The sequence below is a fragment of the Ulvibacterium sp. genome, assembly GCF_965248315.1.
Lineage (GTDB): Bacteria > Bacteroidota > Bacteroidia > Flavobacteriales > Flavobacteriaceae > Ulvibacterium.
In genome coordinates, this window is the sequence record NZ_CBDFIX010000002.1 from 2,845,858 (window position 1) to 2,961,200 (window position 115,343).

Annotated in this window: 90 protein-coding genes and 1 tRNA gene (2 of these 91 only partly in view); 41 read left to right on the forward strand and 50 right to left on the reverse strand. The window is 42.0% G+C overall.

What is annotated here, in order from left to right; all coding sequences use genetic code 11:
• The 7 genes from ACP2AF_RS13840 to ACP2AF_RS13870 form a co-directional block, all read right to left on the reverse strand.
• Window positions 1-594 carry the 5' portion of a class I SAM-dependent methyltransferase gene (locus ACP2AF_RS13840; RefSeq protein ID WP_425236744.1) on the reverse strand. 93 nt of this gene lie to the left of the window's left edge, so the window shows 594 of its 687 coding nt (coding positions 1-594); its start codon is at window positions 592-594; its stop codon lies beyond the left edge, outside the window.
• 277 nt (window positions 595-871) lie between these two features.
• A complete protein-coding gene (locus ACP2AF_RS13845; protein ID WP_425236745.1) occupies window positions 872-1,576 on the reverse strand; it encodes a WbqC family protein in 705 nt (234 codons plus the stop codon).
• Between the two features lie 3 nt (window positions 1,577-1,579).
• Window positions 1,580-2,662, reverse strand: coding sequence for a DegT/DnrJ/EryC1/StrS family aminotransferase (locus tag ACP2AF_RS13850; protein ID WP_425236746.1), 1,083 nt, complete (start codon window positions 2,660-2,662; stop codon window positions 1,580-1,582).
• A complete protein-coding gene (locus ACP2AF_RS13855; RefSeq protein ID WP_425236747.1) occupies window positions 2,659-4,098 on the reverse strand; it encodes a lipopolysaccharide biosynthesis protein in 1,440 nt (479 codons plus the stop codon). The genes ACP2AF_RS13850 and ACP2AF_RS13855 overlap by 4 nt, the downstream gene beginning before the upstream one ends.
• A complete protein-coding gene (rfbA, locus tag ACP2AF_RS13860; RefSeq protein WP_425236748.1) occupies window positions 4,098-4,967 on the reverse strand; it encodes a glucose-1-phosphate thymidylyltransferase RfbA in 870 nt (289 codons plus the stop codon). The genes ACP2AF_RS13855 and rfbA overlap by 1 nt, the downstream gene beginning before the upstream one ends.
• Before the next feature lie 3 nt (window positions 4,968-4,970).
• Entirely contained in the window at window positions 4,971-6,038 is a 1,068-nt protein-coding gene (rfbB, locus tag ACP2AF_RS13865; protein WP_425236749.1) for a dTDP-glucose 4,6-dehydratase, read from the reverse strand.
• Between the two features lie 722 nt (window positions 6,039-6,760).
• Entirely contained in the window at window positions 6,761-7,507 is a 747-nt protein-coding gene (locus ACP2AF_RS13870) for a tyrosine-protein phosphatase (RefSeq protein WP_425236750.1), read from the reverse strand.
• Between the two features lie 1,194 nt (window positions 7,508-8,701).
• Here ACP2AF_RS13870 and ACP2AF_RS13875 point away from each other — a divergent pair.
• From ACP2AF_RS13875 to ACP2AF_RS13885, 3 genes are all read left to right on the forward strand, one after another.
• Window positions 8,702-9,343, forward strand: a complete 642-nt coding sequence (locus tag ACP2AF_RS13875; protein WP_425236751.1) for a class I SAM-dependent methyltransferase — start codon at window positions 8,702-8,704, stop codon at window positions 9,341-9,343.
• A gap of 511 nt (window positions 9,344-9,854) precedes the next feature.
• Complete coding sequence (locus ACP2AF_RS13880; RefSeq protein WP_425236752.1) at window positions 9,855-10,508, forward strand: NAD(P)H-hydrate epimerase; 654 nt, start codon at window positions 9,855-9,857, stop codon at window positions 10,506-10,508.
• Between the two features lie 83 nt (window positions 10,509-10,591).
• Window positions 10,592-11,470, forward strand: a complete 879-nt coding sequence (locus tag ACP2AF_RS13885) for a DUF6268 family outer membrane beta-barrel protein (RefSeq protein WP_425236753.1) — start codon at window positions 10,592-10,594, stop codon at window positions 11,468-11,470.
• Between the two features lie 39 nt (window positions 11,471-11,509).
• Here the strand turns inward: ACP2AF_RS13885 and ACP2AF_RS13890 are convergent, their stop codons facing one another.
• Window positions 11,510-12,118 (reverse strand): RNA polymerase sigma factor, encoded by a 609-nt coding sequence (locus ACP2AF_RS13890; protein WP_425236754.1) that lies wholly within the window; start codon window positions 12,116-12,118, stop codon window positions 11,510-11,512.
• 113 nt (window positions 12,119-12,231) lie between these two features.
• On the opposite strand from ACP2AF_RS13890, the gene ACP2AF_RS13895 reads away from it, so the two are divergent.
• From ACP2AF_RS13895 to ACP2AF_RS13920, 6 genes are all read left to right on the forward strand, one after another.
• Entirely contained in the window at window positions 12,232-13,392 is a 1,161-nt protein-coding gene (locus ACP2AF_RS13895; RefSeq protein ID WP_425236755.1) for a FecR family protein, read from the forward strand.
• 203 nt (window positions 13,393-13,595) lie between these two features.
• Complete coding sequence (locus tag ACP2AF_RS13900) at window positions 13,596-16,859, forward strand: TonB-dependent receptor (protein ID WP_425236756.1); 3,264 nt, start codon at window positions 13,596-13,598, stop codon at window positions 16,857-16,859.
• Window positions 16,860-16,891: 32 nt separating this feature from the next.
• Window positions 16,892-18,358 (forward strand): RagB/SusD family nutrient uptake outer membrane protein, encoded by a 1,467-nt coding sequence (locus tag ACP2AF_RS13905; RefSeq protein WP_425236757.1) that lies wholly within the window; start codon window positions 16,892-16,894, stop codon window positions 18,356-18,358.
• A gap of 146 nt (window positions 18,359-18,504) precedes the next feature.
• The gene (locus tag ACP2AF_RS13910; RefSeq protein ID WP_425236758.1) at window positions 18,505-20,187 is read left to right on the forward strand and encodes an FAD-dependent oxidoreductase; all 1,683 of its coding nucleotides are present in this window, start codon (window positions 18,505-18,507) and stop codon (window positions 20,185-20,187) included.
• A gap of 6 nt (window positions 20,188-20,193) precedes the next feature.
• On the forward strand, window positions 20,194-21,759 hold the full coding sequence (locus tag ACP2AF_RS13915; protein ID WP_425236759.1) for a sulfatase family protein: 1,566 nt from the start codon (window positions 20,194-20,196) through the stop codon (window positions 21,757-21,759).
• Window positions 21,760-21,816: 57 nt separating this feature from the next.
• Window positions 21,817-23,484 (forward strand): FAD-dependent oxidoreductase, encoded by a 1,668-nt coding sequence (locus ACP2AF_RS13920; RefSeq protein ID WP_425236760.1) that lies wholly within the window; start codon window positions 21,817-21,819, stop codon window positions 23,482-23,484.
• A gap of 203 nt (window positions 23,485-23,687) precedes the next feature.
• On the opposite strand, the gene ACP2AF_RS13925 is transcribed toward ACP2AF_RS13920, so the two are convergent.
• Both ACP2AF_RS13925 and ACP2AF_RS13930 read right to left on the reverse strand, forming a co-directional pair.
• Window positions 23,688-24,779: a trypsin-like peptidase domain-containing protein gene (locus tag ACP2AF_RS13925; protein WP_425236761.1), complete on the reverse strand. Its 1,092-nt coding sequence runs from the start codon at window positions 24,777-24,779 to the stop codon at window positions 23,688-23,690.
• A gap of 9 nt (window positions 24,780-24,788) precedes the next feature.
• Window positions 24,789-25,952: a hypothetical protein gene (locus ACP2AF_RS13930; protein WP_425236762.1), complete on the reverse strand. Its 1,164-nt coding sequence runs from the start codon at window positions 25,950-25,952 to the stop codon at window positions 24,789-24,791.
• A gap of 813 nt (window positions 25,953-26,765) precedes the next feature.
• Between ACP2AF_RS13930 and ACP2AF_RS13935 the strand changes: the two genes are divergently transcribed.
• Complete coding sequence (locus tag ACP2AF_RS13935; protein ID WP_425236763.1) at window positions 26,766-27,803, forward strand: glycosyltransferase family 2 protein; 1,038 nt, start codon at window positions 26,766-26,768, stop codon at window positions 27,801-27,803.
• Between the two features lie 155 nt (window positions 27,804-27,958).
• Here the strand turns inward: ACP2AF_RS13935 and ACP2AF_RS13940 are convergent, their stop codons facing one another.
• Together ACP2AF_RS13940 and ACP2AF_RS13945 are read right to left on the reverse strand one after the other, a co-directional pair.
• On the reverse strand, window positions 27,959-28,156 hold the full coding sequence (locus tag ACP2AF_RS13940; RefSeq protein ID WP_425236764.1) for a hypothetical protein: 198 nt from the start codon (window positions 28,154-28,156) through the stop codon (window positions 27,959-27,961).
• 121 nt (window positions 28,157-28,277) lie between these two features.
• Window positions 28,278-29,870 carry a vitamin K epoxide reductase family protein gene (locus ACP2AF_RS13945; RefSeq protein ID WP_425236765.1) on the reverse strand — a complete coding sequence of 531 codons (1,593 nt, stop codon included), beginning with the start codon at window positions 29,868-29,870 and terminating at the stop codon, window positions 28,278-28,280.
• Window positions 29,871-30,143: 273 nt separating this feature from the next.
• Between ACP2AF_RS13945 and ACP2AF_RS13950 the strand changes: the two genes are divergently transcribed.
• The 9 genes from ACP2AF_RS13950 (at window position 30,144) to ACP2AF_RS13990 (ending at window position 40,905) form a co-directional block, all read left to right on the forward strand.
• Window positions 30,144-30,446: a hypothetical protein gene (locus tag ACP2AF_RS13950; protein ID WP_425236766.1), complete on the forward strand. Its 303-nt coding sequence runs from the start codon at window positions 30,144-30,146 to the stop codon at window positions 30,444-30,446.
• A gap of 198 nt (window positions 30,447-30,644) precedes the next feature.
• On the forward strand, window positions 30,645-31,238 hold the full coding sequence (locus ACP2AF_RS13955; protein ID WP_425236767.1) for a type 1 periplasmic binding fold superfamily protein: 594 nt from the start codon (window positions 30,645-30,647) through the stop codon (window positions 31,236-31,238).
• A gap of 518 nt (window positions 31,239-31,756) precedes the next feature.
• Window positions 31,757-32,974 carry a GTP-binding protein gene (locus tag ACP2AF_RS13960; protein ID WP_425236768.1) on the forward strand — a complete coding sequence of 406 codons (1,218 nt, stop codon included), beginning with the start codon at window positions 31,757-31,759 and terminating at the stop codon, window positions 32,972-32,974.
• 10 nt (window positions 32,975-32,984) lie between these two features.
• Entirely contained in the window at window positions 32,985-33,701 is a 717-nt protein-coding gene (locus ACP2AF_RS13965; protein ID WP_425236769.1) for an ABC transporter ATP-binding protein, read from the forward strand.
• Window positions 33,698-35,104: an ABC transporter permease gene (locus ACP2AF_RS13970; protein ID WP_425236770.1), complete on the forward strand. Its 1,407-nt coding sequence runs from the start codon at window positions 33,698-33,700 to the stop codon at window positions 35,102-35,104. Before ACP2AF_RS13965 ends, ACP2AF_RS13970 begins: the two co-directional genes overlap by 4 nt.
• 1 nt (window position 35,105) lies before the next feature.
• Window positions 35,106-36,536, forward strand: a complete 1,431-nt coding sequence (locus tag ACP2AF_RS13975; RefSeq protein WP_425236771.1) for a DUF3526 domain-containing protein — start codon at window positions 35,106-35,108, stop codon at window positions 36,534-36,536.
• Window positions 36,537-36,651: 115 nt separating this feature from the next.
• Entirely contained in the window at window positions 36,652-37,866 is a 1,215-nt protein-coding gene (alr, locus tag ACP2AF_RS13980; RefSeq protein ID WP_425236772.1) for an alanine racemase, read from the forward strand.
• Window positions 37,853-38,695 (forward strand): alpha/beta fold hydrolase, encoded by an 843-nt coding sequence (locus ACP2AF_RS13985; RefSeq protein WP_425236773.1) that lies wholly within the window; start codon window positions 37,853-37,855, stop codon window positions 38,693-38,695. The genes alr and ACP2AF_RS13985 overlap by 14 nt, the downstream gene beginning before the upstream one ends.
• A 5-nt stretch (window positions 38,696-38,700) precedes the next feature.
• Window positions 38,701-40,905 (forward strand): DUF5916 domain-containing protein, encoded by a 2,205-nt coding sequence (locus tag ACP2AF_RS13990; protein ID WP_425236774.1) that lies wholly within the window; start codon window positions 38,701-38,703, stop codon window positions 40,903-40,905.
• 86 nt (window positions 40,906-40,991) lie between these two features.
• Here the strand turns inward: ACP2AF_RS13990 and ACP2AF_RS13995 are convergent, their stop codons facing one another.
• From ACP2AF_RS13995 to ACP2AF_RS14015, 5 genes are read right to left on the reverse strand one after another with little or no spacing between them, the layout of a single operon-like run.
• Window positions 40,992-41,396, reverse strand: a complete 405-nt coding sequence (locus tag ACP2AF_RS13995; protein ID WP_425236775.1) for a Fur family transcriptional regulator — start codon at window positions 41,394-41,396, stop codon at window positions 40,992-40,994.
• A 12-nt stretch (window positions 41,397-41,408) separates the two neighbouring features.
• Window positions 41,409-41,846, reverse strand: a complete 438-nt coding sequence (locus ACP2AF_RS14000) for a hypothetical protein (protein WP_425236776.1) — start codon at window positions 41,844-41,846, stop codon at window positions 41,409-41,411.
• A gap of 6 nt (window positions 41,847-41,852) precedes the next feature.
• Window positions 41,853-42,293 carry a hypothetical protein gene (locus ACP2AF_RS14005; protein ID WP_425236777.1) on the reverse strand — a complete coding sequence of 147 codons (441 nt, stop codon included), beginning with the start codon at window positions 42,291-42,293 and terminating at the stop codon, window positions 41,853-41,855.
• Complete coding sequence (locus ACP2AF_RS14010) at window positions 42,286-43,557, reverse strand: ABC transporter permease (RefSeq protein WP_425236778.1); 1,272 nt, start codon at window positions 43,555-43,557, stop codon at window positions 42,286-42,288. The genes ACP2AF_RS14005 and ACP2AF_RS14010 overlap by 8 nt, the downstream gene beginning before the upstream one ends.
• The gene (locus ACP2AF_RS14015) at window positions 43,554-44,180 is read right to left on the reverse strand and encodes an ATP-binding cassette domain-containing protein (RefSeq protein WP_425236779.1); all 627 of its coding nucleotides are present in this window, start codon (window positions 44,178-44,180) and stop codon (window positions 43,554-43,556) included. The genes ACP2AF_RS14010 and ACP2AF_RS14015 overlap by 4 nt, the downstream gene beginning before the upstream one ends.
• A gap of 147 nt (window positions 44,181-44,327) precedes the next feature.
• Between ACP2AF_RS14015 and ACP2AF_RS14020 the strand changes: the two genes are divergently transcribed.
• Entirely contained in the window at window positions 44,328-44,735 is a 408-nt protein-coding gene (locus ACP2AF_RS14020) for a MerC domain-containing protein (protein WP_425236780.1), read from the forward strand.
• Between the two features lie 558 nt (window positions 44,736-45,293).
• On the opposite strand, the gene ACP2AF_RS14025 is transcribed toward ACP2AF_RS14020, so the two are convergent.
• The 3 genes from ACP2AF_RS14025 to mnmE all read right to left on the reverse strand — a co-directional run bounded on the left by ACP2AF_RS14025 (window position 45,294) and on the right by mnmE (window position 47,328).
• Entirely contained in the window at window positions 45,294-45,602 is a 309-nt protein-coding gene (locus tag ACP2AF_RS14025) for a type II toxin-antitoxin system RelE/ParE family toxin (protein ID WP_425236781.1), read from the reverse strand.
• A complete protein-coding gene (locus tag ACP2AF_RS14030) occupies window positions 45,602-45,838 on the reverse strand; it encodes a type II toxin-antitoxin system ParD family antitoxin (protein ID WP_425236782.1) in 237 nt (78 codons plus the stop codon). Before ACP2AF_RS14030 ends, ACP2AF_RS14025 begins: the two co-directional genes overlap by 1 nt.
• A gap of 101 nt (window positions 45,839-45,939) precedes the next feature.
• Window positions 45,940-47,328 (reverse strand): tRNA uridine-5-carboxymethylaminomethyl(34) synthesis GTPase MnmE, encoded by a 1,389-nt coding sequence (gene mnmE / locus ACP2AF_RS14035; protein ID WP_425236783.1) that lies wholly within the window; start codon window positions 47,326-47,328, stop codon window positions 45,940-45,942.
• Between the two features lie 160 nt (window positions 47,329-47,488).
• On the opposite strand from mnmE, the gene ACP2AF_RS14040 reads away from it, so the two are divergent.
• The gene (locus tag ACP2AF_RS14040) at window positions 47,489-47,854 is read left to right on the forward strand and encodes a DUF4870 domain-containing protein (protein ID WP_425236784.1); all 366 of its coding nucleotides are present in this window, start codon (window positions 47,489-47,491) and stop codon (window positions 47,852-47,854) included.
• Between the two features lie 69 nt (window positions 47,855-47,923).
• Here ACP2AF_RS14040 and dnaN read toward each other — a convergent pair whose 3' ends face one another.
• The 5 genes from dnaN to ACP2AF_RS14065 all read right to left on the reverse strand — a co-directional run bounded on the left by dnaN (window position 47,924) and on the right by ACP2AF_RS14065 (window position 52,718).
• Window positions 47,924-49,042, reverse strand: coding sequence for a DNA polymerase III subunit beta (gene dnaN / locus ACP2AF_RS14045; protein ID WP_425236785.1), 1,119 nt, complete (start codon window positions 49,040-49,042; stop codon window positions 47,924-47,926).
• Window positions 49,043-49,190: 148 nt separating this feature from the next.
• On the reverse strand, window positions 49,191-50,855 hold the full coding sequence (gldG, locus tag ACP2AF_RS14050; RefSeq protein WP_425236786.1) for a gliding motility-associated ABC transporter substrate-binding protein GldG: 1,665 nt from the start codon (window positions 50,853-50,855) through the stop codon (window positions 49,191-49,193).
• Window positions 50,855-51,586 carry a gliding motility-associated ABC transporter permease subunit GldF gene (gene gldF / locus ACP2AF_RS14055; RefSeq protein ID WP_425236787.1) on the reverse strand — a complete coding sequence of 244 codons (732 nt, stop codon included), beginning with the start codon at window positions 51,584-51,586 and terminating at the stop codon, window positions 50,855-50,857. Before gldF ends, gldG begins: the two co-directional genes overlap by 1 nt.
• Before the next feature lie 4 nt (window positions 51,587-51,590).
• Complete coding sequence (locus ACP2AF_RS14060) at window positions 51,591-51,887, reverse strand: putative quinol monooxygenase (RefSeq protein ID WP_425236788.1); 297 nt, start codon at window positions 51,885-51,887, stop codon at window positions 51,591-51,593.
• Window positions 51,888-52,718, reverse strand: a complete 831-nt coding sequence (locus tag ACP2AF_RS14065) for an SAM hydrolase/SAM-dependent halogenase family protein (protein WP_425236789.1) — start codon at window positions 52,716-52,718, stop codon at window positions 51,888-51,890. It lies immediately after the preceding gene.
• 132 nt (window positions 52,719-52,850) lie between these two features.
• Between ACP2AF_RS14065 and ACP2AF_RS14070 the strand changes: the two genes are divergently transcribed.
• Window positions 52,851-53,804: a PhoH family protein gene (locus tag ACP2AF_RS14070; RefSeq protein WP_425236790.1), complete on the forward strand. Its 954-nt coding sequence runs from the start codon at window positions 52,851-52,853 to the stop codon at window positions 53,802-53,804.
• 7 nt (window positions 53,805-53,811) lie between these two features.
• Window positions 53,812-54,765 (forward strand): phosphoribosylaminoimidazolesuccinocarboxamide synthase, encoded by a 954-nt coding sequence (locus ACP2AF_RS14075; protein ID WP_425236791.1) that lies wholly within the window; start codon window positions 53,812-53,814, stop codon window positions 54,763-54,765.
• Window position 54,766: 1 nt separating this feature from the next.
• Here the strand turns inward: ACP2AF_RS14075 and ACP2AF_RS14080 are convergent, their stop codons facing one another.
• Together ACP2AF_RS14080 and ACP2AF_RS14085 are read right to left on the reverse strand one after the other, a co-directional pair.
• Window positions 54,767-55,426, reverse strand: coding sequence for a 3'-5' exonuclease (locus ACP2AF_RS14080; RefSeq protein ID WP_425236792.1), 660 nt, complete (start codon window positions 55,424-55,426; stop codon window positions 54,767-54,769).
• A complete protein-coding gene (locus tag ACP2AF_RS14085) occupies window positions 55,426-57,345 on the reverse strand; it encodes a DUF294 nucleotidyltransferase-like domain-containing protein (protein ID WP_425236793.1) in 1,920 nt (639 codons plus the stop codon). Before ACP2AF_RS14085 ends, ACP2AF_RS14080 begins: the two co-directional genes overlap by 1 nt.
• 693 nt (window positions 57,346-58,038) lie before the next feature.
• On the opposite strand from ACP2AF_RS14085, the gene ACP2AF_RS14090 reads away from it, so the two are divergent.
• The 6 genes from ACP2AF_RS14090 (at window position 58,039) to ACP2AF_RS14115 (ending at window position 75,722) form a co-directional block, all read left to right on the forward strand.
• Window positions 58,039-59,265 carry a LamG domain-containing protein gene (locus ACP2AF_RS14090; RefSeq protein WP_425236794.1) on the forward strand — a complete coding sequence of 409 codons (1,227 nt, stop codon included), beginning with the start codon at window positions 58,039-58,041 and terminating at the stop codon, window positions 59,263-59,265.
• 16 nt (window positions 59,266-59,281) lie between these two features.
• Window positions 59,282-62,803, forward strand: a complete 3,522-nt coding sequence (locus ACP2AF_RS14095; protein WP_425236795.1) for a hypothetical protein — start codon at window positions 59,282-59,284, stop codon at window positions 62,801-62,803.
• 139 nt (window positions 62,804-62,942) lie between these two features.
• Window positions 62,943-70,358, forward strand: coding sequence for a DUF6443 domain-containing protein (locus ACP2AF_RS14100; RefSeq protein WP_425236796.1), 7,416 nt, complete (start codon window positions 62,943-62,945; stop codon window positions 70,356-70,358).
• 109 nt (window positions 70,359-70,467) lie between these two features.
• Window positions 70,468-71,118, forward strand: a complete 651-nt coding sequence (locus ACP2AF_RS14105) for a DUF6794 domain-containing protein (protein WP_425238033.1) — start codon at window positions 70,468-70,470, stop codon at window positions 71,116-71,118.
• A gap of 250 nt (window positions 71,119-71,368) precedes the next feature.
• A complete protein-coding gene (locus ACP2AF_RS14110) occupies window positions 71,369-71,953 on the forward strand; it encodes a hypothetical protein (RefSeq protein ID WP_425236797.1) in 585 nt (194 codons plus the stop codon).
• 208 nt (window positions 71,954-72,161) lie between these two features.
• Window positions 72,162-75,722, forward strand: a complete 3,561-nt coding sequence (locus tag ACP2AF_RS14115) for a T9SS type B sorting domain-containing protein (RefSeq protein ID WP_425236798.1) — start codon at window positions 72,162-72,164, stop codon at window positions 75,720-75,722.
• Window positions 75,723-75,854: 132 nt separating this feature from the next.
• Here ACP2AF_RS14115 and ACP2AF_RS14120 read toward each other — a convergent pair.
• Window positions 75,855-75,928, reverse strand: a tRNA-Met gene (locus tag ACP2AF_RS14120).
• A gap of 132 nt (window positions 75,929-76,060) precedes the next feature.
• On the opposite strand from ACP2AF_RS14120, the gene ACP2AF_RS14125 reads away from it, so the two are divergent.
• Together ACP2AF_RS14125 and ACP2AF_RS14130 are read left to right on the forward strand one after the other, a co-directional pair.
• Entirely contained in the window at window positions 76,061-76,444 is a 384-nt protein-coding gene (locus ACP2AF_RS14125) for an START-like domain-containing protein (protein ID WP_120711976.1), read from the forward strand.
• 52 nt (window positions 76,445-76,496) lie between these two features.
• Window positions 76,497-77,363 (forward strand): aminotransferase class IV, encoded by an 867-nt coding sequence (locus ACP2AF_RS14130; RefSeq protein WP_425236799.1) that lies wholly within the window; start codon window positions 76,497-76,499, stop codon window positions 77,361-77,363.
• On the opposite strand, the gene ACP2AF_RS14135 is transcribed toward ACP2AF_RS14130, so the two are convergent.
• From ACP2AF_RS14135 to ACP2AF_RS14155, 5 genes are all read right to left on the reverse strand, one after another.
• Window positions 77,356-77,916 (reverse strand): YqgE/AlgH family protein, encoded by a 561-nt coding sequence (locus tag ACP2AF_RS14135; RefSeq protein WP_282160481.1) that lies wholly within the window; start codon window positions 77,914-77,916, stop codon window positions 77,356-77,358. The two genes, ACP2AF_RS14130 and ACP2AF_RS14135, sit on opposite strands and share 8 nt — an antisense overlap.
• A 121-nt stretch (window positions 77,917-78,037) precedes the next feature.
• Window positions 78,038-78,310, reverse strand: coding sequence for an HU family DNA-binding protein (locus tag ACP2AF_RS14140; protein ID WP_120710976.1), 273 nt, complete (start codon window positions 78,308-78,310; stop codon window positions 78,038-78,040).
• Window positions 78,311-78,488: 178 nt separating this feature from the next.
• Complete coding sequence (fmt, locus tag ACP2AF_RS14145) at window positions 78,489-79,436, reverse strand: methionyl-tRNA formyltransferase (protein ID WP_425236800.1); 948 nt, start codon at window positions 79,434-79,436, stop codon at window positions 78,489-78,491.
• 1 nt (window position 79,437) lies between these two features.
• Window positions 79,438-81,333, reverse strand: a complete 1,896-nt coding sequence (locus ACP2AF_RS14150; protein ID WP_425236801.1) for a RecQ family ATP-dependent DNA helicase — start codon at window positions 81,331-81,333, stop codon at window positions 79,438-79,440.
• Window positions 81,333-81,896, reverse strand: coding sequence for an AAA family ATPase (locus ACP2AF_RS14155; RefSeq protein WP_425236802.1), 564 nt, complete (start codon window positions 81,894-81,896; stop codon window positions 81,333-81,335). Before ACP2AF_RS14155 ends, ACP2AF_RS14150 begins: the two co-directional genes overlap by 1 nt.
• A 90-nt stretch (window positions 81,897-81,986) precedes the next feature.
• Here ACP2AF_RS14155 and ACP2AF_RS14160 point away from each other — a divergent pair, with 90 nt between their 5' ends.
• From ACP2AF_RS14160 to murA, 3 genes are all read left to right on the forward strand, one after another.
• Window positions 81,987-82,274, forward strand: coding sequence for a DUF493 family protein (locus ACP2AF_RS14160; protein WP_425236803.1), 288 nt, complete (start codon window positions 81,987-81,989; stop codon window positions 82,272-82,274).
• Between the two features lie 84 nt (window positions 82,275-82,358).
• Window positions 82,359-83,003: a DUF4290 domain-containing protein gene (locus ACP2AF_RS14165; RefSeq protein ID WP_120710981.1), complete on the forward strand. Its 645-nt coding sequence runs from the start codon at window positions 82,359-82,361 to the stop codon at window positions 83,001-83,003.
• Window positions 83,004-83,018: 15 nt separating this feature from the next.
• Window positions 83,019-84,326, forward strand: coding sequence for a UDP-N-acetylglucosamine 1-carboxyvinyltransferase (murA, locus tag ACP2AF_RS14170; RefSeq protein WP_425236804.1), 1,308 nt, complete (start codon window positions 83,019-83,021; stop codon window positions 84,324-84,326).
• A 33-nt stretch (window positions 84,327-84,359) separates the two neighbouring features.
• Here murA and ACP2AF_RS14175 read toward each other — a convergent pair whose 3' ends face one another.
• From ACP2AF_RS14175 to ACP2AF_RS14230, 12 genes are all read right to left on the reverse strand, one after another.
• Window positions 84,360-85,358, reverse strand: coding sequence for a pirin family protein (locus ACP2AF_RS14175; RefSeq protein ID WP_425236805.1), 999 nt, complete (start codon window positions 85,356-85,358; stop codon window positions 84,360-84,362).
• A gap of 86 nt (window positions 85,359-85,444) precedes the next feature.
• Complete coding sequence (locus tag ACP2AF_RS14180) at window positions 85,445-85,819, reverse strand: GIY-YIG nuclease family protein (RefSeq protein ID WP_425236806.1); 375 nt, start codon at window positions 85,817-85,819, stop codon at window positions 85,445-85,447.
• A gap of 87 nt (window positions 85,820-85,906) precedes the next feature.
• Entirely contained in the window at window positions 85,907-86,776 is an 870-nt protein-coding gene (locus ACP2AF_RS14185; RefSeq protein WP_425236807.1) for a TolB family protein, read from the reverse strand.
• A gap of 97 nt (window positions 86,777-86,873) precedes the next feature.
• Window positions 86,874-87,449 carry a sugar O-acetyltransferase gene (locus ACP2AF_RS14190; protein ID WP_425236808.1) on the reverse strand — a complete coding sequence of 192 codons (576 nt, stop codon included), beginning with the start codon at window positions 87,447-87,449 and terminating at the stop codon, window positions 86,874-86,876.
• A 7-nt stretch (window positions 87,450-87,456) separates the two neighbouring features.
• The gene (locus ACP2AF_RS14195) at window positions 87,457-87,630 is read right to left on the reverse strand and encodes a Lacal_2735 family protein (RefSeq protein WP_425236809.1); all 174 of its coding nucleotides are present in this window, start codon (window positions 87,628-87,630) and stop codon (window positions 87,457-87,459) included.
• A gap of 5 nt (window positions 87,631-87,635) precedes the next feature.
• Complete coding sequence (locus ACP2AF_RS14200; protein WP_425236810.1) at window positions 87,636-88,070, reverse strand: (4Fe-4S)-binding protein; 435 nt, start codon at window positions 88,068-88,070, stop codon at window positions 87,636-87,638.
• Window positions 88,071-88,072: 2 nt separating this feature from the next.
• Window positions 88,073-88,369, reverse strand: coding sequence for a GNAT family N-acetyltransferase (locus ACP2AF_RS14205; RefSeq protein ID WP_425236811.1), 297 nt, complete (start codon window positions 88,367-88,369; stop codon window positions 88,073-88,075).
• 17 nt (window positions 88,370-88,386) lie between these two features.
• Window positions 88,387-89,817: an amidohydrolase gene (locus ACP2AF_RS14210; RefSeq protein WP_425236812.1), complete on the reverse strand. Its 1,431-nt coding sequence runs from the start codon at window positions 89,815-89,817 to the stop codon at window positions 88,387-88,389.
• Window positions 89,818-89,826: 9 nt separating this feature from the next.
• The gene (locus ACP2AF_RS14215; RefSeq protein WP_425236813.1) at window positions 89,827-90,246 is read right to left on the reverse strand and encodes a DUF1801 domain-containing protein; all 420 of its coding nucleotides are present in this window, start codon (window positions 90,244-90,246) and stop codon (window positions 89,827-89,829) included.
• Window positions 90,247-90,291: 45 nt separating this feature from the next.
• Entirely contained in the window at window positions 90,292-91,602 is a 1,311-nt protein-coding gene (locus tag ACP2AF_RS14220; protein WP_425236814.1) for a cryptochrome/photolyase family protein, read from the reverse strand.
• Between the two features lies 1 nt (window position 91,603).
• Window positions 91,604-92,296 carry an SDR family NAD(P)-dependent oxidoreductase gene (locus ACP2AF_RS14225; protein WP_425236815.1) on the reverse strand — a complete coding sequence of 231 codons (693 nt, stop codon included), beginning with the start codon at window positions 92,294-92,296 and terminating at the stop codon, window positions 91,604-91,606.
• Window position 92,297: 1 nt separating this feature from the next.
• Window positions 92,298-92,795 (reverse strand): SRPBCC family protein, encoded by a 498-nt coding sequence (locus ACP2AF_RS14230; protein ID WP_425236816.1) that lies wholly within the window; start codon window positions 92,793-92,795, stop codon window positions 92,298-92,300.
• 157 nt (window positions 92,796-92,952) lie between these two features.
• Here ACP2AF_RS14230 and ACP2AF_RS14235 point away from each other — a divergent pair, with 157 nt between their 5' ends.
• From ACP2AF_RS14235 to ACP2AF_RS14245, 3 genes are all read left to right on the forward strand, one after another.
• Complete coding sequence (locus tag ACP2AF_RS14235) at window positions 92,953-94,119, forward strand: T9SS type A sorting domain-containing protein (RefSeq protein ID WP_425236817.1); 1,167 nt, start codon at window positions 92,953-92,955, stop codon at window positions 94,117-94,119.
• A gap of 90 nt (window positions 94,120-94,209) precedes the next feature.
• On the forward strand, window positions 94,210-95,055 hold the full coding sequence (locus tag ACP2AF_RS14240; protein WP_425236818.1) for a DUF2911 domain-containing protein: 846 nt from the start codon (window positions 94,210-94,212) through the stop codon (window positions 95,053-95,055).
• A 95-nt stretch (window positions 95,056-95,150) separates the two neighbouring features.
• Window positions 95,151-98,354, forward strand: coding sequence for a glycoside hydrolase family 2 TIM barrel-domain containing protein (locus tag ACP2AF_RS14245; RefSeq protein WP_425236819.1), 3,204 nt, complete (start codon window positions 95,151-95,153; stop codon window positions 98,352-98,354).
• A 16-nt stretch (window positions 98,355-98,370) separates the two neighbouring features.
• Here ACP2AF_RS14245 and ACP2AF_RS14250 read toward each other — a convergent pair whose 3' ends face one another.
• The 5 genes from ACP2AF_RS14250 to ACP2AF_RS14270 form a co-directional block, all read right to left on the reverse strand.
• A complete protein-coding gene (locus ACP2AF_RS14250) occupies window positions 98,371-101,499 on the reverse strand; it encodes a DUF5107 domain-containing protein (RefSeq protein ID WP_425236820.1) in 3,129 nt (1,042 codons plus the stop codon).
• On the reverse strand, window positions 101,496-104,825 hold the full coding sequence (locus ACP2AF_RS14255; RefSeq protein WP_425236821.1) for a VCBS repeat-containing protein: 3,330 nt from the start codon (window positions 104,823-104,825) through the stop codon (window positions 101,496-101,498). The genes ACP2AF_RS14250 and ACP2AF_RS14255 overlap by 4 nt, the downstream gene beginning before the upstream one ends.
• A gap of 104 nt (window positions 104,826-104,929) precedes the next feature.
• Window positions 104,930-106,525 (reverse strand): SusD/RagB family nutrient-binding outer membrane lipoprotein, encoded by a 1,596-nt coding sequence (locus ACP2AF_RS14260; protein ID WP_425236822.1) that lies wholly within the window; start codon window positions 106,523-106,525, stop codon window positions 104,930-104,932.
• 28 nt (window positions 106,526-106,553) lie between these two features.
• Window positions 106,554-109,616, reverse strand: coding sequence for a SusC/RagA family TonB-linked outer membrane protein (locus ACP2AF_RS14265; protein WP_425236823.1), 3,063 nt, complete (start codon window positions 109,614-109,616; stop codon window positions 106,554-106,556).
• Window positions 109,617-109,854: 238 nt separating this feature from the next.
• The gene (locus ACP2AF_RS14270; protein ID WP_425236824.1) at window positions 109,855-110,895 is read right to left on the reverse strand and encodes a substrate-binding domain-containing protein; all 1,041 of its coding nucleotides are present in this window, start codon (window positions 110,893-110,895) and stop codon (window positions 109,855-109,857) included.
• A 498-nt stretch (window positions 110,896-111,393) separates the two neighbouring features.
• Here ACP2AF_RS14270 and ACP2AF_RS14275 point away from each other — a divergent pair, with 498 nt between their 5' ends.
• The 4 genes from ACP2AF_RS14275 to ACP2AF_RS14290 form a co-directional block, all read left to right on the forward strand.
• Window positions 111,394-111,579, forward strand: coding sequence for a hypothetical protein (locus ACP2AF_RS14275; RefSeq protein ID WP_425236825.1), 186 nt, complete (start codon window positions 111,394-111,396; stop codon window positions 111,577-111,579).
• A 171-nt stretch (window positions 111,580-111,750) separates the two neighbouring features.
• Complete coding sequence (locus tag ACP2AF_RS14280; protein ID WP_425236826.1) at window positions 111,751-111,939, forward strand: hypothetical protein; 189 nt, start codon at window positions 111,751-111,753, stop codon at window positions 111,937-111,939.
• Between the two features lie 214 nt (window positions 111,940-112,153).
• Window positions 112,154-113,359 (forward strand): lanthionine synthetase C family protein, encoded by a 1,206-nt coding sequence (locus ACP2AF_RS14285; RefSeq protein WP_425236827.1) that lies wholly within the window; start codon window positions 112,154-112,156, stop codon window positions 113,357-113,359.
• 7 nt (window positions 113,360-113,366) lie between these two features.
• Window positions 113,367-115,343, forward strand: the 5' portion of a protein-coding gene (locus ACP2AF_RS14290; RefSeq protein WP_425236828.1) for a lantibiotic dehydratase family protein. 309 nt of this gene lie beyond the right edge of the window; 1,977 of the gene's 2,286 nt are visible here — the first part of the coding sequence; its start codon is at window positions 113,367-113,369; its stop codon lies beyond the right edge, outside the window.

Below are 115,343 nucleotides of genomic sequence, written 5' to 3' on the forward strand. Positions count from 1 at the left end.
AACGCAAAACTCGTAAACCGCTTCGATAACCCCATATCGTACTAATCCATCCCAATTGCCTATAATATAATCATGCCCGGCAATAACTCCACCTTCTTTTACTTTTTTACTATAAAGCTCTAATTCGTTGATGGTTGTTTTATAGGAATGGGATGTATCAATATACACCCAATCAAAATAATTGTCTTTAAAATTATCGACTACCGTTGTCGACAAACCTATATTGATTTCAACCGTTTTGTCTTCAATATTTTTCTGAAATCTACTTTCAACTTTTTTTCGCTTATCTTGGTTATAACGTTTACTCCCCCAAAAATCAACTAAATGTAATTTCTTAGGTTTATTAATGGATAGAATTGAGTTTGAAAAATCACCTTCATCAACTCCCAGTTCCGCTACCGTACCATTTTGAGGTAGAATTCGTAGTAATTCTTCCCTCGTGGCTATTAACTTGGCGTTTCTAATATGCATATTACTAATCTCATATTTGGGAATTGCCTGCGAAGCCCGAGTGTTTGCTTTTTTTACTTTGGGTAGTATTACTCTCTTGTATAAAAAGGCAGGTAGCTTTTTGAACATTGGACTTTTTTTCATTTTCTTCGTTTTATTGGTTACTACTAATAGGTAGAAAATGATAAAGTCCGGGGAGGGATTACGTGGCCATTTTCTGGACACAATGTGCTAGATGCACCATAAATAAATGTAGAAGCTTATTAAGCTTTAATTTTCAGAAAGTTACGTTTTTTTTCTTAAATAGTCTTTAAGCCTGAATTATTTTCTTGAAACAAGATATTTGTTCATACCTTGTGATTTACTGAAATAAATTTTTAAGTAATAAAAAACTTTAATCCTATATAGTTTCGGATTACAATTATAAAAGTCTATACTGGTCAAGAAGTCTATGGATATCTTCCTTGGAATTGAACATCATAACATCAATTATTGAGAGGTTCGGAGTAAACTTACAGTTGAACTGGGGATATTTAATGGACTCAGGTCTTAAAAAATCCAATTTAATCCCTTTGTTTTCAAAAAAATTTTGGCAGTACAGGTCCCTTCCTCCGATTGGATTTACATAAATAGTCCCTCCTAAATCCTTCGTAATGTTTACCAACCGATCGGATTTTTCTTGACCTTTGGTGTAACTAAAAGAAGCGGATGAAAATTTAAAATCCACATCTATTCCTAAATACTCTGACACTTTTTCTACCGAAGTTGCAGCTAGTCCGGAAATGGTATCAATCTCAGAACGGAATATTGACTCAACCAACGGGAAAACTTCCGTGAAGAAAGGTGCTTTTGAATAGGCGTGCCTAATGGTAAGAGGTATCGTATCAGGATATCCTTTCATTTTCGTGGCAATCCCTACTTCGTTAATTAACTTGTTTTGGCTTCTTTTACTGCATGGCACGGTAAAATACCTTTCCTCGTTCCTATGCAATATTTTATTCCGATTAATAAATCCTCCTTTGATGAAATTTACATCATCGGCAAAAACGAATACATCAACTGCATTCACAAGTTGAAAATACCCCAAGTAGGGGAACAGATAAGGCTGCATCATGGCTACTCTCATCTCCTAGTTATTTTGCGCTCTTAGTAACAATCTACATATCATATCTACTTCTTCTACCGTAAGATCGAAGTACAGAGGCAAACAGAATATACGTTTGGAAATATCATCGGTACACTTAAGCGGTCTTGATTCCAAATAAGGTAACGAGGATGTTAAGGACGGGTAAAAATAGCGTCTTCCAAATATTTCGTTCAACTTAAGCAGATCAATACATTTTATTAGTAATTCTTCACTATCAAAAACTATCGGATAGTAGGCGTAGTTCGCCTTGGAATCCTTATGCCATTCGGGCTTTATTCCTTTAAAGTTCTTTAGTTGTTTATCGTAACGTTCGGTCAATAATTTACGCTTATCATGAATGGCCTGAATGTAACTGAAATTGGCCAAACCCATTGCAGCATGGAACTCTGAATTCTTACCGTTAATTCCTAAATTATAAAACGTTTCCGGACCCGAGTGACCAAAATTTCGCATGTGGGCCATTTCTTTTAACAGCCGTGATTCTTTAGTAATTACCAAACCACCCTCACCTGAGTGAAATAGCTTGGTCGCATGTAAGCTACAGGTAGAAATATCACCATAATTAAAAATAGAGGTACCATTAACTTGGACTCCAAATGCATGGGCGGCATCATAAACCACTTTAAGCTTATGCTTCTTTGCTATCTTTTCAATGGCCAACACATCACATGGATTGCCATATACATGTGTTGCCAAAATGGCCGAAGTTTTGGCGGTGATTGCGGCTTCAATTTTAGTGGGATCAATATTTAGGCTTTTGGGGTCTATATCTACGTAAACGGGTTCGCAATTTTCCCACACAATACTACTGGTAGTTGCTACATAAGTAAAGGGTGTGGTAATAACTTCACCTTTCAAACCCAATGCCTTTATTGCCATTTGTAATGCCACAGTACCATTGGTCACGAATAATAGATGGTCAACGCCAAGATAGTCTTTCAGTTTCATTTCAAGATCACTGGCCAAAGGCCCCATATTGGTGAGCCACTGACGTTTCCAAATGCCATGCAATAAAATATCATAGTCCTCCTTAGGTGGTATAAAGGGTAAGGTAACAGGTATCATAACCTTCGGTTTTTTATAATTGTTATAAGGGCATAAAGAGGGCTTGCCTTAAAAAACGAATGAATCGATAGGTAAAAGGTAATTCCAATTAACGAAGCTACCATTAATTGTACGAGATTGCCATAGTCGGTAAATATACCAACTGAATGGTACATTAATAAAAAAGTAAGACCGGCCACGACCAAAATAGGCAGCATATCCAGTAATTGCCGTTTTGTACTATAGTCTATTAATTTACTAGCATAATAGGTATTGATAAGCAGACTAACAAGAGAAACGAAAACGCTACCCCAGACCAGACCTAGAACTCCAAATTGAAAGCCGATTATCAAGGCCAGAACAAGGATCGACCTTTTAATTATATCTATTTTTAGAAACAGATCACTTCTGCCGTATACCTTAAATACGTTGACGTTAAAAGCATGTATGGGGAACAACATGCCAGCCAAGCTCAATATTTGGAAATAGGGTACCGCAGGTATCCATTCCGATCCGAGAACCGAGTCGAACAAAGGTTCGGCAATGGCGGCCATACCCAACATCAAAGGCGCAATGATAAAAAATGCTATTCGAAGTAAATTCCTGTAGATCATTGCCAATTTCGGGGTATCATCCTGCAATTGGGCCAACATGGGATACGTAACCTTTCCAACAATATCGGTAATAGTTTGTGAGGGATATTGACTAAATCGCCTTGCCCTTTCAAAATAACCCAAGGTCTGCACCGGGAAAAATTTCCCAATGATGATATTATAGCTGTTTTTAAAAATTACATCCATTAATCCTGCTAACATCAGTTTGTAGCCAAAATTATAATGGAATTTCAATTTTTCCTTAGAAAAATTCAAACCGGGTTTCCATGATCCTGTTTTCCAAAGTAATATTGACAAAATGGCTTGTGTAGTCATATACATCGACACGATACTCCAAACACCATAATCATTGTAACCCAGAAAAAGACCCACACCAACGCCGATAATAATGCTCGGGACGTTTAAAAGTGCCAACTTTTTAAATAGCATTTCTTTATTTAAAATGGCCAGTTGTATTGCGGAAAAGGCTGATATAATAAAAGTTAAGCAATAAATTCTAATGACTTCTATAAGTATTGTTTGTCCAAAAAAAGATGCGATATGGGGTGCTGCGAAAAACATAATGGCATATACTAGTAGACTCATGGCCATATTCATGTAAAATACCGTAGTAAAATCAGAATCATCCGCATTTTTTGTCCTTATAATGGAAGCGGTCATCCCACTATCTACTAAAGACGTCCCAATGCCAATAAATACCGCAATCATTCCCATTAGACCAAAATCTATGGGCCCTAGCCAACGAGCTAATAGGAGCATGGTAACGAAGGAAAGTCCTTTTAAGAAAAAAGCCTCGGCAAAACTCCACACAACACCGGATATTGTTTTTTGTTTTAAGGACATTAATCCAACAAATTTTGAAGATAATTGTAATATTCCCCTTTTAATTCAAAAATCCTTTCTTTTAATTGTTCTTTGTCTATCCATTTATAATTTAAAGCAATCTCCTCCAAACAGGCAATCTTGAGCCCGGTTCTTTTTTCAACAGCTTTAACAAACTCCGTTGCTTCCGTTAAAGCCTCATGGGTTCCTGTATCCAACCAGGCAAAACCACGACTTAAAATTTCCAGTTTTAATTGTGTCCGATCTAAATACTCCTGATTTATTGAAGTAATTTCCAGCTCGCCCCTATCACTAGGTTTTACGTTCTTCGCAATTTCTACCACACTGTTGGGATAAAAGTACAAGCCAACTACGGCATACTTGGATTTGGGGTTTTTTGGCTTTTCCTCAATACTTAAAACGTCCTTATTTTCGTTAAATTCCACCACACCATAGCGCTCAGGATCTGTTACATAATTACCATAAACAACTGCCTTTTTTTGTTCTTTCACAATTTTAATGGCCTTAAGCAACAACTTCTGTAATCCGGCGCCGTAAAAAATATTATCACCTAGGATTAGGGAAACATCATCATCACCAATGAAACTCTCCCCAATGGTAAAAGCCTGTGCCAAACCATCCGGAGATGGTTGCTCCGCATACGATAATTGAATACCAAACTGTTTCCCAGACCCCAACAATTTTTTAAAATTTGGCAAATCCTGTGGTGTTGAAATTATCAATATCTCCTTTATGTCGGCAAGCATCAGGACTGACAAAGGATAATAAATCATTGGTTTGTCAAAGATAGGTAGCAATTGCTTACTTACACTCAATGTCAATGGGTGCAATCTTGTCCCAGAACCTCCTGCTAAAATTATTCCTTTCATGCGCTATTTGTACTGTAATTTATAATATTCTTGGTACGCCCCGCTGGTTACATTACCTAACCACTCCTCATTGGCCAAGTACCAATCAATAGTTTGTGAAAGTCCTTCTTCAAAGGTCACGGTCGGGCGCCAACCCAATTCTCTATTAATTTTGGAAGCGTCAATGGCGTAACGTAGGTCATGTCCGGGACGGTCTTTAACATAAGTTATCAGTTTCTCACTGCTCCCTTTTTCACGATTTAGTTTTTCGTCCATCTGCTGGCAAAGTAATTTTACTAAATCAATATTTTTCCATTCGTTGAAACCACCAATATTATAGGTTTCCTTGTCTACACCTTTGTGAAAAACAAGGTCTATGGCAATGGCGTGGTCAACAACATATAACCAATCCCGGGTATAATTACCATCTCCGTAAACTGGCAACGGCTTATTATGTATAATATTATTTATAAATAGTGGTATCAGCTTTTCAGGAAAATGGTTGGCTCCGTAATTATTTGAACAATTGGTAATCACATAAGGCAAATTATATGTTTCACCGTAAGCTCTTACAAAATGATCGGAACTAGCTTTGGAGGCAGAGTAAGGTGAATTGGGGTCATATGGGGTCGTTTCTCCAAACAAGCCGGTTTCGCCAAGGGTGCCGTAAACCTCATCTGTACTAATGTGGTAAAATCGTTTCCCCTGCCAATTTTCTTTCCATAATGCCATAAAGGCATTTAAGAGTATCATGGTACCCAAAATATTAGTTTTCGCAAAGGCCAGGGGATCATTTATTGACCTGTCCACGTGTGATTCCGCAGCTAAATGAATAACTCCATCAAAACGGTATTTCTCGAAAATAGTTTTTACATAATTTTCATCCGTGATATTTCCTCTGAGAAACGTATAATTTTCTTTTCCTTCTATGTCAATTAGATTTTCCAAATTGCCAGCATAGGTCAATGCGTCTAAATTATAAATATGATACGCTGGGTACTTGTTTACAAATCTTCTAATAACATGGGATCCGATAAAACCGGCTCCGCCAGTAACCAATATTTTCTTTTTTGAAGTAGTATTATCAATCATTTCTCGAGCAATTTCGTTGAATTATACATTTAGATACATATGATTAACTTTTTTTAAACGTTTTTTAATCTTATTAATTATAAGAAGAATGGATTAGATGCGATTTGCTTATTCTCCTTCCAGTTTCCATCTCGCCTTTAAGAAAGTAAATTCCATTGTAAGCATTTTAGCTAAACTTGATATCGAAGATATTGCACTTAAATAGGTTTGTACTTTAATTTTCGATTAAACGCCTAAAAATGATATAATCTGCACAATTTTCTTACAAGTTATTCTCTCCGATTTAGTTATTTAAATTGTTTTTTACAGTTAAACGACACCTTGAATTCGAAAAATTATTTAAGATCGTCTATACTAGGGTACATTATCTTCAATCGTAATGATAGAGGCCATTAATGCGATAACACTTGCATACAGTTACTGATTTTATGAGCCATTAAAGGTTTGGCTATTTTAGTTTCATTTTTCCCTCTGGTCATTAAACTTTAAAGGTGTTCTCAGTAGCTCGTTTCGGATGGTACGTATCTTGTTTAAGTATTTACTGTTACGTCATATTGTTGTAAATATCTTGAGTTTGTGCATCTAATAGGAGGTCTTGGATCATCCTTCTGAGACTAATTAATTCAGTTCACCGGCATTTATTGTTCAATTTCAGTGAAAAGGAATATATGGTAGTATTGTATTCTAATAGATTGACAATAATACAAGGCTTGGTCGAAATTCTAACTGTTGTTGAAATGAAGGTTGGTTTTCTCCAGAATGGGTTGTAAAGTCTTTATTGTTTTGTCATTCACCTGTACTTCTTTCAGACTGTTCAATTGACTGGGGTTATGAACATCTGAACCAACAAAGTCAATTAGGCCTTCTTCCAACAGTTTAAAGGCCATTCGCTTCACTTGTTTACCATAGTATTTACCAAGGGATAACAGATTCAATTGATACAAAACCCCTTGCTTCTTATATTCGTTATGTTTTACTAGGCTTTCATGTAAATATAGATATCTTTCCGGATGGGCCAGGATTGGAAAATACCCTTGCTTTTTTATTTTCTGTATAGCATCGTCAAAATTGATAGATGCTTGCAAATATGACATTTCCACTAATAGGTAATGACTTTCTATTGGCATAATATCATCACTCTCCAAAATCGATTCAAAATTGTCATCTATCATGTGCTCTGCGGCTGCATATAAGGAGATATCTTTTACATCCTCTTTTAACAACTCGTTTTTTAGAATCAGTAATGAATCCTTAATGGTTTCCTGATTGTTACGGTAGTAATGATGCATTATATGCGGGGTGGCAATAATGCTCGAAATGCCTAATTCTGCAAATCCCTTAATTAACAAAATGGATTCTTCAACGGTTTTTGCACCATCGTCAATACCAGGTAAAATGTGATTATGGATGTCTACAAGACCCTCTAAATAATCAACTAAAAACTTTTTACTAGAAAAAAAATGAAGCATGTTTGTAATAAATGCCTAAATGAAGCTGTAAAGATACTACTTATGGATAGCAATTGCGAAAAGGCCAAATATCTTTAGAATCGAATATGTGGATTTTCCATGAAACCGCTATGGTGAGTCACAACAAAATCCTTTAGATCTTGTATAGTAAATTGGTTATACAACTCTATTTCTATTTTGATTTGAGGTCTTCTTTTTCCTCGGAAGAATCAATAATTCCTTAGGTTTTGGACTTCTTTCCTAGAACAACAATACCATAAATTTGAATAAAACTACAATAGAAACCCAATACAAAACGTTTGTTTTTCGACTTATTGTTCAATTCTATGTATGAAACAGTATTTGTTATTACTGGTTGGAAACCCTTGATTTTGTAGTACGAAACTTATAATGGATTGCGGGCATTACTGAATAACGTGTCATTTTTTCCAAATATGGAAGTAGCTAATTTGAGAAAGTTGGAAATTCATAATATAGTCATTTTTAGAGGAATGCTTTATGCTAAAATGGATTTAGAAGGACAATTTGGGGAAAGATTTGAATTGGATTATACAATGTCGTTTATCTAAATTAATGATAGATAAACGTATTTGTTTTACACTGATTCTTGGTATTCCTATTATTGCCCGAAATTAAATAGTACAGTTAAATTAAACTCCCATTTCTAATTCACTACTGGTGATACCTCGTCTTTATGCTAATGCCATTATCTATTGAAGGTTAGGCCCTTGATTATGTACATCGGTCGAAATAGGAATTTAAGCAAGTAGAAAAAATAACCATTAATATAAATTATTGATTATGACAGAATCAAACGTGATATGCCCCTGTGACAAAGACAGTAGCTTAAGTAATCGTTACCAAACCTATTGGAAGTGTGACTCATGTGATGAGAAATTTCCTTGTGTCAGTGCCATTCCCAGGCTTTATATGGAGGATTCCCTGGGTAAAGAAGATAAAGAACTTATGGATAATGTTTATAAATATTTTGCATGGTTCTACAATTTTTGGAATCCTTTCTTTATGCTTCCGGTTAGACCAATCAAAGTGTCAGTACGTTACTGGATCGTGTATTTTTTAATAGTTTTTTGTCTTGGTTTTTCCGTATACAACCTGATAAACTTAGTCGTATTTCGCGGCATTGGCAGTATCACAATCTTTGATTTTCTATGGTTGTTGCCCTTATTAATCTTTGTGTTTATACAAATAAAAGATCCGCGATATGGCTACTTGTTCCTGCTCACAATACCGATTAAGATTTCACTGGCAATCGGTAATTTTAAGCCTAAGAAAACTCACGCCGCTGTCCACCAGGATTTTCTAAGAGAATACTTAGAATCGAATCAAAAAGTAAAAACGCTTGATATTGCCAGTGGTAGTGGAAATTCCCTCTTTAGGCATGGCTATATGAATTTAAATGCCGAATATACCGCCGTAGACCTTTCTGCAGGGATGATTGTACAGGGAAGACGTCTTATGAGCAAGCAGAAGGCTCCTGCGAATTTTATTTTGGCTGATGCAACCAACCTTCCCTTTAAGTCCAACTCATTTGATATTACCACAAATTATGGAGCGGTTAATGGATTTACGGACCCAAAAACTGCTTTGGCCGAGATGGTTAGAGTGACCAAAAAAGGTGGAAAAATTCTTTTTCTGGATGAACAGGAGTATAAAGCGTCCAATTGGTTGGAACATTTTTATTTCAAGAAAGTATTTGCGTATCATAACACAACTATAGGGTGTCCCGTAGACTTGCTACCGGATGAACTTGAAGATATAGAGGTACATCAGGTATATGAGTTTGTTTATATATGTACAGCAAGAAAAAAAGCATAAGCAAAACTCACAAACGCGTTAAGTAAAAATAGACTTCTTAATAAGGTAACCTGGTACACAACAGACAAGAAAGGTTGCCTCTTACGGGCTTATCAAAAATGGAGGGTTAGAAAATTCGGAAACTATTTGGCTTTCATTATAAAATCTCCCTGATCCATAATTCCAATACTTCATGAATTAAGGGGTCAGGGTTTTGGTGTTCACGTAAAGGGTCGAATGCAGGTAGGTTGTCATCCGCTATTTGGGATGGTCCGATTTAGAAAAAGATAATGGTGCAAGTGCGGATCAACGGAACTAATTTGGTCAGTGTTAAATGTTATGATTACATTTCTAAATAGGAAATGACATACTTATACTCTATACAATTGGATGTATGCTTGAATTAAATGTTAATTTTGAAATCGTAACGCATTCAAAATCAATTGTTTCAGAGGGTATTAATGCCGAGAACTGATTTTGTTTTGGTAAACCTGACCCCTTATAGTACTAAATAAACCGTAGAATAAATCTGATGAAAACTGAACCCCTGTCCCTGAAATCATTTATGGAGATGGATTACTTAGCGGTGAAGAAGTACAACCTGCCCATTGAACTTATGATGGAAAATGCAGGATTGCAATTGGCGCGCTTCACTACAAATAATGCTTCAAAAAATGATAAGATTATAATTGGTATCGGGAACGGAAATAATGGAGGTGGAGGCCTGGTCGCTGCCAGAAGATTGGCCGCCTGGGGATATAATGTTTATCTTGATGTGGCCGTATCCATTACCAAGGAACTACCCAAGGCACAATTGAAACGAGCGTTATCATTTGGGGTAAAGGAAGGTTTGCCTGATCAAAAAGATATTTGGATAGATGCTTATCTTGGTTTTTCCCAGCGATTGCCTCTACCTCGGATATTCTTAGAAAAAATCAATATGGCAAATGCATCCGGGGCTCATAGAATTTCACTGGATATTCCTTTGGGAATTTCAAGCAATGGGCCGTATCCAATGTTTATGGCCGATGAGGTATTGACTCTGGCTGCGCCCAAAAAGATTTTAAAGGCACTTTCACCTGAAACCGATATTTTTGTTGCGGATATTGGAATTCCAGAGGACATTTACAAAAAATTCAAAATAGAAATGCCAAAATTTTTTGAACGACAGATTCTGAAAATCTAGATTTATACACCTTTTGAGTGATAAAAGACAGTATACAAAAACAACCAACCACTATTTTATTAACGGGAAGCTAAACCGATTTCATGAAGGATAAATTCCTGTTATTTTTTTTGCTTTTATGCAGCGTGTTCGCTTGCGGTCAGCTTTCCGATTTAGCTAGAATAGAGTATACCCTCTTACCTAAAGGTACCACCAATGTCGACTATCGCAGAATTCGTGGATTATTTAGCTATCCAATAAAAATAAAAGAAGGGAATTACCTATTGCTTGGTTTGGATTATAGCAACATTGAATTATCTTTTGACTCAAGTATAGATGCCTTTGATACCGAGGTCTTACAAGATTTCCAGTTACTCGATATCAATTTAGGTTATACTTTTAAGTTGGATCAAGACTGGAGGGTAGGAGCCAGGTTTACACCGGGTTTCAGCTCAAATTTGGTAAAGAACATTTCTTTGGAAGATGTTGTTTTTTCCGCTGATTTAGTTTTCATAAAGGATCGGACGAAAAACACGGGAACTAAAAAACCATCGCGACTTATTTTAGGTATTTCTTATTCGGAAAACCGGGGATTTTCCTATCCTATTCCCTTTGTTAGCTATTATCGGAAATTTCATCCGAAATGGTCCTATAACCTTGGCATACCAAGAACTAACCTTCAATTTCACATTTCAAGGAAATCAAGGTTGAAACTAACCGCCGAGTTGGATGGATTTACGTCAAATATACAAGAAGCTCTTTTGGTCAATGGGACTGAAAGTGCTGAAAAAGTCAACTTATCCCTGGTGGTAGCCGGCATAAGATACGAGTTTAAATTCGGCAGGAATTTAGAGCTCTTTTGTACCCTGGCCAATGTGTTTTTTAGCAATGCGGAACTGCTCGATGCCAAAAATAGAAGGGTAATCGGCATAGATAAAAATAGTACTGCCTATTTAAGGACTGGACTGCGATTCAAAATTTAGATTTTAAGAACTGCTTAACTGACATCCATGGGGCTATGGTTAAGATAAAGGCGAGGTTTTGTCCAAAGACCCTCGCCTTGTCAAAAGAAAGAGGAATGTCTTAACCTTGCTACCCACATTTTTCCGAATTATTTTAAAAGATTTTGTAATCTGGGCCTCGACCGTTTTAATGGAAATATTAAGATATTCTGCTATTTCCAGATTGGTGAGTCCTTCCTTCCTGCTCAATGTAAATACTTCACGACACTTTGGAGGGAGGTTTTGCACTTCCTTCCTAATCAAATGTAAAGCTCTTTCCAAGGAGATATTATCATGTCCTTGCACTGCCTTTTCCAATCCTTCAAAATATTTGCTTTCCAAAATCAGTGTGGATCTCTGTTTTTGATACTGGTTTACAAATTCATTGTAAACAGATTTTAGGAGATAGTTTTGAAGGGAAGACCGGATCGCCAACTTTTTTCTTCTTTTCCAAGTACTAAAGAGCACATTTTGTATGATATCCTCGGCTGTACCATAATCGTTGGCAAGGGTTAGCGCATATCCGAATAGACGTTCGTAAAAACGATCCACCAAGCATTCAAAAGCTTTTTCCTCCCCGTTGCTCAAGCCTTCCAGCAGTTTTTTTTCGTTGTCGTAGATATACTTCAAATTGACTTAATCGCTATAAATAATGCCTTTGTTGGGCAAATATTAAAAAAAAATGGCTTAAAAGTTAGGGTATCGCAAAATTCCATTGTCTTTTATAAAAGTGAGGAACATCCATGTCATCAAAGAAAATAGAAGATTTCATTATAAAATACCTCTGCAACGAAGCTACTAAGGAAGATTTAGATCAATTGTCCAAATGGATTTCCATTGATGGTAACAGTCGCATTTTTGACGAGTATGTTAAAATCTATTACGAAGTCACTACAGCTATGAATAAACCACCAGATATAGAAAAGATCAAAAAAAATCTATTAAGAGACATTCAAAAAGATAGAAAGCGTTCCAGGATCCTTAGCGTTCAGAATTACTTTAAATACGCCGCAGTATTTGTTCTTTTTTTTGGTATAGGGTATTTGTTATGGCAAAGTATTCCTGATTCAAAACCAACAAATATTTTGAGCCCTAAGGATGAGCCTGTTACCATTACATTGGACAATGGTACTACTAAAATTATAAAACCGAGTGAAATTAGTGTTTTAAGAGATTCCGAGGGAAATATAATAGGGAAACAAGACCAAACCCAACTTACCTACTCTAAAGATGTCGAAACCGAAGAATTGATTTATAACACGCTTAAGGTACCATATGGAAAGCGTTTTGATGTGGTCCTTTCGGATGGGACCCAGGTCTATTTAAACGCAGGTACAACCTTGCGGTATCCCATTAATTTTCCAAAGGGTAAAAAGAGAAATGTTTTTTTAACAGGGGAGGCTTACTTTGAAGTGGCAAAGGACAATGCCCACCCTTTTATAGTCTCTATCGGTACTATGCACATAGAAGTCCTTGGCACAGCTTTTAATGTGTCCAATTATTCCGAAGATAGTAGCATGAGCACCGTTTTAGTAGAAGGATCAATTATGCTATACCAAGAGAAGGATGAAGATGCTCTTGGTGGTTCAACGCTTTTGGAACCAGGGTTCAAGGCAGAATGGAACAAAAAGAATGGTAACATGTCCATAGAGCAAGTAGATACTAAAATATACACCGCTTGGGTAGAAGGCAAACTTGTTTTTCGCAATACACCTTTCTTAAGGATTAGACAATCCTTGGAACGTAAATACAATGTAAATATTCAAAATACAAACAGTGATTTAGACCATCAATTGTATGATGCAACTTTTGATATAGAAACCATTGAGGAAGTTTTGGAGTCGTTCAAAAGAAGTTATGAAATTGAATACTACATTGAAAACAACGAGATAATCATTAAATAATCCAAAATGTAAAGCATATGATCTGATATCCTTAAAAACCATAACGCAATTCACTAAACATAAAAAAATCGGAAAATGCGGACACATTTCCCGATTTGGTAAAGTGATTTAAACTAGTTAAACCAATTAAGAACACTAAAATTATGAAAAAACCCTCTAAAATGGGGAAGTTGATGTACTTCTTTCCTATAATTAGTCTGAAAATGAAACTTACATTTCTTCTAACCGTAGTTTCCTTGATTCAAATACAGGCTAATACGTATGCCCAGAACGAAAAAATAACCCTAGATCTTGAGAATGTCACAGTTCGGGAAGTAATTGATGAGATAGAATCTTTGTCGGATTACAAGTTTTTGTTGAACCGTAGAGATGTAGACCTTAATAGGACAGTTAGTATAAAGGTGAAGAAAAAGCCCATAGCGGCTATTTTATCCAGATTGTTTAAAGGTACTGATGTAGGTCATGAAGTCCTGAACAAACAGATTATACTAAGAAAAACCGTTACTGGCACAATAGTCCCAGAGCGTTCCGATGGTGGAAGCCCTCCTGTTGAAGAGATGCAATATCAGGTTTCGGGCGTCATCACCGATAAGGAAGGCGTGCCATTACCAGGTGCAAGTATTGTGGAGAAAGGTACTACCAATGGAACCCAATCTGATTTTGATGGAAACTTTTCATTGGGTGTTGCCGATGAAAATGCCATCCTTGCAGTGTCCTATATAGGTTTTGCCACACTGGAAATCCCTGTTAGCGGACAAAGTTCCATTGCAATAGTCCTTCAGGAGAGTTCGGAAGGACTTGAGGAGGTAGTCGTAGTAGGCTATGGTACGGTCAGAAAAAGTGATGTTACGGGAGCCGTATCCTCGGTAGCTTCTGAAGACCTTACCGCTTTGCCCGTCCAGGATGTACAGCAGGCCTTACGAGGAAGGGCCGCTGGGGTACGGGTCATCCAAAATTCCGGTCAACCGGGATCTGCGGTTCAAATACAGGTCCGTGGCGGCAATTCCTATTTGGGGGACAACAATCCGTTGTATGTGGTAGATGGCTTTCCGGTTACCGGTGGAATCGATTTTCTGAACCCCGCGGATATCAAGACCATCGATATCCTTAAAGATGCTTCTGCAACCGCCATTTATGGATCCAGAGGCGCCAATGGGGTGGTCATGATTACTACCAAAGGGGGACGAAAAGGGGAACAGGGCCGTATAGAATTCGATAGTTATTACGGGGTACAGCAGGTTATCAATACCTATGACCTTATGAATAGCCGGCAATTTGCCGAGATAGCCAATATTCAGGCAGAAACCGAGGGGGCACCCATGCCTTTTGACTTGAATAATCTACCGAACATAGAGACCGATTGGCAAGATCTTATTTTTAGGACGGCCGGCATCCAAAGTCATACCTTGACGTTCTCCGGGGGAAGTGAAAAGTCTTCCTATTCCGCCTCGGCCAACTACTTTGAACAGCAAGGGGTAATCATTAGTTCTGGTCTTAAAAGGGGATCTGTACGCCTGGCCTTGGACTCCCAGGTAAACGATTGGGCCAGGCTTACGGCAAGTGCCGTGGTAACGCGTTTGGAGAATGACGATGCAGCAATAAACAATGGGTCGGGAACCGGGAACAATGTTTTTACCGCTGCCATAGCGGCACCGCCTTTGGTTGCCCCTTTTGATGAAACCGGTAACTTTAGCGATGTGGGGGCATTCCCTTTTAGTCCGGTTGCCATCAACAATCCCCTGGCTTGGGCACAAAGGCTCAACCAGTTACAAACAACCAAGGCTTTGGCCAATATGGCCTTTGAATTTAAACTTGCCCAAAATTTAAGATTCAAGGTCATGGGAGGTGCAGAGCAGGAGTTTATAGAGCGAAATATCTATTCCCCATCTATACTGGACAACGTCTCTCCCACGGGAAGCGCTGATACTCAATTGAGAAGGAACATTTCCTTTCTTAATGAAAATATCCTTTCCTATGATACACAGATAGGGGAGGACGATAACCTTTCTGCCGTAGCCGGGTTTACAATACAGACCTTTGAAAGCAAATTCAATCGTTCCCAAGCCACCGATTTTCCCACGGATGCCTTACAGAACAATAATCTGGGCAGTGGAGCCACCACCCTTCCCAATGAATCGGAAGTCGAAGAATGGACGTTACTTTCATGGCTGGGACGGGTGAACTATAACCTGGACAATAAATACTTGTTCACGGCCAGTATCCGTGCTGATGGTTCCTCAAGGTTCGGAGAGAACAACAAATGGGGCGTGTTTTCCTCCGGTGCCTTTGCCTGGCGTATAAGCAATGAGAACTTTCTTAGGAATTCCGAAACCATATCTGATATGAAATTGAGATTGGGCTATGGGGAAACCGGAAGTACGGCGATTGATCCTTTTCAGTCCCTGAATAGGCTGGATCAGACCCGGGGCACTTTCGGCAATACCGATGTAATCGGGTTTGCCACAGATCAAGCACCGAATCCAGATTTAAAATGGGAGACCACGGCTCAATTAGGTGTTGGACTGGATATGGCCTTCTTTAATAATAAGTACCGTCTTACCGTAGATTATTATGATAAGAGAACCAAGGATTTACTGGCCATAATACCTTTGCCGGGCTCGGTAGGTTTTGATGAACTGATTACCAATCTTGGGGAAATCAGAAACTATGGGATGGAATTTAGCGTCGGGGCCACCTTGTCTGGAGGTAGTTTTGGATGGGATATGGCCGGTCAGTTATCGTTTAACCTTAATGAGGTAATCACCATTGGAGAGGATATTCTGGGGGATGGTTTGGGCATTCCCTTTGATGCGCCTGTTAATATTGCCCGGGAAGGGGAACCTCTGGGTATGTTTTTCGGATTCCGAGAGGATGGTTATGACGATCAAGGGGTCATACAATTTGTGGATCTCAATGGCGACGGGGAGATTTCCAATGAAGATCAGGAGATTATAGGAAATCCCTATCCTGATTTCGTCTATGGATTGAACAATACCTTTACATATAAAAACCTGCAGTTGAACATCTTTATTGAAGGTTCCCAAGGGAACGATCTATTCTGGGCCACTGGGGGCGGGATTACCAACTCCTTTAGTCAGGGGAGCAACCAATTGGTAGATTTGTACAATGATTTTTGGACCCCACAGAATACCGATGCTGCATATCCCAGGCCCACGGAAAACCGATCACAGTTTAGGGTCTCGGAGCGATTTATAGAAGATGCTTCCTTCCTACGTTTACGGAATATTAAACTGTCCTATAACCTACCCGTGGACAAAATGGACATTGGGATTAAGTCGTTGCAAATCTACGTGAGCGGACAAAATTTGTTGACCTTAACGGACTATCCCGGATTGGATCCCGATGTGAGTACGCGCTCAAGAACTGGTGATCTGCGTATTGGAATAGACCAGACCGGATATCCCTCAGCAAAGATTTTTACGCTGGGCCTTAATCTCCAATTATAATGTGTAACGGGAAAACATTTAAATCCAAAAAAATGAAGAAGTCAATAGCAATATATATCATTTTGGCAGGCCTGTCGCTCATACAATGCGATGAGGCCCTAACGGAAGATCCACCAAGCTTTTTGGTGAACGAGAATTTTTATACCAATGAAGCCGATGCCCTATCCGCTTTGAACGCTGTTTATAGCGTCTTGAATACGGGTGGAGGTTTTCCGGCGATATGGTTCATGTCATTACTGGAAAACAGGGCGGAATATTCCAATGGCAGGGGAAGCCAAATCCCCATTAGCACCTATGATGTGCCCCTGGACAACAGTAATCAGAACAGGGCGTTCAATACTTATAATGATATGTACGTAGGCATCAACCGGGCCAACGCGGTTTTGGGAAATGTCCCAGGAATTGATATGGATGGGGATTTGAAGGCACAATACTTGGCCGAGGCCAGGGTTTTGCGGGCTTTTTTCTACAGTAACCTGGTCAAGTATTGGGGCGGCGTTCCCTTACGGGATACGGAGTTTACCAATTTGGATCAAATTCCCCAACCCCGGGCCTCTGTGGCAGAGACCTGGGAATTTATTATAAATGACATTGCCGTAGCGCTCCCCGATTTGGCCCCTTCCTTTCCCGATGGCCAAAGCGGTAGGGTTACTTCTTGGGCGGCAAGAATGCTCTTGGCCGATGCCTATTTGAATACCGAAAATTGGGCTGATGCCAGGGACCTGGCCGATGAGGTAATCAACAATGGCCCCTTTTCCTTGATCGAAGTACAGGAGGCTGATGATTTTTTACAGATATTTGGTCCGGAGGTCATAACGCACGATGAGGATATATGGTCCGCTCATTATAGTGCTACAAATGGCCACAATATTCCCACTTTCATTCATGATAGGGATTTGGGGTATTCTGTGGGCGGGTTTCGTGCATGGCTCCCTGTGGAAAATTCCATTTTAGGGAATTGGGACACGAATGACCTGCGCCAGGAATTCAACATATATAGATTTCGAGTAATTGAGGGCGATACTATTTTTGTAAATCAACAGACTCCGGTTTTATTTAGAAAGTATAGAGATCCTGATGCAACCGATAGCAATAACGCGCGTAACAACATTCCTTTCTTTAGATTGGCGGAGGCCTACCTCATCTATGCAGAGGCGGCCAATGAGGCCAACGGCGGGCCCGATGCCCTGGCCCTTGAGCGGTTGAACATGATTCGTAGACGGGGTTATGGTTTCGACCTAAATAGTATTTCACCAGAAGATTATCCTGCTGGATTATCGGCCTCTGAATTTAAAGAAAGAGTACTGAATGAAAGGGCCTATGAATTTGTTTTGGAGATGAAGCGGTGGAACGATTTGTTAAGGACAGGAACGGCTCGGGAGGCGGTTGAAGCTACAGGCAAGGCCTGGAGCGATGTAAGTCTACTTTTTCCTTTACCTATAAATGAGATTAACAATAATCCTGCGTTGAGTCCAAGCAACCAGAATCCCGGATATTAAAAATTGTTGTTAGTTTGAGTTAGTTTAAATTTGAAAGGGCAGGTAATTAGCACTACCTGCCTTTTTTAGGTATTCTTTGAAAAAAGTAATACAACTTTGGTAGCCCCGATGTAAAATATCAATTATAAATCCAAATAAGAATGAGAATGAGACGAGCAATTGGTACAGTTTTTTTAATTACCGTTACTGTATTTCTGGTATTTGGCAATGTCCAACCTTTACATGCGCAGAAAAAGGAAAAAAGGGCTGACGTTATTGTATATGGAGGCACTTCAGCAGGAATAGCTGCTGCCATACAAAGTAGTCGAATGGGAAAATCAGTGATCTTGATCGAGCCCACAAATCGCATAGGTGGACTAACCACAGGAGGATTGGGTCAAACGGATATAGGCAACAAAATAGCTATTGGCGGTATTTCCCGTGAATTCTACGAGAACATCAAGACGCATTACGATGATCTTTCTAATTGGAAATGGCAAAAGAAATCCGAATATCTGGATGGGGGACAGACCCGTACAGAGAAGGGAGAAAACTCTATGTGGACTTTTGAGCCTTCTGCAGCGCTTTCTGTGTATCAGGATATGATTTCAAAGGAGGATATTACCCTGGTCTACAATGAACGCTTAAATAGGGAGAAGGGCATAAAAAAAAGGGATGGGAAAATCTTGTCCATACAAATGGAAAGTGGCAAGGTCTTTTCCGGGAAGGTGTTTATCGATGCCACGTATGAAGGCGACCTTCTGGCCGCAGCAGGAGTTACTTACACCTATGGGCGCGAGAGCAATGATCAATACGGGGAAACCCTTAATGGTGTACAGGCCAATATAAAGAATACTTCCTTATTGGGTGTGGTCTCCAAAAATGGCTTCAACCATAATTTTGTCCAAGGTGTTGATCCTTATATTAAAAAGGGGAATCCCGAAAGTGGGTTGTTGCCCGGTATACATGAGAAACCTGGTCTCGAGGGTTCCGGGGATAGGAAAGTACAAGCCTATTGTTTTCGAATGTGCCTCACGGACCATCCTGAAAATCGCATACCCTTCGTAAAACCCGATGGGTATTTAGAAATGGATTATGAACTGCTCCTGAGAAACTACGAAGCAGGATTCAACGGAGTTCCCTGGATCAATTCCAGCATGCCTAATCGGAAAACGGACACCAATAATAGGAATGGTTTTTCAACGGATTTTATCGGGCAGAACTACAATTATCCGGAGGCCTCCTATGACGAAAGGGAAAAGATAGTGGAGAAGCATCGCAACTACCAAATGGGTCTCATGTGGACCTTGGCCAACCATCCTCGAATCCCGGAGAAAATCCGCAAAGAGGTTTCACGATGGGGAACGGCAAAGGACGAATTTGAAAGACCCGATGGCTGGCAACAACAATTATATATTCGTGAAGCACGGCGTATGGTAAGTGATTATGTAATGACTCAACATAACTGCGAAGGGCTTCATATACCCAATGACCCTGTTGGACTTGGTGCCTATGGTATGGACAGCCATCATACGCAGCGGTATGTAGATGCCAATGGATTTGTACAGAACGAAGGTAACGTTGAGTGCAAGGTAAAGGCACCTTACCCTATAAGTTACAAGTCCATAGTACCCAAGAAGGAAGAATGTAAAAACCTACTGGTCCCCGTTTGCTTGAGCGCAACCCACATCGCTTTCGGATCCATACGGATGGAGCCGGTATTTATGGTATTGGGGCAATCCGCCGCAACGGCCGCTGTTTTGGCTATTGATACTGGAAGTTCCGTTCAGGATATCCCATATCGTAGCTTGCAAAAAAGGCTTTTGAAAGATAAACAACGGATAAGGTAATTCACAATGGTCAACAACAGCATTGCTTGGGTAAGAGGTCTCCTGTTAATGGGATTCTTTTTTATTTGCTCCTGCAAGAAGGGGGAGCGGGCAGTTTCTAATGACCTTCCAAATATCGTAATTATCCTGGCGGATGATTTGGGATATGGGGATTTGGGATCGTACAACACCGAATCCTTGATTCCTACGCCCCATTTGGATAGGTTGGCTTCCGAAGGCATTCGTTTAACAGATGCCTATTGTCCTGTTGCGGTGTGTTCTCCTTCCCGTTTTGCACTGATGACGGGTTCATACCCGTGGCGTAGTTGGAATAAACATGGGGTTTTAGGAAATTATGAACCTTCTATGATGGATGAAGGGCAACTAACACTTCCGCAAATGCTACAACAAGCTGGCTATATAACGGCGGGTTTTGGGAAATGGCATTTGGGCGCATCCTTTCCAACAATCGATGGACAAAAACCAGCGGGTTATGGAAAGTTCCGGGCGGATGACAATGGAGCAAATCTTGATTTTTCAAAACCTGTTTACGACGGACCTGTGGATCATGGGTTCGATCATTGGCTAGGCTTTAGTTGTGCGAGCGAATGTTTTGTTCTTAACGGAAAACAAATCATTGGTGCTTTACAACATGATTACTATACCACTGAAGCGGCTTCGGATACCGATTACTTGCAGTTAATCCCTATGGACCATTATTTGCCCTATATTACGAAAGCCAGCTTAAGGTTCCTGAAGGGTCAAAAAACAAAAGAAGAAAAAAAGCCTTTCTTTCTTTATTTTTCCCCTTATGTTCCACATACGCCTTTAGCTCCCAGTGGGAGATTTAAGGGAATAACAGAGGCCGGTGAGTATGGGGATTATGTGCATGAACTGGATGATGCCATTGGGCAGATTCTGAAAACCCTGGATGATTTGGGTTTAACAGAGGATACTATCGTTCTTTTTGCCAGTGATAACGGATCTGCCTTTCAAGTCAGTTATAGGGGAATTGAAGATTCCGATAAGCTCAACCGAACTGGCGGACATCCCGTACGCATAGCGGAATACATTCCCAAGGATTCCATAGATACCTTCGGAAAGAAGGCCCATTACCCAAATGGGCAACTAAAAGGAAGGAAACAGACAGCGTGGGAGGGTGGAGTGCGCACTCCCTTCATAGCGCGTTGGCCTGGTAAATTCCCGGCTGGAACTACCAATGACGAGCTGTTTGCCCTTAACGACGTCATGCCCACCCTGGCAAAAATTGTAGCCTTTGAATTACCTGAGAAAGCTGCACTGGACGGCTATAATTTGTTGCCTATATTGAAGGGTAAAAAGAAAGGTGAAAGAAAATCGGTAGTGGTACAATCTAGCAATAACATTTTTGGTCTTCGAATGGGCAAATGGAAATATATCGATGCTGAAAATCATGAAAGCGAAGAGGCCACCGATGAATTATATGACCTGTCCGAAGATATTTCAGAATCTAAGAATTTGATCAATAGCCATCCCGAAGTTGCAAAAAGGATGAATGAAACTCTCAAAACAATTATCGATAGCACATTATCGAATGCCAACGATCATAATTAATAGGTGCTAGCTTTAATACCATAATGTTAAAAAATCAAAATCAAACGCAGTAACACTATGAAAAAAAATAGACGAACAATTTCCTTTCTCTTAATGGCCGCATTTTTTATAGCATTGGGCCTAGGCTGTAAGGAAAAGGTACAAGTGGTAAATGATTCAAATACTGCCGATATCATCATCTATGGTGGTACTTCTGCAGCAGTCGTTGCTGCGGTGGAAGCTAAAATATCCGGAAAGTCGGTTATTGTGGTATCACCGGACCGGCATTTGGGTGGATTGTCATCCGGCGGTCTTGGCTTTACGGACACTGGTGATAAAAGCGTAATAGGAGGCCTTGCCAGGGAATTTTATCATCGCGTATGGCAGCATTACAATACGGATGCGGCCTGGAAATGGCAGCCTAAATCGGAATATGGCAACAAAGGGCAAGGGACACCGGCCATGGACGGAGAGAACCGTACCATGTGGATTTTTGAACCCCATGTGGCCGAGAAGGTTTTTGAGGATTTAATCAAAGAGTATGAAATCCGGGTAGATCGGGATGAGTGGTTGAACAGAGATAATGGTGTAGAAATGACCGAAGGGAAAATTGTATCCATTACCACCTTGAGCGGAAAGACCTATACCGGTAAAATGTTTCTAGATACTACTTATGAAGGCGATTTAATGGCTTCGGCGGGAATAAGCTATCATATAGGTCGCGAAGGTCGTGATGTTTATGGAGAAGAGTGGAACGGGATACAGACTGGGGTATTGCACCATAAGCACTGGTTCGAATCGGATATATCACCCTATGTGGTATCTGGGGACCCATCTAGCGGACTTTTGCCAAGGGTATCCGATGAACATCCGGGGGAAAAATATGAGGGTGATAACAAGATACAGGCGTATTGTTTTCGCACTTGTATGACCGATCATGAGGCGAATAGGGTCCCTTTTCCCAAACCGGAGGGTTATGACCCCCTGCAGTATGAACTTTTGGGACGGGTCTTCGATACAGGTTGGGATGGATGGTTCAATAAATTCGATGCTATTCCCAATCATAAGACGGACACTAACAATCATGGTCCTTTTAGCAGTGATAACATTGGTATGAACTATGATTATCCAGAAGCATCCTACGAACGTCGAAAAGAGATTATCAAGGAACATGAGCAGTACCAAAAAGGCCTATTATGGTTTGTTGCCAATGACGAGAGGGTACCTGAAACTATACGATTGGAAATGTCCAAATGGGGACTTTCAAAAGATGAGTTTATAGATAACGACAACTGGCCACACCAGATCTATGTTAGAGAAGCGCGCCGTATGATCGGGGAGTTTGTGATGACTGAAAACGAACTATTAAAAAGACAGCCCACACCAAATTCCGTCGGTATGGGCTCATATACTATGGATTCCCACAATATTCAACGCTATGTAAAGGATGACGGTTTTGTACAAAATGAGGGCGATATCGGAGTAGGCACAAATGGCCCTTATGCCATTGCCTATGGTTCCTTGGTGCCCAAAAGGGAAGAATGTCAAAATCTATTGGTTCCCGTTTGTGTATCCTCCAGCCATATTGCCTTTGGATCTATCCGTATGGAGCCTGTATTTATGATTTTGGGACAGTCCGCTGCGGTAGCCGCGTCTATGGCCATAGACCAAGGTATTGCAGTACAGGAGGTGAAGTATGAAATGCTAAGAGAGACATTGACCGGGAAAGGTCAAATATTGAAGTGAGAGCTTAGCGATACGTCAGGACAATGGTAAAGCCTTCACTTTTTGATGGAGGAATCTTCCAATTAACATCTTGTTTATTTTGATCGTAAAATATGACGAGTTGAAGAAGGACTTTCAAACCCAAACCAAGCAGAAACCCTTTTGGTATTTTAGGTGCATTGATTTTAATCCGGATACCAGGGAAGCTTAAAACATCCTGTTTTCTATCCTACTTTTCTTGCATGAGTACTTATGGTGCAATGATATTTTTCTACAAAGAAGTCATCCAATTCATCTGCTTTTATGGCCAGCTCTTTAATCTTTGTTTTGATACTGTTTTTGGTGGTCTCTTCCTTAAACAAATCTGACATATGCAATCTGTAGGAAACAAATATTTGATTTTGATAAATACCCAAGGAGAATGCACCTAAATCACTAGCTACAAGGTATTCATATAATCCACCAAGATTCTTTTTGGGTAAATTGTTAATTGGTGAGGTTACATATAGATAATTTTTGTTCATCACAAAAATCCGTATTAATGAACTCCCCTGATGAAATTCCCAAAACTCAAATCCCGCACGGGTCAAAACAGGATTAATATCCAACTGGGTAAGGGCTTCTTCAATAAATACAGAAAATTCTCCTAGTTTAACTTCCTCAAAAACATTCTTATCCAAAGTGGCCCCACAATTGGTACAATACTCTTGTGCTTCATAGGACAAGCCTGAACAGGATGAACACTGTAACGAAAAATCAAAAGACGTATTTTCCTTAACGCGATCAATAACATCTTTAATTACTGAGATAGGAATAGCAAACCCCACGTTGTCCGCATTATCAAATTTTGAAGAATTTATACCCGCCAATTTGCCATCATGTGTCACTAAAGGGCCTCCACTATTTCCAGGATTTATGGCAGCATCTGTTTGTACAAAATACTTTCCGTCCCTATGTTGTTCCGGATTGGACACAATACCGGATGTGATGGTGAATGGCATTCCAAATGGATATCCTAGGGCATACACTTGTTGTTGTCTAGACAATATCAGGTTGGGCTCCAAGTTGATTGTGTTCGCTATGTTTAATTTTGTTTCCGTTTTTAAAACTGCAATATCCAAATCGGGGTTGGTTAAGATCACCTTGGCGTGCATTCGATTTTTTCGGTCATCTTCAATAGCAACTTCTTTAAATCCTTCTATTACATGATGATTTGTGACTATAATATCCTGATCATGAATGTAAAAACAACTTCCCGTCCCATTAGAGGTTAGCACTTTAAAGGTTGCATTTTTGAAACGTTCCAAATTTTGCATCTTAAGCTTCTATCTAAATAATTTGGACAAAAAGCCTTTCGTAGTTGAGGCAATGTTCTGCGTCCTGGTTTTATTTTTAATTATGTTCTCCATACCGGCATATAATAGGTTTGCAGACTCTTCCCATACTTTTTTGTCCGCATTTCTGAGAACCTTAACTATTTTGTTATTAATGTCATCTTCTATGGTATTGTAATAGAAAAGATCGTAGAAGGCAATCAATAAAGTTAAGGTAGCTGCGGTATACTGCCTATTCTGAATTTCTTTTGTGGCAGTTTCAAAAGGTTTTTCCCAACTCCTTTTTATACTTTCTATTTCGCTCCTAGACTTTATTGGGATAAATGTTTCCGCAACATACATATCTGCCGCAAAATCTTCTTTGCTCATAGATTTAAGGGTATTCAGAAAGTTTTTCCCGCTCTGGATCCTACTTTGCATGTCTTCCTTAGCGTAAAGGCATTTAATTTGATGCTCAATATCGGTACGTAGTTTACCGCTGGGCGCGATAAGATAATCGATACGTTTCAGCGTAATATTAATGACATCCCAGTTGAAGTACTCAATTCTTTTTTCATCAAAATAATGGATAAAGACCTCTGCCTCCAATAAGAGTGAAGTAAATTTTTGCCATGCCTTATCCAGTAAATCTTTGTCGTAAAAAGTGATTTTAGGCTCATGTAACGGTTTAGCCCCGAACAAGCTTATAAGTTCATCATCCAAGTTATCCGCATTGTGACAAATTTCCTCCAGTACATAGTAGATTTTATAGGGCTCACATAAATGCAAGGGAGTTGAATAATGAAAATTAAGGAGGTTGCCCTTTAATTTTATCTGCGAAAGATTCAAGGGATAGAAATTGACTTCTGCAATTCTTCTAAGTAGAGGAATTTTATGTTTTTCCCCTATTTTCAGGAACGGAACCTTGATATGTAGTTCCGTATCCGTAATTTCTATTTCTACAACAATGGATCCATGTGGAATTTTAAAATAGCTATTGGTGTCGTTTCCATATTTTTTTCTGAGGTCCCGCCCAACATAATCTATAATGGAAAGAACGGTATCTTTATAATAGTTTTCTTCATAGGCCTCTTTTGCATCGTTCCATTTTTCCATGGAAATTCGAGAACGCAAAGATTTTAGTAATGTTTCTTCAAAGCTTAAAGCGTACCTCATGTTTTATAGTTGAACAACTTGGATTAATTCGTATTTCTGGCTCCCAGCATTTTAGACCTGTTTTTTTCTTTAAGTAACTGGAAAAATTTACATATATCCTCCTTTAAAACAATGTTTTGCTTCATTCGGTTCACAAAGAGTTTCACCAACATCAATACATGCTTTAATAAGACCTTTGAAGATGACGATGAGGCATACAAACAAAGACCTGGAACATGAAACCAAGGAATAAAATGGTCTTTACGAATTCATAAACTGTCGCTTAGTCTAGCTATTCATGTTCAAATTTACATCGGTTCACTTTGTTTTGAATGGTTTTATGTATTCCAGGCCTTTTATTGAAGCTACTTTTATCGAGAATTAATCAAAAAGCAAATTGGAATAGAAAAGTTGGACGATGGTCTTTTTAGGGCAAACCGAAAACACACATAAAAGCTCAACAAACGGTAAGGTAGAGGTAAAGTTGAAAATTACAAGGACTGAAGATTTATCGGAAACCACGTTGTCAGTAGGGGTAAGACTTCTTTTTTTAGGCCTTGGTTGAATAGCCCTTCTTGATTTGACCACAGCCTTACGTGCTGTGCAAGGACCCTACTCTTTTTTATCCCCAATTTCACAAGAATGGTTTCCAAGAGACACCATTTGGTAAATACAGCCAGTACAAATGGCCTATAAACAGACCTAGCAATTCGGTTTTGGAACCTTAAGCATTTTAATATCCATAATCATTAATTAATACAATATTATAATCCAATACTCACTATTTTGTAATATAATTCTTATATTTCCTTTTTAATTTAAAAAGCTTTTGTGATGCTTTTGAGTATTGTCATTCCTGTTCACAATGCATCTTCCTATTTAAAAAGATGTTTGGATTCTATAGTTCATCAAAGCTATCGGCAAATAGAGATAATACTGGTGGATGATTTTTCCACAGATGATTCTTTAGCTATGATTCGCGAATATGAGGAAAAGGATAATCGTGTCAAGGTGTTTTGTAACCTAAGAAATTGTCGTGCTGGATATACCCGTAACAAGGGTTTGAGAGCGGCCGCAGGAGCATATGTCTGGTTCGTTGATGCCGATGACTGGATACCCCAAGGAGCCATATCCGGATTGGTCCGGCATTTGAACAACTCCCCCAAGGATGTGGATCTATTGGTCATGGGGTATACGGACAACTTTGGAGATACCAATGCGAAATTTGAGAAAAAAACACGACTCCCCCGAAATTTAGGTAGAAACGAGGAGGCAATGCTCAGTTTTCTAAACCTTACCAAAGGGTTTTTTAGCTATCCCTTCCTGTATCTATATTCACGGCAGTTACTCTTGCAGCACCATATACTATTTCCGGAGAACGTGTATTATGAAGATATTTCTTTTGTGGCAATGGCCGTTCATCACGCAAAAAACATCGAGGTTTATTCCCGGTCTTCCTATAATTACAATTGTGAACCACACACCTCCATAACACGGACATACTCCAAGGAAAAAATTAGGGATATTATTTCAGCCTATGATAGGTTGTATGAATTTTTGACTTCCGAGGGACTTATCGAAAAATATAATGATCAATATCTGATGCGTTTTCTTTTACATGGTCTAGGGACTTGTTTTCAAATGTATTGTCAGCTCAATGAAGAGGATCAACAGGACAATGTGCTCAAGGAATTGTTACAATCGTATTTGGTTTCGGATATACTTTCTGACCAAAGCATGATTTATGTTTCTCGGTTAATTGAGGCAATTGATGATAATGAGGCACTTACAAAGGCCTATCATAGATTAAAACTTGACTTTCTGTGTGATACAAAGAAAAATTGGCGCTATAGTCAGGTAAGTCTCAAGTAAATTCTTCAATTTGTTTTTGGATTTGCTATGGCACAAAGAATGGTCATAACAGATTAGGCCTCTTGCTGCGGTTAGGTGTGTGAAAATCTATTGCAAATAAAAGCTGCATGAAAAATGTTATAAAAACGGTATTTCATGCAGCTGTTGACTAAATATTAATAAGGACCTTGGCAACAAGTACTACAAAAAGTATTTGGAGAACCAAGAAAAACCTGTTGTCTACATCCTGTGGAACAAGTAGGGTCAACAGAGCAGCTACCTACGGGTGCACCGCCTATAACAGCTTTCAATTCTTCGGACTGAAGTAGATTGTCAACTTTTAGATCCAACCCCTTAAAACTTAGATTTTTCATTCTATAAAACTTTAAAATTTATATTTGCCTTGAACAGTTAAGGACACTCAAGGTTTACGTCCATTCTTCGCGAAAGAATATTGTTCTTGGCCCAAAGTTCTTCTTTGGGCCCTTTTCTTTACTATCCCAGGATTTCCTTTAAGTCTTTTGCACTATAGTATTCCATAGGTAATTCATAACCATTTATGAAAAGGGTAGGTGTATGGGCGATTTCTTCTTTTTTGCACCAACCGTACATAGCTTCTATTTTGGTGTCCTGTTGGGCAAGCTCTCCGTTCAATGGATATTTATGGGCAAAAGCGTTATAGTCTTTTTTTGGAGCGCTGTACCAATTATCCAAAGCCTGTTGAGTTTTAAGTTCGTTGCCTTGATCATTTATGGCCAATAAATGCCTTACGGGTTTTGCCCTATTATCCGAATTGTTTGTGGATGCCGTAAACAATATCTGTAAATTAATTTTACCCTTGTTTACCAATTCCTCCAGATAAGGATGGGCGTTGGCACAAGGTTCACAATAGGGATTACACACTTTAATGATGTCATATTCAGCCGTATTTCTTTTTAATGAAATTCCCAATCCATGGGGAACTGTTACTATTTTCCGAGAAGCTGTAAGTAAACTTGATAGAACAGTGCGATTATTCTTGATTTTTTTGAACCCCCTTTTGTACAAATTCATTTCCCTTTCCTTGTGCAAAAGGGGTTTTACAAATTTCCAGGCCAAAATGGGTAGTATTAGTAAGATACCGAGTATAGGCAAAGTCTGTAGGACTATAGGACTTTCATAAAAGCCGGCAACATATCCCAAGAAAATCTCGGCCAAAAGAATAAGCTGTATGCCTACACAAAATTTGCACCACTGCCCAATAACTATCCCCTGATAATACGCGGATATCAATAATACGGGGAGCATGGCAAAACTAAAAAAGGTCAAAATGGCCCAGGATGAAGCGGAAAATCCATCGAATGGGAGATACAGCAGAGTGGCAAAAAAATAAGAGAAACCCAACGCACCAAGACTCAAGGATCCATTAAAAAGTCGGGCATGTTTTGAGTTCAGAACGGTATGGCAATCCACCCTTTTGCCTCCCGAACAAAGAGCTTGTAGTTTTGGGTTGTATTGGTCAATCTCAAACCATAACAGTGCCGCCCCAATAAGTAATCCACCAACTTTAAACAAGGTATAGACCAATATGAAAACAATGTTTTCCGGTTTCGCTGTTATTTCGGAATTGAAAAGGGTATTCGAGGCCCAAATTACGAGAAGTAGAAGAAGCAATATGCTGAGGCATTGTGCAAGTCTAATCGATGATAGTTTTTTATCTATTCCGGGCTCCCTTGTAGTTTCGGTCTTATCTACCAACAAACATATCCCGGTCCACTTTTTCAAAAAGCTTTCCTTTGATTCTTGCTTTAGGGTATTTGAGTTATCATAAAAAGAAACGGAATCCTCCGTACAGCGGTTCAATACCCAGAAAACTGGGCTCTTCTCCTTTTTAACCTGTGCAATACAGGGTAGGGGAAGTTCCGGTAATCGAACCTGGTCTATCTTAGCGGCCAAATTCTTTAGGCCATACGTGTTTAACGCATCGGATACGGCCAATAGACTGGTATGATCAGGATGGGAAAGTATGGTATCCTCTATATAGGACTTTGTATTTCTAACCTGTAGTAAGTCCAGAATTTTGCGGGTAACGAATACTGTGTTGTCCATAAAAATATAGTCTAAATAGTATAAAAAAAGAAAGGGATTTCTTGTTAAATGTAATGAATTGCGAAAACAACTTTTGTTAAATCAGAAAAAGATTTATCACATCAGAATATGTGTGGACTATTGGGATATAATTTGGCCTAAGTTTGATTGTGGATTTTGAATTGATGTAACGATTTTTAGAGGTACAATAAGAGGGACAATTAACATGTATACCCATACATTATGATTTTTTTAACACCGTAACTTAAATCGATTGTTTTAGATTTGTAGATTGTGAAAGGTTCGTTGAAGCATATAAGTGTATTCCTTTTTGTTGGCATGTTCTTTGCCAAGATAACTGCTTTCCACGTCTATGAGCATCATGATGTTGAAAATGATGAGATGGACCAATGCGAACTTTGCATTTTGGCCATCGACAATCAGCAGTCAGAAACTGCCTCGTTTTCTTTTGTTGCACTTGATCAACCTTCTTCTTTTTGGGATTATGAACCAGGAGTATTCTTCTCAAGTATTCAGATTCCCAAGACACAACTGGAATCCCATCACTGCTCCAGGCCTCCGCCTTCAGTTATCTAGCCAGATCTTTGCTTGTCTTTTTTCCTTGATAAGATAAGACTTTGATTTCTTGGTGTCTCACCAAGGTTTTATGGCAATACTGCTTTCCCAATTCAAATCAAATTTTGATAATTGACATCCAAAGGTTAAAGTAGTTGTATTCTTAAATCAAAAATTTTACTAAAAACGATTAACTCTAATATCCTTATAATTATTACTATGAAAACAATTAAATTCTTATCGGCTTTGGCCTTAACAAGCTTTTTGTTAACCTCTTGTTCGGATGACGACGATGCTCCAGAACCAGTAAATGAAGAAGAGACCATTACTACTATGACAATTACCATGGTTCCACAAGGCGGTGGTACTACCGTTACATTGGTTTCAAGGGATTTGGATGGTGATGGCCCTGATGCCCCGGATATTACAGTATCGGGAAGTCTTGCGGAAAACACCGTTTATGATGGCGGGGTCGCACTATTGAACGAAACCGAGACACCTGCTGAAGACGTCAATGAAGAAATTGAAGGAGAGGCTGCCGAGCATCAATTCTTTTTTGTTGTGGGAGGTGCATTGAATGCCACAACCGAATACGGGGACGATGAATCGGATTACGTGTCCGAAGAAACCGGGGAAAACTTTACGACTACAAATCCGGTAGGTATTGTGTTTACCCTTACGACCACGGATGCCAGTGCGGGAACTTTGGCGGTTACATTACGCCATGAACCCAAAAAGCCTAATGACGGTACTTTGGCTGATGCCGGAGGAGAGACAGACATCACCCAGACCTTCGATTTGACCATCGAATAATACGGACGGGTTTTCCGTCCACACCTAATTAAAACGGGGGAGTGGATAAACTTCACTCCCTTTTTCCAATGGGAAGTGCCAAGACAAAAAAATGGTTTGGGATACTACTAGCAACCGTACTTTTACTTCAGTTGTCATACCATACACTGCATGTCTTAACTTCTCATGTTTTCAGTTCATATGATTATCATAGTGTAGATGACACCCAAATTGAAGCACTATCCTTTTCCTGCGAACTGTGCGCTAAGTTATTGGGTCAAACCATTTACCTATGGTTTTGTACACTAATCCTTTTAGGGTTCGTAGCGGCCTTTGTATTTATAAGCGCAAAAGACCTCTATTTTAGGTCCAGAACCCTGGCTATTCGCTCTTTACGAGGCCCTCCCATGCCCAATTCCAAAGATATTCCTGCTGTTCAAGACATCTCTCTTGAGTACTGAAATTTAACACTTTGCAATCTAAATACTTGTTGCAGAGTTGTTATGATATTATATCATTTTATTTTAAAATCATTTACAATGGCAAAATTGCCCGTAACCGTATTGAGCGGTTTCTTAGGCGCTGGTAAGACCACGCTGCTCAACCACGTCCTACATAACAAAGAGGGCCTTAAAGTGGCCGTAATCGTCAATGATATGAGCGAGGTAAACATCGATGCTCAAATCGTACAGAACGAAAATACCCTTTCCCGTACAGAAGAGAGGCTTGTCGAAATGTCGAATGGCTGTATCTGCTGCACACTCCGGGAAGACCTGATGGTGGAAGTAGAAAAATTGGCCAAGGAGAACAGGTTTGACTATTTATTGATAGAAAGCACCGGTATCTCCGAACCCATTCCCGTGGCACAGACCTTTAGTTTTGCCAGCGAGGACGGCAGTATTGACCTGAGCCGATTCAGCTATATCGACACCATGGTTACAGTAGTGGATGCTTTTAATTTCCTAAAGGATTTTTCAAGCCCGGATTACCTCGCCTCCCGCAACTTAACGGATATCGAGGGCGATGATCGCACCATTGTAAACCTCTTGACAGATCAAGTGGAGTTCGCCAATGTAATCTTATTGAACAAGGTTGATTTAGTTACAGAGGAAGAACTACGGAACCTCTATGATATTTTGCACAAGTTAAACCCTGGTGCGCGAATTCTTCCATCCAAAAATTCCGAAGTACCCTTGCGGGAAGTATTGAAGACAGGTCTGTTCGATTTCGAAGAGGCCGAGACCTCGGCCGGTTGGATTCAAGAGCTTCAGAACGATCATGTTCCGGAGACCGAGGAATATGGTATCGGCTCGTTTGTGTTTCGCAATAAGCGACCTTTCCATCCTAAACGGTTCTTGGAATATGTAAATAATCGTTTCCCACCGAACGTCATCCGTAGCAAAGGCTTGTTCTGGTTGTCCTCACGGCCGGACCAAGCGTTGGTATGGAGTACGGCGGGCGGCTCTACCAAAGTAGATTCTGCTGGTGTCTGGTGGGCTTCCATGCCCTTTTCGGAACGCATTGGCTACGCTTCTTTCGTTAACAACCAAAAATTGATCGAGTCGGAATGGGCCACTCCCTTTGGAGACCGTAAGATAGAACTTGTCTTAATCGGGCAACATCTTGATGTTCCCTCTATAACCAAACAACTTGAAGAATGTTTGCTTAGTGATAGGGAAGTAGTCGATTGGGAAAAGGGAAAATTCCCTACTTCGGATGATTGGCCCATAGAAAACTATCAACATACAAATGTGTAATTTAAAAGATATGATCATCACAAACAATCTCACAAAGGAATATGGCGACCAAACTGCCCTTGATCATCTGAACCTTACCGTAAAGGAAGGCGAAATCTATTGCCTTCTCGGGGCCAATGGCGCTGGGAAAACTACCACCATCAACTTATTGTTAGGTTTTATCGAGCCTACCTCTGGCAGTGCTTTCATCAACCAATTGAACGTTCAGGAGAACCTAAGGACCACTAAACGATTTTTGGCGTACATACCGGAAAATCTGATGCTTTATCCTAGTCTCACCGCAGTGGAAAACTTGGATTACTTTTCGGGAATCGCAGGAAAAAAACTATCCGATTCAGATTTAAGGGGATTCTTAAAGGAAGCTGGGTTGCAGCTGGAAGCCTTTGACAAGCGTATCTCGACTTTTTCAAAAGGGATGCGCCAAAAAGTGGGTATCTCCATTGCCCTAGCCAAAGAGGCCAAAGTGCTCCTATTGGATGAACCCACCTCGGGCTTAGATCCAAAGGCCAGTAACGAATTCGGTTTGTTACTCCAAAAGTTACGTGCTAAGGGCGTGGCCACCTTAATGGCCACCCACGACCTATTTAGGGCCAAGGAGGTGGCCACACATATCGGTATCATGAAGGATGGCCAGTTAAAGGAGCAGCTTATGGCCGATGATATCTCCCTATCGGAATTGGAAGATTCCTATCTACACGCCATGGCCTATAAAGAACTTGCCCTATGATTTTAAGGACATTTTTAAAGGAAACCAGAGAATTGCTTCGCGATGGACGTGTTCGTCTTGCCTTTTTCATTGTAATCTTACTGTTGGGTGTAGCTGTGTGGATAAGTGCCCGGCAGTATGAAAATGTGAACGAACAATACGAGGCGGCCAAAACGGCCGAGCGTACCATATGGGACAACCAAGGTGAAAAGAACCCACATTCTGCCGCGCACTACGGTACCTACGCCTTTAAACCCAAATTCCCCTTATCCTTAGTGGACCAGGGAGTAGATAAGTACGCGGGCACGTCAATTTTTTTGGAAGCCCACAAACGTAACGAGGCCCAATTCAGTGCTGCGGCAGACCAAACAGGCCTGGCCCGTTTTGGAGACTTGACCCCTGATTTTATTTTACTGTTCATAATTCCTTTGCTCATCATTCTTTTGGGATACAACAGTTTTACCAAAGAGCGGGAAATGGGCACCCTGACCTTGTTAAAGAGTCAGGGGATTTCTACCTGGAAATGGATACTAGGAAAGTGGACGGCTCTATTTATTCCCATTCTTGCCATCACGGCCATCTTGTTTCTGGTAGCGGGCCTGTTGTTAAGTAGTCTAAAGGATTTTGGCATATTCAATTGGAATGCTTTGTTCGTAATGTTTGCGGTATATGTAGGGTACTACGTTGTTTTCATCAATATAGTTCTATTAATATCTGCAAATACAAAAAAATCCGGTGTTTCCCTGGTGGTTTCACTTTGTGTATGGATTATAGCCTGTCTGGCGGCGCCTAAGGCGGCGAGTAATGTAGCCGAGGCCAAACATCCCTATCCCACCCGTCAGGAATTTGCGGCAAACGTGTTAAAGGATAAAAAAGAAGGGTTGGATGGTCATAATCCTTGGAGCAAGGAAGCTAAACAATTGCAGGAAACCGTACTTGCGGAATATGGGGTGGACAGCCTTCATCAGCTTCCTTTTAATTTTGATGGATATCGAATGCAAAAAGGCGAGGAACATGAGGCAGAGGTATATTTTAAGCACTACAATTACCTTAAGGAGCAGTTTGTACAACAATCTGCCGTGTATAGAGGGTTGGCGGCCATTTCACCCTATCTGCCTGCGCGTTTTCTGAGTATGGCCATCGCCCAAACCGATTATGCCACGCACTGGGAATTTGCCGATGCCGCCGAGGAATATAGAATTGCTACCCAAAAATTTCTGAACGATAACTTTGCCGAGAATTCCGAATATGGCAATTGGGGTTATCGGGCCGATGCCGATTTCTGGAAGAACCTGCCCGCCTTTGAGTATGACCCGCCTGAACTCGGTTCCATTCTTTTAAGAAATATATCCAATCTAGGGATTTTAGGTCTTTGGCTTCTAGGATCCTTTAGTCTGCTATTGTTCACTACCAAAACCATTTGACATGTTAACGTACAATTTTAAGTATGAATTAAAGCTACTCCTGCGGAGCCGTTGGATACAACTACTAAGTGTAATACTGTTATTACTCTTCGGATTTTCGGCCTTTAATGGAAGACAAAAGGTAGAGAAACGCCGAAGCGATATTGCCGCTGCCTATAAAGAGATGCGGGAAAATGATGCCATGATGCTTATACTTCTTGATTCGGTAGAGCACGGTCTTGAAGTAAGCGTGCCCTACTGGACCGTTCCCTCTAGCCCTATGGCGCTGGGGAACTATTATCCCAGAGTGGCGGCCATGGAGCCTCAGCCCATGGCATTTGTGTCTACCGGGCAGGCCGACCTTTTTACCCACTACGTAAAACCAACAGCCACCGGGGATGACAATGCCCTTAACTTCACGGAAATGACCAGCCCAGTTCAATTGTTGTTCGGTAGTTTTGATCTGGCCTTTGTCATCATGTATTTGCTGCCATTGCTCATTATTGCCTTTTCCTACAATGTGCTTTCGGCCGAAAAGGAGAGCGGCTCTATTCGGCTTTTGGCCGCTCAGCCCATAACCATTCAAAAATGGGTAATGCAAAAACTGGGGCTGCGTTTTTTTTGGATGGCGATATTGGTCATGGTTACACTGATCTTGTCATTCCTGCTCATTGGTGTTAATATCATTGCACAAGCAACTTCTTTTTTAGGATTTTTGGCCTTGGTATTGGTTTATATGCTCTTCTGGTTCGCCCTAGCATTTTTGGTCAATCTACAAGCCGGTAGCTCTGCAAAGAATGCAGTCGCATTGCTTGGGCTATGGGTTGTATTTGTACTTTTTGTTCCCTCGGTCCTAAACCAATTGGGAAATACAATTTATCCTATGCCATCTCGTACCTTAATGATCAATGAAATGCGCAACCTAAAAGCGGAAGTTGCCAAAAAACAAGATGAGATACTGGACAACTTTTTACGGGATCATCCGGAATATGCCTTAAACGATACAAGCCAATCACGTGGATTTTACCATCGTTATATGGCTTCTCAAAGGTTGATAAAGGAAGAATTATCCCCAGTCGTCCAAAGGTATGAAGAACAATTGCAGAAACAACAGGACTGGGTAAGCCGTTTTAAATGGATTTCCCCGGCTATCATTGCCCAGGAATCCTTGAACCAAATAGCGGGCACTTCTACTAAGGACTATGCGGACTTTAGGAAACAGGTCATTGCCTTCGCGGAAACTTGGCGCGGACATTTGACCCCTTTTTTATACAACAATCGGGATTTTTCCCAAAAGGATTATCCCAATCTTCCAAAGTTTGGATTTAATCCAATATCACACAGATCCGAAATTAATGTTGTAATACTTTTTCTCAATTCTCTTGGATTGTTTCTCCTTGGATTTCTGGTCTCCACTAGCTCGAAGAAAAAGAGGGATTTAATGTACCTATGATAAAGGGAAGCCTTTTACCTGTGTACCGTTTTAGGGACTGACATAGCTGTTTGACCTTCAAAATAGGGAATGAATGTACGATTTATTGACAACGTAAGACCTAACCTAGATTTTCATGAAAAAAAATAGAAGACAGTTCATTTACGAATCCTTTGCGGGATTGGTTACTTTGACAGTGGGTCCGGGTGTATTTGGTCAAAGCCACTTTTTGGCTGGTAGGTCGTATGATAGTAAACCTTGGATAGAACTATCCAAATCCGCTTATCGGCATAATGCTTTGCAAATCGGTAAAATGGCAGGGGGGAAGCCCATCATAGCAGTAGTGAAAAACAACGCCTACGGTCTAGGTGATGTTGAAGTAACGAGAATTTTGGAAGGCTCATCGTCCATTATGGCAGTTGCTGTAGTAAAGGACGCTCGGGCCATCGCTTTAAGAGCAGCTGGATTTTCAAAACCTATCTTGCTCATGGGAGATTTTGATAGCGTAAGCGCCAATACTCTTGTAGAACAAGAAATCACTTTGAGTATTTTTTCAAGAGCTTCATTCAAAAAGATAAATGAGCTTGCCAAGGACACAAATAAAGCCGTAAAGGTCGCACTTTATATAGATACCGGTTTGGGTAGAATGGGAATTCCCTTTAAGGAAGCGGTACATATAGGAGAAGAAGTCGCTACAAATAACAGGTTGTCGATTACCCATACCTTCTCCACGCTTACTACGCCAAAAGACTTTGCGGAGAAGCAAATTCAACGTTTTGAGGAAATCACAAAAGCACTGCAAGGAAAAGGAATAGCCACTGGGATAAAGCATTTGGCTCCGTCGCTTTCACTTTTAGACTTGCCAAAATCGCATCAAGATGCCGTACGCCCCGGGATATTAATTCATGGTTCCTTTCCCTTGGTTAATAGGCCTGAAGCCAAACAATATCCACTTCAAGTACCGTATCGTCTAAAGGCACCAATAATCCGTCTTGAAAAATTGAAGGCAGGTGACACCATTGGTTTTTCCCGATTCTACAAAGTAGATCAAGACGAATGGATTGCCACGCTCCCTATTGGGTGGGCCGACGGTTATAATAGTGGAGCGGAAAATGGGGCCGTGGTTTTATTGAAAGACGAACTTTATCCGGTTGTGAATGTAAATGCGAGCCATACTAATGTTTCGCTTGGATCCACAACTAAAATCAGGGTAGGGGATGTAGCTACCTTGATTGGTCCAGAGCGACCAGAAATCACACCAGAAGGCTTTGGCAAGCTAATAAAGGGCCACAACTATTTGCAAATCAATTATAAGGAATCCATCCTTAAAAAAACGTATGAAAGTTTTTAATCTTCTCATTTTATCTTTTTTTACTATTTCTGTTTTTGGCCAAGGAAATTACATTGACCTTAAAGACGGCACAAAACTATATGTTGAGGAAACAGGTGATGGGGAAACACTTCTGTTCATTCCCGGTTGGACCATGACCCATCGATTCTTTGCAAAGCAAAAGGAGCACTTCTCAAAGCAACATCGTGTTGTCCTATACGACCCTAGGGGGCAGGGCAGGTCGGACAAAACCACCTACAAGAAAACGTATGCCCATCACGCGATGGACCTTAGGGAATTGATTTTACAAAAGGACTTGAATGAAATTGTTTTGATCGGCTGGTCCAGTGGCTGCCTTACCCTATACGAATATCTACGGGCGTTTGGAGTAGATCGTGTTAGTAAGATGGTGTTTATCGATGAACCTCCCAAATGGATTGGAAATAGGGAGAAAGAATGGGTGTATGGAACTTTTGATGATTACCGAAGTAGCCTAAAAGAAATGATTTCCGGGCCTTCGGAACCCGATGATATTATTGATTGGATGCTCAATGATTCCATTGATGACCCAACCAGAACTTGGATGCGAAAGGAAATGCGGATGACACCCCCTCATATTGCGCTAAGCCTTTACATAGACGGACTGGTATCGGACTATACAAAAGAAGTGGGCCAACTGGAAATACCTTCGGTTTTTATGGTAAGGGATTCCTGGTATGACCAAGCTAGCACTTGGCTCAAAATCCATGCCCCCGAGGCAAAAATTAAGGCAATTACCAGCCATGCCATGTTTTGGGAAAGAGCTGAAGAATTCAACACATTATTGGAAGACTTTATCGATTCAAACTAGAAAATATGAGATTTTTTTACCTCGTTCCATTAGTTTTTTGTTCTGTGGCGGCTTTATCACAAGAGAACCAGAACTTCCCGCCGCCAGAGACACCTTTGACGATTAAGGCGGTTAAAGCAACAGGAGCTATTAAACTGGATGGAAAACTCTCCGAGACGGATTGGGAAAAAGTAGAAGTTACTTCTGATTTCTTTAGAACGGAACCCAGACAGGGCGGAAAGGTTAAATACAAAACTGAAGTTCGCTTTCTCTACGATGATAAAAACCTTTACATCGGGGCATTTTGTAAGGATTCCGTAGGAATACAGGGGGTAAGGATTCAGGACTTGCGTAGGGATTTCAGCTGGGGGGAAAATGATATTTTCGGTATAGCCCTTGATCCCCAAAATTTGAAACAATATGCCCAGGGTTTCCAAACAACTCCCTATGGAAACCAAAGGGATTTTCAGAATTTCAACGGTAATAATTTTGATACGGGATGGAATACCCTATGGCGGGTCAGAACACAACGAACCGATACCGGGTATACCGTTGAGATGGCCATTCCCTTTAAAAGTCTACGATACAACCTTCCGGAATCAGGCAATACCGTTGAATTGGGGTTTACTTTGGTACGCTATGCCCGAAGGGATATTGAGGTCTCAACTTTTCCGGCCATTCCCCAGTCGTTTACGCCCTATCGGATGACCTATGCGGCCAAACTTACGGGCATTGAGGCCCCGCCACCCTCCACCAATATTAGAGTGGATCCATATGCGTTATATCAATACGATGAAAATAAAGAAGGGACAGCGCTAATTGATAAATTGAACGAGCCAAAAATAGGCGCGGACGTGAAGTGGGCCATCGATCCAAAAACGGTACTGGACCTCACCGTAAACACCGATTTTGCCCAAGCCGATGTGGATTTGGCCGTGAACAACTTGGAACGTTTTAATATCTTTTTTCCTGAACGAAGACAGTTCTTTTTGGAAAATTCCGGTATTTGGGCCGGCGGTCTGCAACAATCCATCCGCCCCTTTTTTAGTCGACGAATTGGTCTCCAGGGTGAATTTAACGCTATACCCGCACCAATAGATGTAGGTGCACGTTTTACCCAACGAACCGAAAAAAGTGCATTGGCGGGGCTTTTTGTACGTCAACGGGAAACCGAAAACTCGGCCGGGGGTAACTTTGGGGTATTTCGATACTTAAAAAACTATGGTAGGGAGAATAATATAGGTCTTATGGTAACCCATAGGCTTGATGACAGCTACGCCGAACTGGATCTGGATAGCAATAACAATACTACCATTACGCTGGATGGACAAATACGTCCCAAGAGCCAATGGGATGTGCAGTACCTACTGTCCACCTCTATAGATGAGTTCACTGGCAATACTGGCTTTGCCGGACGTATCTTTGTCGGGAACGACTCTAACAAATATTACTACGGGTGGGTCACGGAATATACGGATGCCAACTATAACCCCAGAATGGGTTTTGTACGGCAAAATGATGTTATACGGCATAATCCCGGAGGATATTACATTTGGAGGCCCAAAAAAATCGATTGGATCAGAAGATGGGATCCGGGACTGTTCGTTAATTACAACCACGATGCCACCGACCCAAGTAGCTTTCAACAGGCCAATCTTTATATTTTCCCTGTATTCACTTGGTTTAAGGACAATAGTTTTTTGGAGATTTCCACCACCCCGACATGGCAGAATATCAATTTTGATTTTGCACCTTTGGGTCTGGAGATTGAACAGGGCCGATACTTCTATACCCGATATTTAATCCAGTACAATACGGACCAGTCCAAAAAATGGTCCGGTGATGTTGGCGTAGACCTTGGGGATTTTTACAACGGCACCCGGACTACCATTAATGCTGCGGCCCGTTTTGCACCCATTCCCCATGCCACACTTACGCTCAATTATGAACACAATGATATTAATGGAGTGGGTATAGAACAAGCAGATTTGGACACGGATCTGTATACGGCAAGCCTAAGGCTGGCCTTAAATCCCAGGGTGCAACTATCCACTTTTTATCAGTACAATAGTTTTAACGAACAAGGCAGATGGAACGTACGCTTTAGCTGGGAATATATGCCCTTATCTTTTATTTATCTGGTATTTAACGACACCCAGACCGATATTTTCGATCCCGTACAACAGAGCACACAATTCATTAGCAAGATTACTTTTTTAAAACAGTTCTGACCTAAGAACCACTATGATTTCTTGAAAAATTGGTTTCCACTTAGAAGAATGGATTGCTATTGCGATATTCATGCTTGTCGGCGCGTTCAGCAATTGGCACAAATCCCCTTGATAATGGTCTGCACTTGGTTTGTCTGGAACCCTTTTGGAACAATAGGTTGTATAGGGACCGATTCCTCCATACAATATACGGTTTCACAACATTCACATACAAAATGAGCATGTTCATTGCCTTTCATCGAAGATTCTCCAAACGCATATTTGGCCATTCCGGAATGGTCGTCTATGCGATGTATAATACCCGTTTGCTCAAAGCTTGCCAAGTTTCGGTACAAGGTAGACTTATCCAGTTCTTCCACAAATGCCGCTTGTAAATCGTTATAGGATTGTGCATGCTCCATATTTATGAAATGTTGGATCAGTGCTATGCGAATCTTGGTCTTTTTTAATCCTTTCTGTTTCAAGAGTCGTTCGTAGCCTTCTTTTTTCATCACTAGGTCGCTTTATTTGAAACTTATAGCATCGGCATTTTCAATCCGATAGTAACAGGCGTTCGGATTACTCTCGTTCAAATACAATATCCCTTCTACCGAGAGCAATTCGTCCATCACAAAGGATGGTTCTTCCACAAACGTTAAATCTAATACTGTTTCTGGTCCTCCATTACCACAGAAAAAACAGGAAGCCATTGGATTTTTGGAAAGGAGATATATGGATTGTTGACTATCCAAGATCAACAGATACCCCGTGATTACCACTTTTTTTCCTTCCAATGCCTTCATTTTAGGTGAAAAGTTTGCCTCTTGAAAACCTGGAAAGATATTTTCCGGTGAGGGTACTTCCCAAGAAATTCCCTCGGAGAGGTCGGACCAACCCAAAACAGTCTGTGCATTGGTATCCAACCCTATCCAGCAGCCTACTATGAAAAGAAATATTCGCATTTTATTTTAGTTCACCAATTGGCCTTCGGCCTCTTTCAGGATATAGTTGCAATGATCTACATTATTGGCATTCAATTGGAGTATTCCGGTGACGATCACTATTTGATCGGTCTTAAAAGATGGTTTTTCTTTAAAATCGACTTCAACAATGGTCTCCGGCCCGGCTGCTCCACAGAAAAAACAGGAGGCCATAGGGTTTTGAGATACCAAAAATATCTCACCGCTACCGGAAATATCCAAAAAATATCCTATAATGCTAACTTGCTTGCCCTGATAGGATTGTATCTTCTCACCAAACTTAGGCATCAAAAAGTTTACATCGTACTTCTCGTTATATACAGGTTCAAAACTGACATCGGCAAAATCTTCCCAGGTCAATTTTTCTTGTGCCTTGGTCAAAGAGCAGGAAAAAGTTACGAACAAAAATATTAAAATCGAATTACGCATCTGATAATGTTTTAGCTACGTTTAGTTTAAATATAGAGCGCGATGCCAACAAGGCCGACATAAGGGCTATAGCCATGGTAACGCCGAACAAGAATAGCTCCATCTTATCCGGTCCCGTGATTTGTAGCCCATAGCCATAGGAGTCTTGTGTATAGAGCGATACGGCCCAAATGCTGAAACGTCCCACAAACCACCCGGACAAAAAGCCAATGATAGCCAAAAGCAATCCTTCCAAAAGGGCCAACCTTAGCAATTGCCCCGTTCGCAACCCATAAATCCGGAGTAACGCAAGTTCTTGCCTTCTTTCACGAATAGTCTTTAAAAGGCTTATAAATATACTTAATCCTGAAACCAATAAGATAACCAAGGCAATACCATTTACCGTCTGCACCCCGGAACCTAACAGACCCATTAGTCGCTGAACCTCAAAACCTGGCAAGGCGGCCTGCATAGAGGTATTCTCATTGATGAATCTGGGTAATTGCACCATTCCTAAAGGGCTCTTGAACTTGACCAATAATGACGTTATCTCTTTTTCGGCGTCATGTTCCTCTAAAGTTTCAACTTCCTCTTCGTGATTGTCATCCTCTTCATGAGTGTCACCCTCTTTATGAGTGTCACCCTCTTCGTGATGTTCATCTTCCCCATGATCATGGACTTCCCAGATACTTTCGAGATTGGTAATCAGTAACTGGTCTACCACCGTTCCCGTTGATTTCAATATTCCAGTCACTACAAAAGGATGTTCCTCGTGGGCTTCACCACCCGAAGAAGCCAACCCATGGGAACTAACAAAGCTGTCTCCCATCTTAAGACCCAGCTTTTGGGCAACGGTATTCCCTGCTACCACTTCAAAAGACTTTTCATATAGTCTTCCTTCTGTTAACTGGGCATTGTAAAGGTCCAGATACCTAACCTCCGTACCCAAAATCCGATAGCCTTTATAGTTATCCCCGTAGGAAACAGGAATTGCAGTCTGGATAAAAGGATGCCTTTGGATGATAGCGACTTCGTTCAACTTAATATTTCCAGTGGGTACATCTATATGGAGTACCGAGGATAAAACAAGTTGCAAAGGGCTTCCCTTTGCACCCACCACCATATCAAAAGGGGCGATGTTTTTGTTCAACTGTCCGTCCAACTGCTTGCTTACCTGGATTACGAAAGTGACCAATGAAACGCTCAACAACAACAAGAGAAGGCTCAAAAAAAGATTGAGTGGTTTGGAAACCATATTTCTATAGGCAAGATAGCTGAGCTTCATAACATCACTCGGTTTTGAAAATGGGTCATTACCCGGAGGTCATGTGTAATGATCAAAAGGCTGCTTTTACAAATTTTGGCCTCTTCCTTGAGCAGGTCAATGACCTTTACACAGTTCACATCGTCCAAATTGGAAGTAGGTTCATCGGCCAGGATAATCTTAGGCCTGTGAATCAAACCCAACGCAATGGAAAGTCGCTGCTGTTGTCCTTGACTTAATCTCGTGACTTTCTCATTAAGATATGCCGTGAGTCCCAATCTTTCTGTAAGTTCATGTCTTCTTTTTGTATCGTTTGTGTTTTTGGGGAAACTTTGCCGCAATCTAAGATTATCCGAGACATTTAAGGATTTGATGAAATGATATTGTTGAAAAACCACACCAATGTGATTGCCCCTAAATTTGTCCATCTCCTTGCGGGTCAAGGAATTCAAATCCGTTCCGGCAACGGATATTGTACCGCGCAACGGCGGTAAAAGCCCCGCTAAAAGATATAAAAGGGTGGTCTTTCCCACACCAGATGGTCCAATCACCAGAAAGTGTTCCCCTGGAACGAGCTCAATATTTGGAAATTTGAGTTCCTCTCCATTTTCATAGGCGTATGCCAAATTGAGGGTTTTGACCATTTGAATGTTTTCACAAAAATATAAATAAAAATAAATGCAACTATGTTGCATTAAAAATTTGCCCTACATTTGCCAAAATTCAGGTTCCTTTGTTCTAAAAGCTGTCCAAGGGTATCCTTAAAAGGGAAAATTTAAACCTAATTATTAATGACTATAGCAAATGTAATCCATAAGTCGGATTGGATAGGGATTTTTGCCAGTGGTCTTTGTTTACTGCACTGTTTGGCCACACCATTTCTTTTTGTGGCTCATGCCAACATCGAGCTCTACGCGGAAGGCCATCCTGTTTGGTGGGATTTTATGGACGTTGCTTTTTTACTACTCTCTTTTCTTGCAGTTTACTGGTCGGCTAAAAATACATCAAAGAAATGGATTGTCTACACCTTTTGGATTCTATGGGGCTTGTTAACCATTATCATTGCAAATGAAAAATTGGCTTTTTGGCACCTGGCCGAGGAGGTCATTTATTTTCCTACTGCAGGCTTGATTTTGCTTCACTTCTATAACCGCCGCTACTGGCACGGTGAAGATTCAAATTGTTGTACCGATCATTAAAAAATCAAAGATAGGTTATGGATAAATCCCAAATAGAGGCCATTGTGGACCATTATGTTTCTGCGTCCATAAAAATCCAACGACTATCAACGGATGCTGGTGGGACAAGATTTTACAATTGATTCTTGTTGTAACATTACTTTTTACCTATTGTCTGCCTAGTTAGATTAAACTTATGAAGACAAGGTTCTAGGTTTCTCCAATATCTAACCTCCTTTACCAGATTGGGATAAGATAGCCTCTTTTTATTTCCCGATGCAATATTTTACAATGCCCATAAACAGTTGATTAGGGGCGTTCAAGGTGGAGAAATCGGTGAGAACTTTTGTTTTCTTTTGATAGGATTTTGTTTTACACAATTACTGATTTGGGTCTTCCATTGGATAGTGAATGCTCTCATATTCTTCAATAATATCTGAAACTTTAAGAAATTCTTTTGCAATGGGTCATCTATTGGGGTATTGTCATCAACTATGTTGATTAATTCTTCAAGACGCCTCGTTGCAGCTAGATATTGTTTTCTCGAAACGGCTCCCATAGTTTAAGCTTTCAACTTTGTCATTTAATAAATTTAGGAATATCTCTTCTACCATGAAGTATCCTAGCGACTAGAATATAGTCTTTTCTTATTTCATAGAAAACGATATGCTCTTGTTCAATAATACTGTGAATGCCTTTTTTAATTTCTTTTCGCTCTCTTCCAAGATTGGGGTCCTTCACCAAACGTTCAAACAGATTATCCAAATCAGATAAATATTTCACTGCCTGATTAAAAACATATTCAGCTTCTGTATATTCAAAGATTTCATCTAAATCCGCATCGGCCGCATAGGTTAATAAAAAGGATTTAAGTTCGTCGTTTGCCATCAAGCGGTTTTCCGTGATTTGCGTTTATCTTCGATAATGTCTTTTACCGACCGCTTGCTTATACCACTGTTTAGTCCCTTTTCAATCTCAGCCCTTAAATCAGCAATAACCTTTTCGCGATAAATCTCGTGCAATCGTAGTGCATCACGAATCACCTCACTGTTGTTCTGATATTCACCAGAGGCCACTTGCCTGGCAATGTATTTTTCCTGTTTTTCAGTAAAACTAATATTCATTTTTTTAAATTTTATTAGCATAAAGATACTTGCTTTAATGAAATTTAGCAAATATGGACATATTTCGACTATTCTATACGGTCTTGATAAGATGGTATCTATTACTTTCCGATGCAAAAATTTGCGAAGATGTTCCCCAATAGATCGTCCGAGGAAATCTCACCGGTTATTTCACCAAAGTGATACAAGGCTTGGCGGATGTCAATAGCCAATAAATCTCCTGAAATTCCATTTTCCATGCCCCACTGTACCTTCTCCACTTCTTCCAGTGCTTTTAGAAGTGCATTGTAATGACGGGAGTTGGTAACAATGGTATCATTGTTTCTTAGTGCCCCGGTATTTACAAATTCAAGCAGTTTGGATTTTAAGGCTTCAACGCCAGTGCTTTTTTTGGCGGATAACAAGAGCGCATCCCCGATTTCATTTTTAATTTGGTCAACACCTTCCGCATCCAGCAAATCCATTTTATTGGCCACAACAACCAAAGGCGTCCGGGGGTATTTGCTCTTTAATTTTTTAATCTCCGACTTAAAGCTTGTACCCTGTCCGTTGAATTTTACCGCTTCAATAAGATATAGGATTACCTGGGCCGCACCTATCTTTTCAAAAGTCCGCTGAATCCCCATACCTTCAACCACATCTTTGGTCTGCCGTATCCCGGCCGTATCGATAAAGCGAAAACCGATTCCGCCTATGCTGATTTCATCCTCAACGGTATCCCGAGTGGTGCCAGGAATCTCCGATACCAGTGCCCTATCTTCGTTTAATAGCGCATTTAGTAGGGTGGATTTACCCACATTCGGTTCCCCTACAATGGCCACCGGAATCCCATTTTTAATGACATTGCCCACCGCGAACGAATCGATCAGACGCTTCAGAACAAGCTGAATCCTGCTCAACAATTCCTTAAACTGATCCCTATCGGCAAATTCCACATCTTCCTCAGAAAAGTCCAATTCAAGTTCGATTAGTGAAGCAAAATTCAACAGCTCTTCCCGTAATTTTTGGATTTCATGGCTAAAACCACCGCGCATCTGTTGTATGGCGATTTGATGGCTGGCTTCATTCTCGGACGAAATAAGATCGGCCACGGCTTCTGCTTGGCTAAGATCCATTTTTCCGTTCAAAAAAGCCCGTAACGTAAATTCTCCTGCTTGGGCCATTCGGCAGCCCTTTCTAATAAACAACTGAATGATTTCCTGTTGGATATAGGGAGAGCCATGACAGGAAATCTCAATTACGTCTTCCCCGGTATAGGAATGTGGATTTTTAAATACGGATAGTAAGACTTCATCCAGCACTCTTTCCCCATCTACTATGTGTCCCAAATGGATGGTGTGACTCTTTTGCTCAGCTAGGTCTTTTCCCGAAACAGAGCGAAAGTGTTTTGCGGATAGGCCAATGGTTTCCATTCCCGAAATACGGATTACGGCAATGGCACCTGCCCCGGAAGGTGTCGCCAAAGCTATTATGGTGTCATCGGATAGCATTGGTTTAATTTCTTGCAAAAATAGTCAAAATGGAACAGGGGCTAGGTAAATTCAAAAGATTAGGTTCTCGTTCGGCCCATAGGTGCAACGGAGCACCAATTTTGTAACAAAAGTACATTTTGCGCGTCACATAGGTACATCAATCAAAAAATCTAAAAAAATGGAAATCGTAAATCAGAAAGCGGCCTTACGGAGTGATAATTCTTTACTGGCCATCACACATTTATCACAATTACTCACTTATGTCACCGGTTTTGGAGGACTAATCGTACCACTCTTCATTTGGTTGACTTCAAAGGATAAAGTCATTGGAATGGATGAACATGGAAAGGCCATCATCAATTTTCAATTAAGTATTATTCTCTTGATCATCATTAGCATTCCCGCTATCCTACTATTTGGATTGGGAATTCTATCACTCATTTTTATTGGAATAGTGAGTTTTGTTCTCCCTATAGTGAATGCCGTTAAGGCCAGCAACGGTGAATCTCCAAGCTATTTCATGACTTTTCGGTTTTTTTCGTGATATCATAAGGAAGGAAGTAAAAAGGCCCTTTGGAATTCCAAAGGGCCTTTTTTTAGATGTGGTCCTAAATTAGTTATTCAGCATTACCGGCATTACCAACATGGTTATGTTTTCTCCTTCGTCCAGGCCGTCTACCGGGGTAAGGATTCCGGCACGATTGGGCAGGCTCATTTCCAGGGATACATCATCCGAACCGAGACTGTTCAACATTTCGGTCAAAAAACGGGAATTAAAGCCTATTTGCATATCATCACCTTGATAGGAACAGGTAAGCCGTTCCTCGGCCTTATTACTGTAATCAATATCTTCTGCGGATATATTCAATTCGGCTCCGGCAATTTTTAGCCGTATCTGGTGTGTTGTCTTATTGGAAAATATGGAAACCCGACGGACGGAACTCAAAAATTGATTTCTGGAGATGGTCAGTTTATTGGGATTTTCCTTAGGTATTACCGCCTCGTAATTTGGATACTTTCCATCGATCAGCCTACATATCAGTTCTGTATCTTCAAAACTGAATTTGGCATTACTGTCATTGTATTCTATGGTTACCTCGGACTCGCTTCCGGCCAAAATTCCCTTCAAGAGATTTAACGGCTTTTTGGGCATAATGAATTCCGCTACTTGGGATGCGGATACATCGGAACGTTGGTACTTCACCAATTTATGGGCATCCGTGGCAACAAAAGTGAGGTTCTCCGATGAAAACTGAAAAAAAACGCCGCTCATTACAGGTCGTAAATCATCGTTTCCGGCAGCAAATATGGTCTTAGAAATTGCCGTGGCCAGAACATCGCCCATAACGATTGTGGAGCTTGGATTTGCCAGTTCTACTGCTTTTGGGAACTCAGCGCCATCCGCATATGCCAAGGCGTACTTGCCATGATTGGAACTTATCTCCACAGTATTGTTATCCTCAACAACAAAAGTTAAGGGCTGTTCCGGAAAAGTCTTTAGTGTTTCCAGTAGCAGTCGTGCCGGGACGGCTATAGTACCCTCGTTTTCCGAATCCACTTGTAGTACGGAACTCATGGTGGTTTCCAAGTCGGAAGCGGAGATTGTTAATTCATTTTGCTTTAGATCAAAAAGAAAATTATCCAAGATGGGCAGGGTATTGCTATTATTGATTACTCCGCCCAACACCTGTAGGTGCTTTAAGAGATAAGTGCTGGATACTATAAATTTCATTCGCTGTTTTTTTACTTTTAGACCACTGACTTTACGATATGTTATAGAAATTGTTCCCTATCCTATTTGAACGGGGCAACTATGGACCAATGGCAATCAAACAAAGATATTTTAAATGTATTTTTTACCGAAACAAACTTATCAACAGCTAGGAGGCATATTTTCGTTTCCTCCAGTAGTTGAAAACAAAGCCGAAAATTAGCGTCAGCAGTATGGGAACACCTATATTTATTAGCTGCCATTTCATTTTTTCCTCTGCTATTTTTTGAGTGTTTAAAAAAGGAATGGCTACTTTTTTGTTGCGGATGTTTATAAGTCCGGTATCCTCCAACAGGTAATTGAAGGCGTTCACCAAAAATTCCTTGTTGCCATAAAAATTATTGGTCCATTTATCATAACCCAATTCAAGGGGCCTTCCATTTTGCAGTTGGTTTTTTATAACATCACCATCGGCAATGACGAGCATTTTATTTTCATTTCCTTGTTCCAGGGTTCCTTCAAGTTTAATTGGTTTTACGCGGTCGGTAAAGGCTGATTTGAATTTCCCTTCGATTAAGACGGCCAATGCCTTGTTTCCATTGGTATACAAATCCTTGTCCGGAGGGGTGTTCAAAATATCCAGGCGAATCTGTTTGGGTGTGCCCTCTATTTTGGAAAGGGGCGAACTACTATAGAGTATAGTTTTGGTATTGGAGTTGGCCAACGTATCCATGGCGTTTGAAAATTGAAATCGCAAGGCTTCCAAATTAGTAGTGATAGGATGGTCGTTTTGGGAGAATACCATGGGATTATAGTACCAGGGAACTGGCTCGTATTGGGAATTATTGCCTTCTCCGCTAGCCAAAACAATCTGCGTAAAATACAGGTCATTGACCAGGACAGGATTTATACGGACACCATAGTTAAAGAAAAAATCGTTTAGGTTTAAATCCCTGGGTAGGGCCATGGCCGTGCCTTTTTCATTGAAAAGACTATCCAGTTCCATGGCTACCTGATCAATCAACCAAACCGATTTTCCGCCATTTACAATAAACTGATCCAGGATGTATTTTTCTTCATCGGAAAAGGCTTCCGTAGGTTTTGCGATTAATGCTAGATCATATTGTTTAAGGTCATCCAGTGTCTTTTGCGGATCGGGTGCAACCGAATCTAGGGTAATGGCTCCAAGATTGTAGTAGTCCCGGATAGTGGATAGGAAATCTGCAATAAAGATGTCCTCCAGTTCCCCGTTTCCTTTAATGACGGCTATCCGTTTCTTTTCCTTTAGCGCAATCTTGGTAAAGGCATCCGCAAAGGCGTATTCCAAATGTTGTACCGAATTGTTAATACGATCTTCGGCGGTGGCACCTAACTTATTTTTTAGAAGGGGCACTTTTACCGTGGCATTTCTATAATTCACCATGGCCCAAGGAAAAACAATGTCCTGGGAAACGGATGTGTTGTCCTCTGTGGTGACCCGTGTGGGGGTAAGCCCAAGGGATTGAAGGTCGGTTATGACACCATCAATTTGCCCTTCCCCTTCCAGCGGATTTACGAAGTTAAATTTTAGATTGGGGTTTACTTCCGCAAATTCCTCCAAAATGGATCTTGTTTCGGTCTTTAACCTCAAAAATTCGGGGGTAAGATTTCCTTCCAAAAGAATATCAATGATGACCGGGCTTTTAAAACCGCTTACGGCATTTATCGAGGGGCCGGATAGGGTGTATCTTTCGTCCTCCGTGAAATCCCAACGGGTATAGAAAAAACTGGAAAGAATGTTTACGACTATCAACAGGATAGCCCCTTTTATAATGGATGTAGCACTCTTGCCCATTATCGCTTTCCGTACTTAAGTTGAACTACGACCCATAGTAAAAAGAATCCCGCAACGCTTATGAAATAAATGAAATCCCTACTATCCAGGACTCCCCTGGCCACACCTTCAAAATGGGATTTCATGCCCAATTCCCTGATAAATAGCCCCAGTTTACCGTTCGGGAATACAGTGGCGAGAGCTTCAAAACCATAATACATTAAGAAACACAATACGGTTGAAAGAATAAAGGCGATAATCTGATTTTCGGTCAAGACCGAAGTAAACAAGCCAATGGCATTGTAAACGGCCGCCAAAAACAGAAGGCCCATATATGATCCATAAATCAATCCCATATCCAGATTTCCGATGGTAACACCCAGTTGTGAAATTGTATACACATAGAAGAAGGTGGGTAGTAAAATGGCCAATACCAAAACAAAGGTTCCAAGAAATTTTCCCATAACCAGTTGCCAATGGGTTATCGGTTTAATGAGTTGCAGTTCCAATGTTCCCAATTTCTTTTCTTCTGAGAAACTTCGCATAGTCAGGGCCGGAATTAAGAACAAGAATATCCAAGGTGCCAAAAGAAAAAAGTTTCCTAAATCCGCAAAACCATATTCAAAAATATTGAAAGGGCCCTTGAATACCCATAGGAAAAGACCATTGAGCAAAAAGAACAATCCAATGACCATATAACCTATGGGAGAGGTAAAGAAAGATTGTATTTCTCTTTTAAAAATTGCCAACATATACCTAGTTTACCATATTCTTTTTGGAGATACTCCAAGCTTCCGGCCTTGCGTCAAAAAGGATCTTGGTCTTGCTCCAGGTTTCCCTAAAAAGATCAGATTTTCTATAGTCCTCCAAATATTTGGTATTTTCCCAGTGACTGTAGGTGAAAAATATAGTGGGATTGTCGATATCCTGATAGAGTTCCAATAGTGAACAACCTTTAAAACTCTGTATTTTTTGTTGGGTCTCGGCAAAAATCCGTTCAAAACTAGCAATATTTTCCTTTTTGAAAGTCAATTTTACAATACGTACCAACATTTAGAGAAAATTAATGGTTACGGTATCCCTATAGTCCAATCCCAATAGGGTAGAAGCTCCGCCTACCGTGCTTAGGTTACTTTTATAAATGGCCAGCTCAATATAGCCTGAAGAATTGAAAATGGCCAGCAGGTCTCCAGCGCCTTTGCGCCTGTTTTTGTCAAGCTCAAAATTTATGATGTCACTATAATTTTCATGTATTTCCTTTAATCTTGTTGTTCTTGCCTGTATTTCAAAATCCCTTCCTTTCCTATAACCCAAAAAAAACTTTTCGTGGATGTTCGTAACAACGTTCCCATAGTTGTCAATATAAATAACGCTACCGGTAATTCTTTTGCCATCCTCACTTGTTCTTGGCGAAAAATCCCTTAGTTCCTTGAGTTGATCAAACGGTTTACCCACTACCTCCAAGGTTCCTCCCCGTGCAATATGGCAAGCCACTTGGACCAAAATATCCCGGGTAGGAAAAGGCCCTGAAGTTATATTCGGCAAATGTATTTCCACTGCTTTTTCGGGTTTCATCTCGGAAGTGATAAGACCGATAACCCCAGTGTTGGCGGTTATAAAATAGTGCCCGTCCACCAAAACGGCAATGTGTTGATTTTCCTGTGTAGGTTCTGCGTCTACCCCAACAATATGTATGCTCCCTTCTGGAAAATGTTTATATGAATTCTCTAAGATATAGGCGCACTCATGAATATTGAAAGGGCTTATCTGGTGCGAAATATCAACAATTTGAGCATCGGGAAGCTCCTTATAGATGGCACCTTTTAATGTGCCGGAAAAATGGTCTTTTAGTCCAAAATCTGTAGTAAGGGTAATGATTGCCATGCAGCAATGTTGATATGTTTTTGGTTATGCAAACTGAAATTTTACTTAAGTTTGTTGAACAAAATTAAACAAAAAAACAGCCTAGCGAAATTATAATTTTCCTACCCTTAATTCTTTAAACACCAATAATTTTTGAACGAACTTATCTTAGAACTTACCGAAATAAGCCCCAGAGAGTTTTTTGGGCGCCAAAATGAGAATATAGACATTTTAAAAAAGTATTTCCCACAGTTGAAAATTGTAGCTAGGGGCAATAAGATCAAGGTATACGGGGATGAAGAACGACTTGAGGAGTTTGATCGGCGCTTTGATATGCTGGCCACACACTTTGCGAAATACAACAAATTGGACGAGAACGTAATTGAAAGGGTGCTTACCAGCACCACAGAGGAAGATTATAGATCCTCCGATAAGAGTGGCGATGTACTGGTACATGGCGTAAGTGGAAGACTCATCAAGGCACAGACCGCAAATCAACGTAAACTGGTAGATGCGGTAAATGCAAACGATATGGTCTTTGCTATTGGCCCGGCGGGAACTGGAAAAACATATACCGGAGTAGCATTGGCCGTAAAGGCACTGAAGGAAAAGCAGGTAAAGCGTATTATATTAACGAGGCCTGCCGTGGAGGCCGGAGAAAATCTGGGCTTTCTACCTGGAGATCTTAAGGAAAAGCTAGATCCTTATATGCAACCTTTGTATGATGCCCTACGGGATATGATTCCTTCGGAAAAGTTGGCACATTATATTGAAAACGGCACCATACAAATTGCACCCATGGCCTTTATGCGCGGCCGTACCCTGGACCATGCATTCGTAATTCTCGATGAGGCCCAGAATACCACGCATGCCCAGATGAAAATGTTCTTGACCCGAATGGGTAAAAGTGCCAAGTTTTTGATTACTGGCGATCCGGGACAGATAGATTTGCCCCGAAGGGTGATTTCCGGTCTAAAGGAGGCCCTACTTATTCTTAAAAACGTAAAAGGGATAGAAATGATCTATCTGGACGATAAGGATGTTATCCGACATAAATTGGTCAAAAAAGTAATTGATGCCTACAAGAACATAGAACATCAAAATTAATAGGGATATGGGCAACACAATTACGACCACCAATTTCAATTTTCCACGTCAACAAAGTATCTACAAGGGAAAGGTCCGTGAGGTGTACGCACTGGAAGGGGACCTATTAATTATGGTGGCCACTGACCGACTTTCGGCCTTTGATGTAGTTATGCCCAAGGGCATTCCCTATAAAGGCCAAATCTTGAATCAGATAGCAACCAAAATGATGGAGGCCACGCAGGACATCGTTCCGAATTGGTTGTTGGCCAGTCCTGATCCGAATGTAGCTGTGGGCCACGCCTGTGAACCCTTTAAAGTTGAAATGGTTATTCGAGGTTATCTTTCAGGTCATGCGGCAAGGGAATACAAAAAAGGGAAGCGCGTCCTCTGCGGAGTGCCTATGCCTGAGGGTATGCAAGAAAACGACAAATTTCCGGAACCTATAATCACTCCGGCTACAAAGGCCGAAAAAGGAGATCACGATGAAGATATTTCCCGAGAGGATATCTTAAAACGGAGAATTGTTGGTGAAGAGGATTATTTGGTTCTTGAAAAATATACCAGGGCGTTGTTCCAGCGGGGTACTGAAATTGCAGCCGGAAGAGGACTTTTGTTGGTAGATACCAAATACGAATTTGGAAAGACCAAGGAAGGAGAAATCGTTCTGATCGATGAAATCCACACGCCGGACTCGTCGCGCTACTTTTATACTGAAGGATATCAAGAACGGCAGGATAGGGGAGAACCCCAAAAACAATTGTCCAAGGAATTTGTCCGCCAATGGTTGATACAGAATGGTTTTCAGGGATTGGAAGGGCAGGTCGTTCCTGAAATGACGGATGAATACATTCAAACAGTATCCGAGCGATATATTGAATTGTATGAAAATATTACGGGCGAGACTTTTGTAAAAGCGGATATAGAGAATATTCAGGAGCGGATAGAAAAAAATGTCTTGGAATACCTTAACAATCCTTAATCTATTTTAATAACCATTTTAAGGTTACCTCTCTTTTCTCCCGCAGTTTTGCCATTATTTTAAGAAAGGCGATAGCTGTGATATAAGCATCGCCCAAAGCTGTATGGCGATCCTTTTTTGAGATATTGAATTTATCGGCTAATTCGTCTAGGGTGTAGTTTTCCTGTTGCTGTAATAGATTGGATCGTAAACGTGTTTTTTTATATAAGGTAGCCGTATCTAAATAGCGGTTTTTTAAATCAGGTAAATCCAATCGCTGTAGGGCGGCATTGATCATATGTATATCGAACAGGGCATGATGGGCTATTATAACCGCATTTCCCAAAAATGCCAAAAACCTTTGTAATGCCTCTTCTTCCGGAATGGTATCATTTCTTCCCTCTTTACGGATACCATGTATTTTAACTGTTTCTTCGGAATAAACCTCTTGTTCCAGATAGGCCGAAAAACTATCGGCAAGGCTAATTTTTGCGTTTTGTAGTGTTAAGGCCCCAATGGATAGGATACGGTCTTTCGCATAATCAAAACCGGTAGTTTCAGTATCCAATACCACAAAGCGGACTTCCTGCAGATTTTCCGTTGGCTTTTTTTGGAACAAAGTTTCGTATTCCTTCCAGAACATAGGCAAATCGCTTCTTCTTTTTTTATTAAAAAGACCCATTACCCCAATAAATTAGATACCTTAAAGCGAACGGAAAGCAATTCCTGTACTTCCTTTATGGTCTTAAAAGTTCGTTTCAACTTTATCTTTTCTTCTTTGTTCAATTTTTCCAAGGCAATATACCTACCGGAGTCATGATGCAATAACCCTTGTTTTGTCCTAAACTTCAAAAGCGCCTTGGTCGCGTAGGAACAGGCCAAATAAAACTCTTTGTTTTTAGGTTCCAGTTCCGCTAATTTTTCATAACGTTCCCAAGTATTACTTATCGCTTTGACGGAATGGGACAAAATAAGCACCCGTGCTGCATCGATAAGGGGCATCAATGCCCTCCGTTTTAGATCGAAGAAATCCTTGTGTGCTCCGTCCTGTTCCACCAAAAATTGACGGAAAAACCCAGTCGGACTTGGGTTTTGCAATGCACCGCTAGCCAGATGCAGAAAGAAAATGGGATATTTTTCCATGCATTGGAAAATATGCTTGGATAGCTCATTTACTATTTCCTTATCCCCATAAGAAACATTGTAATCAAAAAATATAGAGGACATGAGCACTTCGTCCGGCCCTGGATTGATGATCCAGTGGGACACTTTATCTTTCCATTCCTGCTGGCTAAGGCACCATTTGGGGTTCGACGCCATCATTTCTGCGGGGCAGTAGTCGAAGCCAATTATCTTAAGGCCATGAGTAATATGTTTGGCTAGGGTCAAGAAATAATTGGTGACTTTGGGCAACTGGTTTTCCGCCACATCTTCAAAGAGTAGGGCGTTGTCCTGATCGGTGTGCAACAGTTGTTCGCTACGTCCCTGGCTGCCTATGGACAACCATGCAAATTTGGCTGGTGGCGGTTTTCTCATTTTCTTTAATGAGATGGCAATAACCTGTTTTATACAGGTGTCATTGAGTTCGGAAATTATTTTGGCTGTTAGTCCCATGGGAATATTTTGATCTAAATATCCCTGTAAAAGATGTTGAATACTTTTTCGTAGCGGCTTTATCTGTTTGTATTTGTTTGCGCGTTTGATCGCCTTCACCAATACGGCAGGATTGTCCCCTAGGGATACCATCACATCATGCTTGGAAAGAATACCTACGGCTTTGGTATGGGGCGTCCCATCACGGGTAAGCACCAAGTGACTGATATTGCTTTTCATCATGGCCATTTGGGCTTGGGTTACGGTCATTTTTCTGGGATAGGTAATCACGGGCCGGGACATTATTTTTGATGCAGGAGTGTTTATAGGAAAGAGGCCTGTAACAATTTTATTTCTCAAATCCTTGTCCGTAATAATGCCGATAGGTAGCTCATCTTCAATTACTAATATGGATCCGATCCTATGCTTGGTCATAGTTTCAGCTACTTGTTTCATGCTAGTATTGGCGGTACAACTCACCAATTTTTTGGAATAATTTACAGGTTGTAGGTCCAACAACTTTACCTCAGGGTTTATGCTTTGGGCATTTTCGTTCCCGTAGAGTTTTCCCCTATGTACTTTGGAGTAGGGGTTACGGGTATTGGACGCAAAGCTTTCGATAAGAAAATTTCCCACCTCCTCATTTTCCTTGGCATAGGGCTTAAATATGGCGATCGGGATGCCGTATAAGATGCTTTCCTCATGGGCCCGGGCCTCCAATTTGTAGTTTTCATGGGCCATTAGGGGCCGAAGACCAAAAACATCCCCCTCATCACAAATGTCCACAATTTCATTATTGGCAGTTTTTCGAAGGGCAACGGCCCCTTCATGGACGATATAAAAAAAATCATGGGGGGGTTCGTCCTCGGAAAAGACCAAACCACCTTTTTCATAATATACAATGTATACCTGTTGGGAGAGCGCATCCAATTGCGATTTTTCCAATGCATTGAAAGGGGGGAAGTTTTGGAGAAAATCGGCCACCCTTTCAGAGATGGTATTTTTCATACCGAAGTTTTACAGCTAAAGTTACTCCATGATCCGGAAAGAAAAGCAAAAAGACCACAAATTATGGTTTGGATGATATCAATGGATTTGGTGATGCGGCACAGAAAATATAAGAACAGACATTAGCATATGGTTTAATACGGGTAAGGTATAGAGTGTATTTCATCGAAATAATTCGACAATAATTCAGTTTGTAGAATAAAATCTACATTTATTACAATAAACCTTAGAAAACACAGTTAAATAGAGACGAAAAGAATCAAAACCATATATCAATTTAACTTATTTTCTATGAAAACTTCCCCCAGCCATATGGCTTCAAAAGCCATATTCAGATGTCTGTTTAGGCCAGACTTTTTTGTTCGACCATTCAGATGCTTTCCTATATGATTCCATAATTACTGATTGAAAAACTCATATAGTCAATCCCCCCAGGAGATGTTCTTCATCGGGATTACTGGGTGTCAATTACCATACCGGTTATGGTAAATGACCTCTCCGGTAAGAAAGGCTTTTTGGCCTAACAGGCTCAGGGGTAACGGCTTTGTGCGTTGCGTGAAACATGCCGATCCAGGACTAGGGCATAACCCTAAAAATGGAAATCGTGGGGTCCTATCCCCAACGGAAAAAATAATCAAGAAACATTCAGATAATACAATAAACCAAATGAAATCAATCGTAAAAATTATAAAAATGAAAAAGATAGACCTATTCACCATTTCATCCCTTGTCCTGTTGTTCCATGCGAGTTTAATGGCCCAGACCACGGAGTATTCCAGTTTCCTGAACGGTCTGGTTTCCGCATATGCGTTGGAAAGCACCACGGAAGTGACCGATGAATTGGGTGCCAACAACGGTAGCATAAACGGCGCAACCCTAGTGGAAGGCAATATAGGAAATGCCCTAAACTTTGAAGGTTCCCAGGCGACCATGGCGGTAATCCCCAGTTCCCCGAGCCTAGATCTTGATGGAACGGAGACGACCTTTATGGTAGATATTTATCCGACCGCCAATGGACAATCCAGGGTAAGTGTAATACTGCAGAAGGGATGGGGACACATCGGGGACAATGTTTACTCGGTATCCTATAACAGGGAAAATGAGATAAGGTTCAGGAACTATATCGATGGTGTCCGCAGGGATTTTACTAGTACAACGACCGCTCCCCTGAACACTTGGTCAAGGATCATCTGTGTCTGGAAATCAGGGGAGCAGAGAGTTATCCGGATAAATTCCGCGATCGATGTAGAGGAAACGATTTATACGGGCACACATAGTGTTAGCCCAAGTAAGGATGTCACCATTGGTTCCTATGATGTGCCCACCCCTTCCGAAACACGCAGTTTTGTGGGCAGGATTGATAATGTAATGATCTGGAACCGGGCCTTGACAACAGAGGAACAAGATATCCTGATAAACGAAAACCTGGGCTTCCCGGATTTTAATGTTGCCCCAGACCCAGATACGGATTCAGATTCGGATACGGAAACAGATTTGGATCAAGATCCGGACAGCGGTTTGGAATCCAGTGTTTGGTCTACCAATGGCGACACCGCTTATTACACGGGTGGAAATGTGGCCGTGGGCGTTGCTACTGTACCTGACGGCTACGAAATGGCCATAGAAGGTAAATTGATTACCGAAGAGGTCAAGGTGCAGCCCAGTGGTGACTGGCCCGATTATGTCCTTGCCAAAGGCTATGATCTACCCACTTTGGAAGAGGTGGAGAATTTCATCAAGAAAAAGGGCCATCTCATCCATATTCCTCCGGCAGCTGAGGTAGAGGCCAACGGCATCCAACTTGGTGAGATGAACAAGCTGCTCTTGGAGAAGATCGAGGAGCTGACACTTTATATACTGGAACAGGAGAAACGGATCTTAAGATTGGAACACATCGGTTCAATTCAACAAAAGAAATAAAAAAACGAGTAAAATCATGAACACCAGACCATTGCTTTATGTTGCGTTAATACTCGGTACCTTAGGGTTTTCCCAAGAACCGACAGAAGACGATTTCTATCAGGAAGAAGTCAATAAACTGGTAAAGGTACCCCTTTCCCCAGAAGCTGCGGCCTTTGCCCAGTACGGTAATACCCCGGTGAACCAGTATTCCGGTATTCCGGAAATAAGCATTCCCCTTCATGTTATTCCCGGTCGTGAGATGGATATTCCCATTTCCCTTACTTATGATGCCTCGGGTATAAAAGTGGAGGCTCTTTCCTCTTGGGTGGGACTCAACTGGAACCTGAACTTCGGAGGAAGAATTACCCGCATGGTCAACGGACTTCCGGACGATTATTTTGCCGGGGGCTCCTATAGTTCGATAAGCACCCCTGGTATATCCGACAAGATCAATAGCTATTCCCAAAATAACAATCGATTTCCCGATCAAGATGCCGCATTGGTGTATTTCAATTTTTTAAAGGATATCCAAATGAATTTTACGGACGCCGAACCGGATTACTATATGTTGAACGTACCGGGCATTAATGAGACCATAGTCGTGGACATAACGGATAACAACACCCCTAAAGTACTGAATAACCCGCGGATCAAGGTGGAAATGACCACAGGTTCGGGTACTGTAAAGCCCATAGAGAGTTGGAAGATTACGCATGAAGATGGCACCATATATCATTTTGAAGCCAAAGAGGACACGGAAGTCGTCGGGAACGATACCGAGAGTTCGGGTGCCATAAATTACCAGTATACCTCGTCCTGGCTCTTGACCCGAATAGAGTCTTCCAACAAAAAGGACAATTTTGTTTTTGACTACTCCGATAGTGGATATTGGGCCGATCCGCAACCGGCCTCTTCGGCGGTAACGGCCATTACCAAAATTGTGCCCACACAGAATTTTTATCGGAAGCCGAACCAGCAATTTGCTGGCAGTGCGCAATACAGAACATCCCAACAATTCCTGACCCGTATTTCCAATAATGGGAGTACTCTGGTTACCGTGACCTTAGGGAACCGTTTGGACGTAAACGAAGCACTGACCCAAACCCGATTGGAAAGCCTGAATTTCCGGGATTATCTGGGACAGCCCATAAGGAGTATCTATTTTGACAATCAGGATTACTTTAACTTGGATGGCCTTACCGTAAGTCCCAATGGTCCGCTACCCGAGGGTAAGGACAGAATGGACGTTCGCCTCAAATTGAACGGTTTCCAAATAAAGGGTACCGACGAAAAGACCTATCAAGCCTATAGTTTTGAATATGACCGACCGGACGACCTGCCCTCAAGGGATTCCAAAGGCATGGATAAGTTGGGCTACTACAATGGCGCGGATGGCGCGGATGGTAATCCTAAAAACTCGACTTTGTACCCCAAGTATTCCCTAGGTGACAACACGCTTGCCGGAGCCAATAGGGATTTCAGCCCCAATTATGCAAGGATCGGCCTGCTCAAAAAAATCAATTACCCTACGGGAGGGTTTACGGAGTTTGACTTTGAGTCGCACGATATCTATAAATCCAGCTCCAATACCGCTACAGTATACTTTTTTGGGTTGAATGTCAACAGCGATACCCAGGCCAATCCGGATTTATTTACCAACGGGGGATTTTGCCATGATCCGTTTGGGGTCTTTGATCCCAAAATCAAAATTGCGACCTTTGTTATTGAGGAATCCGGGGAATACGATATCAGTTTAGAAAACAATAACGCCAACAGTATTGCCTATATCCAGTATTTCGGTTCGGAATGTAGGATCAAGAACGGTGTGGAGGTTTGTCCGGAAAACCGCTATACCACGTATTGTGATTTCCATACGGTCGCAGGTTCAGCCCTTTTTAATTCGGAGCGCCATGGCACGAGTCTTACCACCCATCTCGACTCCGGGTCCTATGCCGCCATTGTGCTACTAGATCCCGGTAGCTCAGGGAATACGGATCTAAGGATCAGTCAAGAGGTAACTACCACTTTTTCCTCCAACCGGGAGGTTGGGGGTATTCGTATTGCACAAATACGGGACTACGCCGATGCTGGATCCGTGGCACGTATCAAAGACTATAGCTATCGTGTCGGTGGAAGAAGTACCGGTAAGGTCTCCTTTGAACCTAATCTGGTAAAGACCCAAGGCTTTAAGGATATTGATAACAATGATATAGCACAAATTCTTAGAACGGCAGGGTTTCCCAAGGGGGATGCACCTTATGTAACCTATGGTTCCGTTACGGAAAGGCTATTGGATGGGAACGGCAATTCCGAGGGACATACGACCTATGAATATTACGGTGGCCTAAGTGGTACCGTTCCAAGATCAAGCCCACCCTACGAAAACAGCTACTTCTCCAGTCTAAGTATCGGCAATCCTCAATATACCAAACGCTACAATAAGGATAATCATCTGGTCTCACAAACCGAGGTCCAATACTTTGAAGGACCGGAGCCTTCCGTTGGAGGGGCTACCGTGGCCAAGACCCGAGGCATTGCGGTCTATACGGATGCCAACGATTCGGATAAGGTAGTAGTCCTAAAACGAAGAACTGATCCGGATGGTACCGATTATGTGACCTACGATTATAGGAATTACTATTGCCCACCCTCAGGAGGCCGTTGTCTGGTACCCGTATTGACCGATCCAAATGACTTGGCCATTTTAAATGACTTCAGTACGTTGAGAATGCGTTTATGCGGGGCCGCAGGTACCTATGGAGGGGTCTCTCTGGTTGCCGAAACCGGCCGTTTTGGGGATTTGGCCAATGACCCCAAAGAAGTGTTGTCTGCCGAAACTACGGAATACGATTCCGAGGTAGAGTATCTACCCAGACGTATACGTCATACAAAGAGCAACGGTAAGACCTTTGAGACCACTAACTACTATCCCTTGGATGGTGTTGTTGCCGGATCCCAAGACCTATTGGACAAGAACAATAGACGCGAGATTGTACGGCAAGATGTCGTACGGGATCCGGATGCCACCACCCCGGTCCTTATCTCAAGACAATCTACGGATTTTGAAGCACTAAGTCCAGGTATTGTAGTGCCCACATTGATCAAGATAGGCAAGGGAAGCTCGGCCACTACACACCTGGAGGATCGGGTAGTATTGGATTACTATGCGGACGGTTCCTTGTTGGAGTCCCAAAAAGCCAATGGGACCAGCACCTTTTACCTATGGAACAACAGGGGCCAATATCCTTTGGCGAAAATTGAAAATGCCACACGCACAGAAATAGAGAATGCCTTGGGAATAAACGAATTAGAAGAATTTAGACCAAATACACAGACCCTTACCGAAGCGCAGGAGCAGAATTTACGGAACAAAATCCCCCATGCCATGGTTACTACCTATGAGTATAACCTACTTATTGGACTGATCAAGATGACCGACCCTAGGGGATACAGCACCTTCTTCGAGTATGATGCCTTGCAGCGATTAAAATTGGCCAAGGACCAGGAAGATCACATTCTTACGGACTACCAATACAAATACGCAACGGAACAATAGAACCTCTGTAGACCTCAATTTGTGGTACCATCAGCAGAATAAACCATTGTACGGACCCGGGATGAATACAGGCATTCCGGTCCAGGAGGTTTGCGTAAAACAAATGAAAATCAGTATACCCTAGTAAATATAACGAATTATGAAAAGGTCCCAACATCTTATAAAAACATTGAAATGCATCCTGATCATCTGTCTGGTCGGTTTTGCTAACAACATTGGAAATGCCCAAGGAGGCTGTTTTGGGGTTTCAGCTCCGCAAATGAGTTTTTCATCCAGCGGGGGCACTATTTCTAAAACCATTCAACATAACTGTTCCGGAGGAAGGTTTACCGTAGGCAGTAAACCCAATTGGCTAACGGTCTCCATTTCGGGATCTCGGGTAACGGCCACGGCGCCGGCCTATTCGGGAGCCGAAAGAAAAGGAAATATTGTGCTGTTGTACAACGGTTCCACATCAGGAGGTGTATCGGTGGTCCAAAATAAAGGGGTAAAGCCTCCGCCTCCGCCCCCGTGCAGCATTTCCGGTTTTACTGGGAGCACCTTCAGTGCAACGGGACAGACCAAAAACTATACGTTGTCCTACTCCAATTGTCCGTCCAATATTTATTTCACCTTCAAGCGCGTGGTCAACGGCCAGGAGCAAAATTTACCCAGCTGGATCCAGGTTTCGCAACCTTCCAGCGGGCGGGTGAGCGTTACTTTTTCCCGAAACTCTGGGACATCCAGTAGAAACGTCGTCCTGATCGGAAAGCGTCAGGACGGGGGGACACCTGGTATAGGAGGTACCTTTGTACAGCATTGTATTGAAAAGACCTGGTATGCGGACAGCGACAACGATGGCTTTCGAGATCCCGGGAGCACGCCCCAGAAGGACTGTGTCAATAGGGGTTCGGGGTGGACCCAAAATACAACGGTGGACGTATGTCCATCGGAATACAATGAACAAAATACGCTGAAAAACTGGTATCGGGATACAGACAATGATGGTTATCGCGACCCTGATGGCGAGATGCGCTCCCAATGTAACAAACCTACCAACGGACATTGGACCTTGAGCACCAAGAATGATCAATGTCCATCACAGCCCGGCCCTGGATCGGGGACCAACGGTTGCGATCCGGACTGTGCAAGCGGATACCTACGGGAGGACGGCACCAGTACAGGTCCACCGGCAAGCAACAACATTCCCGTGGAATTTTCCTTTTCGGAGGACGGGGGGACCGCCTGGGTGGAAATGGTCTTCCCCGATGGCAGTTGTGCCACTCCGTATAACCCCGTGTTCGAGGATGTGCCCGGATGGCTCACCTTGACCCCGGCATCGGGCAACAGGATAAAGATCGTATGTTCGGCCTACACCACCCGGGGCGGTGAAAGGCATACGCAGCCACCAGTACGGGTAGAGGTGATCAACAATGTCTTCATCGGTACTATTTCCGTGGCACAGGACGGCCCGCCCCTGCCCTGTACGGTTTCCGGGAACCTGGATGGTACCTTTGACGAAAACGGGGAGGAACTGACCTTTCCGTTGACCTATGACAACTGTTCCGAAGAAGCGACTTATGATATTAAAAGATCGGACGGCAGTGCCTTACCCGATTGGGCGACCGTCATCAAAGACGGACCGGACGAGATAACGATTCGGCTGGACCGAAACGACGAACAGTCGTCCAGGACCCTGACGGTGGTGGCCACAGGAATCAACGATTCCTCCCTTTCCGTAGGGGGACAACTTACGCAATCCTGCGACCTCCAGACATGGTACAAGGATAAGGACAATGATGGTTGGGCGGAGTTTGCCGTAGAGGCATGCAGCCAGCCCACGCCCACGGAATGGTACAAGCTGTTGGCGGACATAGAGGGTACCGGGGATTGTGACGATGACGATTCATCGATCAACCCGGGTACCACCTGGTACGAGGATACGGACGGGGACAATTACAAGGACCCAAATGGGGCAATACAATCCAGTTGTACCCCACCCGCTACGGGAAATTGGACCAATTCACCGGAATCCGTCGATGACCAATGTCCTAACCAATCTGCACCGGGGCCAGGAACCAATGGTTGCGATCCGGACTGTGCGAGCGGATACCTTCGGGAGGACGGCACCAGTACAGATCCACCGGCAAGCAACAACATTCCCGTGGAATTTTCCTTTTCGGAGGACGGTGGGACCGGCTGGGTGGAAATGGTCTTCCCGGACGGCAGTTGTACCAGCCCTTACAATCCCGTGTTTGAGGATGTCCCCGGATGGCTTACCTTGACCGTGGAATCGGGCAACAGGATAAAGCTGGTATGCTCGGCTTATACCACCGCAGGAGGAGAAAGGCGTACACAGCCACCGGTACGGGTAAAAGTGATCAACAACGTTTTCATCGGCAATATCTCAGTGGTACAAGACGGCCCGCCCGTGCCCTGTACGGTTTCCGGCAGTCTGGATGGTACCTTTGACGAAAACGGGGAGGAACTGACCTTTCCATTGACCTATAACAACTGCTCTGCACAAACGACCACTTATGATCTTAAAAGACCGGACGGTAGTGCCTTGCCAGACTGGGTGACGGTGGTAAAAGAAGGCCCGGACGAGATAACGATCCGGCTGGATAGAAACGACGAACAATCGTCCAGGACCCTAACGGTGGTGGCCAAAGCGATTACCGATTCCTCCCTATCCGTAGGGGGACAACTTACACAATCCTGCGACCTCCAGACATGGTACAAGGACAAGGACAACGATGGCTGGGCAGATTTTGCTGTTGAAACATGTAGCCGACCCACACCCGCGGAATGGTACAAGGTATTGGCGGACATAGAGGGGACCGGGGATTGTGATGATGACGACCCATTGGTCAACCCGGGTACCATTTGGTACGAGGATACGGATGGGGACAATTATAAAGATCCCAATGGAGAGGTAGTAGAGGCGTGTAGTCCGCCCGAAGGGAACTGGACCTCGGACCCACGTTCATTGGACGACCTATGCCTGGACCATGCCAACAGCACCGAGGGGAGCAATGGCTGTAATCTGGATTGTTTGCCCTTCTCGATAGATCCTGGTATTATTGAGTTCACCGACCAGGGGGGAACACAAACGGCTACTGTAAAAATAGGATGCACCTCGGGATACACCATAGAAGTACAGCCCACCAGTTATGACTGGCTCACGATCAACTTAAACGGTACTTCCCTGGAACTGGAATGCGATCCGGGTACCGAGGCCAAGGATATCACCATAAACCTAACGGTCAACGGAAATTCCGGAGGAGGATTGCGTGTAAAACGAAATCCGCCACCTCCGCCCCCTTCCTGTGAGGCAGACCCGATTTCCAACGTAGTTCTGGGAGCGTTTGCAGATTCCCAATCGGTAACGGTGACCTTTGTAGAACCTAGTAATTGTAGCGGCGCTATCTATCTTGGACATCCCTATGAAGAATCAGTCCCGCAATGGCTGAATATAGAACCTTCGGCCAACACCTTTACATTAAGTGCGGGAATTAACGATACCGGTACTACAAGGACCACGACCCTGGCCGTGTTTAGGGATGATGGAACGGGAACCGGCACCACCGTACCCGTTGGAGTATCCTTTAACATAACCCAAGCCAGTTGCCTTATGGAATGGTTCCTGGATGCCGATGGCGACGGACATGCCTCTGAACGGATGGATTCCTGTTACGATCCGGGAACGGGATGGACCGAGCGGCAGATGCCGGTAGACGATTGTGATGATACCGATCCGGAGATGTCGGGCGAGACCACATGGTATGAGGATGAGGATGGTGACGGATGGGGAGATCCCCTTAACTACATTACCCAATGTACCGTTCCAGTAGGTTATGTAAGCAACAATTCCGATCTCTGCCCTATGGTCCACGATACTTCCAACAACTGCAACGGTACAGGGAGCCCCGTAATAGCTGCGGATAACTATCTGTATACCCGAACCTACCAATCGGAAAGCTTAACGGCTTCGGACTTCTTTACGGAAAACGATGACCTCATACAGGACATCGCCTATTACGATGGTCTGGGCAGACCCGTACAGCAAATAGGTATAGACTATACCCCGGCCAAATATGATATCGTGACCCCGATAACCTATGACGACTACAGCCGGCAGCATAAGGAATACCTACCCTATGCGGTTACGGACAATGATTTGGGCACCTATCGCCCCGATGCCCTTTCCGGGACCCATACGTTTTATGATACGCCCAAATACCAAAATACGGCAAACCCCTATTCCGAAAAGGAATTTGAGCCATCCCCTTTAAACCGGGTCTTAAAACAGGCCGCCCCTGGGGAGGAGTGGAAGCTTATAAAAAATGCGGACGACCATAGCATCGAGTTTGCCTACCTGACCAATATCCAGGACCCGAACAACCCGGACGACCTGAACAACGACAACGTACGGCTGTTCCAGGTAGACCTAAGTGGTGGGGACGAAAACCCGGCACTGGCCGAAAATGGTTTTTATTCGGAAGGTGAACTCTATAAAAATATTACGAAGGATGAGAATCATGACACGGCAGACGGCAAATTGCACACCACAGAGGAGTACACGGACAAACAGGGCCGGGTAGTGTTGAAACGCAACTATGCGGACCTCTCCCCCCTAGGGGGAGACACAGAGGGGGCCCATGACACCTATTATGTCTATGACGATTATGGCAACCTTACCTATGTACTACCGCCCAAGATGGAGGCGAGTACGGCCAGCCTTACGGACATCAATACCCATCTGGCGGAACTGGGTTACCAGTATGTCTACGACCATCGCAATCGTTTGGTGGAGAAACGGATTCCCGGCAAGGGCGAGGAATATATCATCTACAACAAACTGGATCAGCCCATTATGACCCAGGATGCCAACCAAAGGGCGAAATCGCCGGATGAGTGGCTCTTTACCAAATACGATGGTCTTGGCAGGGTGGCCTATACGGGTATCGCTGTGGAAACCGGCGACTATTCCCGGGAACAGATCCAGGAAGAGGTAGATGCCTTTACCGATCCTCTATGGGTGATCCAAAGCGAGGAAGAGGTCACTTTTGGCGGTACGGATATCTATTATAACAACGGGGCCTACCCGAACAATACCGCCATCCCAGATGACCCTATGGTGGTCCTGGACGAGGTATTGACGATCCATTATTACGATACCTATGTGGATGGGCCGTCGTCCGCTCCCGCTTCGGAAACACCATTGGGTTCCGATTCCGAGACGACCCATAGCGATGCGCTACAGGGCCTTCCCACGGTTGCCCGGGTAAAGGTTCTGGACGTTCCGGGTCCCAATGTCTGGATCAATACCCAGACCTATTATGATGCCAAGGGCAGGGTAATCCAGACCTATTCCCACAATGCCTATCTGGAAACGATAGATATTGTGGAGACCCAGTTGGATTTCATTGGCAAGCCTATAAAGGTGAGGACCAGCCATACGCGCAACGGTATGACTATCGTTACGATAGACAATTTTAGCTATGACCATAACGGCCGCCTTCTGGCCCAGACCCAGTGCATCGGGGACGGAACCCTTGGAGAGGCCTGTCCTACCACTGGCAATTTGGATGAGGATCTGCTCTGGGACGGACTGGGTACCATCAACTCCGATACCGGGGCCACCCATAGTATTACGGTAAGGAACGCGGACATTGTACCGGGCACCGGGGGTACCACTTTACGTATTGTGGACGATGGCGGGCAGGAACTCATCGTATACAACAATTATGATGAACTGGGCCAATTGGCCCATAAGAAAGTAGGTGGGACGCCTGGTAGCGATTATAGCACGAGCCAAGAACTCCAGGAGGTGGACTATAAATACAATGTAAGGGGATGGTTAACGGATATCAACGATATTTCCGATGCGGTTCCGGACAAATTGTTTAACTTTAAGCTAAGTTACGATCAATCCCCCGATCCATTGTACAACGGTAATATCTCACAGACCCAGTGGCGTACCGCCAATACGGACAATACCTTAAAGTCCTATGGCTATACCTATGATGCCCTGAACCGGATAACCAGTGCCCTGGACAACTCCGGCAATTATGATGTAAGCCATATCACTTATGACAAGATGGGGAACATTCTTACCCTAAAGAGGAACGGATGGCAGGACGAAGAGGGTACCATAGCTTACCCCGATATGGACATCCTGGATTACGATTATGGTCCGGGGAACAAGTTGACCAAGGTAAGCGACATGGGCAATGTTGCCTATGGTTTTCGTGACGGTACCAATACCGATGACGACTATGCATATGATGCCAACGGCAATATGACCCGTGACCTGAACAAAGGTATCGGAACCTCAAGTACCGATGGCATCACCTACAACCATCTGAACCTGCCTACGGGTATAGAGATCGGCGGAGGCGGAGGAAACGGTACCATAGACTACATTTATGATGCCACGGGCCTAAAACTAAAAAAGCAGTTAAGCAACGGCAACAGTACGGAATATGCCGGCAACTATATCTATGAAGGTGGTAATTTAGTTCAGTTCTTCCATCTCGAGGGGTACGTTGAACCCGATGGTTCGGGAGGGTACTCATACATCTACCAGTACATTGACCATCTCGGAAATGTGAGGCTTTCTTACAGCGATCTTGACAACAATGGTTCCATTGATGCTGGGTCTGAGATACTCCAAGAAAGGAACTACTACCCCTTTGGATTGGAGCATAAAGGTAACAATAATATGATACAGGGAGTCGAAAGCAATTATAAACAGTTCCAAGGTCAGGAATGGACGGAAGACTTGGGACTGAACATACATGAATGGAAGTACCGTGTGAGCGACCCTACCATAGGACGATTCTGGCAGATTGACCCATTAGCAGAGGATTATAGTTATCAATCTCCTTATAACTTTTCCGAGAATAGGGTAATCGATTCCGCTGAACTTGAAGGTCTGGAAAGGATATTTGCGGCAGATGGGAAGTTTATCGATCAAGCCGGAGACAGTCAAGAAATCAGAGTGTTGAATAATAGGGCTGGAGATGTTCAAGGTCTTATAGGAATTGTAAATAACCCAGATTCGTCGCCCGAAGACGTAGAAGTTGCACAAAAAACACTCAATAGCGTTAGTCACCATGGATTTGAATCAATGGATGAAGCAGCTGGTAATTTTGCTTTTAACTACAATGTGGCTTCTATTGAAGCTGACAAGGAATTTGGAGCTGTACTCAACACGGTAACCTTATCAAATGAAGACGGAAATAATATAGAAGGTACTAATAACAATACTGTTGTAGTACGAGGTCCAAAAGTGGAAGGTGCCGAAGATAAAGTTGGGACTAATGTTATAAAAGCTGCTAAAGATGCTGGTACGCCAGGTGTATTGTCAGGTCTGGTACATACCCATGGTAATGAATCAAACGACTTTTCCAGAGGTGGTGATATGGGTGGATTACTTCGCGCTACAGATGAGTCAACATCTAGAAGTTATAACATCCCTGTCTACATGTCAAATAAGCGAGGACAATTAAAAGTCTTGGATGTTAATAGAGGACGTGATGAAACATTACCAAAGAGAGTTCCAAAGTGAATTAAAGATTAACTTAAAACTAGAATGAATGTGTCGTACATTTTTTTTGATAGTTGTCATTTTTTGCCTTAAAGGATGCAAGAACAAGGATGCTCCTTTGTATGAAGCAATGAATACCATAGAATCTTCATGGTCTATGGACGAGTTAGAAGATTTTGTAAGGAAACCAGATAGTATCGCATTGCCAGAGGTACACTTTGGACAGGCTTTGGTTTTTAGGAATAAAGAATTACGAAATCCAGAGGACTCGACATTGCTCAAATACTTCCATTCTTTGGGTGTTTATCATGAAGACTACATGTCGAGTATAGTATTTACCTCTTTACATCGAAAATTAAATGATAAGCCCATAGAACTGGAGAATCAATTAAAAAACATACACTTGATAATGAATGGCACTGCACAACGTGAAAATCAAAATACAAAGAGAGCGTTGTATTATTATAATAAGTACAAAGAAGGAGATACGATTTTCATTAGGATGCCCCTTTCAAATGGAAAGTCTGCAACACGTCATTCCTATCCAGAAGATAGTAATTGGGTTTATAATGATACAACCGATTTGTTGATGAAAGGGATTATCAAGGAGAAAGAAGAATTAAAGGATACTTTTAATATGTATTTCAAATTTAAGATATTGTCTATTAATCACAAAAACATCAAGTTTTTATCCGATGAAATTAGTGTTGGAGATGAAATAGAGTCTGATTTTAGACTTGACATTATTCAGGACTCCATGGAGGGTAATGGAACAAAATAGACATGTTAAATTTTAATGGATAATTAACCGAGAATCAGCGGCCAAGGGTAATGTTCCAAATTGGTACTTTTCTGAAGTATGTTCCTAGGTCCTTCATGGCCAATAATATAGAAGTGTTGGAGGCTGCTTATCAGCGGCCTCTTAGCATTTTGCCAGAAATTAGGGTATATCGTAGCTTTCTTGTAATGAAGGTTACCTCTGCTAGGTGTTTTAAAATGGCGCTTGGTTCTAAACAAACTACGTTATAGCTGTGAACCAATTATTTAACTTAAGGCTAAGTTACGATCAATCCCCCGATCCCTTGTACAACGGCAACATTTCACGGGCCCAATGGCGCACAGCAAGTACGGACCATACTTTGAAGTCCTACCAATATACCTACGATGCGCTCAACCGGATAACAAACGCTACGGACAATATGGGAGGCAACTATGGGCTTTCCGGAATCACTTATGACAAGATGGGGAACGTTCTTACCCTAAAGAGGAACGGATGGCAGGACGAAGAGGGGACCATAGCTTACCCCGATATGGACATCCTGGAATACGATTACGGTACAGGGAACAAGTTGACGAAAGTAAGCGACATGGGCAATGTTGCCTATGGTTTTCGAGACGGTACCATAGACTACATTTATGACGCCACGGGCCTAAAACTAAAAAAGCAGTTAAGCAACGGCAACAGTACGGAGTATGCCGGCAACTACATCTATGAGAACGGTACCTTACAGTTCTTTAGCCACCCGGAGGGATACTTCAGGTTCGATGGCACTCCCCCTGAGGGGGAGCCGGAGGGGGCCCATGTCTACCAGAACAAGGACCACCTTGGAAATTGAGTTTGCCCTAATGATAACTGTATGATTTGCCTGAAAATACAAAGACAGCGGGTACTTTTAAGTATCTCGGAATCAGAATACATGCTTTTTTAGTTTTTTTACTATAAAAAAGAGAAATTTATCTAAAAAAATGACATTTAATACCATTTTATAGAATATATTCATAATTATGTACTAATATTGCCGTTATATCTCAAAACCTACCCCTTTGAGAAAAACAATCTTCTTTTTTAGTATAGTATGTTCCATTATGGGAATTCAGGCCCAACAGGAAGGGGCCATCTGGTATTTTGGTGACAATGCCGGTCTCGATTTTAGAAGTGGAACTCCGGTTCCTTTGACCAATGGTGAACACTACATCTTTGAAGGTTGTGCCACAATCTCTACTCCTGACGGAAATTTGTTGTTGTATTCGGATGGGCTGAACATCTGGAACAGGAACAATCAAATAATGCCCAATGGGGAGGGACTTCTGGGAGATAGCAGTAGTTCCCAATCGGCCATTATTGTGCCCCATCCAGGTAACATTGACCAATATTATGTTTTTACGGTCAATGCCAATTATCATTTTATAAGAGCTGATGGATTAAACTATACTTTGGTGGACCTCACTTTGGACGGAGGTAACGGCGATGTGGTACCAGGCCAAAAAAATATTGAACTTCTGTCCCTAACGGAAGAGAAACTTACCGCCGTAAAGAAGTCGGATACTGAGTATTTAATAATAACTCGCTTTTATGACACGTTCTATACGTATAAAATAGATACTTTTGGTCTGAACCCCGTACCTATAATAACTACTATTGGCCCTCCGGTGGCCGGTGCACAGGATGATTTTTTCGGAATCAATAGTAGCATTGGCTATATGAAATTTTCTCCGGACGGGACCAAGCTGGCCATGGCGGTAATGGACATGCTCTATCCCTTTGCCAATTATACCTTAGGTTTGGGAGGGGTTATTCTTTTTGACTTTGATTTGAATACGGGAAGGCCTACCAACCCCAGGCTTTTATCCGACTTTTTCAGACCTTATGGATTGGAGTTTTCTCCCGATTCCAGCAAATTATATATCAGTACTGGATTCGATCAGCTCATTCCATCGGATCCCAGTGGACTAATTTACCAATTTGACCTCGAAAGCCCTGATATACCTGCTTCTCGGTCCGCGGTGTTGGAAATGCCCTATGCCTATTATACCGGTGCTCTGCAATTGGGCATTGACGGTAAAATCTATTTCACTACATTCCGGGATACCGAAGCATTTAGATATATTGGGGATTGGTCGGAGTATATGTCAGTGATTCAAAACCCGAATGAAGCGGCCGCCAATCTTAACATTGATCTAGATGTGCTGTACTTATCGGGAAATCAGGGGCGATATGGGCTCCCTACCTTTATCTCCTCCTTCTTTAATATTGGTCTAGTCTATCAGAATACCTGTTTCAGTGACAGTACAGAATTCAGCAGCAACAGCACTGACCCTATCGTGTCCATAGTATGGGACTTCGGGGACGGGAATACCTCGAATGTGGAGGATCCCTCCCATACCTATGCGGCCCCGGGCACCTATACCGTAAGCGTTACGGTGACCACGGCCTCCGAGACGAAGACGGAATCCAAGGAGGTGACGATCTATGGGGTCCCCGTAGCGAACCCCGCGACGGACTACGAGGTCTGTAGTATAGACCCGGCCTACGGCTTCGACCTTTCCACCAAGGACACGGAGGTATTGGGCGCCCAACCCGCCACGGATTATATTGTAGCCTATTACCCGAGCCTGGCAGACGCCCAGGTTGGGACTAACCCCTTACCGACAATGTACACGAACACCGACCCGGTGGAGACGATCTTTGTGCGTATCTCCAACAACGGCAATACCGCCTGTTACGACATAACAAGTTTCGATCTTGTCGTAAAACACGCCCCTGCGCTCCATCCGGTAACGGACTGGACGGTTTGCGATACGGACACGGACGGGCTTTTCGCCTTCGACCTCTCCACCAAGGACAACCAGGTACTGGACGGGCAGGACCCGGCCGATTTCTCGGTAAGCTACCACACTACACAGACCGATGCGGACAATGCCCTAAACCCCATCGGCCCCAACCATACGAACACGGCGACGCCGGAGACGATATACTTTAGGATAGGGAACGCCACCTATCCCGAATGTTACGAGACCGGAAGTTTCAATCTAGAGGTCATCGACCAGGTTACGGCCTATACGCCCCAGGATTTGGACCATTGTGACGATGACAACGATGGCCAGGCCGTTTTCGACCTGACCATAACGGAGGCGGAGATCATTGGGAGCCAGAACCCGGCCGGGCTGGTCCTGAGCTACCACGAAAGCCAGGCGGATGCCGATACCGGGAGCAATGCCCTAACCCCTAGTTACCTGTCCACCGCCTACCAAAATACCATTTATGTCCGGGTAGCCAATACCTCCGATGCCAATTGCTATGACACCACTTCCTTCCAGTTGAACATCTTCGATACTCCGGTACTGCCCGAGGTATCGAATTGGCAGGTCTGCGACGACGACAACGATGGTCGGTATACCTTTGACCTCACCGAGAAGGCCAACGAGATCTTGGCCGGTACCACCGCTACCTCCGTTTCCTTTTACGAATCCCAGGCGGACGCGGACAACGCGATCAATGCCTTAGGGGCAACCTATCAAAACACGGCCAATCCTCAGACCCTTTATTTCAGGATGGAAAACACCAATAATCCGGATTGTTATGCTACGGGCACGTTTCAATTGCAGGTCTTCGACACCCCTACGGCCCATGTCCCGGAACCCCTTATCGTCTGTGATACCGAAGGGACGGGGATACTTGCCCTTGACCTTTCGATCAAGGACACCGAGGTACTGGACGGCCAGGATCCGGACGATTTTACGGTTACCTATTTCGCCACCCAAACCGATGCGGAAGCCAACGTAAACGCGTTGACGAAATCGGCCTATACCAACACGGCGGCCCGGGAGACCCTCCATGCCCGTATCCAGAACAACGAAAATGAGGATTGCCATGATGTAACCAGCTTCGAGTTTATCATCAACTTACGACCGGAACTACAATTGGAAGAAACCTATGTCATCTGTCCGGAGAGCCCTGAGCTGAACCTGGACGGGGGCGACTTTGAGAGCTGGTCCTGGCGCAACGGGAACGGTAGGGAGATTGGTGCAGGCCGCATCCTTGATATTACAGAACTGGGCGGTTATTCCTTGACGGTCATCGAAATCCGGAACGGTATCACCTGTGAAGGAACGGTTTCGTTCGAGGTGGTCTCCTCGGGGGCCCCGGACGATTTTAGTACGGAGATCATCGGTTTCGGAGACCGGGTGACCATAGCGGTGACGGCCACGGGTATAGGGGAGTTCGAATACTCGGTGGACGGGGAGAACTATCAGGACAGCAACCGTCTGGAGGTCTTTCCCGGAGAATATACGGTCTATGTCCGGGACAAGTTCCTGTGCCGTACCCTGAAGAAGGAGATCATTGCGCTGGGCTACCAAAAGTTCTTCACCCCCAACGGGGACGGTTCCCATGAACATTGGAACGTAATCGGGGCGGAAGCTTATCCGGGCTCCAGGCTCCATATCTACGACCGCTACGGGAAGCTTGTCGCCCAAGTACTCCCGGACGGGCCGGGCTGGGACGGTACCTTTAAGGGCGTGGCCATGCCCTCTTCGGACTACTGGTTCCGTTATGAGCTGGAGGAAGGAAGGTCCTTCACCGGGCATTTTACCTTGAAACGCTAAGAGCAAACTAATTTCTTGCTTACACTGGAAATATTATCACATTAGGCCAGTATGTATTACCATTAATCGGTTCCGTTTCCCAACGCTTGACCATGATAATTAAGAAACCCCCTATAAATATAGGGGGTCATGTAGCGAGAGGGAGACTTGAACTCCCGACCTCAGGGTTATGAATCCTGCGCTCTAACCGCCTGAGCTACCTCGCCATTTGGATTAAAACGGCTGCAAATATAAAGCTTAATTTTGTGCCTATCAACACCCATACTTTAAATTATTCCATCGGTTTTATTTTTTTATCATTTGGAAATCTATATATTGCCCGAAGAAAAAACATCGTAATGGATGATAAAATAAAATTTGAACTTGAATTTGTAATACAGTCCTCCCCGCAATTGCTGTATCAATATTTGTCCACTCCTTCCGGACTTTCGGAATGGTTTGCGGATAATGTGAATTCCCGTGGGGAAATGTTCAGTTTTATTTGGGACGGCTCCGAGGAGGAGGCCAGATTGTTAAAGCGCAAAAGCGACGAATTCGTAAAATTTGCTTGGGAGGAAAATGAAGATGATTCCTATTTTGAAATGAAGATTATAGTAGATGAGATAACCAAGGATGTCTCACTTTTTATTACGGATTTTGCAGAGGAGGACGAAGTGGACGAAGCAAAAATGCTTTGGGAAAATCAAGTATCCGATCTAAAGCACGTTTTGGGGTCCAAATAACGACTTCTTATATTTAATTCTATATTTGACCTTGATTTTTCAAGGTTTTTTTATGGTCAATTTTAACGGTACACTTTTCCCCGAAAATGCATTCTTTTTAAATCATGAAAATAGGGGACTCCGGTACGGCGACTCCCTGTTTGAAGCTATCAGATATGTCAGTGGCCAAGTGTTGTTATGGGAGGACCATTACCTTAGACTTATGGCCTCCATGCGGATATTGCGTATGGAGATACCCATGGAATTTACCATGGAATTCCTGGAATCCGAAATATTGAAAACGGTCAATGCCAATACATCCAATAAAAACTCACCAGCGAGAATTCGTTTCACCGTTTTTAGGAATGATGGCGGCCTGTATTTACCATACAGCAATGAAATTTCCTATGTTATAGAGAGCTCGGAGTTAATTAATCCTTTTTATATTCTGGAGGAAAAGCCGATTGAAGTTGAGCTTTTTAAGGATTTTTATGTGAATACCGGTCTGCTTTCTACCCTAAAAACCAACAATAGGCTTATAAACGTAGTGGGTAGTATTTATGCCAAAGAGAACGGCTATGACAACTGCTTGTTGCTCAATCAGAACAAAATGGTCGTCGAGGCCTTGAACGGGAATATTTTTCTAGTAAAGGGTTCTTCAATTAAGACACCACCTTTAAGCGATGGTTGTCTCAATGGGATAATCCGAAAAAAACTTTTGGAAATCATCGGTAACTTAAACAGTTATACGTTGGAGGAGGTATCGATATCCCCTTTTGAGCTTCAAAAGGCCGATGAGCTGTTTATTACCAATTCTATTTCAGGCATATTGTCCGTTACCAAATACAGAAAAAAGGAGTACGATGTAAAAGTAGCTAGGAATCTGGTTGGTAAGTTGAACGCAACGGTACGATTGGGCACAATCGGTTCGTCTAGTTAAGACTTGGATTTTCTGGGGCGTTGGACCAAAGCAGGTAATTACCGCCTAATTCGATCATTTTCTCCTTCCAAAAGGCTACCGAGGATTTTTGGATAATGGCACTTTCATATTTGTTCTTGACCACGATCCAAGATTTTGAGGACAGTTCTTGGTCCAATTGAAGGGAAGACCAACCGGAATAACCTAAGAAGAATCGGATATCGTTTTCCGAAATAATCTTTTGATTAATAAGACTTATGGTCTTTTCAAAGTCTCCTCCCCAATAAATACCGTCCGAGATTTCTATGCTATTATCTATCAAATGAGGTACCTTATGGATGAAGTACAGGTTGTCCTGCTCTACAGGGCCGCCATTATATACCTGGAAAGGAATACTAATTTCGGTGACCAAGTCATTAATGTGGTATTCTAAAGGCTTGTTCAAAATGAACCCTACCGAACCTTCCTCATTATGTTCCGCTAGGAGTACAACGGAACGATTGAACGAAACATCCCCCGTTAATGAAGGCTCCGCAATAAGAAGCTTACCTTTTTTAGGTTTTAGACCTACCATAGTTTATAGAGTTGTCAATCTAAAATAAGACAATTCCCATAAATACCAAAAGCTAGGATACAAAAAGGCATCCTAAACCTATTGGTAAAGGATGCCTTGATATATTGTGCAATGGTATAAACTAGTTTACCGCGTTGCCTAAATCGGCACCTGCCTTAAACTTAACAACATTTTTAGCCGCAATTTGGATAGTTTTACCAGTAGAAGGATTTCTTCCTTCCCTTGCATTTCTTCTAGATACGGACCAAGATCCGAAACCAACTAGAGAAACTCGGTTTCCACTTTTAAGAGATCCCTCTACATTTCCCAAGAAAGATTCCAATGCCTTTTTTGCCGCTGCCTTTGTGATGCCAGCATCCGCTGCCATAGCGTCGATTAATTCTGTTTTGTTCATAATGTAATTAAATTAATTGTTGTTAAAATAATTTTAATACCTAACAACAAATTTATATGGATTTGCCATGAACACAAGTAAAATGGAGGGAAATCCCCGTTTTTGTTGATAACTCGGGATGTTTGTTGATAAAGTAGGGCAATTTTTACGTTTCTCGCAGCCCAATAACGGCGGGGCTTTACGCCATATAGGCCGTTTTGGACAATTTATGGCCGTTTAGGATTTCTTGGGCCCTCATTTTTCGTTTCCCTGATAATTGCATTTCCAAAAGTTGAACAAAGCCACCTGGAACGGCTACTCGAATTTCCTTTTTGTCAAACAGGATTTGTCCATTTTTATGGGCATGATCTTTCCTTTCCATCACAACGGCGTAAATCTTTACCAATACGGTTTCGGTGTCATTGATTAGCATGGTCCATGCCGCCGGGTAAGGACTTAACCCACGGATATGGTCATGGATTTCCTGAATAGGGCTATTCCAATTGATACGACATGTCTCCTTATGTATTTTAGGGGCTTTTTTTAGATTTTGAGAGCTACTTTGTCTGTTTCTTTTTACGGAATGGTCTTCAATCTGTTGGATGGTCCTCAATACCAAATCAGCACCTAAAAGCATCAATTTATCGTGAAGCGTCCCCGCTGTGTCCGTTTCTTTGATAGCTACTCTCTCTTGAAGTATTATTTCACCCGTATCTATTTTTTCGTCCAAAAAGAACGTAGTGACCCCGGTTTCCGTCTCCCCATTAATAACGGCCCAATTGATAGGTGCCGCTCCTCTATATTGGGGCAATAAGGAGGCGTGCAGGTTAAAAGTGCCATATTGAGGCATGTTCCAGACCTCTTTCGGAAGCATACGAAAAGCTACCACTACCTGCAGATTGGCATTCAGTGATCTTAATTCGCTTAAAAAGGATGGGCTTTTTAGATTGGTAGGTTGCAAAATTCTGATATTTTGCTGTATGGCATATTTTTTTACTGCCGATTCCTGAAGCTTTCTACCACGGCCGGCGGGCCGGTCTGGAGCGGTAATCACACCTACAATAGCATAGCCGCTTTCCACCAATTTGGACAGTGAGGCTACTGCAAAATCAGGGGTTCCCATAAAGACAATTCGCAATTTCTCCATGTTATATCAGTTCGTATTCATTTTTGGTATTTATTCGTATTTCTCCATCTTCCAAAAGATTAGCGATGGCTCTTAGGATTCTATCCTCTTCATACGCCAACACTTCTATCAATTGCCTTGATGTTCTCTCTTTCTCCCCTAATAAGGTCAATATTTTTTTGGGAAGCGATTCCAAACTTTCGGTATTTTTAAGAGCTTTTTTTAGGCAAACATCACATATGCCACATTCTTTTGTACTCTTTTCTCCGAAATACGCCAAAAGTTGTTTGTTTCTACATATGGAATCCATGTTGACATAGCGGAGCATATGCTCCATATTTTCTTGCTTAATCCTATTTTGTTCCTTTACATTTTTGGCAAATACGTTTATGGTGATATCATCCTCCCTGGGCACAAGAAATAATACGTTCAGATCTTGATTGACGGCATTGTAGGTAATAATGCCATCCTTTTCCAATCGACTCAATATTTGGATGACATTTTCTTCGCTTTGGCCTGTTTTTTTGGATACAAGATCGGTATTTATTTTTGTATCGAAATCGAAAACTCCGCCATAGGTCCTTAATAGCGTTTGGACAATATCTGCCAGGGTGCGATTTTTCTCTAGATATTCAAAAATCTGCTGTTTGTTTGCCAAAAAACGGATGGTACTTGTCTTAAAAAAGGATTCAGAGAGGGATATTGCGGAGTTTAAATCCAGGATACGGAACGCGTTATAGGTAAGCCTGGTATTCAACTGATATGTAGCGCAAAATGTATTGAAGTTCAATGGATAGGCCTCGTTGCTTCCACCACCATAAGGTATTTGGAGGTAGTTGTTGAGCCGGTTATATACCTTTTTTAAGAATGATACATCCGGTAAGACACTTAAAAACTGATTCCTTGCTTGTTTTTCATCTGTTTTATTGGTAATAAGAACAGCTTTTGCTGTTTTGCCATCCCTGCCGGCTCTACCAGCTTCTTGAAAATAGTTCTCCAAACAATCCGGAATTTGGTAATGTACCACGAGTTCTACATCCGGTTTGTCTATGCCCATCCCAAAGGCATTGGTGGCAACGATTGTTTTCACTTGGTTAGTAAGCCATAAATTCAGTTTCCTCTCCTTTTCCGTATTGGAAATCCCACCATGAAAAAAGGTGGCGCCAATAGCATTCGCGTTCAAATAATTGGACAATTCCTCTGTTAGGCGGCGGGTACGGACATAGACGATACTGCTGTTTTTAGCTTTGGAACAAAGCTGTTTGAGCCTGTAAAGTTTATCCTCTTCCCAAATTACGGTAAAGGCAATATTGTTCCTGGCAAACGAGTCCTTAAATACCGAATGTTTTTTGAACTGTAAATTTTCAGTGATATCCAGAGCTACCTTTTCCGTTGCAGTGGCAGTAAGCGCCAAAAATGGAACGTTTGGATGTAGCTCCCTTAACTTTGAGCCTTCGAGATAAGCCGGTCTAAAATCGTGCCCCCATTGTGAGATGCAATGCGCCTCGTCTATAGCAATTAGGTTTACGTTCATCCGCTGTATCCTTTCCAGTACCATTTCCTGTTTTAAGCGCTCTGGGGAGAGATATAGGAACTTATAATTGCCGTAAATACAGTTATCCAGTAGATTGCTTACCTCCTCAAATTGGATTCCTCCGGTAAGCGCCATAGCCTTGATGCCTTTTTTTTTAAGACTATCAACCTGATTTTTCATCAATGCTATCAGTGGGGAAACAACAATACAGATGCCTTCCCTGGCCATGGCCGGCACCTGAAAACATATGGATTTTCCTCCGCCTGTGGGCAAAAGTGCAAGTACATCCTCGCCATTTAGGACACCTTCAATGATATTTTTTTGGGAGCCCCTGAATTCTGAAAACCCCCAATACTGCTCTAGAAGCTCACTTGGACTTTCCATTACCCAAGATTTAGTAGATTCAATACATGGTTCTTTCTTTCTTCCACCGGAACCTTGGGGACAACATGTAGATTATACCCAAAGTGTTGGTAAGTGCTCGTTAAGCATTTATGTATACGTAGGGATTCCTCATAGCTCTCAAATCGTGCGCTGTCCACCATATGGATTTCGGGCCAGGGGGGCATCATCAACACCATGTCATAACGAAACTTGTGGCAGGCCTTTGTGAAGGTATTGTCATACTTCTGTCCAAAGCAGTCCATATAGGCCAGTACATCTGGAATACCTCTATCAAAAAAAACGACATCCTGATCGACCCCCTCAACAGATTGATATTGAGCAATTCGCTGCTGTAGCAATTTCGTATTAAATTGGATAGGATCTTGCACGGAAACGATAGGATTTATAGTGAAGGATTCCAGTCCGGCTTGTTCCTTTTCCTCGAGGGTCATGTTTCTGATCACTTCATGGAGACATGTGAGCCCCATTTTTTCCAAGCTTTGGATTACCGAGGTCTTTCCGGTACTTGGCCCACCGGTAATTACAATTTTTTTTGGATTCAATAGTTATGTATATGATAGCTACAAAAGTAATCAATAGACGTTAGGTTAAGAAATCTGTTGACGAAGCATTATCTTTGTAAAAACACCTTTATGAATACTAAGAAATCAGATGAGTTTTACAGTCGTTTAAGGGAACAGCTTCAGGAAAGTACTAGCTGGCCCTCCAACTACTTGTACAAATTTATAGTCCCTACTGATACCGAGAAGATAAATAGGATACATGGCATTTTTGACAATACCGGGGCGGTAATTGAATCCAAGAAATCGAAAAAGGGAAAATATACCAGTATATCCATAACTGTAAACCGGAAAAATCCGGATGAGGTTATCCAAAAATATAAGGAAGTGGGTGACGTGGAGGGCGTAATTTCCCTTTAAGGCGCGTATTAGGGATATTTTTGTTACTTTGCAAAGATTCCAGTAGAACTACTCCTAATTAATTTTTAAGCTAAAACTTTTAATTTGAATCAAGTAGAGAATTTAGAATACAACACAGAACGTCCTAAGTTGATCATACCGGAATATGGCCGTCATTTCCAAAAGATGGTGGACCATGCGGTCTCCATTGCCGATGATTCCGAAAGAAACCGAGTGGCCAAGGCCATAATAAGTGTTATGGGAAATTTGCAGCCACACTTAAGGGACGTCCCAGATTTTCAACATAAACTTTGGGATCAGTTGTTTATCATGTCCGACTTTAAACTTGATGTAGAGTCACCTTTTCCCATTACTTCCAAAGAGGTACTGCAACAAAGGCCAGAACCTTTGGAGTATCCCCAAAATCACCCCAAATACCGTTTCTATGGCAACAACATCAAAAGAATGATCGATGTGGCCGTAAAATGGGAGAAAGGCGATATGCGGGATGGTCTGGAATATGCCATTGCCAACCACATGAAAAAGTGCTACTTAAATTGGAACAAGGATACCGTAGACGATAAGGTAATATTCAAACACCTGCACGAACTAAGCGACGGCCAGATAAACTTGGTGGATGAGAATCTTACGGAAAGTGGGCAATTTCTCAAAAATAGAATCTCCAAAACAGGGCGAAGCGGTTCCAATAAGAAAAACCAAAGAAACAATCGCGGTAAAAAGCGATACTAACATTCCTAATCCTAAATGGGAACATTCAAAATTGAAGGCGGCCACCAACTCTCCGGTGAGATTACGCCCCAAGGGGCCAAGAACGAGGCCCTCCAAATTCTTTGTGCCGTTCTTTTGACACCGGAAAAAGTTACCATCCACAATATTCCGGATATCGTTGATGTCAATAAGTTGATATTGTTATTGGAGGATTTAGGTGTAAAGATCCAAAAGAAGGGAAAAGGCTCATATACTTTTAAGGCGGATGATGTGAATTTGGATTATCTGCAGTCTGATGATTTTAAGAAGGACGGTAGGGGACTACGGGGATCTATAATGTTAGTAGGGCCATTGTTGGCTCGTTTTGGAAAGGGATATATTCCCAAACCGGGAGGCGATAAGATAGGTCGAAGAAGGTTGGATACCCATTTTGAGGGTTTCATTAACCTGGGCGCCGAGTTCCGGTACAATAAGGAAGAACACTTTTATGGTGTAGAGGCCAAAAGGCTAAAGGGTACCTATATGCTCTTGGACGAGGCTTCCGTAACCGGAACGGCCAACATTGTAATGGCAGCTGTTCTAGCCGAGGGCGAGACTACCATATACAATGCCGCATGCGAACCTTACCTACAGCAACTTTGTAAAATGTTGAATCGTATGGGGGCCAAGATTTCCGGTATTGGATCCAATATGTTGACCATCCAGGGGGTAGATCGACTAGTGGGTACCGAACACACTATGCTTCCCGATATGATAGAGATCGGTAGCTGGATCGGTCTTGCAGCCATGACCAAAAGTGAATTGACTATAAAGAATGTCAGTTGGAAGGACCTGGGACTTATTCCCTCAGTTTTTGGGAAATTAGGTATCCAAATTGAACGTAGGGACGATGATATTTTTATTCCTAAACACAAGGATGGATATAAAATACAGAACTTCATAGACGGCTCTATACTGACCATTGCCGATGCTCCTTGGCCAGGGCTTACCCCTGATTTATTGAGTATAATTCTTGTAGTTTCCACTCAGGCCAAGGGAGAAGTACTTATACATCAAAAGATGTTCGAAAGCCGTTTGTTCTTTGTGGATAAATTAATAGATATGGGAGCTAAAATTATTCTTTGTGACCCCCATAGAGCTACAGTTATTGGTCATGATTTTAAATCTACCTTAAAGGCCACAACCATGGTTTCCCCGGATATTAGGGCAGGTGTTTCCTTATTGATCGCGGCGTTATCGGCAAAGGGTACCTCCACCATTCATAATATTGAACAGATTGATAGGGGGTATGAGGATATTGACACAAGACTCAGGGCTATCGGAGCTAAAATAGTACGAGTCTAGTTCTTGCGCTCAATCAGTAATTTTATGGATTGATTATTTTTCTACCAAAGACCCATCAGGATATTTGGCAAACCTTCCTTTTTCCTTAGGGTGAACGTTATCGGGATAGGGCCATGGCCAACCTCCGAACTGGGTGATACGATATTCTTGCATCGCTTTTTGAATTTCTTCTTCGGTATTCATTACAAAAGGTCCATATTGAACTACGGGCTCGTCCAATGGTTTGCCCTGCAACATCAATAACGATGCATCTTTTCTTCCGTTTTGGATAATTGTATCATGAGAAGCGTCCAACTCCATTCCAAAATTTCGCTGAATCGTATGAGCCCCGATTTGGATTTCCGAACCCTCATAAAAATATAAAGTTCTGTTTATGGGAGCATCTGTTTTTGGGATGCTAAAGGAGGTATTGGCATTTAAATGGATGTTCCAAATAGCAACCTCGTTTTCAGCATTTGCCGCCCATGAATCCGGTGCGGGTTTAGGTGCCGTAACATCCTCATAAAGGCCAGCAATTATTTTTACCGTACCCCCTTCAAAATTAATAGTCGGAATGTCCTCATGCCATAGCATTTTAAAATGGGGATCCACAAATTTGCTTGTTTTGGGCAGGTTTAGCCAAATCTGAAAAAGCTCCAAGAGATTTTCCTTTTCCGTCTGCAACAAAGGAAACATTTCTGAGTGTTGTACACCTCTGCCAGCGGTCATCCACTGCACATCCCCTTCACCAAAACGACCGGCAGCACCTAATGAATCGGAATGGTCACAATACCCTTTGTTCACTATGGTAATGGTTTCAAAACCTCTATGGGGGTGAGAGGGAAATCCAGGAATAGTTTGCCCATGATACATGCGCCAACCGTCTTTTATGGTGAAGTCGTTCCCCAAATTCCTACCTTCCAAAGTGGCGGCCGGGGACATGTCTTCCTTGCCTTTGGGATAATGGTCCAAATGATACACACAGAACAAAAAAGGATCTTGGGTCTGCCAGGGAAAACCCAAGGGGAAACTATTTTTAATAGGACTTTTCATGAATCGCAGTTTTTGGAATTTAATCTATTAAGATTTTGAGATATTATATGTAGATATAATAATTGTCTTTAAAGATATTTGATAGTCTATGTTCTTTTCGGGTTCGCTTTTTTTGCTGAGATTTCGGTACTAGGGGCTGTTGGGATTTTGGTGCCTGAGCTTGTCGAAGGCACCCCGTATTGGGTATAGTTTCTAGATAACCTTGGTAGCTGGTTATGTTTACCATCTATTAGCGCTTCTTTCTTTTTTCTACTCCAACCTTGAATTTGTTTTTCACGTTGAAAGGCTTCATCAATTCTATTGAAGATTTCCACATATACAAGATTTATCGGTACTCTTTTTTTGGTATGATTCGCTCCCTTTCCATTTTGGTGTTGCCGTATTCGGAGTTCAAGGTCTTTAGTACTTCCGGTATAATAACTCCCATCGGAACATTCCAAAATATAGGTATAGCCTTTCATGGTCCTAATTTATGAGTGATACGTGCCTTCGACAGGCTCAGGCACCCATTTTGAACAAATTTTCCGTATACATTTTTATCGTTGTTGTCAATTCCCGGTTCCCTCATACGAAACAAATGCAAATCGCCTATTATCCGGTGCCCATGAGGGTACATTAATGGTTCCTTGACCTCCGGTAAACTCGCATAAGGTTCTTATGTCTCCACTATCCAAATCATAAAGGCGTAAGGCTACCTTTTTCATGGGTGGATGTCTATCACCTTGGTCTTCCAGATATGAAATAAAAACAAAATATCTTCCATTTGGGGAAGGATGGGCAAACCAGTTGGAATAGGAATCATCCGTTAGTTGCTGGGGAATGCTACCATCGGCCTTCATCCGCCATATCTCCATTTTTCCGGATTGCATGGAATTATAATAAATAAATTGACCGTTAGGTGAATATTCGGGGCCATCATCCAATCCCGGTGAATCTGTCAATCTTTTTTCTTCTCCTCCCTTGGAGGAAATACTAAAAATGTCGAAGTTGTCATTTCTTTTTGCCGTATAGACCAAGGTCTTACCGTCCGGGGACCAGCCATGCCAATACGACGGATAATCCGGAGTTACCAATTTTGGGGTACCTCCTGAAATAGGCATAGTATATATGCGCGAAGTACCCGAAGTACCCCCTTCAATTTTATCATTATTACTGATAGCGAGGAATTTTCCATCAAAAGAAATACCGTGGTCGTTGTTACAATTTTTAAGATTTCCGGTCGGTAACAATTCCTTCTTGCTACCATCAACGGCGACTTTATACAGCAAACCATTTTGATTGATGATAAAATAGCTTCCATCCAGACTCCAATTGGGAGCTTCAAAATGAGCTTCCTCCTGGAGCACTATTTTTCTATCGTTTGTTTCAATGTCGAATATCTCAAGTGTAGATTGGATTTGTCCTGATTGGGAATACATAAATAAAGGGAACAAGATTAATGGAAAGTTGAAAAGCTTCATTGTTCTTAAATATACCGGTTTAACAGAATCCTAAAGATAATGGAAAATGGTGGGTTTATAGTTCTCGTATGACTTTACATGGATTGCTGAAGGCAAGTACATTTTCCGGAATGTTTTTGGTGACAACGGAACCCGCTCCAATGGTTGTGTTATCTCCAATTGATATTCCGGGCATGAGTACCGAATTTCCCCCGATCCAAACACTATCCCCAACAACAACTGGAAGTGTTGCGGTTAAATAGGAAGTTCCTTTTTCTTTGTTTTCAATAATCCTTTCCGAGGCCTTCAAAGGATGAAGAGCAGTATAAATTTGGACATAAGGTCCAATAAGACCATTTTTACCGATGGTAATCGTATTGTTATCCAGGAAAAAGCAGTTGGCATTGATGAAGGTATTTTCGCCAATAGATATGTGTTCCCCATAATCACAAAAAAAGGGGGCTTCTATCCACACACCGCTCCCTTTGTACTTAAAAAGCTGGCCGAGCAATTCATTGCGCCGATTGATTTCTGTAGATTCCAGACGGTTGTATTCTTGAAAAAGCTTCCTCGCCTTATGATATTGGCCGATCAATTCAGGATCTCTGGAATCATAGTTTTGTCCAGAGAGCATTTTTTCTTTTTCCGTCATATCGTGTTTAAGAAGAAGTGGTTAAGGCCTCTATTTTCTTTTGTACTTCATCCGCTTCCGCATATTTGGTATCACTCGCAGAGCGATTGCTTTTGGAAAGGTCAAAAGCTTCCTTCATTAATCTTCGATATTTTTCCTGTAGTTTTTCCACTTCCGATTTCTTCTTAAACAATCCGAACATTTATTTTAATCTTTAAAATCAATTTTTGAATGTGTTCCATCGCAATAGGGTTTATTGGCAGATCCCCCACACCTACAAAATGCCGTTGTACGTTTTTTTTCTTCAATATTCCCATCTGCTAAAGTGACGGATAGATTCCCTTGAACCAATAGCGGACCATTAGGGGAAACCTGTATTTGCATCTGAGATGTGGTCTCCTTGTTTTCTTGGATATTTTCTTCGTCCATTTCATAGCTCAGTGCTCCAGAGGGGCATTTGGAAATCTGCGTTTTTAATTCTGCCGTACTGGCATTTTCAGCTTTGATCCAGGGCTTTTCTTTGGGATTGTATACGTTGGGCAACATGTTTACGCAAATTCCCGAATGTATGCATAGTTTGGGTTTCCAAACCACGGTTAACTCCCCATTAGAATATTTCTTTACAATTTCTCGCTCAGCCATGATTATGCAATGTTAATTCCTTTTAAAACCAGTTTTTTCCATTCAGGATGACGTTTAATATACATAGCCACGAAAGGGCACATAGGAACCAAGGTCAAATCCTTTTTTTCAATATCCTCCAAAACCGCCTTGACCAAAGAAGTGCCTATTCCCTTGCCTTCCAGTCCTCGTGGAACTTCGGTATGCGTCAGATAAATCTTGTCCTTGGCCTTAATGTATTCTATCCTGGGAACAAGCCCGTCGATATGAACTTCATATCGCTTGGCTTCCGGGTTATCTATTAATTGTAAATTTTCCATTATTTTATGGTCTTTAATTATTTTGTTCCTATCGGCGGTGGTCCTTCAGGTATCATAGGTTTGTATACTTCGCTACCCTTGCGCTGTTTGAATTCGGCTTTCACCTTTTCTACCAATTTTGGATTTTCAAAAAGGTCCACTGCGGTCATACCCAATGCCTTGGTCGCATGCACCATTCCCTTATGGCCTATGCTCATACCTCCACAGGCCACTACTGCCCACGAATGCCATGGGGTATCCTTTGGTGCCGTGGTCACCTTTAAATTGATATTGGGCACATTCCAGCTGACATCACCTACATCCGTGGAACCTCCTCCCGGATGTTCCTTGGTCTCCTCAAAAGGCTTTAGCGCACTGTCCATACCTACCTGAGGTTTCCCTGTAGCTTCTTGTATTTTTTTTCCAAACATAATTTCATCTTCGGTATAGGTTAAAGGATCCAAAAGGTCTAGGTTCTTTTGCATAATCTCACCACCGGCCCTGTTGACTAAAACCTCATAAATACCTGAAATAAGTGAAATTTTATAATCTACATTGGCCATAATGGCGGCACCTTCGGCCATTTTTTGTACCTGTTCGTATACGGGTAGCATTCCCTTCCTCTTGGTATCGCGTACCCGTACCCAAAGTTTGGCATAATCTGGAACAACGTTCACCACTTGGCCACCATCTTGGATATGGTAATGGACACGTACCGTAGGTTTTATATGTTCGCGGTAGTAATTTATTCCCGTTGTGTAGAGTTCCAGGGCATCGGAGGCACTGCGCCCATTCCAGGGGTCACTGGAGGCATGTGCAGCCTGACCAAAAAATTCAACCTTAAAATCGACCAAGGCCAAGGAACTTTGAACATCGGCCTCTGTTACCGCTGAAGGGTGCCAGCTTAAATTAACATCCACGCCATCCCATAGCCCATCTCGTACCATCCATATTTTACCGAAATACTTCTCCTCGGAAGGTGTCCCAAAAAATTTAATGGTGCCCTTGATCTTTCCCTGCTCCATAAGTTCCTTTACCGCAATGGCAGAACCAAGGCTTGCGGCCCCGAATAGATTATGTCCGCATCCGTGTCCCGCGGCACCTTCATGTAAGGGTTCCTTGGTCGGTAGGGCTTTTTGGGAGATTCCCGGAAGGGCATCAAACTCACCCAAAACACTAATAACAGGATTTCCGGAACCATACGTGGCTACAAAAGCAGTTGGCATACCGGCGACTCCCCTTTCCACGTTAAAGCCATTTTTCTCTGCATAATCCGCCAGAATTCGTGAGGAATCATCTTCCTCAAATGCGGTCTCGGCCAGGGCCCAAATGGAATCACTTATCGCTACCAGTTCGGTCCTATGCTTTTCAACCGATGCAATAATGGCCTTTTTGTTGGAGGTCAATTTTTGTCCATTGGCAATAACCCCAAGGAAAAGAAGAATTAAAAGTGATGTTTGGGTCTTCATAAGATTGAATTAGCTATTGTATTTCTTTTTGTCATGTTCATAGGTTGAGCGAATCAATGCTTCAAGGATGTTCATGTCCACGTCCGACAACCTTTTGATATAAAGACAAGACTTGCCCATCTTGTGTTTGCCTAACTTGGTCAGAAAGCCTTGGTTACGTTTAGCACCTGCACCGACGTACAATGAAAAGTTTTGCTTGCGTGGTGAAAAACCGATACGGAGCATATCACCCTCCCTTCCGGAATCGTACTTATAGTGGTAGCTTCCAAAACCAATGATGCTTGGCCCCCACATAACAGGAGGTTCGCCTGAGATTTTCTCCATCCGATTCAAGAGTGCGTAACTATCTTTTCTTTTATTCCTGTCTTCCAATCGATCCAAAAACTCCTGTACGGAGACATTGGTGGGTATGGTCTTGTTGTTGGACATTTCTTGGGTTATTGGTCGAATCCTAAATATACTAAAAAAGCGAGATCATCCTACTGCATCTTTATAGACCTTAAGACAACGTTCACGGGCTTCCATATGGTCCACCATCTTTTGGGGATAGGTGCTCTCATTGTGTTCTGGAACCCATTTTGAAACATATTTTTTGTCCGAATCAAATTTGGTGATTTGGGTCATAGGGTTAAAGATGCGAAAATAAGGTGCGGCATCCACACCACTGCCAGCGGCCCACTGCCAATTTCCTACATTACTGCTCATCTCGTAATCCAACAATTTTTCGGCAAAATAGGCCTCGCCCCAGCGCCAATCTATCAATAAATGTTTGCATAAAAAACTTGCGACCAGCATACGTACGCGGTTGTGCATATATCCGGTCTCGTTGAGTTCTCGCATTCCGGCGTCTACTAATTTATATCCGGTTTCCCCTTTTTTCCATTTTTCGAATTCCTTTTCCTCATTGCGCCAGGCGATACGATCGTATTTTGGCTTAAAAGCTTTTGTTACCGTTGTGGGATAGTGCCAAAGAATTTGCATAAAGAACTCTCGCCAAATAAGTTCGTTCCAGAACACTTCATTTTTTTCCGCAATTGCTTTTTTTACCATTTCCCGAATGGAGACGGTGCCAAAACGTAGATGTGGGCCTAGCCGAGAAGTCCCATTTTCCTTTGCAGGGTAGTTTCGTGTATCCTCATACCGTTGTATGAAGTTGGAAGTTGCATTGTACTCACGGATTTCTATGGATGATGCCTTAAAACCGATATCTGAAAGTGTTAGATATGGTAGGTCTGATTGTTTTATAAAATTTCGAAAAAGGGGAGCAGTGCTATGGAGTTTTATATGCTCGCTGGCCTTAAACTTTTCTTTCCATTTCTTCATATAGGGAGTGTAGACCACATAGGGATTACCATCTTCCTTGACAACTTCATTCTTTTCAAAAATGACCTGATCTTTGAACGTTTTAAATTCTACGTTTTGCTTTGCCAATAGTTTTTGAATACGTTCGTCGCGTTCCTCTGCATAGGGTTCGTAATCACGGTTTGCATATACGCCTTGAATATCATATTCCTTTAGCAAATCTTTGTAGATGGCCTCGGGTTTTCCGTGGTATAAGGCCAAACCACTTCCTGATTCATTTTGAAGAGTTCTTCGCATTTGCTGAAGCCTTTTGTGTATAAACGTTACCCGTGCATCGTCTTTGGGAAGTTTTTCCAAGATTTCGCTGTCGAAGATAAAGATGGGAAGTACAGGGAAATCAGCTGTTAATGCTTTTAAAAGACCAACGTTATCATTCAAACGTAAATCCCTTCGAAACCAAAAAACAGAAACTTTAGCCTTCATTTCAGTTAATATTCAAAGTAGACATCCCACCATCAACCCCGATTACCTGCCCCGTCATCCAACTACTTTTATCACTTAGGAGGAAAATCGCCATATTTGCTATATCTTCTGCCTGGCCCACTCGTTTTAACGGATGTCGCTCAGCCATATTCTCTTTTTTTCTCTCGTTGTTGAGAAGTTTTGAAGCCAGTGGTGTATCTACCAATGAGGGTGCTATGACATTTACCCTGAGTTTTGGTGAGTACTCGGCCGCCAAGGATTTTGCGAAACCCTCAATGGCCCCTTTAGACGCCGCAACACTGGTATGGAACGGCATTCCCTTTCCAACCGCTACAGTACTAAAGAATACCATGCTGGCACTTTGAGCCATTTTTGGTATGATTTCCTTAACTATTCTCACCAGACCAAGAAAATTTATGCGCATGTCCTGTTCAAAGGTGTGTAGATCCATCATCTTAAAGGGTTTAAGGTTTATACTCCCAGGACAATATATAAAACCATGTAGTGTATCGGGCAGGGTCGATACACTAAAATCATCCTTGGTAGTATCAAAAGGAATGTATTGACACTTGATCTCTTCTAAACCCTCTTGTGAACGGGATGCAATAAAAAGAGTATGGGTTTCATGGAGTTGTTGGACCACTGATTTTCCAATGCCGTGGGAACCCCCAATTAAAAGGATGTTTTTCTTCATTTCAAAAGGATTTTAGGGACAATTCGTTGGGAATACCCTCCACCTTCCCAAAAAGTTCGGCAAGCTTTTGTTCGCGATATTTGAAAATCCTTGTCAACTGCTTTCTTACCAATAAGGGATGTGCCCATTGTCCTAGAATACCGAACGGGACTTTGTAGTCAATAATATCCTCCATCTCTACACCATCATCAATTGTTTTCAAAAAATGTTTATGATGCCAAAGTGCATAAGGACCAAAACGCTGCTCGTCCACAAAATAAGCTCCATCAACAACATGGGTAATCTCTGTTACCCATTTAGTGGTATAGCCCGGAAAAGGGGATACTTTATATTGTATAATCTGACCTGGAAACATGGGGCGGTCAGCTCCGGCAAGTATGTTAAAACCCATATGGTCCGGCGTAATTACTTTTAGGTTGGCAGGGCTTGATAAGAAATCCCAAGCTTCTTTTTTTGTAATGGGCAATGCCTGCTTAGAATGTAACTGGTATAGTTTCATAAAGGCGTTTGTACAAATATAGAACCAAAAATGTTTAACAAAAAAATAAAAAGGTTAAACAAATAATAAATTCGTCGATTTTACTATCTAAATCATTGAATATCATTTAGTTTGATTTACTATTTCTTCACTTTTTTGTACATTGAAAATAAAACTTTTGATAAAGATTGTAGTTTCATATTATTTCCTTTTTCTACCTGTTCTTCTTTCGGCGCAACAGAGCATACAAACAATTGGGGAACTTCCGGCGGGCGTTTCGGAAACCTCCGGACTCATTTTCTACAACGACAGATTGATTACGCACAATGACTCCGGGAATGAGGCGAAACTATTTGAAATAGACACGACTTCCCTGCAAGTTGTCCGAGAAGTAGTTGTTTCCAATGCCCAAAATGTGGATTGGGAAGATATGGCCCAGGACGAATTTTATATCTATATAGGGGATTTTGGAAACAATTTGGGCATACGACGGGATTTAACCGTCTATCGTATTTCCAAGGAAGAATATACTGTTTCGGATAGGGTGAGCGCGGAAGCCATTTCCTTTGAATATGAAGACCAGGAAGATTTCTCGAACAATGGAAACAGCGATTGGGACGCAGAAGCCCTGTTTGTATTAGGCGATGAACTTGTAATACTTACCAAACAATGGTTGGCTTACGGAACCTCGGCTTATGGGATTCCCAAAACCCCAGGGGAATACATTGCTAGGAAGTTGGACGAATTTCCAATAAATGGTTTGGTAACCGGGGCTACGTTAAACCCAAATATCAGTGAATTGTATCTAACCGGGCATTCGTTTACATTAAATCCTTTTGTGGTCCGTATTAAAGGAGTAGCCCACGGAGCTATCTTTACTACAGAAATGGAGCGCTTGAATTTGGATATAGGTCCGGCCCAAATGGAAGGTATTACCTATATGGACAACGATTCGTATTTCCTTTCTTCTGAAGTGTTCTCAAGAACCGATTCTCCGATTACTTTAGAATCTCGCCTTTTTTCCTTTAATACCATGAGTATGGAGACCGGTGAAGAAATTTCTATGGATGACCCAATAGATTCCGAAGATAGTCCGGAAGAACTATTGGAAGAGCTTCTTCTTTTTAAAAGGTTTGGTTCGGATATGCTTCAATATAGACTAGCTACTACGGAATCCGTTTACGGATATGCTATTTTTGATACCTCCGGTAGACGTGTTCAGCACAAAATCCGTCCTGGAGTCCCAGAATCTACGATTGATGTATCCACTTTGAAATCTGCAATTTATTATCTTACCTTTTATTTTGGCAACAAATCCTCAACCAAACCTTTTGTTTGCCCCTAAGATTGAACTACTTTTTATTTAAGACTTCCTTAACAAACCTAGCCCAGGTTTATATTTAGTTTTGTGCATAACTCAAAAACTTTAATACCGATGAAAAAAATAGTGATTATCCTTTTTGTTGCTGCTCTTTCATTTCCTTTAGCAGCTCAAGTGAATACTCCGGCTCCGAGCCCTTTCTCTAGATTGGAGCAAAAAGTTGGATTGACTGATGTTGCCGTAGAATATTCTAGACCCTCCATGAGGGGAAGAACCATTTTTGGGGATTTGGTACCCTATGACAAATTATGGCGTACAGGTGCCAATGGCTATACCTTGGTTACTTTTGGTGATGATGTGAAAATAGCTGGTAATGCGGTAGAAGCGGGAACATATTCCATTTTCACAAAACCTGGTAAGGAATCTTGGGAAGTGTTTTTTTATACGGATACTCAAGGTGGTGGTACGCCAAGAAATTGGGATGACAGTAAAGTAGCGGCCAAAGTTACTGTTCCGGTATATCCAATCCCTATGGCGGTGGAAACCTTTACAATAACTATCGATGATTTAAAAACAAATTCCGCCAATTTAGGATTGCTATGGGAGAAGACCTATGTTGCCGTACCTATTGAAGTACCTACGGATGCCGCAGTCTCTAAGAGTATTGAGCGTGCATTGAATGGCCCATCTGCAGGAGACTATTATGCTTCTGCTGTCTACTATCTTATGGAAGGCAAGGATATCAATAAAGCCAAGGAGTGGATGGATAAGGCCATGTCCATGACCGAAGAACCTGCGTTCTGGCAATTGCGTCAACAATCATTGATACTGGCGAAGGCGGGAGATAAAAAAGGAGCTGTTGCGACAGCTAAGAAGTCCTTGGAAAAAGCTGAAGAAGCGAATAATGCCGATTATGTAAAAATGAACAAAGCGTCCCTAAAAGAGTGGGGTGCCCTTTAGAAGATAATTGAATGTAATTTTAAGCCCGCTTTTACAGCGGGCTTTTTTTTTCATTATACTATCTTTAGGACAACAACCGTTAAAACATCCAGGTTATGTATAAAGTGCTTTTTTGTCTTATGGGTTCCGTTCTTTTAATTTCATGCAATAGCACCAATGAACGACCCATGTATATGGCAGAAAAATGGGAAAATCCCGAATGGGAGGATCCGGAGATCTTTCAAATCAACAGGGAAGAACCTATCGCCTCTTTTTACAGGTACGAGAGCATTGATGGCGCATTGCAGAACCAAAGTTGGGAGAACTCTCCTTTATATAGGTCGTTAAATGGAACATGGGATTTTTATTGGGCAGAAAATCCGCAAGCCCGTCCTCAAAACTTTTATGAAGAGGGATTTAACATTTCTGGCTGGGATACCATAGTGGTTCCCTCCAATTGGGAAATACTAGGTCACGGGATTCCCGTTTATACCAATGTTACCTATATGTTCCCTCCCAATCCGCCCTATATTCCCCATGAAACCAATCCTGTTGGCAGTTATAAGAGAGACTTTGAAATTCCACAAAACTGGGAAGGCAAAGATATCTATCTACATTTTGAGGGTGTTAGTGGCGCCATGTACGTATGGGTAAATGGGCAAAAAGTTGGGTACAATGAGGGGAGCAAGACTCCAGCGGCTTTCAACATTACCGATTACGTGGTTCCCGGTGAAAATTCCATTGCCGTTCAGGTACTTCGCTGGTCCGATGCAAGTTATCTGGAGGATCAGGATTTTTGGCGTTTGAGCGGTATGAACAGGGATGTATATCTATACGCCACCAATAAGACGACGATTAAGGATTTCAGGATAATAGCAGATTTGGAAAATGGATATACCGACGGATTGTTTCAACTTTCAGTAGAAATTTCAAGTCCTGGGAAAGAGGAGTTGGAGATACAACTTTTGGATAAGGATACCCCAATTTTCAGTAGTTCCAAGAAAGTAAACTCCGAAAAAGATGTATCATCGATCAGCTTTGAACAAAGGTTTCCCGATATACAAACCTGGAACGCAGAAAAACCCTATTTGTATACCTTGTTGTTAAAGTTAAAGGATGCCGATGGAGCTTTAATGGAAGCGGTTAGTTTCAAAACCGGTTTTCGAAAGATAGAGATCAAGGACAATCAATTTCTGATAAATGGAAAACCTGTGTTGATCAAGGGAGCCAACCTTCATGATCATAGCGATTTTACGGGTCATGTGGTAACCGAGGACTTAACATTAAAGGATCTTACCTTAATGAAGCAAAATAACCTAAATGCCATTCGGTGTAGCCATTACCCCAAGAATCCCCATTTTTATCGTATGTGCGATGTATATGGATTTTATGTCATTGATGAGGCCAATATCGAAATCCATGGGATGGGGGCCACCAACCAAGGACTGGATGATAACAAAGAGGCCCAGGCCGTACACCCCGCCTATTTACCGCAGTGGAAGGCCATGCATTTAGATCGTACAGAACGCATGTTTGAACGTGATAAGAATTTTACTTCCATCGTTACTTGGTCGTTGGGGAATGAGGCGGGCAATGGCCAAAACTTTTTTGCTACCTACAACTGGTTAAAATCCAAGGATACAACACGTCCCGTTCAGTACGAAGGTGCTACCGCCTATGAAAACACGGATATTCAAGCACCCATGTATATGCGTATTCCTGATATGATCTCTTACGCGGAAGGTAACCCTCAACGGCCATTGATCCAATGCGAGTATGCCCATGCCATGGGCAATAGCCTTGGAAACCTTCAAGATTATTGGGATGTAATCGAAAAATACGATGTTTTGCAAGGCGGATTCATCTGGGACTGGGTAGACCAGGGCTTGTTAGCCGAAACTGAAAACGGTGAAGCCTACTGGGCCTACGGTGGTGATCTTGGTGGACAGAATTTGCAAAATGATGCAAACTTTTGTTTAAATGGCGTGGTAAATCCGGATAGATCGCCCCAACCCTTATTACATGAACTTAAAAAGGTATATCAGTACATTAAATTTGGGGGAGAAGATGCAAAATCTGGAAAAATAAGGATTACCAACGGTTATGATTTTACCAATCTAAGGGAATACCATATCAGTTGGGAGTTGTTGGAAGAGGGTAGAAAAGTAGATTCCGGAGACCTTCCTGAAATTGTATTGAACCCCTCGGAATCAAGAGTATTGAACATCGGCCTACCCAAGCTGGAGAACAATGAAGCCGAGTATCTATTGAATCTATACGCTAGGTCGAATACAAAAACTACCTTGGTCCCCAAGAATCACTTGGTTGCCTATGAGCAGTTTTCCATTTCGGACTATACCTCCGAAGTTTTTGAGACCAAGGATTCTGGCAGCGGATTTTCCATTACCTCAAATGAAGATACTCTTATCATTTCGGGGAAGGGTTTTGAAATGAAGTTCGATAGTGGTAAAGGTGAATTAACGTCCTTGGATTATGGCAATGGGAATATATTGCTACAAGGGATGCGCGCCAATTTCTGGCGATCGACTACCGATAATGATTTTGGGTACAATATGCCCAAAAAACTAGGGGTCTGGAAAGGTGCCTCAGAAAATCAGGATTTTATGGGGCTTGATGTATCCTCCGATAAGAACAATGCATCCATTGATGTTTTAAAGCTTGCAGAAAATCCATTTGAAATCCAAAATGATAAGCTAAAAATAACAACCACTTTCGGATTGCCTTCTGTGGGTGGAAAAGCCCAAGTTATTTATGATATTAACGATAAGGGCGAAATACGGATTACAAATCAACTCCTGAATATAAAGGATAGCCTGCCCGTACTGCCCCGATATGGAAACAACTTTATTATCCATGAAAAATACAATCAAGTAGGGTGGTACGGGCGCGGCCCACATGAAAATTATGAAGATAGAAAAACTTCAGCTTTGGTGGGAAGATATGAAGCCCAAGTAGCCGATTTGTATTTTCCCTATATCCGTCCTCAGGAGAATGGTAATCGTTCCGATATTCGTTGGGTTCAATTTATTGATGATCAGGGGAAGGGCATAGAGATTTACGGTCCTGAACTATTCAGCTTTAGTGCACACAACCAATACAACAGTGATTTTGATGCAGGGGAAACCAAACGACAACGGCATACCTATGACATCGTAAAACGAGATTTGGTCAATATCAATATAGATTACCGCCAAATGGGTGTTGGAGGTGATAATAGTTGGGGCTTAATGGCCTTGGAAAAATATCAAATCCCGGCAGCAAATATGTCCTACAGCTATGTTATCAAACCAATTCGGTAAACTAATATAGATCAGTTTATTGAGCTGCATCCTGCGCAGACCATTGTGCCAACTCCCAGACATCCTGTGGAATGTTGTTCCCATTTTGGGTGGTATTTGGATTTTGTTCAAGCTCCAAAGCCAATTGACCTATTTCATGGTTTTCACCAATGAGCCCTTTCAAATGCTTCTTGACTTGCATATAACTGCCGTCATTGAGTTTTTTTGCAGCTAACAGGCCATATAGATGATTGATCGTATTTTTTTGTTCCGAACTTTGAGTATACGATACGATATTTTCCAAAAGGGATTTACTTTCTTCGGTTTTGTCCATTTTTTCGAGGGTCATGGCCAAAAGGAAATCCTGCTCACGCTCATCGGTATCATATGGTTTGCCTACCCCAATATTTTCTGGCCATTCCTTGGATTTTTCCAAAACCTCCTTGGCCTTGGTAAATCGATTCTTTTTGTATTGTTCCATGGCCATAGCCATATGAGCCCTTTCATAAATACTTCGACTTTCCGTGGCATGTTCGTAGGGTAAAATCTGAATTTTGTCCAATACCTTAAGTACATCGGCATGACGATTAGTATTTACCGATGCCTTGGCGTGGGACAGCCCAATGCTATAGTTACCCGGGAATTTTCGATACGCCTTTCTAGATAAGGCATAAGCGTCCTCAAATTTCTTATGCTGTAAATAGAATTGAATATGTTCCTCCCAGACCCTCCAGTTAGGGGAATTTAGGTCCAGTGCCTTTTTTAGATCATCCAATCGCTGGGCATATGGATTCTCATCTATAATCTTCGCCCGGAAACGATAGAAGATATCACTATCCGGCTGATCCTCTAAAGAATTCAACAGTTCCTTTCCCTGGTGTTCAAGACCTACGGCCAAATAATTTTGAGCCAAATAATACTTCAATTTCCAGTGGTTATTTTGTGATACGGCCCATTTCAGAACAGCCAAGGTCTCACTGCGGTATGGGAATACGAAATCTATGGGTTCCAGCGTCAATTCACTTAATAAAGCTTTACTTTGTGCATCATCCTTATTTCGTAACAAATAGGCAATCCAAAGCTTATTTTTGGTTGTTTCACCTTTTCCTAGGATGGCAAGGGCCTCATTCTCCATTCCGTAACCGTAATAAAGCAAAGCCAATTCCAATAAAGTTTCTTCAGGAAATTCATTATGGATCTCCAGATTGACCTTATCGGGAGAATCCATAAACATCTTTTCCGTCAAAGCAAATTGGTTCAAGGGATCAATCTCAAGGATGGTTTCGATATGGTTATTGAATTCCTCGGTTTTCTTTTCTTTTCTTGAGACCAGGGCAAGAATATATTGGGCGTGCAGATTATACCGGTTAAAATCCAGAGCTTTTTGAGCGTACATTTTTGCCCGGCCATAATTCTTTGTTGCCAAATAGATTTCCGCCATTTTGTAAAAGGCAGCGTTGCGGTACTTCATATCACGAGCAGCCCAACCCAAGGATTCCAAGGCATTTATGGTATCATTCAAGGCCTGATAGGCAAGGCCAGCAAAATAATTGGCGCCGGGATTATAGGTGTCCAACCGTAATACGGTATTGGCATGGTCAAGTGCCTTTTCAAAATTGGTTCTTCTAAACTCCAGTTCCGCTAGTTTTACCAATCCATCTTGATGGTAAGGGTCAAGCTCCAAAAGCTTGGACAAAAACTCATGTCCTTTGGCATAATCCCTATACTTCATGGCCTCCCAACCATCTGTATAAAGTTGTTCGGTTTTCGAAAGCTTAGCGTCTGCATTGGAATCAAAAGGTCTTTTAATGCGATTCCTTTCCGTATCGTTGATAAACTGTAGCTCGCTCCCTTGGATTTTGACTTCTATTTTGTCGGAAGATTTCGCTGTTACTTTTTGGGAGAAAATTTCCATTGGTCTCAAATTCAACCTTTCCGAATACACTTCCTTGTCGTTGACAATAATTTGAAGCGTTTTATTCAACTCCTGTAGTGCGTTGACTCCAACATACAATTCGCTGCCCTCCAGTGTTACATTCAAAACCCCATCTTCAGAGGCATCTACCATTCCCCCAATTTCCTTAAACGGAAACCATATCTCGCGCCAACGATCCATCACATAGGGATCAAAATTTGCCTGAGTAATGGGATTTTCCGCTTTGGCAGGAGAAAATTGATTGAACAATCGGCCTGCCTGAAACTCCATATATTGCCCATCGGCATCCGTTAATAAATCTTCCCAAATACCCCCACTTCGGGACAAGGCCCATAGCCATAGTTTTTGACCTGGCATTTCTTCATATGGGCCCCAATGCCCAAACCCGAATTTTTTATCGTGGTAATATCCCCCAAAAAAATCTTCATACTCCCCAACCACATGTTTCGATTTTGAACCACCATAGCGGTTGTTTTTGTAAAAGGCCGTATTTCTCCCTTCACTGTCAAAAGGCCATGGACGGGCGGTCCCATTATGCTCTAGATATTGGTTGCCGGGATAAATAAATTCTAGGTCATCGGCCACCACGGCAGCAGCGGTCATCCAGTTGTAATACGATTGGTTCGCTGCAGTTCCGTTATACCAGTGGGCTTTGGTCTCCACATAAGCCTTGTTCGCTTCCAATCGGATTTCAACCCCCCAATTGGTCCGGGATGTTAAATCCATGGCTCCAACGATGCAGCTTACACTGCCATCTTCGTTTTCCCGGGTTACATAGTCCACCGGGGTCGCGGTATCCGGACTATGCCCTATCAACCCAAAATTAAACTCGATACCTCCCGATGTCCAAGGTCCCCGCATAGCAATGTTCCGAAATTTCATCACCTCGTTTTTGTAGAGGAACTCCTCCCCAGTACCCTTGTCAATGGCTCCCCATATCTTACCCCCAACTTCGGGAAGTACGAAGACCTGGATATAATCGTTTTCCAAGGTAACCACCTTCCATGGTTTTTTTTTAGAGACCTGATCATAACCATAAAATTTGAAATAGGGGAAAATCTTAGGATTATCGGCCAAGATAGGTATGGGGTCGGGGTCTTCGAAATCGTAGGTATCCAACATAAGGGTTTCTTCTTTGATGCTTACGGATTGGGCGTGCATTGTTAATAGGCCGGTAACCGATATCACAATAAGGGATATACAGCGTCTATAGTATTTCACGTTTTTCATTTTTCAGAATCAATTTTATAGGTAAGTAGTGTATCGTTGTTTCTAGCCAGAATAATAATCCGTTCATTTTTGGGAAGTTCCAGATTTATGATATCCCGTACTTCTCCAGTGATGTTGAGTCCGCTTTTGGAATGGGATACCGGATGAAAATCTCCTTTTCCATTACCTAAAAGAAGTACACCTCTATTGGCATCATATCTTCCGTATTTCACACGGGTTCCAAAGAAATTGCCGGCCAATAACAGATCTAGGTTGTCGTCCTGATTGAAATCATCTATTAAAATCCCATAAACCGGGGCAAATTGGGCAGCATGGGGTAGGGGTGCCAATCGAAAACTTCCATCCCCCAAGTTTTCCATATAACTGGTTGCAAAGTTTTTAGATTTCAAGATTTGTGCATCTGCCAATTCTTCCTGTGTAAAAATGTCTGTGATTTTCTGATCGGCGTAATCCGAGTAATTGACGTATCTATTTTTAAGCCCACTCAATTGACCTACCAAATCGTCTTTGGAAAAAACGGGATAACTTTCACCCATTACATAGGAACATAGAATGGGATCTAAGGAGCCATTGTTGTCAAAATCTTTGAAATAGAGTTCCGCGGGTTCTTCAGTGGAGGCCTTTAATTGGGAATTTAGACCAAAATTTCCCAAAACGTAATCCATATCGCCATCGGCATCAAAATCTGCCTGTTCAATCGTATTCCACCAGCCTTCGGAATCTTTAAGACCGGAATTGTCCGTGATTTCTTGTAGCTTGCCATCTGAATTTTCAAAAAGACGGATGCCCATAAACTCCCCGATGACAATCAAATCCGCTTTGTCATCTCCATTGAAATCGGTCCACAGGGCATCGGTTACCATACCTGGGTTTAATAGGTCGGCATTAAGATCCTGAGTTACATCCGTGAATTTTCCTTTTCCGTTGTTCTGTAAAATGTAGCTTCGTGGAGCTATGGGATACTGTCCCGGAGTTAGCCTGCCCCCAACAAACAGATCAAGATCTCCATCGGTGTCGTAATCCCCTGCCACAGCGGTAGAACCACTAGTATACATTTGGGGTAAAGCGTTTTCATTCCTGTTAAAGATGCCGTTTCCGGAATTCAGGTAGATGCGGTCTTGTAGTTCGGGGGCATTGCTATCGAAGTCGCTTCCGCCACTTACCACATACAAATCCATATCCGTGTCGCTATCCGCGTCAAAGAAAAGGACACCTAAATCTTCGGAATCCTTATCTTTTTCAAAAACTTTGGAATTGGACGCTTTAAAGCCTCCGGTTTTGGATTGTAGAAAAAGTTTGCCTGCACTGCCTTTGGCTCCACCGATGAAAATATCTTCAAGACCATCACCATTGACGTCCGCTTTTGCCATTTTTGGGCCTTGTGTGGAAAGTTTGTGCGGCAGTAACTGTTCCCGTTTAAAATCGATAAAATTATTTTCACGATGTACAAAATTCAACAAACTATCAGCACTTATATCCGAGAAATAGCTTGGCTTAGAATGGATGGATTCCTCTTGCGACAGTTGGGCATCTTTTTGATCTAAGGTCAATATTTGATTGGGAACGATGTTGCGCAGGGTCTGTATACGGTCATCCGGCCAAAAAACGGCTAGACTATCCACGGCCGCTTCCCCAAGTCCAAAAATTAGGTCATGGCCCATGGAAGATTGGTATCCTCTTGTCGGGATCATTTCCTGTGTCAACTTGTTACCCGCACTATATATAATGACTTTGGCGCCTATACCGAAAGTATTTTTGCCTTCTCCCTTTAAATGTACCTTTATATAGTTATGTGCAGCTTGTTTTTCACTGTTATTACGATATATAAATGCTTCGGCATCAATATTGTTGACCACCAAATCCAAGTCGCCATCATTGTCCAAATCCGCATACGCGGCACCGTTGGAAAGTGATTTTTGATCTAAACCCCAAGAAGCATTGACCTTTTCAAAAGTTAAATCGCCTTTATTTCGATAGGTATAGTTTTCCTCCACAGTGGATGGGATTTTTTCTATCAAGTCCATAATGGCTGTTTGTTGCCCGGTCTTGTTTTCTTTTAGCTTTTCTTGAACGGCATAGTTCATAAAATCCATATTGGTGTAGTCCCTTTTATAACCGTTGGTTACAAAAAGGTCTTTGTATCCATCCAGGTCCAAATCGGCAAAAAGTGCGGCCCAGCTCCAATCCGTATTGGAAATGCCCGAAAACTGCCCAATTTCAGAAAACGAGGTCCCCTGGTTATTGAGCTGTAGCATATTGCGCATAGTCTGATTATAAAATCCGGAATTGACCAAGAGTTGATATTTATCGTAATTATCAGGTCCCGACACCATTTTTTGGCGATAGTTGCCTTCAGGAAGCATATCCAAGCTCATGATATCCATATATCCATCGTTGTTCACATCCGCAATATCCGAACCCATGGAAAACATGGAGGTGTGTCCGATGAATTCTTCCAAACTCTCGGAAAAAGTTCCGTCCTGGTTATTGATATAGAGATAGTCCTGTTCATTGTAATCATTAGACACATAGATATCTAGCCAACCATCATTATTGATATCCGAAACGGCTACCCCTAATCCGAAACCAAGGACATTGGAGACCAGACCGGCCTCATCGCTTACATTGGTGAACTTGCCATTATCATTACGGTATAACTTATCGGAAAAGGCAGGATTCTTTCGATTTTTTAAAGATGCCGTTATTTGACCAAATCCGGCATATTTCTGTGAAGAGTGATTCAAAATAAAAAGATCAAGATCACCATCTTTATCGTAATCGAAAAAAGAAGCCTGGGTAGAATAACCGGAATCGTCCACGCCGTATTCAGCTCCTTTCTCCGTAAAGTTCACTTGTCCCGTATCACTGGAAGGGCCATTATTTATAAAAAGCAAATTCTTTCGTTGGTTCGCTGAAGGTGTTGCCGAACGGCAGATATAGATATCCAAAAGCCCGTCTCCGTTTACATCGGCCATGGTAGTTCCGGTGTTCCATAAACCTTCAGCAAAAACACCTGCCTCTTTGGCAATTTCCTTAAATTCAAAATTACCTTGGTTGATATACAAATGACTACCGACCATATTTCCCGTAAAATAAATGTCCGAAAGCCCATCATTATTTACATCGCCGATAGCTAGCCCACCACCATTGTAGAGATAGCTATATTCCAGCACATTGAACTCCTGTGTTTCCTGTAATACGTTCTTGAAGGTGACTCCTGTAGTGCTAGGTGCCAATAACGTAAACATTTTACTAGTGTCCTCCTGGGTACAAGAGATCAATAGGAAAGCTACTAAGATGGAAAGGAATCGTCTGGAAGTTTGCATAGCCGAGAGCTGTATATAAATCAACAAGGTACAGAATTACAAAAGATAATATAAAAAAGACCGCAACGGAATTGCGGTCTTTTTTTACACATATGTGGTTTAATTTAATTTTTGGCGTCCCACCATAGTTTAGTGGTACCTAAATCCGGACCACCCAATAAATTGGAAATAGCTGCATTTACCTCTTCGGTGTTATCAGCAAACTCCGTAGCGGTGTAGGTCATCCTTCTAGGAATTTCATCGACCGCTATATTGGGGTTAAGCGTGTTTAGCCTGTCATACAATACAGGATACCCTGTTCTTCTACGTTCGGCATAAGCCTCCTCACTGTCAGGCCAAAGTGCTATCCATTTTTGGGTAATGATCTGCTCCAATTGCGCCTCGGCACTACCAGCAGCATTATACGCCACAGGAACCGTAGATACAGCAGGGTTGGAACCATCTATAGCGGCCGGGGTCAGTCCACTGGTGACATAATCATCTCCCGAAAGGTTGGTACCATCATAGCCATGCTGTAAATGGGATTGTGTGATTCCCTGATTGTACAAATCTTCAGCAGTTCCACCTGCTGCCCATCCTTCCAATGCGGCTTCGGCCCTTAAGAAATAGGCTTCCGCAGCCGCCATGACTATCCAAGCTGGTCCGGGATCGCCACCTAAGGTGTATGGTCCGGCCATATTGGAGGCCAAGTCATTGAAAGGCGTAGTCGCCTTGGATTCTGCTGTTTGCCCGTTGCGCATTCCTTCGTAAGGAAAGTCCACGCCCGCCGGATCATCAGCAGCATCCGGGGTGGTGGCAGGTGCGTAATAGGTGGCTACCCGCGGATCTTGGTATCCCTTTAAAATACTCTCCATATCCCCACTCATCCGGAATTCACCCCATTGGGTAATAGTGGTATAACTATTGGTGAAGTTGAGATTGGTCTGGATCAATGCATTGTCATCATTAGAGGTCATGACCCCACCCGAAATAGCGGCTTCGGCATTACTTTGGGATAGCGCGGGATCCACATATTTCACACGCATTGCCAAGCGTAGACGCAAGGTATTGGCGAATTTTGTCCATTTATCGACATCACCACCAAAAATAACATCATTCCCTCCTAAAAAGGAAGTCCCTCCAGCATTGGACTGCAATACCGTTATGGCTTCCGCTAGAGTGGTAAAAAAATCATTGTAGATGTCCTGTTGTGAATCATACGATACTTGGTTTTCCAAATTTCCAAAATTGGAATAGGGAATAGGACCCCAGTAGTCGGTTACCCTATGATACGCATAGACCCGCCAAACCTTCATCATGGCGTTTTCCAAATCAAAGCCAAGTTCCAAAGCAGTATCCTCTGCAAACTTGATATTAGGTGCAGACCTACTATAAAAGTAGCGATAGGCACCATTCAGCCATCCTCCCACTAGGATAAACTGGTCGCTATCAAAGTTAGGTGCGGTAGTGGCGAAATAATTCGCATATACATCCGAGAACAATGAGTGCCATAACTGAAAAGGCCCTCTTGCACTATCAAAAGGCAGAAAGTTCGGGGTATACAAGGCCCTTTGAACGAATAGTGGATATTCCGAGGAAGTTATCGCATCCGTGGTAAAGTTCTTCGGATCGGTGTTCAGTTCCGTAAAATCATCCGTACAGCTTAGCAGGAATCCTCCTAAAACCAAGGCTATACATAATCTAGTTACAATTCTTTTCATGTTTTTTTCTTTAAAATTACAATTTTTTTTAGAATCCAAAGTTTATCGAAACCCCGATTTGGCGGCTTGTAGGTAAAGGAAAAGCCACTCGTCCTTCCGCAGTGTTTTCAATACTGGCAAGCAGGTCCGGGTCAAAACTATCAGCCTTGTTGGAAATGAAGAACAGGTTTCTACCGACCAAGGATATATTGGCAGATGTGATAAAGGTTTTGGAAAGAAGATTTTGAGGTACCGTATATCCAATGACCAATTCCCGTAAACGAACATTGGACAGCTCCGTTACAAAGGCCTCTCCAACGGGAGTGTTTCTACCACCTACACGGTTCCAATATTCCTCTGCACTAACTGCTATGTTATTAGCGGCTCCGGTAGATTGTACGATGGCAGTTTCACCTGCTATAAAGTTTTCACCAAATATCAATCCGCCTTCACGACCTTGAAGCGTTGATTCCAAAACCCCGTCCCGCGCCAAGATAGCGTCCGTAAAGTTGGTAGCCGTACCTCCTTGACGAATATCGATCAAAGCACTAAAATTAAAGTTTTTGTAACGCAAAGAGTTTCGGATACCACCTAACCAGTCGGGATTAAAATTGGCAACCAAAACCTCATCCCTTCCGGGAGTGATTAAAGGAAGACCAAAATCATCAACAAGTACTCTGCCCTGATCGTCGCGCTGATAACCTCTGGAATAGATATCTCCAAATTCACCACCAACAACCAAGGTATAGTCCCGAATAAAATCACTATTAATGGTCAGTCTGTCAAAACCTTCGGCAATTTCCAAGACCTCACTTTCATTAGTACCAAAGTTTACGTCCAGGTCCCAAGTAAAGTCCGGATTATCAATGATGGTCGCCCCGAAGATGATTTCAACCCCGGAATTTTGGATGTCCGCTCCATTTTGAAAACGGCTAGCGATTCCAGATGCCACCGGGGTAGGGGTGGCGAATATCTGATCAAAGGTATTGGTCCTAAACCAGGTAAAATCTAAACGAAGACGATTGTCCAAGAATCGGGAGTCAAATCCTAACTCCAATGACCTTGTTGTCTCAGGGCGTAAATCTGGGTTAGGTAATTCCGGGTCTAGTTCTGCCGTACCAAAGATGATGTTGGCTCTTTGCGCTAATTGGAAGGGGTCGGTATCGTTACCCACCTCGGCCCAGTTGGCTCGCAACTTTAAAAAGCTTAGGGGTGAACTGCTCAAATCAACCAAATCGGTAACTACCGCGGTCAAACCTACAGAAGGATAAAAATAAGAACGATTATCCTCTGGTAAAGTAGAACTCCAATCGTTTCTTGCCGTTAAATTTAAGAACACAGCATTCTTATAGGAGAATTCACCTAAAGCATAGACGGATTGTTGCTCAAAAGCCTCAAATTCTTCCCGAGCCACTGGATTTTGTGTATTGCTCAGTGCGAAGAAATTCTCGATGGTGAAATTGGTTCCTTCACCCCAAAGTCTGTCCCGTTCAAAAACCCTGAGGTTAGCCCCTACATTCAAATCTATCTTAAAATCATCGGTAATCTGTTTGTTGTAGTTGATCAGCACATCACTGTTCCAATCAGATTGAACCTGTTGTTCCTTCCGATAGCTACCGAACTGGGCCACAGTATAGGTATCGTTGTTTCGTAAAATCTCCGATCTATAACTATCGCGGTCTATAGCTGAACGTCCTAGTATATAGAGGTCATCCGTAATTTGGTATTTAAGTGACAACAGCCCCAAGACACGTTCCTGTAATCTTGGACGCAACACATTGTTGATGGTCCAATATGGGTTTCCTCCCCCATTGAACTGAGGTAAAAAGTAATGCTGCCGAAGCTTACCTTCCGGATTAATGAATTCAAAGTTTTCAAAATCCTCTGTACGGATATTTCTTGGCGTTTTGTACAGATACCTAACGGGATTGTCAAAACCTTCGCCAGTAGCCAATTGGTTTGCAAAATCGTCGCGGATATAGTTCAATTTGCCATCCATTGTCAATTTATCCGTAATCTTGGTGTTTATACGTGTGGAAATACTATGCCTGCTCAAGTCGTTCCCTGGTACAATACCTGCGGCATCGGTAAAGGTATAGCCCAAAAAGACATTGGATTTTTCGGTATTGATATTGACCCCTACATTGGTAGCCAAGTTATGTCCAATTTGGAAAAAATCATCCACATTGTCCGGTTGTGCCTCATAGGCGTAGGTCTGTCCAAACAGCGGGTATTCTGGATTGTTGGACCAGTGCGCTACTTGACTTCCATCAAACCGTGGTCCCCAAGAAGTAGTGGCTTGCTCTCCATAGGAGCCGCCAGCACCTTGACCATATTCATTTTGCAATTCCAAAAGGTTGATGGCACTTGAAAAGGTAGATACAAATCCTATGGAAGTGGAAACCCCTTCGCGGGCTCCCTTACCGGATTTGGTGGTAATCACGATGGCTCCGTTGGCCGCCCTACTACCGTAAAGGGCCGCAGCGTTAGCACCGCGAAGCACTGAAATCTCTTGGATGTCATCCGGGCTAATATTGTTGATGTCCCCGTTCAAGAGAATACCATCAACCACATATAGAGGTTGGCTACTCCCATCAATGGAACGGTTACCCCTTAGCAAAACTTTGGTGGGTGCACCTACACCAGAAGAAGACTGGGTAACGGAGAGACCGGCTACCTTACCGCTCAAACCTTCCAAGACATTTACAGGTCGTGCTTGGGTAAGTTCTTCGGTTCGTACCTGTTGGTTAGCATAGGACAGTGACTTTTCCGAACGCTCAAGACCCAGGGCGGTGACCACAACCTCATCCAGTTGATTTTCGTCTACCACCATTTGGACATCAACGGTATTGGAAGCACCAACGGTAATGCTTTGGGTCCTCATTCCTATATATGAAAATACCAAAACGTTTCCTTCGGCGACCTCTATGGTATAGTTGCCGTCAAAATCGGTTTGTGTTCCATTCGTGGTTCCCTGAACCAGAACGTTTACCCCTGGTAAAGGTGACCCGTCCGAGGTGTCGGTTACCGTTCCTGTAACGGTTTTGTTCTGTGCCAGCAAAGGGTATGCCCCTAATACCAACACAAGAAATACAATCAATTTTCTAGTCATAATGTTAGTTTTTTTGATAATGAAGTTAGTTTAACATTTTATTATAATATGTGAATTTAAACTATTTTTTCTATAAAACAAGATGTCCAAGAAAAAATGTGCTCGAACACACCTCCGAAAATTCTCGTTAAACCGGCCTTCGTACTAGCGTATATAGGGTGAAACAATTTGCTATGGAATTGTTTGTTAAAAACCATTTTTTAGTATCCCAAGAAGGAAGAATTGATATTCCTAGGCATCAATTTATATAATATTTCACATTCTCCGCGGTTACAATATCTATGGGCAACAATTCTTGAGAAGGCATTTCTTTTTCAAATAGAAAATATTCCGCTAAATAACCGATTCCCAAATAGGCTTGTCTTTTTGGTTTTTGATGGATGAGAAAATCTATTTTTCCTTTGCGTAAATGTTTCAGATTTTCCTCCAAAAGGTCATATCCTACCATTGTAAAATTTCGGCCATCTGTCCGAAGAAATTCTATCAGCAAATGGGCTTTGGAATTGGTAACAAAAAAGCCGGTTATCCAAGGGTGGCTTTCCAGAAACAAAGTGAATTCCGTCTTGAAGTGATCCGGATTATCTGTCTTAAGATTATATGTAATAATTTTTTTTGTATTTCTCTTTTTCTCCTTAAAGTAGTCCCTAAAACCAATTTCCTTTTGCCGCATATGCAACTCCTCATCAATATGTATAATTGCAATGTGCGTGCCTTCGGCAGTAACCTTGTCTATAAGATTTGCAGCGACCCTACCACTTTGTACTAAATCTTGGCCAATGAAATTTTCTATACTCAAGGAATCTATATGATTGTTGAAGGACGCCAGAAATATTCCTTTTTGCCTACAGTTTTGGAATACCTTTAGTGATTCCTTGTGAAAAATAGGAACCATTAATAGCGCATCTGGGTTTGAATCAATCGCGACATTTGACTGTTCTACAAAATGATTCGTTCTGTTAGGATGATATGGATATTCTTCGACTACTACTCCGAAAGGGCCAAATTCCTTGGCGGCTATGCGCGCACCTTCTATAGCCGGAAGCCAATAAGGGTCTATTTCAAAGCCCGGTATGAGGACGCAAATTTTATAGGTTTTATTGATCTTAAGGTTTCTTGCAATCGGATTTGGCCTGTAATCAATCTTTTTTAATACCCTGTCCACCTTTTGATAGGCATCCTTGGAAACCCTACCGCGTTTGTGAAGTACCCTGTCAACGGTACCTTTGGAAACACCGGCGAATTGAGCAATATCCTTAATGGTGTACTTTTTTTTATTCATACAATAATAGATCGAATCCAAATTTTACAGCTATAAATATAGTGCATATTTGAAAGGAGCCCCTAAAACACCTAATTCCGTAACCCTTGGCATGGAAAATATGCAAAAACTAATAATGAGGTAAAAACGAAGAGTAGAGTAGGCGGAACAAAAAGCCATTGGGAAGAACAAGAGAAACATTTTTAATGGATAACTAACTCAAAATTAACTGTGCCTACCCAATGGCAAAACGAGATTGCTAACAACTTTTGATAAAAGTAAAAGGAATGGAACAAAATGAGTAGTAGGAATAATTTCAATCTTGATAGGATTTTGCAATGTTAGATGACCACCTTAATGGTAACGTATAAAAACTAAGAGAAGACCAAAACTTGAACAGTAATATTACAGGATAAATGATAAAATCAAGCAAAAGAAGAAACAATTAACATAAATGGTATAAAATATATGTAACTTTTTTCTTACATTTAATACGTATTAACCCTTAATAGCAATATCATGAAAAAAGCAAAGTTTTCTGGGAAGCTTTCCCTTGGTAAAAAAAAGATTTCCAATTTGGCGGCTCAGTCCATTGTAGGAGGAGGAGGATCTAGTTATGCAAATAGTTGTTCCATAGGCTGCCCGACCGACACAACTAATAACAACTGTACTTCAGCTACTTCTGTAGTGATTTCCTGTTGCTAGAAGTTATTTTTGTTAGTTTTTTTGACCATTAGTTATGGCACATAACTAATGGTTTTTTTGTTGATGTGCTCTATTTTTTTTCTAGGGTTATCCTTAACTTTAACAAGTTTAAAATTTTATATATTAAATATTTTCTTACATTTATTACATATTAATCTTTAAATATTTATCATGAAAAAAGCAAAGTTTTCAGGGAAACTTTCCCTTAGCAAAAAGAAGATTTCCAATTTAACTTCTAAAGCGATAACCGGCGGAGCTAGGGCTACGATGTATGACCTCACTTGTTCCTTGGGTTGTCCAACCGATACCACAAATGCCAATTGTACTTCTGGCGCTTCTATAGTGATTTCTTGTTGTTAAATTTTCGGTCAGGAATTACTGTTTTTCACCTAACCATCAGTAGCAAACAAACCCTTGCTGATGGTTTTTCTGTTCTAATTGCGCCTAAATGTACGTTTATGCCCCTGCAATGCATAATTCCTGGGATTATTGGATAAAACGCCATTGTTTGTACTAAATCAACGGACTTTGGCATATACGATTTTGCATTATGGCCTTGAACATAAATTCTGTTATGAGCAAAAAAATTTTGGAAGAACATTTGACAAAGATTGACAACGCTATTCAAAAACACTATAAGGAGGAAAAAAACGCTGGTGTACTTGTTGGATTATCAGGGGTTTCCTTATTTCAATTTTACTATTCGAAATATTTGGACGTTAACTCCAATGCAGATTTTGGTGTAGAAATGTTATCCAAGGTTACCGATGGAATTGACGAAGGGTACGGCTATCCCACATTTTGTGATGGAATTGCCGGTGCAGGTTGGGTCCTGGACCATTTGGAACAGGCAGATCTCATGGAAATCGAAACGGATGATCTCCTATCACAATTGGACGATTATCTGCATACGGCCATGGTTTCCGATATGAATGTAGGAAACTATGATTTTTTACATGGTGCTATTGGTTATGCCCTTTATTTTCTGAACCGATACAAGAATACAAAATCGGAAAAGTTGAAAAACAAATATGGAACTTATCTTTTTGAGTTTATTTCTTTTCTAGATGAATTATCGGAAAAGGATAAGGACGGCAATCTAAAATGGATTTCCGTACATCCGCGTAGCCAAGAAAAAAGTTACAATCTCGGTTTATCCCATGGGATTGCCGGTATCATTGGAATTTTGGTCAAACTATCCCAATATGATGAATTTAAGCCACTTACCGTAACTATGCTTAAAGGAGCGGTTGGTTACATTATCAGTTTTAAAAAAGAAAACAACGCTTTCTCCCTTTTTCCCAACCATGTACTGCTTAATGGAGAGACCGGTGGTAATAGTAGGTTGGGATGGTGTTATGGGGAATTGGGCATTGGATTACAGTTGTACTACGCTTCAAAGGTTTTGAAGGATGAAAGACTTCAAAGAGAATCGATTTCTGTTCTTAAACATGCTGCAAGCCGAACCTCCCCAGATATGAGCTTGGTTAAGGATGCCATAGTCTGTCATGGATCATATGGAATTGCCCAGATTTTTTCCCGGATTTATAAAGAGACCAAAATTCCAGCATTCAGGGACGCCATGGAATTCTGGATTCAGGATGGTATAAATAAAGCGGTACATAAAGATGGTTATGCCGGTTATAAAAGGTGGAGGGATGTAAACGAATGGGTGGCCGATGTATCCCTATTGGAGGGAATTACAGGAATGGGACTGGTTATCATTGATTATTTGGCGGATTTTGAAACAAGCTGGGACGAGTGTTTAATGATAAGCTAACCCCAATATGGCCGGCAGTAATCCCTATAAAAGTTTTTACAACTATGTGTTGAGGACTCCTTTACTCTCCTTGGACTGGTACAAGACCTTTACCTCAAAAAAAACTATCCCTGATGAAAATTTTAAAAAAGCCTATAACGACCCTGTAATAAAAGAGGCCCTATTCTTGGCATCACCTTCCTTGTCCACGGAAATTACCAGATGGATGAATGGAGAACTAACGGACAAAAAAAAAATAGAAAAACTCAAATTTTCTATACTCAAATATCTTACAAGAATGTCCTCAAGGTGTACACCCTTCGGACTGTTTGCCGGATGTTCCGTAGGAAGTTTTGATGTTCAAACGAACACTGTTTTAAGAGAGGTAGATAAAAACCGCCGGCATACAAGATTGGATATGAACTATCTGGTGGCACTTTCACAGGATTTGGTGAAAAGGCCCGGAATAAAACATCAACTTCTCTTTTTTCCTAATACCAGTATTTATAAAGCTGGAAAACAGTTACGGTACGTAGAATACGAATACATCAACAGTAAAAGACACCATAACGTTGTAGCTGTAGACGATACGGAATATCTTGATATGGTGCTGGCAAAAGCGAACAAAGGTGCGTTACTCTTAGATTTGGTCAATGTCCTGGTGAGTGATGAAATTACCACCCAAGAAGCATCTTCCTATATAGAGGAACTTGTGGACAGTCAATTGCTTATCAGTGAATTGGAACCTTCCGTTTCCGGACCTGAGTTTTTAGAACAGATTTGTTCCGTACTTGAAAAGCTGGATAATGCGAAAGATGTACTATACGCATTGCGAGAAGCAGAAAAAAAAATGCTCTTCCTAGATTCTGCCATGGGCAATGATCCGGATGAGTATCTTAACCTAACGGAATCCTTAAGGGAATTGGGGACGGACTTTGATCTTAAGTTTATGTTCCAGACCGATGTGGCATTGGGCGTTAAGGCCAATACCTTAAATGAAAATGTTATCGATGATATAAAAAAAGGGCTTATCCTACTCAACAGGATTTCCATACCGCCCCAAGAGACCTTCCTTTCCAAATTCAAGGAAGCTTTTTACGAAAGATATGAAGAACGTGAGGTTCCTTTGGCAACCGCCCTTGATGTAGAAGTAGGTTTAGGATATATCCAGAATCAGGGGTCAGGGGATATAAATCCATTGATAGATGGCATCGTTCTTCCCGAAAGGGATTCCAGGCAATCGATTGTTGATGTAAAATGGACTGCCATAAACGCTATATTTCAAAAGAAACTCAATAAGGCCTTCAAGGAAAATGCTTACACCATTACGCTAAATGATGCAGATTTCCAGGAGTATGAGACCCAATGGGATGATTTGCCGGATACAATGTCCTTTATGCTCGAAATAATCCTTGAAAATGGCCGACAAAAAATAAAGTTAAACGGTGGTGGTGGCTCCAGTGCTGCCAACCTTTTGGGTCGTTTTTGTCATGGGGACAAGGAACTTCATGATTACACCATGGAAATAATCCAAGCGGAAACCAAGATAAATGCTAATAAAATTTTAGCGGAAATCGTGCATCTTCCCGAATCAAGGGTGGGCAACATTTTAATGCGTCCCGATTTCCGTGAATATGAAATCCCGTATTTGGCCAAGTCCGTGAAATCAAAGCCATTTCAACTAGCGCTTGACGATTTGATGATTTCCATCAAAAACAATGCAATTATGTTGAGGTCAAAAAAATACAATAAGCAGGTAATTCCACATTTGACCAATGCCCACAACTATTCCCGGGATTCCCTTCCCATCTATCATTTTTTGGCCGATATGCAAACCCAGGGATTTAGAAGTGGATTAGGAATCAACCTAAGTCCGTTCGCCGAAAACTATGAATTTCTTCCTCGGATCGAATACCATAACCTGATTTTACAGAACGCCACATGGCACTTAAGGAAGAATCATATTTCGGCCCTTTTAAAAATAAGGGATAATGATGGGCAATTA

Excerpts from the sequence above, each read along its gene's own strand:
- ACP2AF_RS13845 (WP_425236745.1), bottom strand. The coding sequence starts at position 1,576 with ATGAGAGTAGCCATGATGCAGCCTTATCTGTTCCCCTACTTGGGGTAT.
- ACP2AF_RS13850 (WP_425236746.1), bottom strand. The coding sequence starts at position 2,662 with ATGATACCTGTTACCTTACCCTTTATACCACCTAAGGAGGACTATGAT.
- ACP2AF_RS13855 (WP_425236747.1), bottom strand. The coding sequence starts at position 4,098 with ATGTCCTTAAAACAAAAAACAATATCCGGTGTTGTGTGGAGTTTTGCC.
- rfbA (WP_425236748.1), bottom strand. The coding sequence starts at position 4,967 with ATGAAAGGAATAATTTTAGCAGGAGGTTCTGGGACAAGATTGCACCCA.
- rfbB (WP_425236749.1), bottom strand. The coding sequence starts at position 6,038 with ATGATTGATAATACTACTTCAAAAAAGAAAATATTGGTTACTGGCGGA.
- ACP2AF_RS13870 (WP_425236750.1), bottom strand. The coding sequence starts at position 7,507 with ATGCTTCATTTTTTTTCTAGTAAAAAGTTTTTAGTTGATTATTTAGAG.
- ACP2AF_RS13880 (WP_425236752.1), top strand. The coding sequence starts at position 9,855 with ATGAAAACTGAACCCCTGTCCCTGAAATCATTTATGGAGATGGATTAC.
- ACP2AF_RS13885 (WP_425236753.1), top strand. The coding sequence starts at position 10,592 with ATGAAGGATAAATTCCTGTTATTTTTTTTGCTTTTATGCAGCGTGTTC.
- ACP2AF_RS13895 (WP_425236755.1), top strand. The coding sequence starts at position 12,232 with ATGTCATCAAAGAAAATAGAAGATTTCATTATAAAATACCTCTGCAAC.
- ACP2AF_RS13900 (WP_425236756.1), top strand. The coding sequence starts at position 13,596 with ATGAAACTTACATTTCTTCTAACCGTAGTTTCCTTGATTCAAATACAG.
- ACP2AF_RS13905 (WP_425236757.1), top strand. The coding sequence starts at position 16,892 with ATGAAGAAGTCAATAGCAATATATATCATTTTGGCAGGCCTGTCGCTC.
- ACP2AF_RS13910 (WP_425236758.1), top strand. The coding sequence starts at position 18,505 with ATGAGACGAGCAATTGGTACAGTTTTTTTAATTACCGTTACTGTATTT.
- ACP2AF_RS13915 (WP_425236759.1), top strand. The coding sequence starts at position 20,194 with ATGGTCAACAACAGCATTGCTTGGGTAAGAGGTCTCCTGTTAATGGGA.
- ACP2AF_RS13920 (WP_425236760.1), top strand. The coding sequence starts at position 21,817 with ATGAAAAAAAATAGACGAACAATTTCCTTTCTCTTAATGGCCGCATTT.
- ACP2AF_RS13925 (WP_425236761.1), bottom strand. The coding sequence starts at position 24,779 with ATGCAAAATTTGGAACGTTTCAAAAATGCAACCTTTAAAGTGCTAACC.
- ACP2AF_RS13930 (WP_425236762.1), bottom strand. The coding sequence starts at position 25,952 with ATGAGGTACGCTTTAAGCTTTGAAGAAACATTACTAAAATCTTTGCGT.
- ACP2AF_RS13935 (WP_425236763.1), top strand. The coding sequence starts at position 26,766 with ATGCTTTTGAGTATTGTCATTCCTGTTCACAATGCATCTTCCTATTTA.
- ACP2AF_RS13940 (WP_425236764.1), bottom strand. The coding sequence starts at position 28,156 with ATGAAAAATCTAAGTTTTAAGGGGTTGGATCTAAAAGTTGACAATCTA.
- ACP2AF_RS13945 (WP_425236765.1), bottom strand. The coding sequence starts at position 29,870 with ATGGACAACACAGTATTCGTTACCCGCAAAATTCTGGACTTACTACAG.
- ACP2AF_RS13955 (WP_425236767.1), top strand. The coding sequence starts at position 30,645 with ATGAAAACAATTAAATTCTTATCGGCTTTGGCCTTAACAAGCTTTTTG.
- ACP2AF_RS13960 (WP_425236768.1), top strand. The coding sequence starts at position 31,757 with ATGGCAAAATTGCCCGTAACCGTATTGAGCGGTTTCTTAGGCGCTGGT.
- ACP2AF_RS13965 (WP_425236769.1), top strand. The coding sequence starts at position 32,985 with ATGATCATCACAAACAATCTCACAAAGGAATATGGCGACCAAACTGCC.
- ACP2AF_RS13970 (WP_425236770.1), top strand. The coding sequence starts at position 33,698 with ATGATTTTAAGGACATTTTTAAAGGAAACCAGAGAATTGCTTCGCGAT.
- ACP2AF_RS13975 (WP_425236771.1), top strand. The coding sequence starts at position 35,106 with ATGTTAACGTACAATTTTAAGTATGAATTAAAGCTACTCCTGCGGAGC.
- alr (WP_425236772.1), top strand. The coding sequence starts at position 36,652 with ATGAAAAAAAATAGAAGACAGTTCATTTACGAATCCTTTGCGGGATTG.
- ACP2AF_RS13985 (WP_425236773.1), top strand. The coding sequence starts at position 37,853 with ATGAAAGTTTTTAATCTTCTCATTTTATCTTTTTTTACTATTTCTGTT.
- ACP2AF_RS13990 (WP_425236774.1), top strand. The coding sequence starts at position 38,701 with ATGAGATTTTTTTACCTCGTTCCATTAGTTTTTTGTTCTGTGGCGGCT.
- ACP2AF_RS13995 (WP_425236775.1), bottom strand. The coding sequence starts at position 41,396 with ATGAAAAAAGAAGGCTACGAACGACTCTTGAAACAGAAAGGATTAAAA.
- ACP2AF_RS14000 (WP_425236776.1), bottom strand. The coding sequence starts at position 41,846 with ATGCGAATATTTCTTTTCATAGTAGGCTGCTGGATAGGGTTGGATACC.
- ACP2AF_RS14005 (WP_425236777.1), bottom strand. The coding sequence starts at position 42,293 with ATGCGTAATTCGATTTTAATATTTTTGTTCGTAACTTTTTCCTGCTCT.
- ACP2AF_RS14010 (WP_425236778.1), bottom strand. The coding sequence starts at position 43,557 with ATGAAGCTCAGCTATCTTGCCTATAGAAATATGGTTTCCAAACCACTC.
- ACP2AF_RS14015 (WP_425236779.1), bottom strand. The coding sequence starts at position 44,180 with ATGGTCAAAACCCTCAATTTGGCATACGCCTATGAAAATGGAGAGGAA.
- ACP2AF_RS14020 (WP_425236780.1), top strand. The coding sequence starts at position 44,328 with ATGACTATAGCAAATGTAATCCATAAGTCGGATTGGATAGGGATTTTT.
- ACP2AF_RS14025 (WP_425236781.1), bottom strand. The coding sequence starts at position 45,602 with ATGGCAAACGACGAACTTAAATCCTTTTTATTAACCTATGCGGCCGAT.
- ACP2AF_RS14030 (WP_425236782.1), bottom strand. The coding sequence starts at position 45,838 with ATGAATATTAGTTTTACTGAAAAACAGGAAAAATACATTGCCAGGCAA.
- mnmE (WP_425236783.1), bottom strand. The coding sequence starts at position 47,328 with ATGCTATCCGATGACACCATAATAGCTTTGGCGACACCTTCCGGGGCA.
- ACP2AF_RS14040 (WP_425236784.1), top strand. The coding sequence starts at position 47,489 with ATGGAAATCGTAAATCAGAAAGCGGCCTTACGGAGTGATAATTCTTTA.
- dnaN (WP_425236785.1), bottom strand. The coding sequence starts at position 49,042 with ATGAAATTTATAGTATCCAGCACTTATCTCTTAAAGCACCTACAGGTG.
- gldG (WP_425236786.1), bottom strand. The coding sequence starts at position 50,855 with ATGGGCAAGAGTGCTACATCCATTATAAAAGGGGCTATCCTGTTGATA.
- gldF (WP_425236787.1), bottom strand. The coding sequence starts at position 51,586 with ATGTTGGCAATTTTTAAAAGAGAAATACAATCTTTCTTTACCTCTCCC.
- ACP2AF_RS14060 (WP_425236788.1), bottom strand. The coding sequence starts at position 51,887 with ATGTTGGTACGTATTGTAAAATTGACTTTCAAAAAGGAAAATATTGCT.
- ACP2AF_RS14065 (WP_425236789.1), bottom strand. The coding sequence starts at position 52,718 with ATGGCAATCATTACCCTTACTACAGATTTTGGACTAAAAGACCATTTT.
- ACP2AF_RS14075 (WP_425236791.1), top strand. The coding sequence starts at position 53,812 with ATGGGCAACACAATTACGACCACCAATTTCAATTTTCCACGTCAACAA.
- ACP2AF_RS14080 (WP_425236792.1), bottom strand. The coding sequence starts at position 55,426 with ATGGGTCTTTTTAATAAAAAAAGAAGAAGCGATTTGCCTATGTTCTGG.
- ACP2AF_RS14085 (WP_425236793.1), bottom strand. The coding sequence starts at position 57,345 with ATGAAAAATACCATCTCTGAAAGGGTGGCCGATTTTCTCCAAAACTTC.
- ACP2AF_RS14090 (WP_425236794.1), top strand. The coding sequence starts at position 58,039 with ATGAAAAAGATAGACCTATTCACCATTTCATCCCTTGTCCTGTTGTTC.
- ACP2AF_RS14095 (WP_425236795.1), top strand. The coding sequence starts at position 59,282 with ATGAACACCAGACCATTGCTTTATGTTGCGTTAATACTCGGTACCTTA.
- ACP2AF_RS14100 (WP_425236796.1), top strand. The coding sequence starts at position 62,943 with ATGAAAAGGTCCCAACATCTTATAAAAACATTGAAATGCATCCTGATC.
- ACP2AF_RS14105 (WP_425238033.1), top strand. The coding sequence starts at position 70,468 with ATGAATACCATAGAATCTTCATGGTCTATGGACGAGTTAGAAGATTTT.
- ACP2AF_RS14125 (WP_120711976.1), top strand. The coding sequence starts at position 76,061 with ATGGATGATAAAATAAAATTTGAACTTGAATTTGTAATACAGTCCTCC.
- ACP2AF_RS14130 (WP_425236799.1), top strand. The coding sequence starts at position 76,497 with ATGGTCAATTTTAACGGTACACTTTTCCCCGAAAATGCATTCTTTTTA.
- ACP2AF_RS14135 (WP_282160481.1), bottom strand. The coding sequence starts at position 77,916 with ATGGTAGGTCTAAAACCTAAAAAAGGTAAGCTTCTTATTGCGGAGCCT.
- ACP2AF_RS14140 (WP_120710976.1), bottom strand. The coding sequence starts at position 78,310 with ATGAACAAAACAGAATTAATCGACGCTATGGCAGCGGATGCTGGCATC.
- fmt (WP_425236800.1), bottom strand. The coding sequence starts at position 79,436 with ATGGAGAAATTGCGAATTGTCTTTATGGGAACCCCTGATTTTGCAGTA.
- ACP2AF_RS14150 (WP_425236801.1), bottom strand. The coding sequence starts at position 81,333 with ATGGAAAGTCCAAGTGAGCTTCTAGAGCAGTATTGGGGGTTTTCAGAA.
- ACP2AF_RS14160 (WP_425236803.1), top strand. The coding sequence starts at position 81,987 with ATGAATACTAAGAAATCAGATGAGTTTTACAGTCGTTTAAGGGAACAG.
- murA (WP_425236804.1), top strand. The coding sequence starts at position 83,019 with ATGGGAACATTCAAAATTGAAGGCGGCCACCAACTCTCCGGTGAGATT.
- ACP2AF_RS14175 (WP_425236805.1), bottom strand. The coding sequence starts at position 85,358 with ATGAAAAGTCCTATTAAAAATAGTTTCCCCTTGGGTTTTCCCTGGCAG.
- ACP2AF_RS14180 (WP_425236806.1), bottom strand. The coding sequence starts at position 85,819 with ATGAAAGGCTATACCTATATTTTGGAATGTTCCGATGGGAGTTATTAT.
- ACP2AF_RS14185 (WP_425236807.1), bottom strand. The coding sequence starts at position 86,776 with ATGTATTCCCAATCAGGACAAATCCAATCTACACTTGAGATATTCGAC.
- ACP2AF_RS14190 (WP_425236808.1), bottom strand. The coding sequence starts at position 87,449 with ATGACGGAAAAAGAAAAAATGCTCTCTGGACAAAACTATGATTCCAGA.
- ACP2AF_RS14195 (WP_425236809.1), bottom strand. The coding sequence starts at position 87,630 with ATGTTCGGATTGTTTAAGAAGAAATCGGAAGTGGAAAAACTACAGGAA.
- ACP2AF_RS14200 (WP_425236810.1), bottom strand. The coding sequence starts at position 88,070 with ATGGCTGAGCGAGAAATTGTAAAGAAATATTCTAATGGGGAGTTAACC.
- ACP2AF_RS14205 (WP_425236811.1), bottom strand. The coding sequence starts at position 88,369 with ATGGAAAATTTACAATTAATAGATAACCCGGAAGCCAAGCGATATGAA.
- ACP2AF_RS14210 (WP_425236812.1), bottom strand. The coding sequence starts at position 89,817 with ATGAAGACCCAAACATCACTTTTAATTCTTCTTTTCCTTGGGGTTATT.
- ACP2AF_RS14215 (WP_425236813.1), bottom strand. The coding sequence starts at position 90,246 with ATGTCCAACAACAAGACCATACCCACCAATGTCTCCGTACAGGAGTTT.
- ACP2AF_RS14220 (WP_425236814.1), bottom strand. The coding sequence starts at position 91,602 with ATGAAGGCTAAAGTTTCTGTTTTTTGGTTTCGAAGGGATTTACGTTTG.
- ACP2AF_RS14225 (WP_425236815.1), bottom strand. The coding sequence starts at position 92,296 with ATGAAGAAAAACATCCTTTTAATTGGGGGTTCCCACGGCATTGGAAAA.
- ACP2AF_RS14230 (WP_425236816.1), bottom strand. The coding sequence starts at position 92,795 with ATGAAACTATACCAGTTACATTCTAAGCAGGCATTGCCCATTACAAAA.
- ACP2AF_RS14240 (WP_425236818.1), top strand. The coding sequence starts at position 94,210 with ATGAAAAAAATAGTGATTATCCTTTTTGTTGCTGCTCTTTCATTTCCT.
- ACP2AF_RS14245 (WP_425236819.1), top strand. The coding sequence starts at position 95,151 with ATGTATAAAGTGCTTTTTTGTCTTATGGGTTCCGTTCTTTTAATTTCA.
- ACP2AF_RS14250 (WP_425236820.1), bottom strand. The coding sequence starts at position 101,499 with ATGAAAAACGTGAAATACTATAGACGCTGTATATCCCTTATTGTGATA.
- ACP2AF_RS14255 (WP_425236821.1), bottom strand. The coding sequence starts at position 104,825 with ATGCAAACTTCCAGACGATTCCTTTCCATCTTAGTAGCTTTCCTATTG.
- ACP2AF_RS14260 (WP_425236822.1), bottom strand. The coding sequence starts at position 106,525 with ATGAAAAGAATTGTAACTAGATTATGTATAGCCTTGGTTTTAGGAGGA.
- ACP2AF_RS14265 (WP_425236823.1), bottom strand. The coding sequence starts at position 109,616 with ATGACTAGAAAATTGATTGTATTTCTTGTGTTGGTATTAGGGGCATAC.
- ACP2AF_RS14270 (WP_425236824.1), bottom strand. The coding sequence starts at position 110,895 with ATGAATAAAAAAAAGTACACCATTAAGGATATTGCTCAATTCGCCGGT.
- ACP2AF_RS14275 (WP_425236825.1), top strand. The coding sequence starts at position 111,394 with ATGAAAAAAGCAAAGTTTTCTGGGAAGCTTTCCCTTGGTAAAAAAAAG.
- ACP2AF_RS14280 (WP_425236826.1), top strand. The coding sequence starts at position 111,751 with ATGAAAAAAGCAAAGTTTTCAGGGAAACTTTCCCTTAGCAAAAAGAAG.
- ACP2AF_RS14285 (WP_425236827.1), top strand. The coding sequence starts at position 112,154 with ATGAGCAAAAAAATTTTGGAAGAACATTTGACAAAGATTGACAACGCT.